The 115343-nt window shown below is 35.3% G+C and carries 108 protein-coding genes, 13 pseudogenes, 3 riboswitches and 1 other annotated feature (2 of these 125 cut by a window edge); of the genes and pseudogenes, 82 read left to right on the top strand and 39 right to left on the bottom strand.

Translation table 11 applies throughout. From position 1 onward, the window contains the following. From JFU54_RS15095 to JFU54_RS15125, 7 genes are all read left to right on the top strand, one after another. A protein-coding gene (locus tag JFU54_RS15095) for an SGNH/GDSL hydrolase family protein (RefSeq protein WP_098636513.1) crosses the window boundary here: on the top strand, positions 1–256 show its 3' end. 311 nt of this gene lie to the left of the window's left edge; the window shows 256 of its 567 coding nt (coding positions 312–567); its start codon lies beyond the left edge, outside the window; the stop codon is at positions 254–256. Positions 257–604: 348 nt separating this feature from the next. Continuing rightward, positions 605–1081, top strand: coding sequence for a heme-degrading domain-containing protein (locus JFU54_RS15100; protein ID WP_002199830.1), 477 nt, complete (start codon positions 605–607; stop codon positions 1079–1081). A 490-nt stretch (positions 1082–1571) separates the two neighbouring features. Then, positions 1572–3056 carry a glucose-6-phosphate dehydrogenase gene (gene zwf / locus JFU54_RS15105; protein ID WP_002142544.1) on the top strand — a complete coding sequence of 495 codons (1485 nt, stop codon included), beginning with the start codon at positions 1572–1574 and terminating at the stop codon, positions 3054–3056. 95 nt (positions 3057–3151) lie between these two features. Beyond that, positions 3152–4045 carry a phosphogluconate dehydrogenase (NAD(+)-dependent, decarboxylating) gene (gene gnd / locus JFU54_RS15110; protein WP_002033317.1) on the top strand — a complete coding sequence of 298 codons (894 nt, stop codon included), beginning with the start codon at positions 3152–3154 and terminating at the stop codon, positions 4043–4045. A 51-nt stretch (positions 4046–4096) separates the two neighbouring features. Then, positions 4097–4765, top strand: a complete 669-nt coding sequence (gene fsa, locus JFU54_RS15115; RefSeq protein ID WP_201065028.1) for a fructose-6-phosphate aldolase — start codon at positions 4097–4099, stop codon at positions 4763–4765. Positions 4766–4922: 157 nt separating this feature from the next. Continuing rightward, the gene (gene gntK, locus JFU54_RS15120; RefSeq protein WP_201065610.1) at positions 4923–6464 is read left to right on the top strand and encodes a gluconokinase; all 1542 of its coding nucleotides are present in this window, start codon (positions 4923–4925) and stop codon (positions 6462–6464) included. Positions 6465–6583: 119 nt separating this feature from the next. Further along, on the top strand, positions 6584–7645 hold the full coding sequence (locus JFU54_RS15125) for a lactonase family protein (protein WP_201065613.1): 1062 nt from the start codon (positions 6584–6586) through the stop codon (positions 7643–7645). A gap of 70 nt (positions 7646–7715) precedes the next feature. Here JFU54_RS15125 and JFU54_RS15130 read toward each other — a convergent pair whose 3' ends face one another. Beyond that, a complete protein-coding gene (locus JFU54_RS15130; RefSeq protein WP_201065030.1) occupies positions 7716–7889 on the bottom strand; it encodes a DUF1272 domain-containing protein in 174 nt (57 codons plus the stop codon). Between the two features lie 195 nt (positions 7890–8084). Here JFU54_RS15130 and JFU54_RS15135 point away from each other — a divergent pair, with 195 nt between their 5' ends. After that, complete coding sequence (locus JFU54_RS15135; RefSeq protein WP_201065033.1) at positions 8085–8939, top strand: pentapeptide repeat-containing protein; 855 nt, start codon at positions 8085–8087, stop codon at positions 8937–8939. 21 nt (positions 8940–8960) lie between these two features. Next, complete coding sequence (locus JFU54_RS15140) at positions 8961–9497, top strand: hypothetical protein (RefSeq protein ID WP_201065036.1); 537 nt, start codon at positions 8961–8963, stop codon at positions 9495–9497. Between the two features lie 22 nt (positions 9498–9519). Here the strand turns inward: JFU54_RS15140 and JFU54_RS15145 are convergent, their stop codons facing one another. Then, complete coding sequence (locus JFU54_RS15145; RefSeq protein ID WP_201065039.1) at positions 9520–10407, bottom strand: DMT family transporter; 888 nt, start codon at positions 10405–10407, stop codon at positions 9520–9522. A 492-nt stretch (positions 10408–10899) separates the two neighbouring features. Here JFU54_RS15145 and JFU54_RS15150 point away from each other — a divergent pair, with 492 nt between their 5' ends. Further along, positions 10900–11685, top strand: coding sequence for a glycosyltransferase family 2 protein (locus tag JFU54_RS15150; RefSeq protein ID WP_088039848.1), 786 nt, complete (start codon positions 10900–10902; stop codon positions 11683–11685). On the opposite strand, the gene JFU54_RS15155 is transcribed toward JFU54_RS15150, so the two are convergent. From JFU54_RS15155 to JFU54_RS15175, 5 genes are all read right to left on the bottom strand, one after another. Then, on the bottom strand, positions 11654–12577 hold the full coding sequence (locus JFU54_RS15155) for an NAD-dependent epimerase/dehydratase family protein (protein WP_201065042.1): 924 nt from the start codon (positions 12575–12577) through the stop codon (positions 11654–11656). The two genes, JFU54_RS15150 and JFU54_RS15155, sit on opposite strands and share 32 nt — an antisense overlap. After that, entirely contained in the window at positions 12574–13797 is a 1224-nt protein-coding gene (locus tag JFU54_RS15160; protein WP_088039847.1) for a class I SAM-dependent methyltransferase, read from the bottom strand. Before JFU54_RS15160 ends, JFU54_RS15155 begins: the two co-directional genes overlap by 4 nt. 12 nt (positions 13798–13809) lie before the next feature. Then, entirely contained in the window at positions 13810–14865 is a 1056-nt protein-coding gene (gene rfbG, locus JFU54_RS15165) for a CDP-glucose 4,6-dehydratase (RefSeq protein ID WP_088039846.1), read from the bottom strand. A 1-nt stretch (position 14866) separates the two neighbouring features. Next, positions 14867–15634: a glucose-1-phosphate cytidylyltransferase gene (rfbF, locus tag JFU54_RS15170; protein WP_201065045.1), complete on the bottom strand. Its 768-nt coding sequence runs from the start codon at positions 15632–15634 to the stop codon at positions 14867–14869. 115 nt (positions 15635–15749) lie between these two features. Then, a complete protein-coding gene (locus JFU54_RS15175; RefSeq protein WP_078176817.1) occupies positions 15750–16523 on the bottom strand; it encodes a glycosyltransferase family 2 protein in 774 nt (257 codons plus the stop codon). Between the two features lie 234 nt (positions 16524–16757). On the opposite strand from JFU54_RS15175, the gene JFU54_RS15180 reads away from it, so the two are divergent. The 4 genes from JFU54_RS15180 (at position 16758) to JFU54_RS15195 (ending at position 19843) form a co-directional block, all read left to right on the top strand. Further along, entirely contained in the window at positions 16758–17162 is a 405-nt protein-coding gene (locus JFU54_RS15180; protein WP_012261301.1) for a MerR family transcriptional regulator, read from the top strand. Positions 17163–17281: 119 nt separating this feature from the next. Next, positions 17282–18604, top strand: coding sequence for a hemolysin family protein (locus JFU54_RS15185; protein ID WP_002137356.1), 1323 nt, complete (start codon positions 17282–17284; stop codon positions 18602–18604). 53 nt (positions 18605–18657) lie between these two features. Continuing rightward, positions 18658–19071, top strand: a complete 414-nt coding sequence (locus JFU54_RS15190; RefSeq protein ID WP_002084378.1) for an ATP synthase subunit I — start codon at positions 18658–18660, stop codon at positions 19069–19071. 220 nt (positions 19072–19291) lie between these two features. Further along, a complete protein-coding gene (locus JFU54_RS15195) occupies positions 19292–19843 on the top strand; it encodes a DUF2179 domain-containing protein (RefSeq protein WP_002014015.1) in 552 nt (183 codons plus the stop codon). 21 nt (positions 19844–19864) lie between these two features. Here the strand turns inward: JFU54_RS15195 and JFU54_RS15200 are convergent, their stop codons facing one another. Beyond that, positions 19865–20152 (bottom strand): DUF3923 family protein, encoded by a 288-nt coding sequence (locus JFU54_RS15200; protein ID WP_201065048.1) that lies wholly within the window; start codon positions 20150–20152, stop codon positions 19865–19867. A 17-nt stretch (positions 20153–20169) separates the two neighbouring features. Next, positions 20170–20607, bottom strand: a complete 438-nt coding sequence (locus JFU54_RS15205; RefSeq protein ID WP_201065053.1) for a hypothetical protein — start codon at positions 20605–20607, stop codon at positions 20170–20172. A gap of 420 nt (positions 20608–21027) precedes the next feature. Here JFU54_RS15205 and JFU54_RS15210 point away from each other — a divergent pair. Continuing rightward, positions 21028–21487: pseudogene (locus JFU54_RS15210) on the top strand (methyltransferase domain-containing protein); the annotation flags it as partial. A 546-nt stretch (positions 21488–22033) separates the two neighbouring features. Continuing rightward, positions 22034–22756: pseudogene (locus tag JFU54_RS15215) on the top strand (BclA C-terminal domain-containing protein); the annotation flags it as partial. A gap of 81 nt (positions 22757–22837) precedes the next feature. Here the strand turns inward: JFU54_RS15215 and JFU54_RS15220 are convergent. Then, positions 22838–22981, bottom strand: coding sequence for a hypothetical protein (locus JFU54_RS15220; RefSeq protein ID WP_000945246.1), 144 nt, complete (start codon positions 22979–22981; stop codon positions 22838–22840). A gap of 97 nt (positions 22982–23078) precedes the next feature. Further along, positions 23079–23221: riboswitch (cyclic di-AMP (ydaO/yuaA leader) on the bottom strand. A 28-nt stretch (positions 23222–23249) separates the two neighbouring features. Continuing rightward, positions 23250–23720 (bottom strand): GNAT family N-acetyltransferase, encoded by a 471-nt coding sequence (locus JFU54_RS15225; RefSeq protein WP_201065056.1) that lies wholly within the window; start codon positions 23718–23720, stop codon positions 23250–23252. Between the two features lie 231 nt (positions 23721–23951). On the opposite strand from JFU54_RS15225, the gene JFU54_RS15230 reads away from it, so the two are divergent. Continuing rightward, on the top strand, positions 23952–24200 hold the full coding sequence (locus tag JFU54_RS15230; protein WP_002033357.1) for a GlsB/YeaQ/YmgE family stress response membrane protein: 249 nt from the start codon (positions 23952–23954) through the stop codon (positions 24198–24200). 64 nt (positions 24201–24264) lie between these two features. Next, positions 24265–25386 (top strand): AI-2E family transporter, encoded by a 1122-nt coding sequence (locus JFU54_RS15235; RefSeq protein ID WP_201065059.1) that lies wholly within the window; start codon positions 24265–24267, stop codon positions 25384–25386. Positions 25387–25413: 27 nt separating this feature from the next. On the opposite strand, the gene JFU54_RS15240 is transcribed toward JFU54_RS15235, so the two are convergent. Beyond that, positions 25414–26571 (bottom strand): 1-deoxy-D-xylulose-5-phosphate reductoisomerase, encoded by a 1158-nt coding sequence (locus tag JFU54_RS15240; RefSeq protein WP_201065062.1) that lies wholly within the window; start codon positions 26569–26571, stop codon positions 25414–25416. Between the two features lie 135 nt (positions 26572–26706). Then, positions 26707–26914: a binding site (T-box leader), on the top strand. Between the two features lie 45 nt (positions 26915–26959). Here JFU54_RS15240 and JFU54_RS15245 point away from each other — a divergent pair. Continuing rightward, the gene (locus tag JFU54_RS15245; RefSeq protein WP_201065065.1) at positions 26960–27958 is read left to right on the top strand and encodes a tryptophan--tRNA ligase; all 999 of its coding nucleotides are present in this window, start codon (positions 26960–26962) and stop codon (positions 27956–27958) included. Here JFU54_RS15245 and JFU54_RS15250 read toward each other — a convergent pair. Together JFU54_RS15250 and JFU54_RS15255 are read right to left on the bottom strand one after the other, a co-directional pair. Then, positions 27955–28413 carry an NUDIX hydrolase gene (locus JFU54_RS15250; protein WP_201065068.1) on the bottom strand — a complete coding sequence of 153 codons (459 nt, stop codon included), beginning with the start codon at positions 28411–28413 and terminating at the stop codon, positions 27955–27957. The genes JFU54_RS15245 and JFU54_RS15250 overlap by 4 nt on opposite strands. Before the next feature lie 17 nt (positions 28414–28430). Next, a complete protein-coding gene (locus JFU54_RS15255; RefSeq protein ID WP_002013997.1) occupies positions 28431–29270 on the bottom strand; it encodes a DUF2785 domain-containing protein in 840 nt (279 codons plus the stop codon). A 123-nt stretch (positions 29271–29393) separates the two neighbouring features. Between JFU54_RS15255 and JFU54_RS15260 the strand changes: the two genes are divergently transcribed. The 3 genes from JFU54_RS15260 (at position 29394) to JFU54_RS15270 (ending at position 32197) form a co-directional block, all read left to right on the top strand. Next, complete coding sequence (locus JFU54_RS15260; protein WP_201065070.1) at positions 29394–30116, top strand: GNAT family N-acetyltransferase; 723 nt, start codon at positions 29394–29396, stop codon at positions 30114–30116. Positions 30117–30296: 180 nt separating this feature from the next. Continuing rightward, positions 30297–31328 (top strand): tyrosine-protein phosphatase, encoded by a 1032-nt coding sequence (locus JFU54_RS15265; protein ID WP_201065072.1) that lies wholly within the window; start codon positions 30297–30299, stop codon positions 31326–31328. Between the two features lie 158 nt (positions 31329–31486). After that, entirely contained in the window at positions 31487–32197 is a 711-nt protein-coding gene (locus JFU54_RS15270; RefSeq protein ID WP_061689145.1) for a YjjG family noncanonical pyrimidine nucleotidase, read from the top strand. A gap of 426 nt (positions 32198–32623) precedes the next feature. Here the strand turns inward: JFU54_RS15270 and JFU54_RS15275 are convergent, their stop codons facing one another. Then, complete coding sequence (locus JFU54_RS15275) at positions 32624–33121, bottom strand: DinB family protein (protein ID WP_002013992.1); 498 nt, start codon at positions 33119–33121, stop codon at positions 32624–32626. A 536-nt stretch (positions 33122–33657) separates the two neighbouring features. Between JFU54_RS15275 and JFU54_RS15280 the strand changes: the two genes are divergently transcribed. Further along, on the top strand, positions 33658–34620 hold the full coding sequence (locus JFU54_RS15280) for a tubby C-terminal domain-like protein (protein ID WP_201065074.1): 963 nt from the start codon (positions 33658–33660) through the stop codon (positions 34618–34620). A gap of 301 nt (positions 34621–34921) precedes the next feature. Here JFU54_RS15280 and JFU54_RS15285 read toward each other — a convergent pair whose 3' ends face one another. Both JFU54_RS15285 and JFU54_RS15290 read right to left on the bottom strand, forming a co-directional pair. After that, positions 34922–35122, bottom strand: a complete 201-nt coding sequence (locus JFU54_RS15285; protein ID WP_002084410.1) for a helix-turn-helix transcriptional regulator — start codon at positions 35120–35122, stop codon at positions 34922–34924. Next, the gene (locus JFU54_RS15290; RefSeq protein WP_002013983.1) at positions 35110–35469 is read right to left on the bottom strand and encodes a DUF3796 domain-containing protein; all 360 of its coding nucleotides are present in this window, start codon (positions 35467–35469) and stop codon (positions 35110–35112) included. The genes JFU54_RS15285 and JFU54_RS15290 overlap by 13 nt, the downstream gene beginning before the upstream one ends. A gap of 331 nt (positions 35470–35800) precedes the next feature. On the opposite strand from JFU54_RS15290, the gene JFU54_RS15295 reads away from it, so the two are divergent. The 6 genes from JFU54_RS15295 to JFU54_RS15320 all read left to right on the top strand — a co-directional run bounded on the left by JFU54_RS15295 (position 35801) and on the right by JFU54_RS15320 (position 40987). Beyond that, positions 35801–35995, top strand: coding sequence for a hypothetical protein (locus JFU54_RS15295; RefSeq protein ID WP_002142517.1), 195 nt, complete (start codon positions 35801–35803; stop codon positions 35993–35995). An 88-nt stretch (positions 35996–36083) separates the two neighbouring features. Further along, the gene (locus tag JFU54_RS15300; RefSeq protein ID WP_002033261.1) at positions 36084–36809 is read left to right on the top strand and encodes an ABC transporter ATP-binding protein; all 726 of its coding nucleotides are present in this window, start codon (positions 36084–36086) and stop codon (positions 36807–36809) included. Further along, positions 36802–38466, top strand: coding sequence for a putative ABC transporter permease subunit (locus JFU54_RS15305; protein WP_016100989.1), 1665 nt, complete (start codon positions 36802–36804; stop codon positions 38464–38466). Before JFU54_RS15300 ends, JFU54_RS15305 begins: the two co-directional genes overlap by 8 nt. A gap of 56 nt (positions 38467–38522) precedes the next feature. Continuing rightward, positions 38523–39281 (top strand): SDR family oxidoreductase, encoded by a 759-nt coding sequence (locus tag JFU54_RS15310; RefSeq protein WP_002013978.1) that lies wholly within the window; start codon positions 38523–38525, stop codon positions 39279–39281. 468 nt (positions 39282–39749) lie between these two features. Next, a complete protein-coding gene (locus JFU54_RS15315; RefSeq protein ID WP_002167958.1) occupies positions 39750–40451 on the top strand; it encodes a hypothetical protein in 702 nt (233 codons plus the stop codon). A gap of 248 nt (positions 40452–40699) precedes the next feature. Next, positions 40700–40987, top strand: coding sequence for a hypothetical protein (locus JFU54_RS15320; protein WP_201065076.1), 288 nt, complete (start codon positions 40700–40702; stop codon positions 40985–40987). A gap of 327 nt (positions 40988–41314) precedes the next feature. Here the strand turns inward: JFU54_RS15320 and JFU54_RS29775 are convergent, their stop codons facing one another. Both JFU54_RS29775 and JFU54_RS15330 read right to left on the bottom strand, forming a co-directional pair. Next, the gene (locus JFU54_RS29775) at positions 41315–41500 is read right to left on the bottom strand and encodes a hypothetical protein (RefSeq protein ID WP_242489429.1); all 186 of its coding nucleotides are present in this window, start codon (positions 41498–41500) and stop codon (positions 41315–41317) included. Positions 41501–41740: 240 nt separating this feature from the next. Next, on the bottom strand, positions 41741–42115 hold the full coding sequence (locus tag JFU54_RS15330; RefSeq protein WP_002013973.1) for a winged helix-turn-helix transcriptional regulator: 375 nt from the start codon (positions 42113–42115) through the stop codon (positions 41741–41743). 127 nt (positions 42116–42242) lie between these two features. Here JFU54_RS15330 and JFU54_RS15335 point away from each other — a divergent pair, with 127 nt between their 5' ends. Next, positions 42243–42923, top strand: a complete 681-nt coding sequence (locus tag JFU54_RS15335; protein WP_061674355.1) for an NAD(P)H-dependent oxidoreductase — start codon at positions 42243–42245, stop codon at positions 42921–42923. A gap of 84 nt (positions 42924–43007) precedes the next feature. Here the strand turns inward: JFU54_RS15335 and JFU54_RS15340 are convergent, their stop codons facing one another. Continuing rightward, the gene (locus JFU54_RS15340) at positions 43008–44681 is read right to left on the bottom strand and encodes an alkaline phosphatase (protein ID WP_201065078.1); all 1674 of its coding nucleotides are present in this window, start codon (positions 44679–44681) and stop codon (positions 43008–43010) included. A gap of 267 nt (positions 44682–44948) precedes the next feature. Between JFU54_RS15340 and JFU54_RS15345 the strand changes: the two genes are divergently transcribed. Together JFU54_RS15345 and JFU54_RS15350 are read left to right on the top strand one after the other, a co-directional pair. Beyond that, on the top strand, positions 44949–46001 hold the full coding sequence (locus JFU54_RS15345; protein ID WP_201065081.1) for a pyruvate kinase: 1053 nt from the start codon (positions 44949–44951) through the stop codon (positions 45999–46001). A 363-nt stretch (positions 46002–46364) separates the two neighbouring features. Continuing rightward, on the top strand, positions 46365–46646 hold the full coding sequence (locus JFU54_RS15350; protein WP_002013967.1) for a DUF1292 domain-containing protein: 282 nt from the start codon (positions 46365–46367) through the stop codon (positions 46644–46646). Positions 46647–46803: 157 nt separating this feature from the next. Here the strand turns inward: JFU54_RS15350 and JFU54_RS15355 are convergent, their stop codons facing one another. Then, positions 46804–48099 carry a histidine--tRNA ligase gene (locus JFU54_RS15355; protein ID WP_207192625.1) on the bottom strand — a complete coding sequence of 432 codons (1296 nt, stop codon included), beginning with the start codon at positions 48097–48099 and terminating at the stop codon, positions 46804–46806. A 342-nt stretch (positions 48100–48441) separates the two neighbouring features. On the opposite strand from JFU54_RS15355, the gene ybaK reads away from it, so the two are divergent. The 5 genes and pseudogenes from ybaK (at position 48442) to JFU54_RS15380 (ending at position 53831) form a co-directional block, all read left to right on the top strand. After that, a complete protein-coding gene (gene ybaK, locus JFU54_RS15360) occupies positions 48442–48918 on the top strand; it encodes a Cys-tRNA(Pro) deacylase (RefSeq protein WP_002013965.1) in 477 nt (158 codons plus the stop codon). Positions 48919–49565: 647 nt separating this feature from the next. Further along, a complete protein-coding gene (locus JFU54_RS15365; RefSeq protein ID WP_002013963.1) occupies positions 49566–50066 on the top strand; it encodes a GNAT family N-acetyltransferase in 501 nt (166 codons plus the stop codon). 376 nt (positions 50067–50442) lie between these two features. Next, positions 50443–51167: pseudogene (locus tag JFU54_RS15370) on the top strand (helix-turn-helix domain-containing protein); the annotation flags it as partial. 199 nt (positions 51168–51366) lie between these two features. Further along, a riboswitch (purine riboswitch) is annotated at positions 51367–51470 on the top strand. A gap of 177 nt (positions 51471–51647) precedes the next feature. After that, the gene (locus JFU54_RS15375; RefSeq protein ID WP_201065084.1) at positions 51648–52529 is read left to right on the top strand and encodes a 5'-methylthioadenosine/S-adenosylhomocysteine nucleosidase; all 882 of its coding nucleotides are present in this window, start codon (positions 51648–51650) and stop codon (positions 52527–52529) included. Positions 52530–53003: 474 nt separating this feature from the next. Then, complete coding sequence (locus tag JFU54_RS15380) at positions 53004–53831, top strand: endonuclease I family protein (protein WP_201065097.1); 828 nt, start codon at positions 53004–53006, stop codon at positions 53829–53831. 142 nt (positions 53832–53973) lie between these two features. Here the strand turns inward: JFU54_RS15380 and JFU54_RS15385 are convergent, their stop codons facing one another. Beyond that, positions 53974–55404, bottom strand: coding sequence for a YfcC family protein (locus JFU54_RS15385; protein ID WP_002142506.1), 1431 nt, complete (start codon positions 55402–55404; stop codon positions 53974–53976). A gap of 198 nt (positions 55405–55602) precedes the next feature. Here JFU54_RS15385 and rraA point away from each other — a divergent pair, with 198 nt between their 5' ends. The 9 genes and pseudogenes from rraA to JFU54_RS15430 all read left to right on the top strand — a co-directional run bounded on the left by rraA (position 55603) and on the right by JFU54_RS15430 (position 65262). Further along, a complete protein-coding gene (gene rraA, locus JFU54_RS15390; RefSeq protein WP_201065111.1) occupies positions 55603–56082 on the top strand; it encodes a ribonuclease E activity regulator RraA in 480 nt (159 codons plus the stop codon). A 340-nt stretch (positions 56083–56422) separates the two neighbouring features. After that, positions 56423–58279 carry a DUF4430 domain-containing protein gene (locus tag JFU54_RS15395; RefSeq protein ID WP_201065115.1) on the top strand — a complete coding sequence of 619 codons (1857 nt, stop codon included), beginning with the start codon at positions 56423–56425 and terminating at the stop codon, positions 58277–58279. Positions 58280–58402: 123 nt separating this feature from the next. Next, positions 58403–59230: a DUF4430 domain-containing protein gene (locus JFU54_RS15400; protein WP_201065118.1), complete on the top strand. Its 828-nt coding sequence runs from the start codon at positions 58403–58405 to the stop codon at positions 59228–59230. A gap of 23 nt (positions 59231–59253) precedes the next feature. After that, a complete protein-coding gene (locus JFU54_RS15405; RefSeq protein WP_201065121.1) occupies positions 59254–60132 on the top strand; it encodes an energy-coupling factor transporter transmembrane component T in 879 nt (292 codons plus the stop codon). Beyond that, positions 60105–61475 (top strand): annotated as a pseudogene (locus JFU54_RS15410) (ABC transporter ATP-binding protein); the annotation flags it as partial. The gene JFU54_RS15405 and the pseudogene JFU54_RS15410, both read left to right, overlap by 28 nt. A gap of 640 nt (positions 61476–62115) precedes the next feature. Next, positions 62116–63246 carry an RNA-guided endonuclease InsQ/TnpB family protein gene (locus JFU54_RS15415; protein WP_201065123.1) on the top strand — a complete coding sequence of 377 codons (1131 nt, stop codon included), beginning with the start codon at positions 62116–62118 and terminating at the stop codon, positions 63244–63246. A 141-nt stretch (positions 63247–63387) separates the two neighbouring features. Then, positions 63388–63681, top strand: a pseudogene (locus JFU54_RS15420) (ABC transporter ATP-binding protein); the annotation flags it as partial. Next, entirely contained in the window at positions 63654–64355 is a 702-nt protein-coding gene (locus JFU54_RS15425) for an ECF transporter S component (RefSeq protein ID WP_002142494.1), read from the top strand. The pseudogene JFU54_RS15420 and the gene JFU54_RS15425, both read left to right, overlap by 28 nt. Before the next feature lie 184 nt (positions 64356–64539). Beyond that, positions 64540–65262 (top strand): YwiC-like family protein, encoded by a 723-nt coding sequence (locus tag JFU54_RS15430; protein ID WP_002137286.1) that lies wholly within the window; start codon positions 64540–64542, stop codon positions 65260–65262. A 31-nt stretch (positions 65263–65293) separates the two neighbouring features. Here JFU54_RS15430 and JFU54_RS15435 read toward each other — a convergent pair whose 3' ends face one another. Beyond that, positions 65294–65485 carry a hypothetical protein gene (locus JFU54_RS15435; protein WP_002084448.1) on the bottom strand — a complete coding sequence of 64 codons (192 nt, stop codon included), beginning with the start codon at positions 65483–65485 and terminating at the stop codon, positions 65294–65296. 121 nt (positions 65486–65606) lie between these two features. Continuing rightward, positions 65607–65705, top strand: a riboswitch (SAM riboswitch). Between the two features lie 38 nt (positions 65706–65743). On the opposite strand from JFU54_RS15435, the gene JFU54_RS15440 reads away from it, so the two are divergent. The 4 genes from JFU54_RS15440 to JFU54_RS15455 all read left to right on the top strand — a co-directional run bounded on the left by JFU54_RS15440 (position 65744) and on the right by JFU54_RS15455 (position 67655). Beyond that, positions 65744–66064: a hypothetical protein gene (locus JFU54_RS15440; protein WP_002110869.1), complete on the top strand. Its 321-nt coding sequence runs from the start codon at positions 65744–65746 to the stop codon at positions 66062–66064. Between the two features lie 205 nt (positions 66065–66269). Then, positions 66270–66707: an SWIM zinc finger family protein gene (locus JFU54_RS15445; protein WP_080118265.1), complete on the top strand. Its 438-nt coding sequence runs from the start codon at positions 66270–66272 to the stop codon at positions 66705–66707. Between the two features lie 22 nt (positions 66708–66729). Further along, positions 66730–67305: an NAD(P)H-dependent oxidoreductase gene (locus tag JFU54_RS15450; RefSeq protein ID WP_016101006.1), complete on the top strand. Its 576-nt coding sequence runs from the start codon at positions 66730–66732 to the stop codon at positions 67303–67305. Then, on the top strand, positions 67302–67655 hold the full coding sequence (locus JFU54_RS15455; RefSeq protein ID WP_201065127.1) for a group-specific protein: 354 nt from the start codon (positions 67302–67304) through the stop codon (positions 67653–67655). The genes JFU54_RS15450 and JFU54_RS15455 overlap by 4 nt, the downstream gene beginning before the upstream one ends. 40 nt (positions 67656–67695) lie before the next feature. Here the strand turns inward: JFU54_RS15455 and JFU54_RS15460 are convergent, their stop codons facing one another. Further along, positions 67696–69042, bottom strand: a complete 1347-nt coding sequence (locus tag JFU54_RS15460) for a short-chain fatty acid transporter (RefSeq protein ID WP_137076088.1) — start codon at positions 69040–69042, stop codon at positions 67696–67698. A 507-nt stretch (positions 69043–69549) separates the two neighbouring features. On the opposite strand from JFU54_RS15460, the gene JFU54_RS15465 reads away from it, so the two are divergent. Together JFU54_RS15465 and JFU54_RS15470 are read left to right on the top strand one after the other, a co-directional pair. Continuing rightward, positions 69550–70320: a putative protein N(5)-glutamine methyltransferase gene (locus JFU54_RS15465; RefSeq protein WP_201065129.1), complete on the top strand. Its 771-nt coding sequence runs from the start codon at positions 69550–69552 to the stop codon at positions 70318–70320. An 83-nt stretch (positions 70321–70403) separates the two neighbouring features. Beyond that, positions 70404–70864, top strand: a pseudogene (locus JFU54_RS15470) (hypothetical protein). A gap of 118 nt (positions 70865–70982) precedes the next feature. On the opposite strand, the gene JFU54_RS15475 reads toward JFU54_RS15470, so the two are convergent. Both JFU54_RS15475 and JFU54_RS29780 read right to left on the bottom strand, forming a co-directional pair. Next, positions 70983–71330 (bottom strand): VOC family protein, encoded by a 348-nt coding sequence (locus JFU54_RS15475; protein ID WP_002013943.1) that lies wholly within the window; start codon positions 71328–71330, stop codon positions 70983–70985. Positions 71331–71374: 44 nt separating this feature from the next. Further along, positions 71375–71803, bottom strand: a pseudogene (locus tag JFU54_RS29780) (aminoglycoside phosphotransferase family protein); the annotation flags it as partial. Between the two features lie 640 nt (positions 71804–72443). On the opposite strand from JFU54_RS29780, the gene JFU54_RS15480 reads away from it, so the two are divergent. Both JFU54_RS15480 and JFU54_RS15485 read left to right on the top strand, forming a co-directional pair. Further along, complete coding sequence (locus JFU54_RS15480) at positions 72444–74084, top strand: M20/M25/M40 family metallo-hydrolase (RefSeq protein WP_201065131.1); 1641 nt, start codon at positions 72444–72446, stop codon at positions 74082–74084. Between the two features lie 410 nt (positions 74085–74494). Next, complete coding sequence (locus tag JFU54_RS15485) at positions 74495–75154, top strand: protein kinase family protein (RefSeq protein ID WP_033708051.1); 660 nt, start codon at positions 74495–74497, stop codon at positions 75152–75154. A 271-nt stretch (positions 75155–75425) separates the two neighbouring features. On the opposite strand, the gene JFU54_RS15490 is transcribed toward JFU54_RS15485, so the two are convergent. Continuing rightward, a complete protein-coding gene (locus JFU54_RS15490; protein WP_201065133.1) occupies positions 75426–75989 on the bottom strand; it encodes a GNAT family N-acetyltransferase in 564 nt (187 codons plus the stop codon). Between the two features lie 396 nt (positions 75990–76385). Between JFU54_RS15490 and JFU54_RS15495 the strand changes: the two are divergent. The 3 genes and pseudogenes from JFU54_RS15495 to JFU54_RS15505 all read left to right on the top strand — a co-directional run. Beyond that, positions 76386–76673, top strand: a pseudogene (locus tag JFU54_RS15495) (hypothetical protein); the annotation flags it as partial. Between the two features lie 249 nt (positions 76674–76922). Then, positions 76923–78419, top strand: a complete 1497-nt coding sequence (locus tag JFU54_RS15500) for a WD40/YVTN/BNR-like repeat-containing protein (RefSeq protein WP_087947129.1) — start codon at positions 76923–76925, stop codon at positions 78417–78419. A gap of 263 nt (positions 78420–78682) precedes the next feature. Next, positions 78683–78958 carry a hypothetical protein gene (locus JFU54_RS15505; protein ID WP_201052543.1) on the top strand — a complete coding sequence of 92 codons (276 nt, stop codon included), beginning with the start codon at positions 78683–78685 and terminating at the stop codon, positions 78956–78958. 384 nt (positions 78959–79342) lie between these two features. Here JFU54_RS15505 and JFU54_RS15510 read toward each other — a convergent pair whose 3' ends face one another. After that, positions 79343–79825, bottom strand: a complete 483-nt coding sequence (locus tag JFU54_RS15510) for a PRK06770 family protein (RefSeq protein ID WP_002128240.1) — start codon at positions 79823–79825, stop codon at positions 79343–79345. A 246-nt stretch (positions 79826–80071) separates the two neighbouring features. Between JFU54_RS15510 and JFU54_RS15515 the strand changes: the two genes are divergently transcribed. Continuing rightward, the gene (locus JFU54_RS15515) at positions 80072–80497 is read left to right on the top strand and encodes a hypothetical protein (RefSeq protein ID WP_088039811.1); all 426 of its coding nucleotides are present in this window, start codon (positions 80072–80074) and stop codon (positions 80495–80497) included. A gap of 169 nt (positions 80498–80666) precedes the next feature. Then, positions 80667–81125 (top strand): hypothetical protein, encoded by a 459-nt coding sequence (locus JFU54_RS15520; protein ID WP_002084479.1) that lies wholly within the window; start codon positions 80667–80669, stop codon positions 81123–81125. Between the two features lie 481 nt (positions 81126–81606). On the opposite strand, the pseudogene JFU54_RS15525 reads toward JFU54_RS15520, so the two are convergent. After that, a pseudogene (locus tag JFU54_RS15525) lies at positions 81607–81864 on the bottom strand (IS4 family transposase); the annotation flags it as partial. Positions 81865–82230: 366 nt separating this feature from the next. Here JFU54_RS15525 and JFU54_RS15530 point away from each other — a divergent pair. The 4 genes from JFU54_RS15530 (at position 82231) to JFU54_RS15540 (ending at position 86720) form a co-directional block, all read left to right on the top strand. Then, entirely contained in the window at positions 82231–83400 is a 1170-nt protein-coding gene (locus JFU54_RS15530) for a serine hydrolase domain-containing protein (protein WP_201065622.1), read from the top strand. A 94-nt stretch (positions 83401–83494) separates the two neighbouring features. Continuing rightward, on the top strand, positions 83495–85579 hold the full coding sequence (locus tag JFU54_RS15535) for a serine hydrolase domain-containing protein (RefSeq protein ID WP_201065135.1): 2085 nt from the start codon (positions 83495–83497) through the stop codon (positions 85577–85579). A gap of 308 nt (positions 85580–85887) precedes the next feature. Then, complete coding sequence (locus JFU54_RS29790) at positions 85888–86211, top strand: MerR family transcriptional regulator (protein WP_002142474.1); 324 nt, start codon at positions 85888–85890, stop codon at positions 86209–86211. Next, the gene (locus JFU54_RS15540) at positions 86178–86720 is read left to right on the top strand and encodes a GyrI-like domain-containing protein (protein WP_242489431.1); all 543 of its coding nucleotides are present in this window, start codon (positions 86178–86180) and stop codon (positions 86718–86720) included. Before JFU54_RS29790 ends, JFU54_RS15540 begins: the two co-directional genes overlap by 34 nt. A 528-nt stretch (positions 86721–87248) precedes the next feature. Here JFU54_RS15540 and JFU54_RS15545 read toward each other — a convergent pair. The 4 genes from JFU54_RS15545 to JFU54_RS15560 all read right to left on the bottom strand — a co-directional run bounded on the left by JFU54_RS15545 (position 87249) and on the right by JFU54_RS15560 (position 90773). After that, positions 87249–87620: a cupredoxin domain-containing protein gene (locus tag JFU54_RS15545; protein ID WP_002013813.1), complete on the bottom strand. Its 372-nt coding sequence runs from the start codon at positions 87618–87620 to the stop codon at positions 87249–87251. 159 nt (positions 87621–87779) lie between these two features. After that, positions 87780–89039, bottom strand: coding sequence for a serine hydrolase domain-containing protein (locus JFU54_RS15550; RefSeq protein WP_201065137.1), 1260 nt, complete (start codon positions 89037–89039; stop codon positions 87780–87782). A gap of 99 nt (positions 89040–89138) precedes the next feature. Beyond that, complete coding sequence (locus tag JFU54_RS15555; protein WP_002128166.1) at positions 89139–90338, bottom strand: MFS transporter; 1200 nt, start codon at positions 90336–90338, stop codon at positions 89139–89141. Between the two features lie 15 nt (positions 90339–90353). Further along, on the bottom strand, positions 90354–90773 hold the full coding sequence (locus tag JFU54_RS15560; protein ID WP_002033056.1) for a MarR family winged helix-turn-helix transcriptional regulator: 420 nt from the start codon (positions 90771–90773) through the stop codon (positions 90354–90356). A gap of 174 nt (positions 90774–90947) precedes the next feature. Here JFU54_RS15560 and phaZ point away from each other — a divergent pair, with 174 nt between their 5' ends. The 9 genes and pseudogenes from phaZ to JFU54_RS15605 all read left to right on the top strand — a co-directional run bounded on the left by phaZ (position 90948) and on the right by JFU54_RS15605 (position 97547). Next, positions 90948–91865 carry an intracellular short-chain-length polyhydroxyalkanoate depolymerase gene (gene phaZ, locus JFU54_RS15565; protein ID WP_002013809.1) on the top strand — a complete coding sequence of 306 codons (918 nt, stop codon included), beginning with the start codon at positions 90948–90950 and terminating at the stop codon, positions 91863–91865. Between the two features lie 60 nt (positions 91866–91925). Beyond that, positions 91926–92150 carry a hypothetical protein gene (locus tag JFU54_RS15570; RefSeq protein WP_002013808.1) on the top strand — a complete coding sequence of 75 codons (225 nt, stop codon included), beginning with the start codon at positions 91926–91928 and terminating at the stop codon, positions 92148–92150. 113 nt (positions 92151–92263) lie between these two features. Then, positions 92264–93460 (top strand): MFS transporter, encoded by a 1197-nt coding sequence (locus tag JFU54_RS15575; RefSeq protein WP_016101024.1) that lies wholly within the window; start codon positions 92264–92266, stop codon positions 93458–93460. Then, positions 93444–93644, top strand: a complete 201-nt coding sequence (locus JFU54_RS15580) for an NETI motif-containing protein (RefSeq protein ID WP_000166305.1) — start codon at positions 93444–93446, stop codon at positions 93642–93644. The genes JFU54_RS15575 and JFU54_RS15580 overlap by 17 nt, the downstream gene beginning before the upstream one ends. 194 nt (positions 93645–93838) lie before the next feature. Beyond that, positions 93839–94121 (top strand): annotated as a pseudogene (locus tag JFU54_RS15585) (DUF817 family protein); the annotation flags it as partial. Between the two features lie 323 nt (positions 94122–94444). Then, on the top strand, positions 94445–95680 hold the full coding sequence (locus JFU54_RS15590; RefSeq protein ID WP_063218236.1) for a CapA family protein: 1236 nt from the start codon (positions 94445–94447) through the stop codon (positions 95678–95680). A gap of 48 nt (positions 95681–95728) precedes the next feature. Continuing rightward, complete coding sequence (locus JFU54_RS15595) at positions 95729–96451, top strand: M15 family metallopeptidase (RefSeq protein ID WP_201065139.1); 723 nt, start codon at positions 95729–95731, stop codon at positions 96449–96451. 361 nt (positions 96452–96812) lie between these two features. Continuing rightward, positions 96813–96974 (top strand): annotated as a pseudogene (locus JFU54_RS29795) (alpha/beta fold hydrolase); the annotation flags it as partial. Positions 96975–97220: 246 nt separating this feature from the next. Next, complete coding sequence (locus JFU54_RS15605) at positions 97221–97547, top strand: DUF3895 domain-containing protein (protein WP_201065142.1); 327 nt, start codon at positions 97221–97223, stop codon at positions 97545–97547. A 68-nt stretch (positions 97548–97615) separates the two neighbouring features. Here JFU54_RS15605 and JFU54_RS15610 read toward each other — a convergent pair. Beyond that, positions 97616–97892, bottom strand: a pseudogene (locus tag JFU54_RS15610) (hypothetical protein); the annotation flags it as partial. A gap of 99 nt (positions 97893–97991) precedes the next feature. Between JFU54_RS15610 and JFU54_RS15615 the strand changes: the two are divergent. Next, positions 97992–98111, top strand: a pseudogene (locus JFU54_RS15615) (IS1595 family transposase); the annotation flags it as partial. A gap of 214 nt (positions 98112–98325) precedes the next feature. Here JFU54_RS15615 and JFU54_RS15620 read toward each other — a convergent pair. Further along, complete coding sequence (locus JFU54_RS15620) at positions 98326–98499, bottom strand: hypothetical protein (protein ID WP_002013769.1); 174 nt, start codon at positions 98497–98499, stop codon at positions 98326–98328. 131 nt (positions 98500–98630) lie between these two features. Then, complete coding sequence (locus JFU54_RS15625) at positions 98631–99863, bottom strand: MFS transporter (protein WP_201065145.1); 1233 nt, start codon at positions 99861–99863, stop codon at positions 98631–98633. Between the two features lie 221 nt (positions 99864–100084). On the opposite strand from JFU54_RS15625, the gene JFU54_RS15630 reads away from it, so the two are divergent. The 3 genes from JFU54_RS15630 to JFU54_RS15640 all read left to right on the top strand — a co-directional run bounded on the left by JFU54_RS15630 (position 100085) and on the right by JFU54_RS15640 (position 104370). Beyond that, positions 100085–100666 (top strand): TetR/AcrR family transcriptional regulator, encoded by a 582-nt coding sequence (locus JFU54_RS15630; protein ID WP_201065148.1) that lies wholly within the window; start codon positions 100085–100087, stop codon positions 100664–100666. Positions 100667–101138: 472 nt separating this feature from the next. Beyond that, positions 101139–101900, top strand: a complete 762-nt coding sequence (locus JFU54_RS15635) for a DnaD domain-containing protein (RefSeq protein WP_201065151.1) — start codon at positions 101139–101141, stop codon at positions 101898–101900. 79 nt (positions 101901–101979) lie between these two features. Then, complete coding sequence (locus JFU54_RS15640) at positions 101980–104370, top strand: penicillin acylase family protein (protein ID WP_201065154.1); 2391 nt, start codon at positions 101980–101982, stop codon at positions 104368–104370. 259 nt (positions 104371–104629) lie between these two features. Here the strand turns inward: JFU54_RS15640 and JFU54_RS15645 are convergent, their stop codons facing one another. The 3 genes from JFU54_RS15645 to JFU54_RS15655 all read right to left on the bottom strand — a co-directional run bounded on the left by JFU54_RS15645 (position 104630) and on the right by JFU54_RS15655 (position 108650). After that, on the bottom strand, positions 104630–106417 hold the full coding sequence (locus JFU54_RS15645; protein ID WP_201065157.1) for a helix-turn-helix transcriptional regulator: 1788 nt from the start codon (positions 106415–106417) through the stop codon (positions 104630–104632). A 113-nt stretch (positions 106418–106530) separates the two neighbouring features. After that, positions 106531–107109, bottom strand: a complete 579-nt coding sequence (locus tag JFU54_RS15650; RefSeq protein ID WP_201065160.1) for a sensor domain-containing protein — start codon at positions 107107–107109, stop codon at positions 106531–106533. A 203-nt stretch (positions 107110–107312) separates the two neighbouring features. After that, on the bottom strand, positions 107313–108650 hold the full coding sequence (locus JFU54_RS15655) for an erythromycin esterase family protein (protein WP_201065163.1): 1338 nt from the start codon (positions 108648–108650) through the stop codon (positions 107313–107315). A 360-nt stretch (positions 108651–109010) separates the two neighbouring features. Here JFU54_RS15655 and JFU54_RS15660 point away from each other — a divergent pair, with 360 nt between their 5' ends. The 6 genes from JFU54_RS15660 to JFU54_RS15685 form a co-directional block, all read left to right on the top strand. Then, entirely contained in the window at positions 109011–109898 is an 888-nt protein-coding gene (locus JFU54_RS15660; RefSeq protein WP_070128741.1) for a CPBP family intramembrane glutamic endopeptidase, read from the top strand. A 392-nt stretch (positions 109899–110290) separates the two neighbouring features. After that, positions 110291–111358 carry a glycoside hydrolase family 113 gene (locus tag JFU54_RS15665; RefSeq protein WP_201065165.1) on the top strand — a complete coding sequence of 356 codons (1068 nt, stop codon included), beginning with the start codon at positions 110291–110293 and terminating at the stop codon, positions 111356–111358. A gap of 88 nt (positions 111359–111446) precedes the next feature. Next, positions 111447–111638: a DUF378 domain-containing protein gene (locus tag JFU54_RS15670; RefSeq protein ID WP_201065167.1), complete on the top strand. Its 192-nt coding sequence runs from the start codon at positions 111447–111449 to the stop codon at positions 111636–111638. Between the two features lie 209 nt (positions 111639–111847). After that, positions 111848–112930 (top strand): 3-phosphoserine/phosphohydroxythreonine transaminase, encoded by a 1083-nt coding sequence (gene serC, locus JFU54_RS15675; RefSeq protein ID WP_201065169.1) that lies wholly within the window; start codon positions 111848–111850, stop codon positions 112928–112930. Between the two features lie 12 nt (positions 112931–112942). Next, a complete protein-coding gene (locus JFU54_RS15680) occupies positions 112943–114115 on the top strand; it encodes a 3-phosphoglycerate dehydrogenase family protein (RefSeq protein WP_201065171.1) in 1173 nt (390 codons plus the stop codon). 13 nt (positions 114116–114128) lie between these two features. Beyond that, on the top strand, positions 114129–115343 hold the 5' portion of the coding sequence (locus tag JFU54_RS15685; protein ID WP_201065174.1) for a DUF1015 domain-containing protein. The gene runs 33 nt beyond the window's last position; the window shows 1215 of its 1248 coding nt (coding positions 1–1215); its start codon is at positions 114129–114131; its stop codon lies beyond the right edge, outside the window.

The raw sequence follows: 115343 nt of genomic DNA on the forward strand, positions 1-115343 counted from the left end.
TATTAGTCCTGCACCAGTTGATGAAGCAAGGCAACATAATAGAACGAATGAAGTACTCGGTCAATATGCAGACGTGGTTGAGGAAGTGGCGAAAGAAACAGGAAGTCATTTTCTCAATTTGTACGCTGAAATGATTCAAGAAAAGGATTATAAGAGATTTGTAGAAGATGATGAAAAAGACGGTTTACACTTCGGACCACAAGGTTATGAATATTTAGCGAAGTTAATTTGTGAAAAGTTAAAAGGGATTTTGTAGGAAGCAAAGCGTGGGCGCTTTGCTTTTTTGTATTTCTTGTAATGAATTCGCGTGTATTAATTTGGCTTTTTCGGTATTCACACGAGTAAAATATAGTATCTTTTCGCAAGGACATTGTAGCACTGTAAAAATGCAAACACCTTAATATATTTTAATTAATCAAGGAAGTAGACAATTCTTGTACTAAATGTTTAGTACCTATAGCACTTTAAAGTACATACATTTTTAAAGTGTTAAATATAATTCATAATAGCACCAATAAGAAGAAAACAAGCTTTACGGTACTATAGGGCCTGGTGGTTCCAAAGAATGCCTATGCTTTATAAAACGATTAGGGAGGTTAAAGATATGAGTACTTCAAATTTGAGTGAAATAAGTAAACAAATATTAATAGAGGAGGAAACACTTCAATTTTCCTCTTTTACAAATGAAGATGCCTTGCAATTAGGTTTATTTATCGTTGAAACAGCAAAGCGAGAGGGGAAATTGATTGCTGTTGATATAGCAAAAAATGGTGTGCAATTATTTCATTTCAAGATGACAGGGACAACTGAGGAAAATACGAAATGGATTGAGCGTAAAAAACGGGTCGTTTCCCTGCATAATCATAGCTCGTATTATATGCAGATAGAAAGTGAGATAAGCGGAGTTCCATATCATGAAAAATACCGTTTAGATGGCTCGGAATATGCTGCGTTTGGTGGATGCTTTCCTATCCAAATAAAAAACGTAGGGGTTATTGGGATGATAACAGTCTCAGGATTACCACCAGAAGTAGATCATGAATTGGTTATAAGAGCAGTTAAAAATCATTTAAATCAATAATAGAAGTAATTTTAAAGGTTAAATAAAAAGGCAAAAATGAACATATTCCTGTTCGTTTTTGCCTTTTTATTATTTATTTAAGGAAATGGACAGGGAGATGATATCCCTAAAAAGTACAAAGAGAATGTAGCGTGGATTCTAAGGGTCAACGTTTTCCTAGTAAACAACCATTTAAAGATATTATGAAATAAAAAATCTTCAATTCGAAACACTTTGCTTGACGATTATAATCTATGTAGTTAATATGATACACATAAAATAACTTAATTACTTTTAATAATTAAGTTATTTTATATAAGTAACGGTAGGTAAGTAGAATGTGGTAAAAATGCTTTGAATTGCCACTATTAATATTGGGGACAATTAGAAAGCGACAACTATAAAAAATTAGAAGTTAAGAAATAAGATTGGATCAACAATAATAGTAGCTTCTGTACAATGCATTTTTACTATAGTGACAATGACTATACATCACGAGGGGGGACTGAAATTGGAATCAATGACCTTTGTTTTATTTGGAGCAACAGGGGATTTAGCTAAAAGAAAAATTTACCCCGCGCTATATAACTTATATAGAGATCAAAAGCTTCCAAAGCGAATATCCGTTATTGGGCTTGGAAGGCGTGAAGTATCTCATTTAGATTTTCAAAAAAGAATAAAAGAATCCATAGAAACTTTTTCTCGTCGCAGAGAAGAAGGTACTCCGAAAATAGAAGATTTTTTAGAGTATTTTCGTTATTGTCCGTTAGATGTGAATAAGCCAGAAGATTATAAAAGGTTATTACAAGTAGTTCGTGAAAGGGAAGAAGAACAAAATATACAAGGGAATAGAATGTTCTACCTTTCAGTTACTCCGGACTTCTTTGAGACAATTGCTTTAAATATTAAAGAAAGTGGACTTGATAAAACGGATGGATGGAAGCGCCTGATGATTGAAAAACCGTTTGGTCATGACCTTAAATCTGCCCGAGAGCTGAATGATAAGCTTAGCCGAACGTTTGAAGAAGACGAAATATACCGTATTGATCATTATTTAGGTAAACCGATGATTCAAAATATTGAAGCACTTGAATTTGCAAATCCTGTTCTCCAATCAATTTGGAATAAAGAACATATTGCGAATGTACAAATAACAGCTAGTGAAACGGTTGGGGTAGAAGAAAGGGCAGGATATTATGATCATGCAGGAGCCATTCGCGATATGGTTCAAAATCATATGTTGCAAATATTAATGATGACTGCTATGAATTTGCCGGAAAAAATTAATGCATGTGAAATTCGTGAGGAAAAACGAAAAGTGATGGAGACTCTTCGTAAAGTGAAAAAAGAAGACGTTCAGAACCATATCGTTCGCGGGCAATATGCTTCAGGGGAGATAAAAGGACAACAAGTTGTAGCGTATAGGGAGGAGCCAGGAGTAAATCCTTCTTCTCAAACAGATACATTTGTTGCGGCTCGCCTATGGATCGATAACCCATTTTGGACTGACGTTCCCTTTTATATACGAACAGGAAAAAGAATGAAAGAAAAGTCTACTCGTATTGTAATTGAGTTTAAAAATACATTAAAACAGCAATATCAAGATAGTAATCCAAATGCAGAGCCTAATTTGTTAATCATTGAAATTAGCCCAAATGAAAATGTTTCACTCCAATTAAATAGTAAAAATCCATTGAACAATGGAGAGCTTGAACCGATCCGTATTCATTTTACTTGTGAGCAAACAGGGGTGGGAATACCTGAAGCCTACGAAAGGCTTATCTATGATGCTGTATGCGGAGATTCTACATTCTTTGCACATTGGAGAGAAGTTGAGTTGTCGTGGGAGTGGGTGCAGCCAATACTTGAAGCATTCGAAGAAAATTTGTTACCTCTTCATGAATATGAGTCTGGCTCGTATGGTCCGGATACTGCTCATGCTCTATTACAAGAAAGTGAATTTAAATGGTGGTTAGATGAAGGATTGAAAAAATAAGTACATTCTTATAAGTAAAGCAATATGAAAAAAGATATTCATCATTTTATTAACATGTATTTATGATGAAAGGTAATTCAAGGAGGAATTATATTATGAGAGTAGGATTAATTGGTTTAGGTAAAATGGGATTAAATTTAGGGAAGAATTTAATGGATCATAAACATGAAGTAGCTGCATTCGATTTAAATACGAGTGCGGTGGAAGAAATGAAAGAGTATGGTGCTACAGGTGTATCTAGTTTAAGCGAACTCGTTCAATCATTGGAATCACCAAGAATTCTTTGGGTAATGGTTCCGCACGCTGTTGTTGATTCTGTTATTAATGAGGTTACACCGTTGTTATCAAAAGGAGATATTTTAATTGAAGCTGGGAATTCACATTATAAAGAGTCTATTCGCCGATATGAGCAACTAAAGACAGATGGCATTCACTTTATGGATGCAGGAACTTCTGGCGGAATGGAAGGTGCTCGAAATGGTGCTTGTTACATGATCGGAGGAGACCAAGAAGCTTGGGACATCGTTGAACCTATCTTCCGAGATACAGCTGTAGAAAATGGATACTTATATGCTGGCAAAGCTGGTAGTGGTCACTTTTTAAAAATGATTCACAACGGAATTGAATACGGAATGATGGCTGCTATTGGTGAAGGATTTGAGGTTTTAGAGAAGAGTGAATTTGACTACGATTATGAAAAAGTATCAAAAGTATGGAACAACGGTTCAGTCATTCGCTCTTGGTTAATGGAATTAACTGAAAATGCATTTTCTAAAGATGCAAAACTGGATGAAATTAAGGGCGTTATGCATTCTTCTGGTGAAGGGAAATGGACAGTAGAAACAGCATTAGACCTTCAAACAGCAACTCCTGTTATCGCGATGTCTTTATTAATGCGCTACCGCTCATTAGACAATGATACGTTTACAGGAAAAGTTGTAGCAGCTCTGCGCAATGAATTTGGCGGACATGCAGTAGAAAAGAAATAAACATTTTAAAATTATAACTCGTTAGCGTTTAAAAAATGGAGGGAATGAATCATGAAGTTTTTTATCGATACTGCAAATCTTGAGGACATAAAAAAGGCATATAAACTAGGGGTTTTAGCTGGCGTTACAACGAATCCTTCTTTAGTAGCGAAAGAGGGCATTAAGTTTGAAGACCGTATTGCAGAAATTTGTCAGGCAGTACCTAACGTTGAATCTGTTTCGGCAGAAGTAACTCCAGATGTTGTTGCAGCTGAAGAAATGATCTCCCAAGCAGAAGAACTAATTAAAATTAACGGTGGTGATAAAAACATCACGATAAAACTTCCGATGACATTAGCAGGATTAGAAGCTTGTCGCTATCTTACAGAAAAAGGTGTGAAAACGAACGTTACACTTATTTTCACTGTGAACCAAGCTCTTTTAGCTGCCCGAGCAGGTGCAACGTACGTTTCTCCATTTTTAGGTCGCTTAGATGATATTTCTGAAGATGGCGTATTATTAGTTGCTAAAATTGCTGAATTATTCGATGTTCATCAATTAGATACACAAATTATTGCGGCTTCTGTCAGACACCCAGACCATGTCACTCGTGTAGCGATGGCAGGTGCTCACATTGCAACAATTCCTTATAAAGTCATTGAACAACTTGCTATGCATCCACTAACAGATCAAGGTATTAAAAAGTTTGCTGCGGATTGGGCGAAAGCGCCTAAGTTATAATGAAATGAAGATTTCACTTTTCAAAATAGCACTATAGTTATGAAAAGGACCTCCTTATGAGAGAGAAGCTTATTAAAACGTAGCTCTCATAAGGGAGCGTCTTTTTTGTATACATCATGGTGCTCTTTTGTTATAGGAATAATTTGAAAGGGGTTACATAGTGAGCTCGAAATATATGATTGGTGTAGATATTGGGACAACTAGTACAAAATCAGTTTTGTTTTCGATTGATGGATCAGTTATTGCAAGTCATGGGATTGAATATCCTTTATATTCTCCCGCACCAGAAACAGCAGAACAAGATCCAGAAGAGATTTTTCAAGCGGTCATACATACGATTAAAGAAACTATACAATCAAGTAATGTGCAGCCAGTTGATATTCTTTGTGTTTCTTTTAGTTCGGCAATGCATAGTGTCATTGCTGTAGACGAAGCAGGGAAGCCGTTAACGAGATGTATCACTTGGGTAGATAATAGAAGCGCCAGCTGGGCAGAAAAAATAAAGAATGATATGAATGGTCATGAAATTTACCTTCGTACTGGAACACCAATCCATCCTATGTCACCACTTTCGAAATTAGTTTGGCTTAAGAATGAACATGATGAGTTGTTTGCAAAAAGCTATAAATTCATCTCTATTAAAGAGTATGTTTTCTATAAGTTATTTAAGGAATATGTAATTGATTATTCTATTGCATCAGCAACAGGAATGTTCAATTTGAAATCTTTAAAATGGGATGAGGAAGCTCTTCGTGTTGCAGGAATTACCGATGAAAAGTTATCTACAGTTGTTCCAACGACGCACAGTTTAATAGGGATAAATGAAGAACTTGCAAGAGAGATGAATGTACTTGTTGCTACTCCTTTTATAATCGGTGCGAGTGATGGGGTACTATCGAATTTAGGTGTAAATGCAATAGAACCTGGAGTAGTTGCTATTACAATTGGTACGAGCGGTGCAGTGCGAGTTGTCACAAATCATCCTGTAACGGATCCGAAAGGTAGGACTTTTTGTTATGCGTTAACTGAGGACCTTTGGGTAATTGGTGGACCGGTTAATAATGGTGGTATGATTTTTAGGTGGGTTCGCGACCAATTATGTACGTTAGAAGTTGAGCATGGGAAGCGTTTAGGAAAAGATCCATATGAAGTGCTTACGGAAATAGCGGCAAAAGTGAATCCTGGATCTGACGGTTTATTATTGCATCCATATTTAGCAGGCGAAAGAGCTCCTTTATGGAATGCGAATGCGCGGGGATCTTTCTTTGGGCTTGGACTACATCATAAGAAAGAGCATCTTATACGTGCTGTTTTAGAGGGGATCATTTATAACTTGTATACAGTTCTTCTTGCGTTAAAAGAACTAATTGGCGAACCGAAAAAAATTCAAGCGACAGGTGGTTTTGCAAGGTCAGAACTTTGGAGACAGATGATGGCGGATATTTTTCATCAAGACGTATACGTTCCTGAAAGTTTCGAAAGTTCTTGCCTAGGAGCGGCAATCCTCGGTTTATATAGCTTAGGTGAAGTAGATACATTACATGTAGTTTCTAATATGGTAGGTGCCAATTTTTATCATGAGCCAAACATGGAAAGTGTGGAGAAATATAAAGATTTAACACCGATCTATATTCGTTTGGCCCGTCACTTGGAAGAAGAATATGAAAGTATAGCAGCTTTTCAGAAAAAGTGGGTTTAGAGGCTATTTGGCAGAAAAATATGGTAGCGTATAAAGAGGTACTCTTTCAATGAATAATAGTTTTAGGTTGCTTAGTAAGAAGTGTGATGAACAAAAACTATAGGGAGAGGGTTATGAAAATGACGGATAACAAAGGGTTTATTGGATATGTTGGAACTTACACGAAAGAAAATAGTGAAGGAATATATACTTTTACTTTAAATACGGAAGCGCAAAAAGTTAGTAATGTAACACTTGCGGCTAAGCTGGATAACCCTACATATGTAACGATTAGCAAAAGTAATCAATATCTCTATTCTGTTGTAAAGGAAGGAGAAGCTGGTGGTGTAGCTGCTTATTCGATTAATAGTCATACTGGAGAGCTAGAGGAACAAAATAGACAAGTAGTAGTAGGGGCTTCTCCTTGTCATATTAGTGTGGATAGTGGAAACCATACGGTAGTTACAGCAAATTACCATAAAGGAACGATTGAGTCTTTTGAAGTAGATGAAGAAAATGGAATTGTAAATCCTACTTCATCTATTATGGCACATGAAGGTTCAGGTCCAAATAAAGAAAGACAAGAAAAACCACATGCACATTACGCGGGGTATACTCCTGATGAAAAATATGTGGTAGGTGTTGATTTAGGGATTGATAAAATAATTACGTATGGAATAAAAGATAGTACATTAAAAGAAGTGAATAGCTTGTCTGTGAACCCAGGAAGCGGTCCAAGGCATATTACTTTTCACCCGGACGGAAAGTACGCTTATGTGATGACTGAACTTAGTTCGGAAGTCATTGTGTTAACATATCATCCGGAAGAAGGGTCTTTTACAGAGTTGCAGTATATTTCTACTGTTCCAGAAGAGATTGATGGAAATAGTCAAGGAAGTGCTATTCATATTTCTTCTGATGGCCGTTTTGTATATGTAGCGAATCGTGGTCATAATAGTATTGCTGTTTTCAGTGTGGATCAAAATTCAGGTCAGCTTACATTTGTGGAACATACATCTACAGAAGGAAATTGGCCGAGGGACTTTGTGTTAGATCCTACTGGAAAATTTCTTATTGCTACAAATGAAAAGTCACATAATCTTGTGCTATTTTCAAGAAATGAAACGACAGGGAAGTTAACACTGTTACAATCTGATGTTGTTGTACCAGAGCCTGTTTGTGTTAAGTTTTTAAACGTTTAATTTATGATTGGTAGAATTTCTATATACCCCAAAAACAGAAAAAAGCAAAGCGATATCGCTTTGCTTTTTTCTATTTCTTCTTCGGCCTACGTACTAGTTCGCCGCCACAATTCGGGCAAACGTTTTGTCTTTCCTCTGTACATGGTGCACAAAATGTACATTCATACACGCATATGTATGCTTCAGAATCGGACTGAAGGGAATGATCGCAAATTTGACAGTTTGTTTTCATTTCTAATGCCATCGTAATCCTCCTTATTATTTGAAAGTTCGTAATTTAATTATAATTACTATTGTAATGGGTGTCCTTTTTAAATGAAAAGAAATAGATGGATTATGTTGTTGTTTGCAATGAAATAGGTCCATTTGTTTTTAAATTGATTATTTAGTGCAGTTGGAATATTATGAAATAGTCAAAAGACGACAGGGGGTATATATTTTGACTAATAATAACGACTATTTTCGTGTAGAAGAGGATGTAAATTACAATAGTTTAAAAGCGGATTGTGAAAAATGTTTTGGATTATGTTGTGTGGCATTACCGTTTGCAGCATCAGTAGATTTCGCGGTGAATAAAGATGGTGGTAAACCTTGTACAAATTTACAATCAGATTATAAATGTAGTATACATAGAGATCTTAGAGGAAAAGGCTATAAAGGTTGTACAGTATTTGAATGTTTCGGTGCTGGACAAAAGATTTCTCAAGTTACGTTTAAAGGAATTGATTGGCGGAAAGATGCTCAGCATGCGAGAAAAATGTATGATGCTTTTCCGGTAATGCATCAACTTCATGAAATACTTTGGTATTTGAATGAGGCTATTCTATTAAAGGCGACGCAGACAATTCATAAAGAGCTGAAGGAAGCAATTGAAGAGACTGAGCGTCTTTCTAATTTAAGTCCAGATGAGTTAATGGAAGTAAATGTGCCATTACACCGTGCAGAAGTGAACATTCTCCTTTTAGAGACGAGTGAATTAGTTTGGAAAGAAATGAATGATGCACGTAAAAAACGAATCAGTCACCGAGGTGCAGACCTTATGGGAGCGAATTTAAAAAAGAGAGATTTACAAGGAGCCAATTTAAGAGGGGCGTATTTAATTGCGGCTAACCTTAATGGTACAGACTTACGCGGAGCTGATCTCATTGGAGCAGATTTGCGTGATGCAGATATTAGAGGGGCAGATTTTACGAATAGTATTTTTCTTACGCAAGTTCAAATTAATGCGGCGAAAGGGGACAAACATACGAAATTACCGAAAGTGTTGTCTCGTCCAGCACATTGGAGTGCGTAAAGTGTAGGGAGTTGTAATAGTGTGGATATTTTTCAGCATTTAGAGGAAATGCAGGAAGATGTATTTTTGTTATCAGTATCTCAAATAGAATTGAAGTATTATGATATTTGTCGCACACTAGCGTCAAGTGAGGATGCGGAGCGCATTAAATTGATTCCATTAGATTCATACAAGGAAAGTATGAGGATAGGTTTGAAAGAAGCGTTAGAAATTGCTGAAAGTGAAGAAGCGAAGGCAATTTATTTTGAGTATGATCTTGATAATGAGTGGGATAGTCAGTTCTATGTTTGTGACGATTACATGTTTCTTGAAGTAGAGGATGATGATTGGGCCAGTGATTGGACGGATGAAATAAAAGGACCATCTTTAGGAGAGTTAGCTGATATTTATGGTGAAAATGGCTTTGATTCAGATGAAAAGGCTGTAGGTATTACTCTATATTTAATCGCAAGAACAGTGTGTAGTTTTATAAGTGCATGTAGTGGAGTACAAAGCAGTATACCAATTTGTATAGGATTCCATGATCAAGACCCAATTATGCGAACAGGCAGAGACTAAGTCTCTGCCTGTTTTTTTTATACTATTTTTGCTTTTCAAAAGTAGTAATTATAACACTGCATATAATAAGGATACCACCAATGAAAAAGTTACTGTTTAACGTCTCATTTAACAGGAGCCAGCCAAGTAGCGAACCAACGATAGGCTGAAAGAAGAAAAATAATGAACCGATGCTAGCATCCATTAATTCTAACCCTTTATTCCAAAGAAAAAATGCACCTGCGGTTGAGACGATTCCTAAATAGAGTACGCCTAATAATACGTACATGTTTATATGTTCAATAGGACTTGATTGGAGTTCCCATACCATGCACGGTGTAATGAAAAAGAGTGAAAAGAATATTGCGTGCGTTGTAATAATTAAAGATGAAAATCGAGCGGAAGCGATTTTTACATAAATGGATAGTAAAGCCCACGTAATAGCGGCTCCAACTAAAATGATTGTACCGATAAAATAGGAGCCGATTTCAATATCCCATCCGATAACGATAATGACACCGATTGTCGCTATTATAGTTGATAAAAGTCTACGAGCAGTTAGTTTCTCTTTTAAAATGAACGCTGCAAATATAACCATAAATGCAGGTGTAGCTGATGTCACTAAGGAGCCTGTATGAGCATCGGATAATTTTGTTCCGATAAATTGACATGTGATCGAAATGAAATACCCGATGAATCCAATCCAAGCGAATAATAGCCAATCTTTTTTGTGTATGGGTACTTTTTTCTTTTGCTTTTTTTCAGTTGTTTTCAAAATCGCATATAAAACAACAAAAGCGATAATAAAGCGTAGCCAAACGAGTGTAAGTGGAGGAATAAAGTCGAGTACGTATTTACTAACGACGTACATACCGCCCCAAATACTTGCTGCTAGTGATAAACATATAGCTCCTAAAATTGTTTGTTTCATGTAAACTACCTCCGTCTATTTTTAGGGTATTATGAGTTCCCTAAGACGAGGCAAAGTGTATGTGTCCCGCATTAACGGGCAGTAAGACCCCTACCTCAAAGTTCAGCGAAAGCAAAGAAGTTAGGCGGGGGATCAACTGCCCGTATATGCCCGATTGGTTCAACCAATAATCAGTGGGGAATAAAGCCCCCCACTGATTAAAGTTTCACTTTATTATATGAATGCCCGTCTTAGTTTATAGACGGCCTACAGGTTGGTCGTTTTCGAATGAAGTGTTGTAGTACATGAGCGCATTCCTCCTTCATAATTTTATAATGATATTATAACTCAATTTTCAGTTTATTGGGATGGTTATTGTACGGAGTTGATTCTTTAGAAAATGGTGGTTGTCTAAGAAAGCATAGTATATGGTAGAAAAACATATTTTTAAAATAAAAGAAACCAATTACATAACTGATAAGTATATTAAGAGTAGGATGAAAAAGTAGATTAATAGAGAAAGAGGAGGAGATTTACATTACTACAACCGTTATTTCCCATTTTTATAACGAAGAGTATTTATTGCCGTGGTGGCTTGTGCATCATACGAAACTGTTTGATCATGGTATTTTAATTAATAAAGGTTCTACAGATCGTTCGGTTGAAATTTGTAAAAAATTCGCACCGCATTGGGAAGTGCGAGATTCTACAAATCCAGAGTTTGATGCAATAGCGACAGATCATGAAGTGATGAGGGCGGAACAAGAAGTAGAAGGTTGGAAAATGATTTTAAATACGACTGAGTTTCTTTGTGTGCAGGATAAGAATCAGTTTTGGAAATCACTAAATGAATTGGGAGGGAGGATGTATTGGCTGGAAGGGCTTATTATGGTCGATAATCTTAACTATAATTATCCGGACCTTAACTTTGGAATACCTTTAATGAAACAGCGATTTCACGGTTATTTACCAGAAGATTGGGCGTTATGGAGAAGAGGTAGATTTATTCATAATCATGAACACGGAAGTTATACGGTTGGAAGACATTTATCCGCGCATGAATCTATGATTTATCCGCCTCTTGCTTGCATATTATGGTTTGGATTTAGTCCGTGGAACGATGCGATGAGAAAGAGAAAATTACAAATTGGTCCGACTCTTTCTGAAGCTAGTAAGCATGGGGGAATGGGAACGCATCATATTATTACACCTGAAAAATTAGAAGCATGGTATAGAGAACTAGCGGGAGGAGCAAAGGATCTGCGTTTTAGTGGTGCGTATCGTTATGCTTTTTTATAAATGATTCCCACCATAAAATTGTTTCTTCGATCCCAGTATTTAGATCGTATGTTGGTTTCCAGTTTACTTCAGTTTTTAAACGCTCTACATTAATGCCGACGAATAAAGGTTCATCTTTAGAGAAAGGAATCGCACCTAGTTTAATTAAATGTTCTTTTCCTAACTTTTTAGCAATGATAGAAGCTAATTTTTTAATTTGTACAGATTGACCAGAAGCGATATTGATTGTGCCTGTAACGCCATGTTCTAATACTGTTAAGAGAGCATCAGCGACGTCGCTCACATGGAGGAAATCTCTTGATTGTTTTCCATGTGTACATAGTGCTTCCTCATTTTTTAATAAGGAAGTGATAATGTTAGAAACGAGCCGATTCCCTTGTTCGTGAGGGCCATACATATGAAAGATGCGGCCCCAACACATGCTGAGGCCGGTTTGCTCAGCGTATGATTGTAGCCAAGAGTGTAGTGCATTTTTACATAATGAATACGGTGTTTTATAGGAAAGAAGCGGTGAATCTTCAAATAGTACGCCGTTAAACCATTCATACTCTGCGCCAGTACCTGCAACAATGACTCGCTTTCCACCGCATGATGTGAAGTGTTGAATCAATGAGATACTGCACGTAAGCCAATAGTAATTATTAATAGATACATAACACGCTGGCGGCACTGCTTCCCAAGCTAAATGAATGAGATGACTAGGTTTAATGTCGTAAATGAGTTTTTTTACTTCTTCATCGCAAAGTAAGTTTACTTTATGCCAATGGCAAGAAAGGTGAGAAGGCTTATTTGTATTGTAAGTGGCGTGCACCTCATAGCCCTTTTGTATAAGAGAATTTACAACATATTTACCAATCCATCCACTACCGCCTGTTACAAGGATTTTTTTCATGGCTCAAGTACCTCAACTTCTGGAATTGTTACTAAAAATTTGCCCCCCCATTCACGAATGAAAGGGCATTCTTTCATAATTTCATCTTTCAAATTCCAAGGGAGTATGAGAATGTAATCAGGTTTTGTACGTTTAATTTCTTCTGGAGATTTTATTGGTATGCGGGTTCCTGGTAGAAGGAGGTTTTGTTTGTGAGGGTTTTTATCTACTGTATAAGCTAGAAATTCTTTGCCTATCCCGCAATAATTTAAAAGGGTGTTTCCTTTAGCTGGAGCACCGTAACCGATAATTTGTTTGTTTAAAGCTTTTGCTTCGATACAAAACTTTAAAATATTTATTTTCAATTGTTCGATGCGTTTAGAAAAAAGGAGATAGCAATCTAATGTATCTAGCCCGTAATCTACTTCTTTTTGGATTAAGTTTGTAACACTAGAATGAATAGTGGATGAGTCACTATGATGGTTTACAAAAACACGCAAGGAACCACCGTGTGTTGAAAGTTCTTCTACATCGACAATTTGTAAATGATGATAAGCTAAAACTTTTTGAAGACTTATAAGTGAGAAATAGGAGAAGTGCTCATGGTAAATAGTATCAAACTGTTTAAAGGATATGAGGTTTAATAAGTGCGGGAATTCAATTGTTATCGTGCCATCTTGTTTTAATAACGTTTTTAAACCGGCAACAAAATCATGCAAGTTCGGTACGTGTGCTAATACGTTATTTGCGACGATTAAATCTGCTTGCGGTAATTTTTTTGCTAAGTCATTGCTGAAAAAATTCACTTCAGTAGGGATTCCTTTTTTGATAGCGATTTCCGCCACATTTTTTGCTGGCTCAATTCCTAAAGTTTCGATTTGTTCTTTTTGAAAGTATTGTAATAAGTATCCGTCGTTACTTGCGATTTCAATTACTTTCGAATGGTTTGTTAAGTTGAAACGCTTAATTGCCATTTCAACATATTGTTTGGCGTGAAGTAGCCAACTGGAGGAGTAAGAGCTGAAGTATAAATAGTCATGAAAAATGTTGTGCGGAGATTCAAATTCATCTAATTGTACAAGTAAACAAGAGTTACAAACAAATGTATGCAGTGGATAAAAAGGTTCCATTTTATATGAGTTTTCTGGAGCTACAAATGAGTTAGCGAGAGGGGAAACACCTAAATCTATAAAAGTATCTTTTAACAATGAGTGGCAAAAACGGCATTTTTTTTGTTCCATTTTATAGCCTCCTTATAAATTTTTGAATGCATCGATTTGTTGTCGTGTGAATGATTCTATATTTTCACCGGATGCATATTTTTCGTACCATTCAACGGTCCAAGCGATAGCATTTTCTGTGGATAGCTTAGGAGTCCAGTCCAGTTTATTTACTGCTTTTGTACTATCGAGTGTTAAAATAGGTGATTCATAAGGAGTATTTATAGTGGGAGAAAGTATTGTTAATGGTTTATTCCATAATTTTATTACAGATTGAATGACATCATGGACGGTTCTGTTAGCCTCGTTAATTGGTCCGAAATTCCATGCTTCTGCATACTCTTTATACTTCCAAAGTTTCTCAGCTAAAAGGATATATCCATGTAAAGGATCCAAAACATGTTGCCACGGTCGGATAGCATTTTTGTTTCGAATACTTAAAGGACGGTCTTGTGAATATGCACGAATGATATCTGGGAATAAGCGATTTTCTGCCCAATCACCACCACCGATGACATTGCCTGCTCTTACTGAGGCGAGTGAAAGGGTGTTCGTGTGAAAAAAAGATTTTTGATATGATGCTGCAACTAGTTCAGCACAAGCTTTACTAGCACTATAAGGGTCGAAACCTCCTAGTCGATCAGTTTCCGCGAATGCCCGGTTACCGCTCCCTTCATTTTCATAGCATTTATCACTTGTAACATTAATGATGCCACGTATACTTTCTATATGTTTTGCTGCTTCTAATACGTGAACAGTACCTAAAACATTCGTTTTAAATGTTTCGATAGGATTTTTGTATGAAGTGGTGACGATTGGCTGAGCTGCTAAATGAAATAGTATGTCAGGGTTATGCTGTTTCAGGGCATGGAATAAAGAATCGTAATCTGTAATATCGCCTTTAATTGTTATGCACTCTTTTGATACGTTACATTGTTCAAAAAGGTTAGGGATGGATGGGGGGTGAGAAGAATAGCCAACTACTTCTGCACCTAATGAAGTTAAAAAAAGGGTAAGCCATGAGCCTTTAAAGCCAGTATGTCCAGTAATAAATACTTTTTTCTTATTCCAAAAAGATGATGAAGCCATATTACCAAACCTTCCACGGAGCGTTATTACTTTCCCATAGCTCGACTAATTTATTTTTATCGCGCAATGTATCCATTGGATGCCAAAAACCAGTATGTTGATATGAGGCCAATTCGTTTTTGTTTACTAACTGAACTAAAGTGTCTGTTTCAAAAACAGACTTATCTCCACTAATGTAATTGAAAATATCAGGATTTAAAACGAAAAATCCACCGTTAACCCATCCGCCATCCCCGAGTGGCTTCTCTTGAAAGGATGTTACAGACTGTTTATCTAATACGAGAGAACCAAATCTGCCTGGTGGTTGTACGGCAGTAACAGTAGCCATTTTGTTGTGTTTTTTATGAAATGCAATGAGTTCTTTTATATTTACATTACTTAATCCATCACCATAAGTGAGACAGAAAGGTTCGTCTCCAACATAATTTTTTATCTTTTTAACTCGTCCACCTGTTTCGGTATTTAGACCAGTATCAATTAATGTAACTTTCCATGGTTCTATAGGATGAGAATGGCTAGTAATTGTGTTATCGCTTAAATGTATTGTGAAATCTGACATGTGTAAGTTGTAATTTAGAAAAAACTCTTTAATTGCATATCCTTTATAGCCTAAGCAAATAATAAACTCAGTGATCCCATAATGGCTAAACAAACTCATAATGTGCCATAGAATAGGTTTTGTTCCAATCTCAATCATAGGTTTTGGTTTTAAATGTGTTTCTTCCCCAATTCTTGTACCGTATCCACCTGCAAGAATAACAGCTTTCATTTTTTCCTCCTAAAATAAAAATTTATAATATATACAGTATTCATATTTTATGCAAATGAGATTGTTTTTGATTAAGCGGATGAAATGGTGTGAGGTGATGACCATGCAAAAAACATTATGGTTTAAACTTTGGAAATAATTCTTGATATTCAGGATTATTACGGAGGTCTTGAGTTACGTTACTAAGCTCTAAAAAACGTGTTTCCAGTTCTTCAGGAGATTGACCGTAATGTGTTTGGAGTCCCATTTGAACACCTATTTTTGAAAGGGTAGGTGTAATTTGTAATTTTCTTGCCTTTGACTGTTCATTCCAAGGGCTAAAATAAAATTTTAAAATAAATGAAGGATAGTCATAAACTATATTCCCGTGCCGCGAATAATGTCTACCAGGTAAATATGCACCATCTAGATGATTGTGAATAAATCTCCAGGCACATCCGAGTTTTGGGTTATAAGGGAAGACGCCGTGGTATCGTTGTTCTACTAATGGGATAGAGTATCTTGGCTTTGAATAATTGTACTTATGGCTATCTATCATTAAAATCATTCTAATCGCATACATATTTTGTCCTAGTGCATGAAGAGATGAGAAAAACTCTTCTGTATTATTACAACAAAAGAATTCAGTAGTATTTAAAACGATTTTCCAACCTGAAATTTCTCTTTCAATTCCCATCACTTCAATATCAGTATTTGTTGGATCAAACTCAAGAAATCTGGAATCTCGCACTTCCCAGTGGGGTGCGAATAATTTACAAATCTCTACGGAACGATCAGTAGAACCTCTATTAATTAATATGCCGTGATCAAATATTTTTGTATGATGCATAAGCCACCATGGAAGTAGGTATTCTTCATTATAAAAATGAGAAATGATAGTTTTTTTAATATTAATCTCCTCCTATACAAGCAATCGTTATTAGTAAGGTATGCTGTTAAATAAGAAAGGTTGAAAGGAAAAAGCTGTATAGTTATAGATTAATTGTTTTTATTAATAAAGGATGAAATTTAGAAATTTGTGAAATTTGTGAAATTTGTGAATGATAACCATCACGTTTGACTGTACAGTTTATGTATTGTATGATAATAGTAATATAAACAAGGGGGGAAGATCGTTGGGAAGGTGTATCGAATCGGACAGTTGGCTCTCATGGCTCACGTGTCGAAACGAACGATTGATTATTATACGAATCTAGGTATCTTAAAAGCGGAGCGATCTCAATCTAATTATCGCTATTACGACGAAACAGCATTTGAGACATTACAATTTATTGAGAAGTGCAAAGAAATGCATATGCCGCTTTGTGAGATTAAAGAGAAAATCGAGGAGAAGAAGCTGCTCGGTATCAATGAACACGTTTCGAAACAAGTGAATGAAGTGACAGACCATATTCATCGATTAGAAGCAGAGTTAACGGAGTTAAAGCCGCTTTTAGATGAATTGACTGATTCACAACGTGAAAAAATATCGAAATCTTTATCTGGTCAAACGACAGCTTTAATACAGACACTTGCTCTATTATTATAGAATAAGTGAAATCCGACCTCTTTAATTTTTGTATCGGGCTATGTTTTCTAACGAACAAATAAGAAAACATTATAGTATACAGGAGGTGGACACCTTAGTTTTTTAACTAAGGGGATTCATTGGAAATATTTAATTTAGTCATGGTTGCGATTTTAATCGCATTTACTGGATTTTTCGTAGCAGCAGAGTTTGCGATTGTAAAAGTACGTTCAAGTCGTATTGATCAGCTTGTTGCGGAAGGGAAACGCGGTGCTTTAGCAGCGAAAAAGGTAACAACAAATTTAGATGAATATTTATCTGCTTGTCAATTAGGTATTACAGTTACAGCTATGGGATTAGGTTGGTTAGGTGAACCGACAATCGAAAAGTTATTACACCCGTTATTTGAGAAATGGAACATAAATCCTTCTATTTCATCAGTATTAACTTTTGGTCTTGCTTTTATGCTAATGACATATTTACACGTTGTAGTAGGGGAATTAGCTCCGAAAACGCTGGCAATTCAAAAGGCTGAAAAAGTAACGTTGTTATTGGCAACTCCGTTAATGATGTTCTATAAAATCATGTATCCATTTATTTGGGTATTGAACGGTTCAGCTCGTGTTATAACTGGTTTATTCGGTTTGAAACCAGCTTCTGAACATGAAGTAGCTCATACAGAAGAAGAATTACGTCTTATTCTTTCGGATAGCTATGAAAGTGGCGAAATTAATCAAGCTGAATACAAGTATGTAAATAATATCTTTGAATTTGATAATCGCATTGCGAAAGAAATCATGGTACCGCGTACAGAAATCGTTGGTTTCTATCTTGAAGATTCAGTAGAAGAACACATGAAAGTAATCCAAAATGAACGATACACACGTTATCCGATTTTTGGAGAAGATAAAGATGATATTATCGGTATGGTCAACGTAAAAGATTTCTTTATTCGATATATGAACAACGATCAAGAAGATTTATCATCGATTCGCACGTATATGCGTCCGATTATTGAAGTTATGGAAACGACTCCAATTCATGATTTATTACTGCAAATGCAGAAGAAGCGAATTCCAATGGCTGTTTTATATGATGAGTACGGAGGAACAGCTGGAATTGTAACGCTTGAAGATATATTGGAGGAAATCGTCGGCGAAATTCGTGATGAATATGATGAAGATGAAGCACCACCAATTCAACATGTGAACGAGTATCATAAAATTGTTGATGGAAAAGTGCTTATCTCAGAAGTAAAAGATTTGTTTGGATTACACATTGAAGAAGACGATGTGGATACAATCGGTGGATGGATTATGATGCAAAATCATGAAATCGAAGAAGGACAATACGTTGAAGCAGAAGGCTATGAATTTAAAGTATTAGAAAAAGATGCTTATCAAATTAAACGTGTTGAAATTCAAAAAATGGAACAAGAACAAGAGAAAGCAGCAACTGTGTAAGTTGCTGCTTTTCTTCTGACACATAATAAAATGTGAAATTAGGAGCGGATATTTTGATTCAAGTAGCCTTACGTGTATATCGATTACAATTGTATACGATCTTTAGTGGTTTACTACTAATGTGGGCGGTTACTCCGTTTGGGAAACAAGTGACAGGGTTCGGTATCGGTTTAGCAGTTAGCGCATATTGTCTTTGGCTATTAGCTCGCAGAGTGGAGAAATTAGGAAGAAGTATCGTGATGAAAGAAAAGGCTCCTGGATTAGGAGTCCTAAACCGATTTGCAGCCGCAATATTAGGGGCTATCATTATGTTTGAAATTGAGCATGAAATGGAAATGTGGGCATTCGGTACTGGAATATTGGGTGGACACTTTTTAATGATTGCGAATTTAGCCTATGCAAATATGCAGCTAGTAAAAGAAGAAGAGAAGCAAAAGGAAAATGCTTCGAAAAACATAGAACTCTGATGAAAGGGACCTAATCAGGTTCCTTTTTTGCGTTTAAAAATAAATGATATAATACGAATGATTTACTGGTACTTATCGAATTTATGCCAAACATAATACGCTTATTTTTGGGGCATTTCAATAGTATGAAAAAAAATTAAAAAAAATTAAAAAACCCATCGATTTCTAAAGCTTATGTATGTTATCATGACAAAAGAATTTGCGAAAGAGGTGGATACCAATGTTACAAGCTTTACTTATTTTTGTGCTTCAAATTATTTACGTTCCAACTTTAACAATCCGTACGATTTTGCTTGTAAAGAATCAAACAAGATCCGCTGCAGGTGTAGGATTGTTAGAAGGAGCAATTTATATTGTCAGTTTAGGTATTGTGTTTCAAGATTTATCAAATTGGATGAACATTGTTGCCTATGTCATCGGCTTTAGTGCGGGACTATTATTAGGCGGTTATATAGAAAATAAATTAGCAATTGGATATATTACGTATCAAGTTAGTTTGCTAGACCGTTGTAATGAATTAGTAAATGAATTACGCCATTTTGGATTTGGCGTTACAGTATTTGAAGGTGAAGGAATAAATTCTATACGTTATCGCTTAGATATCGTTGCAAAGCGTTCTAGAGAAAAAGAACTGTTAGAAATTATTAATGAAATTGCACCGAAAGCGTTTATGTCTTCTTATGAAATCCGTTCGTTTAAAGGTGGATATTTAACGAAGGCGATGAAAAAGAGAGCATTGTTGAAGAAGAAGAAAGATGAACATGCATCGTAAAGAAAAGGGAGTAGTGCAGCTTTAAAAGCACGGCATAATCCCCATAGAAAAAAGAGAGGAATCTATATTGAAAAAGATTCCTCTCTTTTTTCTGCTTTTTCTCAGATTAACAATTAACCATACAACTTGAATAATTAGTGGTAATATAAATGCAATTAATAAAACGATAAATGTTATTAATTTCAGCTCAGGTGTTTGAGTAACGCCGGTCCCATCAACCACTCTTAGCCAAATGATAGCTGCCAATATCCCGAAAGTTATAATCCAAAATATGTTACCAATCCACCAATAAATCCATCTGCCTTTCATGCTAGCACCTCTTATATTTACCCTCTGTTAAAAGTATATTTCCGGTTGTTATATTTAAATGAAATAACTATAAAACTACTTTTTTTAACTGTATATCTAACTTGTTTAAAGGTTGCCATGTCTCCATCTTCGTTATCATCTTTCGTTTGCAAAAGTTGAACTTTTGGCTTGTAGTCTGTCCTATGAGCGTGCTCGATATCTTTAATGTTAAGTTTGTAGGATTCACCATTATTTATTTTTTGTTCCAATACTTTTTTATTGGCAACATAAATAAAAGTTACTTTATTTTCATCAATACCTTCAGTCTTAATTTCTAATTCATTATCTTTTGTTGTAATCGTTGGTGTTAATAATTCAATACTACCGCTTCCGGTTTCTAAAGAATTTTCTACTATAGTTGAACATCCGGATAAAATGATTCCGATGAATAGAAGAACAATTAATTTCTTTTTCATAACATCCCCCAATTTCAAGTGATTTTTGATCTTGGTATTGCTAGACTGCTAGTGTGGAACGTAAATGTTTAGCTAGCACTTTTTTTATTGTACCATAATATGTAAATTAAAATAGGTTATATATCCAATTTAAGGGAGGTTGAAAAGTTTACTTATTGTTGAGAATCAGTATTTTACAGTAGGTATTTATGTTCTTTACAAAGCGGTGTTGATAAAATCATTACGAATTGGATATCCAAATATATGATGAAATGTAGACAGGAGAAAGAGCTTAATACGAAGCAATCTTATTTTTATAGAAATTACAATTTTTACATATTAAAATGATGATAGGGAATAGATGAATTCATTCACTTCGGAGGTAGTTACTTGAACATTAACGAGAAGGCAATTGAAATGTTTGAACAAAATGAATATGAGGAAGCAATGGAAGAGGAAGTGGATATTCCGAAAGGGTATTTTGATATTGTATATTCCATTTATGCATTAGGTTGGACTTCAGATTTAGGAAAAACGTTGGAACTGATTCATTCATATGTAAAGCCAGGAGGAAGCTTTGTTTTTAGTTGGGAGCATCCGGTATATTCAAATTTACAGTATGGTACAGAAGAAATTGCTTTTAAGTCTTCTTATCATGAGGAAACTCCTATTACGTTTGAAACATTTAAAGGAGAAAATGTACAAGCGACATTATATAAGAGAAAAATAAGTACATACATAAATGAGTTTAAATAGAGTGGGATTTACAATTGAGAGAATAGAAGAGCCTGAACCGTCTCGTGTATTTGATGAAGAAGTAGCTACACCTTCTACGAAATATTATTCTTTATATAAAGCTAGAATGGTGCCAACTACTTTTATTATTAAGGCGAGGAAGTAAAATGCTTTATAAAAAGAAGCCTATCATTTCAAATAAATGAAATGATAGGCTTCTTTATTTTTAACGAATTCCCCGAAAGAATTCTCCTTCCTCAAGCGTGTGAAGGGCGTAGCCCAACGGTAGGTGGGAGATGAATTTCGGTTTGGCATAGCCAAAAACTTTTGATAAACTAGCTATATGAAGTTCTTTGATAACTTGATATATGAGGTTGCAGGAAGAAAATAGAGTGCGAAAACCAAGCCATTCGGTTCCTGCGTAAAATATCAACCGTACCAAAAGAGCGTCCAAGCGTTGGACATCTAGGGGTGGAACACCCCGAAGTAACGCTCAGGGAGACGAAAGGGTACTTTCGTCGTGGAACTGAGAAGCTCCCACTTCAAGCTTTGCTAAGTGGCGAGTAGTTCACAAAAATGAGGTCAAAGATGTACTTTTCATATAAAAATGCATTTCATATAAAAAGTGTAATTATTTTGGGGAAGGGGGATTGTTGTGCGTCATCATAGAAAGTGCAAAAAATTCGGAGTGGCACTGCCTCTTCCGCTTGTGGGAGCAATTGGACCAGCTGGTAACAGTGGACCGACTGGACCAACTGGAGGCCATGAAGGTCCAGTCGGTCCTCCAGGCATCACCGGTCCTAGAGGGGCAATGGGTCCACAAGGTCCTCAAGGTATTCAAGGTCCACAAGGTGCCACGGGAGCAACCTGAGCAACCGGGGCAACTGGAGTAACAGGTTCTCAAGGAATTCAAGGAGTGCAAGGTCCACAAGGAGTGAGCGGATCGACTGGCTCAACAGGTGCGACTGGCCTAACCGTCTCAACCGAAGCAACTGGATTATCTGCTATATCAACAGGTGGTGGGTATTTCTTTTCTACATCAACAAGTACAATTGCAGCAAATGCCAAAATTCCAATTAATTCAGGATCTACTGTATATGGAACTGGTGTATCTTTAACTAGTGCTACAACTGTCACAGTATCCACACCAGGAATATATTTAGTAAGCTACTATTTCCAAGGGGATGCAAGTGGTGGGAATGAGACAGTATCTGTCAGATTGCTATTAAATGGAACTCAAGTAACAGGGAGTTTTATACAAAATGTAACGACATCAACTGTAGTAATCGAACCAGCTATTTCAAATACACTTCTTGTGAATGTAGCGAGCGCAAATTCAACGTTAATATTACAAAATGGTCCATTAGGTGTTGGGCATGTGACCACTATAGCAGGCACGATTACAGCAAGTTTAAATGTGTTGAGGATATTATAAAAAGTATAGGGAATATAAAAAACACAAGGAATGTCTTTACAGACACACCTTGTGTTTTTTAATATTAAATAAACATTTTCTTTATCTCTTCGGTTGAAAAATATGCTGAAAAAAGTATTTGTGATGTAAGTTATCTACAACTTTATTTGCTTGATATGTGCGGTGTTGTTCGAGTCGAAGTCTTTGCTCCATCATTTTTATTGCGTGATCTGATAAACGTAACATTGTACCAGTCTCCTTTTCTATAAATATAGTTTTCTGATTGATATCGATTCCATATTTATAACTAAGGAGGCAAAGTGTGTAACATAGGCAAAAAGCACCTTCCTCTCCCATTACGCTTACGAGGTTAGCTGTCGGACTCGGGAAGTGAGAGTTTCCCTACTTGAAAAAGATTCGCCCCAAGTAGCATAGCTACAAAAATGGTTCCCCCGCTCCAAAATTTGGACTCAGCAAAAGGTTGTATAAAGTAAAAAATAACATAAATAAATAATTAAGTCAAACTTTTTTGTGTTTTCTGTCTTTTAAGTTGCGTAAGAATCATGCCATCAGGTAGTGTTGTATCTGTTACTTCAATGAAGCTGTGTTTTTTATATAATGCGAGAGCTGGAGTATTGGCTTTACCTGTTTGTACAATGTATGTCATTGAAGACGAGAACATGTTAAATATATAAAGTAGCAGTTTCGTTGCGATTCCTTTTTGAAAAAAATCGGGCGATACAACTAATCTGTGGATATCGATTAGTTCTTCTTCTTGTATAAAAGAAATAAAGCCGACGAGTTTATTTTCAGAGAAATATCCATAGAATGTTTCATCACAATTTTGAATATCGTTTACAGTATCATATAAACGAGGTATTGCAGTACTGTTTAAAAAGTCTGCTTCAATTTTATAAGCTGGAATTTGAACCTTTAAAATGGATGTTGCTACTTCATAAGAAGTGGGAAGTAATTTATGAATCATAGATAATAACGCCTCCTTTAAATATGATATATTAATATAATTGATTTGTGGGTAAGTTTGACAATTTTTTTCTTTTTTGCATATAATATATGTATCTCCATACATAAAATGTTCGTAGGTATATTTCTATAGTAGGATATGGTTAGCGTAGATAAATACGTAATCTTATATAAGAGTTTAGCTACTCTTGTATTTGATAATACAAACTATAATAGAAATGAGGGACTAAAAATGGGATGGATTATTACATTAATAGTTGGTGCTATTATAGGTATAATTGCTAGTTCTATAACGGGTAAAAATTTTCCAGCTGGTATGTTTGGAAATATAATTGCTGGTTTACTAGGAGCTTGGTTAGGTAGTAGATTATTTGGATCTTTTGGGCCATCATTTGGTGGGATTCATGTCGTGCCAGCATTATTAGGTGCAATTGTGTTAATTCTTATTGTATCATTTGTAGTAAAAGCTGCAAGAAAATAAAGGCTATTACTGATTGTTTTATAAAGCCCTTTTAGGGCTTTTCCTAATTAGAGAGGTGGTACACTTGGAGAAAGTAAATATAAGAAAAAGAGATAAGTTGAAAAAGTTTTTTAAAGAACAAAATTATTTAGCTGTACTACTTGGATTCGCGTTGCTGTTTGTAAATATATTATTACTTACAAAAATATCATTCGTCTTTACACCGTTCGTCGTATTTTTAAAAACAATCTTTTTCCCAGTATTATTAGCGGGAGTACTATTTTATATATTGCATCCATTCGTTTCTCTTTTAGAAAGAAAAGGTGTGTCGAGAATTGTGTCAATTGCCTCGATATATATAATTGTTCTTGGATTATTTGTTTTTCTTGCGGTCACGGTTATTCCAATTATTAAAGATCAAGTAAATGCTTTAATAGATAACTTGCCATATTTCGGGCATGAAATCGAAAGGGCAGCACGTAAATTTGGAGAAAGTAATGTAATTGGTAGAATGCAGGAAAGTTTAAATATTGATTTTGCTAATATCGTAAAAGATTCTACAATGAACTTTACAAAATCACTATCATCAGTAACAGGAAATGTAACTGGATTTTTAAGTACAATTACTGAAGTTGTTTTAACATTTGTAATGGTTCCATTTATTTTGTTCTATCTTTTAAAAGATGGTGAGCAATTACCGAATCATTTTTTAAAGTTTATATCTGAGCAAAGACAACCAGCTGCGAAGAGAATACTAGATGATATGCATTATGCGATTAGTTCGTATATTAGAGGACAAATTATTGTTAGTTTATTTATCGGTATTATGCTATTCATTGGTTATCTAATAATCGGCATTAAATACGCTGTATTACTTGCTATTTTGGCGATGATTGTAAACATTGTTCCGTATGTAGGGCCAATTATCGCTATAACGCCAGCGTTAATTATCGCTTTTATTGACTCGCCAGCAATGATTTTAAAAGTAATTATTGTCATGATGGTTGTACAATTAGCAGAGGGGAAATTTATTTCACCACAAGTAATGGGCAAAAAGTTAGACATTCATCCAATTACTATCATTTTTATTATTTTAACTGCTGGAAATTTATTTGGAATTATGGGGATTATTTTGGCAATTCCAGGATATGCGATATTAAAAGTGTTAGTTACGCATAGTTATAGATTTGTTAAGTTGAATACGTAAAAAAGAGCTAAAACAGATAAATCTGTTTTAGCTCTTTTTCATTAACAATTCATTTGCATATTGGCGTGCCCATTGATCAGCTTCTAATATAGCATCTAAAGAAGGATCTTTTACGTTATGATGAGCCTCAACGGTTTTGTAAATTGTTTTCTCAATATCGAAAAATGCAATTTCATTTTTAAGAAATAGTGCATTTGCAATTTCATTTGCTGCATTTAATACGGCTGGAGTTGTACCGCCAATTTTTCCACATTCAAATGCATATTGTAGACAGGGGAACTTCTCTAAATTTGGTTTTTCAAAATGCAAACTACCAATTTCTAATAAATTTAATTTTTCATAGGATGAAGGTAGTCGAGTAGGGTAGTGAAACGCATATTGAATCGGCATTCTCATATCAGGAGCACCGAGCTGTGCCATGACTGATCCATCAATAAATTCCACTAAAGAGTGAATGATACTTTCTTTATGAATCATAACATCAATTTTTTCATAAGGAATATCGAATAGCCACTTAGCTTCTATCACTTCAAACCCTTTATTCATTAACGTGGCAGAATCTATCGTTAGTTTTGCGCCCATTAACCAGTTTGGGTGTTTTAAAGCATCCTTCGCTTGTAATGTTTTCATTTCTTCACGTGTTTTATCACGAAAAGCGCCGCCAGAAGCTGTAACAATTAATTTTTCGATTTCCTTATTATTTTCCCCATTTAAACATTGGAAAATGGCTGAATGTTCACTATCAACTGGAATTAGGCGGCATCCGTTTTGTTTCGCTAGTTCGGTGACGATATGTCCAGCTGCAACTAAAGTTTCTTTGTTAGCGATAGCGATATCTTTCTTCGCCTTTAATGCTTCAATTGTTGGGAGTAAACCTGAAACACCGACAACTGAACTTAATACAAGATTTGTATCAGGATGGGTAGATACTTCAATTAAGCCATCAGTTCCATATGTAATTTTTGTATTTGTTGAAATACGAGAACGTAATGTGTCCGCTAATTCTTTTGTCGCTACGCTTACAATACGAGGCTGAAAAGATTCGATTTGTTTTTCGAGAAGATTGATATTATAATTTGCGGTTAAACCGACGATTTTAAAATGTTCAGGATGAGCGGAAACGACATCTAATGCAGATGTTCCAATGGATCCTGTTGAACCTAAAATGGATATATATTTTACCATAAAAAAACCTCCAAAGTTGTTTCGAGTATTTCTGCAAACCTATATATTATTAGACAATTAAGGTGGAAATTCCTGCTATATAAAACAGAAAATTAGGGTTTAATTGGAAAGGGAATGTGATAAACTGTAAAAAACGAAAAAGCAATGAAAGAGAAGAGTACATATTCAAAACTTTTCAGAGAGCTGATATGTGGTGGGAATCAGTAAGAGATGAATATGGAATGGGCTCTGGAGCTTCTTACTGAAATGAGTAGGTAAAGACGGTTACTTCACGTTAAGAAGTTGAAGTGAGCTATAATGATAGCTAATAAAGGTGGTACCGCGGGAGTTTCTCGTCCTTTTTTTAAGGATGAGGGGCTCTTTTTATTTTGAGAAAGGAGGAGTTAGGATGAGCGAGAAAATTATGTTAACAGGAATTAAGCCGACAGGTTATCCGCATTTAGGAAATTATATTGGTGCAATTAAACCTGCATTGCAAATGTCAAAAAATAATGAAGGAAAAGCATTGTACTTTATAGCTGATTATCATGCGTTAAATGCAGTGCATGATCCAGAGAAGTTCAGTAGTTATACGAAAGAGGTAGCAGCTACTTGGTTATCACTTGGACTTAGCGAAGATGTTATTTTTTATCGACAAACGGAAGTGCCGGAAATTTTAGAATTAGCTTGGATATTAGCTTGTCTAACTCCGAAAGGTCTTATGAACCGTGCCCATGCGTATAAGGCGAAGGTAGAGCAAAATAAAGAAGCGGGATTAGAAATTGATGCAGGTGTGAATATGGGATTATATACGTATCCGATTTTAATGGCGGCTGATATATTATTATTTCAAGCTACTCATGTACCAGTTGGAAAAGACCAAATTCAGCATATTGAAATTGCGCGTGATATTGCGACGTATTTTAATCATACATTTGGCATGACATTTACACTTCCTGAGTATGTGATACAAGAAGAAGGAGCGATTTTACCTGGTCTTGATGGAAGAAAGATGAGTAAAAGTTACGGGAATGTTATCCCATTATTTGTAGAGAAAGAAAAACTCCGAAAGCTCATTTTTAAAATCAAAACCGATTCGTCACTTCCAAATGAACCGAAAGAACTTGAAACGTTATTTATGATTTATAAAGAGTTTGCGGAAGAGGATGAAATTCAGTCGATGCGTGAAAAGTATGAGACCGGAATTGGTTGGGGAGATGTGAAAAAAGAGTTATTCCGCGTTGTAGACAGTGAGTTAGCGGATTCTCGCGAAAAATACGTTAAGTATATGAATGAGCCTTATTTATTATATGAGGCGTTAGAAAAAGGTGCGGAAAAGGCACGAGCTATTGCGAAGGTGAATTTAGCGGAAATAAAAAAACGGATTGGATTTGAGAGGGAACGTTAAGCGTTCCCTTGTTTTTGCTGGTAATCTGTAATAATCCTATCAATAACAGGAGGGAGATTACTAGGTAATTCATCAAGTGAAAAGAAGCGCAGTTCTTTCGATTCCGTTTGATTGCATACAAGCTCACCGTGGAATTCTCGGCAAATATAAACAGCGAGTACACCATGTACTTGATCGCCGTTTGGATAGATTTGAAAGAAATCAGGTCCTGAGTATGTACGGAATAGTTCTGGATTTTTAATGATAAGTCCAGTTTCTTCATATACTTCTCGTTGTAAAGCGTCTTCTAACGTTTCGTTATATTCTAAGGCGCCACCAATAATGCCCCAGCGATTAAAATCTGTACGGAGCTGCAATAATATTTCATTTTTCTCATTTAATATAATGGCGTGTGATCCGATTAAAATGAGTGGATGATTTCCTACTAGATTTCTCATGTCTTCAATATAGCCCATAATTCTTCTCCTTATATTTAATAATAATTAGGCAGTTCTTTTAACATTTTTTCTGTTTTACGTGCTGTAAATGCTAAGTTATGATCATCTTTTGTTCTAAAAAATAATGTGCGTAAAAAGATTTTAATGTTTGCGCATAAAATACAATACTCATTAAGGGAAAGGCGTTTTCTAATTTGAGGAAGCCTTTTTATTTTTTTATAAATAATTGAAATTAACTCATCTTGCGGGAAGTCATGATATAGCATAGATAGTAACGGTGTAACAATTCGTTCATCTTCATTATTATGAAAAAGATCCGATGGAATGAAAATTTTATTTAATAAACAATGAATTAATTCCTCGTACCATTCAAAGGTCGTATAGGAATTGTGAACAATTTCAGAAAAGGCATCAGATACGTGGGCAAGACAATGAGCCCATCCTTTATTTTCAATATAGCCTCGAAAATCCATTTCTAAGTTTGTGTATGTAATGAGTTTGTTTTTTATTTCTTCGATATCCTCCTCTGTAAAAAAGTAGTGCGAGTTAGCGAATTGGAGTATTAATGCAAGTAACGAAACAGTATAAGAACGTGTGAAAACCCCATCTGTAAGTGGGGAGTGAATGTCACAATATAAATACTCATCACTTAAACAAGTTTGTAGAAGTAATTTCAACTGATCATCCATAAGGAATTCATGATGAATGAAATGTGCAAAACATTTATATATAAGTTGGTAACGAACGTAACTATCAGTTGTTCCGATATACTGAAGCATATTGAGCGTTAACTCATTAATATCTATATGTTGCAGTTGCGTATAGTCATTTTGTTGTATAAGCTCTAACTGTTGTTGCAGCGCTGTAATATCCAATGGAGAACCTCCTCCGCACTTTAAAGATGCGATGTTTTCTAGTATTCTATATATTCAAGGACAATCCTGCTCATGCAAGGAGAACAAGTAGAAATTCGAGTATGACATAGATGAGGGAAGTATATGATGACTATAGAACAGTTAGAAAAACATTTTAAAATAAGAAGAAATGCTTCTTCTATCATGATAAAAGAAAATGATGCAGAGGTTTTTACAGAAGAGCAATTAGAAGAGATAATGCAATATTGCGTTGCTGAAGCTGAAAAAGATGGAATAGAAGAATTGCAATTTGAAATTTCTTCAAAAAGCCCAAATTATGATGTGTATAAGAAGTGTTTCGAAACGTATTCATTTGAATATATTACTGAAAACATGATTGTATTTAAGGATATATATGAAGTAGAAGATATAGAAAGTGAAATTGATTTTAAGCTTATTGAAGAGATAGGCGAAGCCGCTTTTTATTCACTGTGGAATGAAGTGACGGGAGAACAAATCGATTATGATCAATTTGTAAATACGATGCTACAAGAAATAGGTGGGCAATGGAAAGAACATTGTTTAACAGCAAGTATCGATGAAGAGCCAATAGGAATTGTAATCCCGCATATTGAAAGAGGTACGTTAGAAGAAGGAAAACTTATGTATTTCGCAGTCGCTCCAAATATGCGAAATAAAGGGTATGAAGCAGCATTCTTTACAGGGGCAATGTTTGTCTTAAAAGAAATAGGCGCATCTTATTATATTGGCGAGACAAATGTACAAAACGAGTGGATGAAGGATGTCTTTGAAAAGAACGGATGTCAGCAGCTGAGCTCTACTGAGCGATATGTGAGAAGGTTTTAGAAGGATGGATGGCTTACTCTCTCGAACTCATTTAGCGGGAATCCGTGTACAACTTATGAACAAGTAAAAGAACTTTTTGCATGTTTGTAAGATAAAAAGAAAAATCGAAACGACAAAGTAAGCGTTCCTATAATACAATAGAGAAGGATTAGACTATACGAAGAAAGCGTTGGTGAAAGTATGAAGCAACAAAGAAATTGGCTACAAGCAACTGTAGAACGAAATGAAGATAATACGTTACATATAAAGTGGGAAAATAATATAGAAGAAGTTCGTATTTATTGGAGTACTTCACCAGATCATATTGAAGAAAATGGAGAATTACTTGTAACAGTAAGTGGGGATTCAGCATGTACAATTGAAAACCCGAGTGAAAATGAGCGTCCATATTTTAGGTTAGTAGGAAGTAATGGACAAGCAGTCACAGTAGCTGAGCGTAGATTACCATTACAAGGTGCGTTTAACTTCCGTGATATGGGAGGATATGAAACGACTGAAGGCCGTAAAGTAAAATGGGGTAAATTGTATCGTTCTGAAGAATTAGCAGGATTAACAGAATGGGATATCGAGTATTTACAGAAGTCGGGTTTAAAGTTAATTTGTGATTACCGTACAGATTTTGAAGTGAAGCATAAGCCGAACCCAAGTGTTACAGGTGCTCGTCAAGTGTGCTTACCAGTTATGCAAGACTTGGCGAAAGACTTGAATATAAATGAATTTTTCCAAGTTGGTGACCTTTCTATGTTAGGGAAACCAGGCGAGTATCTTGTGAAAATGAATCAAGATTTCGTAAGTGGTAATGAAGCATTCGTGAGCTTCTTAAACTTAGCACAAAACCCGGAAAACTTACCGTTAGTAAACCACTGTACAGCTGGAAAAGACCGTACAGGATTTGGCTCAGCATTATTATTACTTTTACTAGGTGTACCGGAAAAAACAGTAATGGAAGACTACTTACTAAGTAACGGTTTCCGTGAAAAGTTAAATGAAAAAATGATGGCCTTGTTAGGTGCGAAATTACAGAACGACGAAAGTAGAGCAATATTAGGTGCGATGTTTGAAGCTCGTGCTGAATATTTACAAGCTGCGATTGATGAAGTTAAAAAGCAATACGGATCAGTCGAAGCATACGCTGAAAAAGCTCTTGGCTTTACGAAAGAATCGTTAGAGGAAATGAAAGTGTTATTGCTAGAGGATAAAGTGAAACTTTAATCAGTGGGGGGGGCATCCCCACTGATTATTAGCCTTCACCAATCGGACTGCCCGTTAATGCGGGATAAATAATGAGGAGGGAGGCTGATTGGATTAGCCTCCTTTTATTATTGTTGCTATAATTAAGCTATGAGAAAATAGGAATTGAGGCGAACATCATGAAATACAAAGTAATACTATTCGACGTAGACGATACATTATTAGATTTCCCTGAAACAGAAAGAAACGCATTACATAACGCGTTTGTACAATTTGGCATGCCTACAGGGTATAATGATTATCTTGCAAGTTATAAAGAGATTAGTAATGGATTATGGAGAGATTTAGAGAATAAAATGATTACGCTAAGTGAATTAGCGGTAGATCGATTTAGACAATTATTTGCTCTTCATACTCTAGAAGTAGACGCGCAGCATTTTAGTGACGTATACCTTGAAAACTTAGGAAAAGAAGTACATCTTATAGATGGTGCAGTGCAATTATGTGAGAACCTTCAAGATTGCAAGTTAGGTATCATTACGAATGGATATACAAAAGTGCAACAATCTAGAATTGGAAATTCCCCTTTATGTAACTTCTTTGATCATATTATTATTTCTGAAGAAGTCGGCCATCAAAAACCAGCGCGTGAGATTTTTGATTATGCTTTTGAGAAGTTTGGGATTACGGATAAATCAAGTGTACTAATGGTTGGAGATTCGCTAACTTCTGATATGAAAGGCGGAGAAGATTACGGTATTGATACGTGTTGGTATAATCCGAGTCTGAAAGAAAATACGGCAGGCGTTAAGCCGACCTATGAAGTGGAGAACCTGCTACAAATTTTAGAAATTGCGGAAGTGGCGGAAGAAAAGGTAGCTTCATTTTAATAGAGTTAAGATTTTTCGATTAGTTGATATATATTAAGTTACGGTAGATATATTTGAAAAATCGTTCATATAAGTTCATATACTATGATATGGAACAAAAAAAGATGGTACCAAGTCAAAATAATTTTACTGAAAGAAAACAGAAATAACACTAAATAATATATTTAGCTGTTTGTAATTGGTCATTACAAACAGCTAAAAAAAACGATTGCCTCTTAGGATCCAAGCAATCGTTTTTTTATTTTTTTCGGAGATGAAATTTGTATTTTTATACCCTATCTCCATCAAGTTTAAAAAATGTTTGTTCCCCAGTAATGAAAAAAATGAATTTAATTCTCATAAATAACTGTAAAGTGGTAAAAATTTCGTTTTGGGTGTAATTTAAAATCTTAAGTTAATGGGCATGGGGTGGACCCCTTTCCTTGTTTAGACCGGATATCCGCCTGTTGGCGGTGGCCAAGCACTAAATAATCTGCGAATCAGCACAATTTCTCCTAAATGGTAGGAGTTATGAGATGCAATATTCCGTAGAACACCGCCAGGGGTTTCACCAGGCCATTCCTCCAATGTTTTGTCCAATTGAACAGTTTGGGCGATCGTGCATGCCTGTTCAATCCCTTGAAGAAAATACTGAATAATCTGTTGCCACTCTTCCTCACTGCCAGGGCATTCTTCTTCAGGCCAGCTCTCTTTTACATGGGCAGGCAATGCAGGCTTCTTCCCCTGAGCGGATAATAAGAGAAAATCTTGCCAATAGGTCATGTGTTTCACTAATTGATAAATAGAATAAGGCAGTTCCTCTCTGCGTTTTCCCGCAAGCGCCACGTCTATATCCGACAAAGCATTCTTGATGGGAAGATGTCCTCGTTCCCCTCTTAACGATTTTACTAATGCCTGGCTAAACGCTTTATTTGATTGCTCCATAATAACTGACTCCCATCCTGTTTTATTTTCTAATTTGCTGATTTTATGATTCCGTCTTTTTTATATGTACTAAATAAATTATAGAAGCTTTACGACTATTAAGAGAAAGTAAAATAAGGCAAGAATCACTGACTTCTTAACGTACAGGAAATCGTAGGTTTTTATTTAATTAGTACCTTAATGTACAAATGTATTAACAGATAAATCAAAGGTTCGAATGACAACATTCAGGTCTGCGTTAATATCAGCCACTTTTGATTTTAGCTTTTCCGATCCCTCCTGAATTTTATCCAATTGATTTTATTGTGAATGAACTATGAGTTGATTATAATAATTAGAGTGAACTCTAAGTCAAGAAAAAAATAATAAAAGGATAGTTATTCTATTATGAGGGAGTTCGCGAAGCAAAAATAGCGCTACTATACTAAGGTCATTCACGTTTTATAATGCGATAATTAAATATTTATATATATATAGTTTCTCAGAGTGATGCGATGTCATGTATGAGCTGTGTAACAACTAGAGGTGAGTGAAGGATGTTAATGTTTTTATTTGAGTTAGACAAGGCTATCCCGCAGAAGGATGAGCCACGGTATGCCGCTTATGCAAATGGCTTTATTGAAGGGGATTTAACGATTCGCGTGAGTGACAGCGTATTTTTTCAGAAGTCATGCATGAAGGTTGCAGAGCTTGGCATTTATTTAGGACAGTGGATGGAACAAGTGCAACATGGGCAGAAAGAACAATTGAATTATGAAACGAGTGACCGTGAGGAAGTAATTCTCGGATTCGTATATGAAGAGGAAGATCAGTGGAGAGTTTTTTCCAGTTGGCAGCAATTTGAACTTCAAGAGCGTATATCAACTACAACATTAGTAGAGAGCGTTCAACGCTATTTATATGAGCTAAATAAGGAACTGCGCGCGATAGGATATCTTGTGACGTTTGATCAGTACTTAAGAGGAGAGCGAATGATGCAGCTTTCTTATAAACGACTGTGTGATAGTAAAGCGGATACGACTTCGATAGAGGTTTACAATGGAAGCGAAGGAGTAGGCGCAGTACGGGGCTATTATAAAAATACGTTGATGAAAGTGCTAGACTTCATTCCGAAAGTCGGTAGTAATATCATTTATGAAATAAAGGATAGTAAGAACAATATTCGCGTCATTGCAAAGGATGTAAGTAGGCAGCGTCAAAGAAGGATTTTAGTAACGTACATCGATAATAATGATGCAGAGCATGAAATACTTGTATGTGACGGAAAGTTATTAGATGCAAATTTCTTATTTACTTTTACATATAAGACAGAAGAATATGTTGTTCACAAAACTTCAATTGGGCTTGGAAAATTATTACGAAACGGCTATGTAATCGCAGATTGGAATATTCGTCTTGAGGAAGATATGTATTATATCGAGATGGATGTATATGATGAGGATTATATAGAGGATCAATACTTACTGTTAGGTGTATTTCATGCTGTTTTGTATGGGTGATAAAGTGAAACTTTAATCAGTGGGGGTCGTATTGCCCGTAAATAGTGGGATAAATGAGAAGTACCGGTATTCTTCATGGAAAGAATACTGGTATTTTTTATGTGGTTCTGGAAAAAGTACGGTATTTTCGTTGCAACATACTGGTCGCTTTGATGAATGTAGTGATAAAAACCATAAAAAATAGGCGTATCAAGCAAAGTGTTGATACACCTTAAAACTACATTGTTAAACAACATGCGTCGTCTAGTATATCTTTAATTACTTTAGATTCAGTATTATATATTAAACTTGGTGCCCTTTATTAATCCTCAAAAATAAAAACCTCATCAATCGTACTATGAAGTGCTCTCGCTATATCATGAGCAAGCTGTAAGGAAGGATTATATTTTCCTTTCTCGAGATGGCTAATCGTTTCACGACGTACACCAACTTTTTTCGCTAAATCTTCCTGCGTCATATGTACTTTGGCACGATATTCTTTTATCTTCGTTACGAACGCCATGGTGCATCTTCCATTTCATCAACTGGTTTATCGTAAAAGAACATAGAGAAACCGAACGTAAGAATGAGTGTGCTGAAAATAAGAGCGATATCAATCTCTTGTAGTGTAGGGCTTGGAAATAGCATTTCAATAAAGATAATGATAGCGGTAGTTAATAACGTAACGATAAAGGCGTTGCGGCAAGATTTATTGACGATTTGTTCAAACAGTTCATCGTGTTGAACCGTTCTATACGTCGTGAAAAAGGAGAAGAAACAGAACAGAGTAAACAATCCTTTTTCATAAAAAAATCCGAGAAACCCAAAGAAACCGAGAAATCCTAAATATTTAATCCAAGTCGTTTTCATGATAGATTCTCCTTTCGATGTTAGAAATAAAGTGAAACTTTAATCAGTGGGGGGTGTTCATCCCCCACTGATTATTAGCCTTCACCAATCGGGCGTTTACGGGCAGCAGGGCTCCTACCTAACTTCTTTGCTCCAGCCGAAATTTGAGGTGGGAGTCTTACTGCCAGTTAATGCGGGATAAATCACTATATGTTATAAATATATCACATATGGAAATTCATAGTAATAATAGTTTTGCGATTTATTTCATAATAATAGTAAAAAAGGTTAAATATTCTGTAAAATAAAAAGGGAAATATCGTAAAATGGATGTAAGGAGGGGGAGGACGAAATGTTAACTGGGATAATGATCGTTATATTACTTGTAGTTATTACTGTAATTGGAACGGTGTTAATTGGGCGAAATGGTGATGCGAATTATAGTAAAGCGACAAAAGGAAATATTAAACGACTTACGATGATTTATATAATACTAGCTGTTGTTTTAATTGTTGGATTAGGAGTTTATATTTATTTTAAAGGTTAAAAAAACTGAAAAATGTAAAAATCTATAAATATAAGTATGCTATAATGTTAATATAGTTAATTGGTAATTAAGGAAAGGATTGGATGTAATGATCGAAATTTTGAATGTGTCAAAAAGTTATAATGGATCTACCTATGCAGTAAAAGATTTAAGTTTATCTGTACCGAGCGGAGAAATCTTTGGGTTTTTAGGACCGAATGGTGCGGGTAAATCAACGACAATTAAGATGATTACTGGTATTCATGGGGTGGACAAAGGAACCATTACAATCAACGGTAAAGATATTATGAAAAATCCGATGGAAGCGAAGAAAACATTTGGCTATGTTCCAGATAGCCCGGATATGTTTTTACGATTAAAAGGGATTGAATATTTAAACTTTATGGCTGATATGTATGAAGTACCGAAGGAAGTAAGACAAGAACGAATAGAGTCATTAGCGAAGAAGTTTGATCTGTACAATGCTTTATCTGATCAAATTCAAAGTTATTCACACGGTATGAGACAAAAGATTGTTATTATCGGTGTGCTCGTACATGAACCAGATGTGTGGATTTTAGATGAACCGTTAACAGGTCTTGATCCGAAATCTGCATATATTTTAAAAGAAATGATGAGAGAACATGCTGATAAAGGGAAGATTGTATTTTTCTCGACACACGTATTAGAAGTAGCTGAAAAAATATGTGACCGCGTCGCGATTATTAATAAGGGAAATCTTCAGTTTAAAGGGAATTTAAATGAAATGAGAGATCATTTTGAATCCAATGAATCACTTGAAAAAATGTTCTTGGAGATGACGGGCAATGAGTAAAATTTGGACGTTAACGAAAGTATTATTGAAATTAAATTATGCAGATTTCATAACAGATAAAAAGAAAAGATGGGCGTATTTATTTTCATTTGCAGCCATTTTATTTGTAGGTTTTTTAATATTCGGTTCGATGACCCATGGAATATATGAAGGAATGATACACCTCGGACAGGATCCAGGGATTGTTATTGCGATGGGATTAGCAGTTGCTAGTATATGGGTATTTTTGATGAGTATTATGAACATTTTAACAGTGTTTTACTATAGTAATGATGTTGAAATGTTGCTACCGTTACCGTTAAAACCAGCGCAAATTATTTCGGCAAAGTTCTTTACAGTGTTAATTACACAATACGTAATGAGCTCGTTTATTTTATTGCCTATCTTTATTACTTACGGTTTAAAGAGTGGTGCTTTCATTACATATTACATTTATATGATTGTCATTTACTTATTCTTCCCGATCATTCCGCTAGTTTTAGCTTCGTTAATTATGACAATTATTATGAGGTATACGAATATAGCGAAAAATAAAGATCGAGGAAGTATATTTATTGGAATCGTAAGTATACTATTTATCGTCGGAATCAATGTATTTATGCAATGGAGAAATAAAAGTGCAGTATCTGGAGCTGGAGATTCAGTTGCGAATTATCTTACAAATAATCAATCCTCCCTTTTCATACAAATGACAAATTATTTTCCAACTACATATTTTGGTGCAATGGGATTAGTAGAAAATGCATCGTGGAAGGGAATATTATACGTACTAATATACATTCTTATTTCTATCGCATTTTTCGGTTTGTTTTATTACATTGCAGAGCGTACATATTTAAAAGGGGTTATTGGACTTTCAACGAGTACAGCAAAGAAAGAGGTAATTTCAGCAGAAGGTTTACAGAAATCAACAGTACAAAGTTCTCATTTAAAAGCATATGTGAAAAAAGAATTTAAAACGTTATTCCGTACACCACAATTTTTCTTAAACTGTATTGTGCAAACTTTCGTTATGCCAATTATGCTGTTTTTTGTTTTGTTTGTACAAGATGGAAATTTAAAATGGATTACGGAATATATTGATAATCCAGAATCAGCAGGTTTCGCAATTGGTGTTGGCCTTTGTGCATCCTTATTTTTAATGGGGAGTAACGTTATTGCAACAACGTCATTCTCACGAGATGGAAGCTCTTGGTTTGTGAATCGTTACTTACCAGTAAAGGCTTCGGATATCTTTTTTGCGAAAGCGATAACGGCCTGGTTAATTAATGTAGTCATTTTAGGAGTATTCGGTATTACAATGGCATTTGTAGCAGGTATTTCGCCAGTCTTCATGATACTTTGGTTCTTACTAAGTGCGAACGGTTTATTGTTAATTAATTTAATCGGTACACGCTGGGATGCACAAACTGCAGATATTCATTGGGATACAGAACAGAAATTATTTAAAAGTCGATATACAACTTTGTGGAATTTTTTAGCTAATATTTTAATAGCTTTAGTTATTGTAGCGGGTGTAAGTGTATTATACTTCTTCCTTCAAGTAGGACTTTGGATTATGTTTATCGTTTTATTTGTAATGTTTACGATTGTAAATTATATCTTTATTAAAATTTTAAAATTAGGCGCTGAGCGTATATTGTCAAATATTAATTAAAAAGGTAGATCCTCTGTATTCGTGCAGGGGATTTATCCATAGATGGAGGAGAAAAGGTGAAGAAAATAGCAATTGTAACAGGGGCAACTCGTCTGAATGGAATTGGTGCAGCTGTATGCAAGGTGCTTGCTCAAAATGGGATAGACATTTTTTTCACGTACTGGCCTCGGTACGATAAAGCGATGCCATGGGGAATGAATGATCAAGAGCCCTTTTTGTTGAAAAAGGAAATTGAAAGTTACGGCGTTCGATGTGAAATGGCAGAAATCAACTTATCGCAGTCTTATTCGCCTAATCGTGTATTGTATATGGTATCAGAACGTTTAGGGGATCCATCTATTCTTATTAATAATGCGGCGTATTCTACTCCTACGAAAATTGAAGAGTTAGATGTAGAACAGTTAGATAAACATTATACGGTCAATGTTCGTGCTCCTATGCTATTAAGTTCATTATTTATTAAACATTTTTCACTTAAAACGAGTGGAAGTATTATAAATCTTACTTCTGGGCAGTCATTAGGCCCGATGCCAGATGAACTAGCATACGTAGCAACGAAAGGAGCAATAGAAGCATTTACAAAGTCAGTTGCACCAGTTGCTATGGAGAAGGGGATTACAGTCAATGCTGTTGATCCAGGACCAACGAATACAGGATGGATTACAGAGGAATTACAGCATCATTTAGTATGGAAATTCCCGCAAGGAAGAGTTGGAGAACCGGTGGATGCGGCACGCTTAATTGCTTTTTTAGTAAGTGAAGAAGCGAAGTGGGTTACTGGGCAAGTCATTCATTCGAACGGTGGTTATTCATAAAAATATTATGTTAACAAGTGTTGAGAAATAAAAAAATTAGTAATTATTTTGTTTTTTGTATAAATAAAATGTCAAGAAAGATAAAAAATTGATAGGGGAGTATGTTGTCATTTGTAGATTGTAAATCTTCATGTGACAACATACTCTTTTCTTTTGCTACAGAGGAGGAAAATGTAGTAGAAAAAACTCGAATATTAAAATGAATTTATCGTTTTTTGTACGTATTATTATGAAGATTACTGTCGGAAAGATGGTGATTCGTATGAAAAGGGATTTTTTAAGGGGAAATAGAATCGTAAAGAGGAGGATAAAGTGAAACTTTAATCAGTGAGGGGGTGTTTATCCCCCACTGATTATTAGCCTTCACCATGATCTCGCACCTAACTTCCTTGCACCATCCGACTTCTGAGGTGGGGGTCTTACTGCCCGTTAATGCGGGATAAATTATATAAACATAGGGGGATTTATATGAAAATGAAAAAGGTCGCTATCGCATCAGTAGCAATTGGTACAATGCTTACAATGGCAGCTTGTAGTACCTCCACAGATAAAGATGCAGCAAAGAAGGATCAGGCAACTGCACAAAATGAAGAGCAATCGAAAACGACAAGTGCAGATGAAGCGTCAAAAACAACGAAAGACACTGAAAAAGACACAAATACTTCTTCGAATGAAAAAACAGATAAGGATGCAAAAAATACAAAGGAATCATCAGGAACAGAAAGTAACGGCAAAACAACAAAAGAAAAAGAAACGACAGGAAAAACGAATGATCAAACTACTAGCGGGAAAACAACAGATCAATCAACTAGCGGGAAAACGACAGACCAAACGTCAAGTGGAAAGACAACGAAAGATCCGAAGAAAAGCGTAGCTGTGAAAACAAATGTAAAAGAAGTCGTTACATTAATTGAAAGCTTAGACAAGCAATTAGCTGCAAATCCTAAATTAGAAACAGTTAATAAACTTGGAAAACAAATTAATGAGAAGTGGGATGTAATTGAAAAAGAGTTAGAAGCATCGCATCCGACTGAATATAAAACAATTGGCCAAAGTATGTATCCGTTAATTGTAGGAGCGGAGAAAGAAAAGATCGATATTAATAAAATGAAGTCATTAACGACGAAAACGAAAAAAGATTTAAATCAATTATTAACGAAGCTTTCATAGTTTCAAAAGCCTACTCGTGTGAGTAGGCCTTTTTAGTTTGTTGTACATTCTCGTTGGGTGTTAAGAAATAAAGCTTTCATTTAAAAGGAACATCACAATGATAAAAAAGAGTGATAACTATTAAAGATATTTTTTGATAGGAAGTCATATAAAACGCTCCCTTGTATTTATATTTGCAATTTAGTAGTTTTTAAAGTTCATTATTTTCTACAAAAATTTCATTTTGTAGAAAAGGGGAATGGATTGATATGTACGATAAAGAGGAAGTTTATGATGAAGAAATTGCACCGTTAATGCAGCAGATTCTTGAAATCTGTAAAAGAGAAGAACTTCCAATGGTAGCTCAGTTTTATCTCACTGAAGAGTCGCCATATGATGAGGAGTCAGTTACACCATTATATTGCACATCAATTATTATTCCTGGTGATCGTAACGATGAGGAAGGTATCCAACAATTGCAGGATATTGACGAGGTAATGAAATATGGAAAGAATGGTCCTCCATACTTTATGGCAGCAACAATACGAAAAGAATAAAAGAGCAGCTAGCAAAAGCTAACTGCTCCAATCGGTAATATTATTGCAAAAGTACTATTTTTCAAACTCGTCTAGTGCTCTTGCAGCAATTTTGACTTTAGAAAATGCACCACTGTTATTTTTAAATACAATCTGGTATTTACCATTAGGAAGCCAATCAGACCACTCAGTACTAAATTCATTAATAGTTTGTTGTCCAGGTGTTAACTTTCCGTTTGATAACCATCCACCTTTAGAATTATATAAATCATAACTGAAAGTTTCATTACCAATATTTTTAAGGAAAACTCTTAGATCCTTCCTGCCTTCATGGTTAAATTTGTAAATTCATGAACCGTAAAAAGCGAACTCTTCATTAGCCTCTAAAGCATATTGAACTGGTGGAAGTTGCACTTGATTAGACTCAGTACTTGCAGGACTTACCTTTGTTTCTTCGGTTGCCGCGAATGTTGAAGTTTGACCTAAGCCGATAAGAGATGCAGCAATTACAGGGATAGCTAAGAATTTTTTCAAGATAAACACTCCTTATGGTTTTTAATTGAGATTTGCTCTCAAACACATAATAACCAATTAAGATGAATAGTTTAATAGAAAAATATTATGTTTTACAAAAGTAAGCAATAATTTATAAATAACGCAACATATTGACAAAAAGTTAAATAAAATAATCCTTTTACTCAAAAAAAATCGCCTGTATACTAAGAGGCAATCTTTTTTGAGTTGTTTGTAATGGCTAATTACAGGTTTTAAATACTATTTAGTGTTATTTCTACTTTCCAAAACCTGCTCCATATTATTAGTCGCCCATTCCATCATTAAAAGGATAATTGGACGTAGCGACTCGCCTAGTTCGGTTAGCGAATATTCTACTTTAGGAGGTACTTCACGATATACCTCCCGATGTACGATGCCATCTGCTTCAAGTTCTCTAAGTTGAAGTGTTAACATTCTTTGGGTGATATTAGGTTTTAATCTTTTTAATTCATTAAATCGTTTCTTACCATCTAATAAATGATAAAGAATAACACCTTTCCATTTTCCGCCAATAACCTCGACCATAGCTTCTACTGGACAAGAATATTTATTTAAAAATGGATAATTTACATCATCTTCTTTTGAACTAATCATAAAAAGACTCTCCCTTAACAATAGTATCTTTTTTGATACTATAGCACATAAATGTGCGTACTTGTATCATTGTTACTTTAAAAATATAATTTGGTTAAATAATAATTTAATGAAAAGGGGATCTTTTATGACTAACACAAAACAAAATACAAAACAAAAAATTATTGAGGCTTTTAACTTTAGACATGCATGTAAAGAATTTGATCCTATGAAGAAAATTTCAGAAGATGATTTTAAATTTATTTTAGAAACAGGAAGATTATCTCCTTCTTCTTTTGGATATGAGCCTTGGAAATTTATTGTGGTACAAAATAAAGAATTAAGAGAAAAACTATTACCATATTCATGGGGAGCAGGTGGGCAGCTTTCAACAGCAAGTCATTTTGTCATTGTTCTTTCAAGAACCATCAAAGATATGCACTATGATGCAGAGTATATTCAGCACATGATGAAAGATATTATTGGATTGCCTGAAGAAGCTCAACAGATGAGATATGAATTCTTCAAAAAATTCCAAGAATCGGATTTTAAATTGTTAGACTCCGAACGTGCTGTATTTGATTGGTCATCGAAGCAATCTTATATTGCTTTAGCTAATATGATGACTAGTGCAGCTCAAATCGGTATTGATTCTTGTCCAATGGAAGGATTCGATAAAGAAAAAGTAGATTCTTTACTTCGTCAAGAAGGAATTTTAAAAGATGATAATCTTGAGGTATCAGTTATGGTTGCATTTGGATACCGTAAAGGAGAACCAAAATTTAATAAAACAAGACAAACTATGGATACTATTGTTGAATGGATTTAATAAGATAAATTTGTATCCATATAACGAAAAAAACGCTACCCTTTCTATAGAAAGGATAGCGTTTTTTTATGTCTGTTTTTAAATTTAGCGAGAATGCTTTGTGAATAGTTGAAGTGCTTTTTCAGGTACATAGAACTTCTCGTTGCTTTCTACAACGATGCCTCCTAATTCATAATCTTTCCCACCAATATAGATAATGTTTTTATTAACAAACAATTTGGCTTCCGTATTATTGCGTTTTACTACAAGCACCGGGTTTCGTACATCTTTTTTGTCAATCGTTACAGTTGCACCAATTTGTTTAAAGGATGTTTCAGCATCTAAGAATAATTTCTTAGATAATTCTTCTAATTGAAAGCCCATTGCTTTAGCCATTATTTTCGCAATGTCTGTATTTTGGACTAAACCGTATGGCTTTTGAGGACCGTAAGAGTATAAGAATACATCTTCACCCGTATGACCACCAGTTGTAAAACCGATGTTCGCACGGTTGGCCAATAATTTAGTAAGGATTGGACCTACATCAGTTTTCTTTTGTGCAGCTTTTAACAGCTCTTTTTCATTATCAGTTAGGTCGTCTAAACCGTAAAGTGCAGCGATCTCTTTTATATTAGATAAATCATCTTTTAGTTTATTTGTAGCACCTTCAAGTGTCATTTTCGCCTTTTTCAGTGGGGCAATGTAAGCTGATACTGGTGTAGTATCATAGCCTTTTGTGGTATTGCTGTTACCAATGGAAATACCGCTATTACCATGATCCGCTAAAGCAATGACCATAGTGTTACCGTCTTTCTTCGCAAATTCTAATGCTTCTGTAACTGCATCATCAAATGCCAATACATCGCTAATCATCCCGATTGGGTCATTTGCATGTGCTGCCCAATCTGCCTTACTGCCTTCTACGAATAAGAAGAAACCATCTTTATCTTTTGATAATGTTTGAATTGCTTTTCTCGTCATCTGGGAAAGAGTTGGCTGCTTAGGATTGGTTATTCTACGATCCATATCGAACGCAAGGGCAGTATTAGAGAAAGAACCCCAGATTTTCTTTGATTTGGAGTTTAATAACGCATCTTTTGTTTCGACAAAGTCATACCCTTTGTCTTGAATCACTTTTACTAAATCTTCGTTGTCTTTACGAATTCCGTTGCTTGTCGTAGGCTGAAGTGCTGCTTTTCCACCACCTAATACAACTTCTATATTTTGATAAACTTGCTGTTCACCAAGTACTTCGAAATCTTTACGGTTAACGTGGTGGGCAGAGAAACTAGCAGGAGTAGCATGTTGAATTTCTGATGTAGCAATGATTCCTGTCGCGCGGCCGGAACGTTTTGCGCCTTCTAAGACGTTGGCAACTGGACGAAACTTGCATTCTTCTTTCACTGGTTCTAAGCCAGGTGAATTCACAACAGAAGGTAATACGCCCACGTAGCCTGAATTTGATTTATTTCCTGTCGCTAAAGCTGTGGCTGCTGGTGCAGAGTCCGTAATAGCTGATTCTGCGGAATACGTACGAACACCTCCGGATACAATTTGATCTAGTGCAAGAGGTGAACCTTTATACCAGCGGGCTAATGTTGTAGCAGAAGAACTTGTCCCATCTATAACCATGAAAATCACATTTTTAGGTTGCTTTCCTGCTTTTTTTACCTCAGCTTTTACCTCATTATCGTTCATTATGATTCCTGTTGCTAATGTAAATAGTGCTACCGTTCCCGCTAATGTTAGTCCCATTATTTTTTTTCGAAGAGTAGTCATTGTGGTTCCTCCATAGGTCGTTTTCGATATCCAAATCTAACGTTCGTATGTAAACAAGATTTATTATTAGTAGTACCCCATTGCAACGAAACTAACAATAACGATTGAGTCAAAATGTTGGGCACAAAAAGTTAAATTAAAGCTATTTCTTCAGCAAAATATTCTCTTCATATAAAACCTCTTTGCACCCTTAGTTACACGGTCTTTCCTATAAAAAGAATCTTCTCTTTATTTTATGGGAAACATTTAAAAAAGGATGGTGGGGACATGACAATTGATCGAGTTTGTACAATTGGGCCAGCGAGTAATAATGAAGAAACGTTAGCGCAGTTAATAAACAATGGTATGAAAATTGTTCGGTTAAATTTATCACATGGTACGCATGAAAGTCATAAAGACATCATTCGTTTAGTAAAATCGTTAGACGATTCTATTAAAATTCTAGGGGATGTACAAGGTCCTAAAATAAGATTGGGTGAAATGAAAGAGGAACAAATTACACTTGAAGCAGGGGAGTTATTTACTTTACATACCAATCCAGTTCAAGGGAATAAAGAAGGAGCAAGTGTTGATTATGTGGGGATTGCGAATGACGTGAAAGTTGGAAGTAGAATTCTTATTAATGATGGAGAAGTTGAGTTAATCGTTGAAAAGATAAGTTCGGAAAAAATAGAAACGAGAATAAAAACAGGTGGCAATATTTCCTCTCATAAAGGGGTGAACTTACCAGGTACAATTGTTAGTTTGCCAGCTATTACGGAGAAAGATAAAAAAGATATTCAATTTCTTTTAGAAGAGGAAGTTGATTTTATTGCGTGTTCTTTCGTTCGAAAACCTAGTCATATAAAGGAAATACGAAGTTTTATACATGAACATAAAGAAACATCTCCTAATTTAATTGCAAAAATAGAAACGATGGAAGCAATCGAGAATTTTCAAGACATATGCAAAGAAGCGGATGGCATTATGATCGCAAGGGGAGATTTAGGTGTGGAATTGCCGTATCAATTTATTCCGCTTTTGCAAAAAATGATGATTCGTGAGTGCAATCGAACGAATACATATGTCATTACAGCGACACAAATGCTTCAATCTATGGTAGATCATTCTATTCCTACAAGAGCTGAGGTGACAGATGTATTTCAAGCTGTACTGGACGGGACGAATGCTGTTATGCTTTCTGCTGAAAGTGCGTCAGGAGAGCATCCAATCGAAAGTGTGAAAACATTATGTCTCGTTTCTGAATTCGCTGAGCATGTAAAAAAAGACGGTCCTTTTGCGATGAAAGATGTATTGGAATTGCTGCATAAGTCTCTTTAGTTTATATAGAAGGATTTATCTCTCATCCTAAAAACGTACGGAAAGGAATCAGGATAGGAGGTGCTATTTTAGTATTTACTTACAGATTGAAAGGTGGCATTCCAGCTGCCTATATGAAAGAATCATTATGGAACATGGAGGTCTTTCGGAAATCTAAAGAAGGATTTTAAATTAATTAATCCAATTATCTCATTTAAAATATGTTCATTCCTATTCATAAATGATATCCTTATAGTTGAATACTTTTGCTGAATCAGCAAGAATTTGTTGTTCTTTCTGTATGAATTCAACTTTTTTATGGAAAGATATGTTAGTAAGTGTGCAATTTGAACGTTTTATTTTTTAGAGTATGATAGGAGGAGAATGAATATGGAAGCAATTGAAGTAGGCGAAATTTTTAGTCTTACCGATGAGAATAATGAAGAACAGGAAGTTGAAGTGCTTGGAGCGATGGATGTCGAAGGTGCAGAATATATTGCGGTTGCCTTTGTAGAAGACATTCAAACAGAAACTGAGGAAGACATTGATATCTTCTTTTTAAAAGTAGAAGAAGATAATGAATTCTCATACATAGAGAATGACGAGGAATTTGAAAAAGTATCTGCGGCGTTCGAGAAGATTATGGACGAGCAAGAACAAGAATAATAATAAAAAGAGTTAGACAAAAGAGGGAGATGCATATCTGCCCTCTTTTGTTATATGGTTGAAAATTACATTTGTAGAAATCGATAATTATATTATGTAAACTGAATGACTCTTTATTTATGCACTAGAAAAACCACCCAAATGAGGGTGGCGCTTATTATATATAGTTATTAAATGTGTTATTTTCCAAGGAAGAGAGGGGAATCTTCACTTCAGTACCTTCCTTCATATTACGCAATACAACTGTTTCTGTAGATAGTTCCTCTTCACCAATTATTAGCACATACGGGATATTTTCTTTATTTGCATAATTAAGGGCACGTTTCAATTTACGTCCGGCTAGTTCAAGTTCGATTTTTAAGGAAGTAGTAGAACGCAATTGCTGGGCAATTTGTAAACATTGTAATTCTGTCCCGAGTGGAATGATAAAAAGATCTGCTGTAGATGATGTTGTTGCTTTCTGTGATAGAGCTGTATAAATGACATCTAATCCGAATGAAATACCGACTGTTGGATAGTTCATATTATCACCACGGAATGCTCCGATAATATTATCGTATCGACCACCGCTACCGATGCTAGATGTAATCGTGCCATTTTTTAGAAAGATTTCATACACAGTGCCTGTATACATTGTGAGTCCTCTTGCTAAAAACGGATTGAATATCGTATTTTCATTTATTCCGAGAGCGAGTAAGTATTGCTGTAGTTGTTGTAGTTCCTTTACTCCATCGGCGACAAGTGTATTATTGAAAGTGTCTTTAAAGTCGGCTATAGGGAGCTTTAGGCAAGATAAAACAGTATTACATATTGTATCGGCCATTTCTACAGTAATCCCGCGCTCCAATACATCTTTTCGTACACCATCAATCCCAATCTTTTCGATTTTATCCAATGATAAAATTACGTCACTCGTTAGTTCAGTAGGGATGTTAATAGACTGGAGAATACCGTTTAACAATTTTCGGTTATTATATTGGATCGTTACTTCTAAGTTTAACGTTCGGAACAGCTCAAACGCCATGCTCATGAGTTCAGCTTCCGCCATGACTGATTCTACACCGACTATATCAACGTCACATTGAATGAACTCACGGAATCTTCCTTGTTTAATTGGCCCATCTCGAAATACTTTCCCAATTTCATAGCGTTTAAAGGGTAGGCGGATGTTCGGATTCATCGCCACGACTTTTGCGAATGGAATTGTTAAATCATAACGTAAGGCAAGATCGCGTTTTCCTTGATCCTTAAGTGTATATATTTCTTTTAAAATTTCATCGCCACCACCGTACTTGTAAGACATAAGCTCATACATATTTAACGTTGGTGTCTCTAACGGTTTACAGCCATAACGTTCAAACGTATCTTCACAAGCTCTTTTAATTTTATTTCGTAGTACTTGTTCCTCTGGTAAATAGTCTTTTGTCCCTTTTACATTTTTCATTTCCACCATAATCACTCCTCTTTTAAATTAAAAAAAGCTATGCGGGTATAAAAATACCCACATAGCTTTATGAACGCTTCGTGGGTCAACAGGAAAAGCCCTGTACCCACGAAGAAAAATTTTTCTTCGGATACACGGCGTTACGTATGATGATGAAGTTGGAAAGAAGTATTAAAAGTTCGCATTAAAAATCTCTCCTTAACATAAGTTTTTCCAAATTATATCAGATGAATTTGGAAATATCAATATTTTCAGTTTTGAAGAATGCGTGAAGTTATGTAGGAGAAATTGAAAAGAGTGTATAATAAAAGAAAACTTAATAATATGAAATAACTTTTTAAGGAGACCGCTATGAAAAAAGATAAAACTAATGCGATGCGAATATTAGATAAAGAAAAAATTGAATATTCGATGATGTCATATGATCCGGACGATGGGAAAATTGATGGAGTATCCGTAGCAGAGAAAATTGGACGAGAAGTGAGAGAAGTATATAAAACACTTGTCGCTCAAGGGAATAGTAAGGATTATCATGTGTTCATTATCCCAGTAGATGAGGAACTAAATTTAAAAGCAGCCGCAAAGGCGGTCGGTGAAAAGAAGATAGAAATGATTCCTGTTAAAGATATTACGAAAGTTTCAGGGTATATTCGCGGCGGTTGTTCACCAGTAGGAATGAAGAAGTTATTTTCTACATGTATTGATGCGAGTGCTCAATCGCTTGAAACGATCATTGTAAGTGGCGGGAAAATTGGAGTACAAATTGAGCTTAAAGTTGATGACTTGGCGAAAGTGACGAGAGCGCAGTTTGGTGAAATAACGAAATAAGTATACATAGGAAAAGAAGTTCTAATTTTATTAAATTTAGATAAAGATTTATAGGATAATTAGTCCATTATGAGGGCGGATTATCCTTTTTTATTTACATAATGAATGAAATAAAAAGAGATTGAATTTTTAGTTTAATCAGTATAATATGGATGTGTAATTTTAATCATTTGTTTGGCTTTAGGAGGAGTACAATGCCTCGTTTCAAGGACTTTAAATAAACAAGCAGAGTTACTTTTAAAGATAGACAAAGGACGGGAAAGTGTTTTAATGAGGGTTCAAGAAATACCCATAAGAAAGCACATATTGGGGGATGCCAGTATTTTGGAAAAACCCCACGCTAAGAGCATGCAAGATTTTATACAGTTTTTTGGCTAATCTAGTAACAAACAAGAGCCCTAAAACCGTGCCAGGATAGGAATGTATAAAAAAATGTATAGATTCATAGAACTAAAAAAGAAGGTTCCCTTGTGAGAGCAGGGTTCTCCTTTTTCCTTGCTACCGATAATGAGACGTTATGTTAACTGATCATGTATACAATATGCATTGTTCCTTCTTCAACTAAAGGGCAGATTAGTTGAAGAAGGAATTTCTCTAAATTTGGAAGAATTAATATTAAAAAATATGTTAAGGAGCTTGTGAATTATATGGAATCCATTAGCAAAAGCGAAGTGAAGCTACGAGATATCACAGAGAAAGATCTACCTATCTTTTTCGAACAACAACTAGATTCAACGGCGAACTATATGGCTGCTTTTACAGCTAAAGACCCCACTGATAAGGACGCATTTTTTGACCATTGGAAAAAAAATATTGCTGACGAGACTATTACAATTAAGACTATATTATTCAATGGCATTGTCACTGGACACGTCTCGAACTTTGAACAGTTCGGCGAACCCGAAGTAAGCTACTGGATTGGGAAGGAATATTGGGGTCATGGTATTGCAACTAAAGCGTTGTCAGAGTTTCTGGAGTATATTAAGGTACGCCCGCTCTATGCTCGTGCCGCTAAAGATAACCTCGCCTCCATTAGGGTATTGGAAAAATGCAGGTTTAAAATCATCTCTGAAGATAAAGGTTTTTCCAACGCAAGAGGCAAGGATGTTGAAGAATTTATTTTGAAGCTCGAACCTTATGATATGTAATTTAATACCGTAATACGATTGGAGCGGTTCTTGACTAAGAAACCTTCTGTTGTTTAACTAACGGGTGGCTTTAATTGAGCAAGAAACTAAGAATTTTTAACTTCCGCTTTCGAAAATTATGTAAATAAGCTGTTCACTGGATTCTCATAGAAAACTGTGGTGAGATGAAATTTTTGATTTTGAAGCACTTCAAAATCTTAGCTAGATGGCTATGTATCGGTACCCCACAATAAAAAGGCAGGAACATATCAAATATGTTCCTGCCTTTTATTTTAGAGAGATGTTTCCTAACAGTTGATTTTATTAACGAAAGTCGACTTTAAATCTATATTTTGTGTGAAATAAAGTACATATAATAAAAGTATGAGGTGATACAGTGAGAGAAATTCATATTCATAAAATCATTGCGGATAAGAGAAAAGAAAAAGGAATTACATAGGAAGAGTTAGCGGCGTATATCGGTATTACGAAAGCATCTGTTTCCAAATGGGAGACTGGGCAGAGTTATCCGGATATTACATTTTTGCCACTGTTAGCATCGTACTTTAACATAAGTATAGATGAATTAATCTGTTATACACTGCAAATGGAACAGGAAGATATTAAAAATTTATATCATAGACTAGCGGAAGCTTTTAGTGAAGAACCGTTTGATGAAGTAATGATGGAGTGCAGGGAAGTGACAAAAAAATATTATTCTTGTTTTCCATTATTAATTCAAATGGGGCTACTTTTTATTAATCACCACATGTTAACAGAGGATATGGATAGAAGAATTGAAATTTTAGAAGAGCAATGTATCTCTTTAGCCGAGTGCAGGGAGAAAGTGAAGATGTTTCTCTTGTGAAAGAGGCGGTATCGTTTAAAGCAACTTGCTATCTTATACTCAATAGACCAAATGAGGAGCTTCAATTACTTGGCGAAACGATACGTCCTAACTTTCCAAAGGAAGATCTAATTGCGCAGGCGTATCAAATGCTTGGAAATGCTGAAAAGGCGAATGAAATGATGCAAATTAGTATGTATCAACATTTAATACAACTCGTTGCGACAATACCGAATTATGTAGTAGTAAATGCCTCAAACGCTGAAAAGGTAGAGTAATTGTCTGTAAAAGATCGGTTGTTGTAGGTTAATCTAGTTTAGTATATGGGTTGTGAGTTTTTTAGCGTCGTTATCCATTTAGGAATGATGAATCCTAACTATTTAAGTTGTAAAAACGAACATTTTTATTATTTTTATTAAAAATGTTCACTTTTAGATTGCGTATACACTAAAAGTTTGTTATATTACCAATATAATAATTTTAAATAACATCACTCGTATATACTCGGTAATATGGTCCGAGCGTTTCTACCTAGTTCCCAATGAAAGAACTGGACTACGGGTTAAAGTATTCGGTCGCTTTCTGTATTGAGCCGCTACCGTTCTATAATTTAGCATTGGCCTCATCTTTTGCTTAATTAACTTTGACTACCGTAGTTCTAGAAAGTAGAGATTTTTCTACAATTTCTAGAGCTTTTTTCTTTGGACCAAAACATCGAGTATAGAAAACAACAAGAGAAAGAGGAGAGATTATTTATGAAGAAAAATCTGTTAAAAAAATATGGTGCCCTAGCAACTACTATCGCATTATCATTCTCAATACTTGCAGGATGTAATGCTAGTCCAAAACAAGCAGCAGAGGCAAAAAGCACTCAAAACCCTATCTTAATTCAAGGCCCAATGCCAATAGAAGCTGAAAAATTTGCAAAAAGGTTAAAAAATGTGGAAGAAGAAAAATCTGGGAGTTTCGTATTTTATAAAGGAACTGTAGACAATTATCCTGTAATCGTTGCGAAAACAGGTAAAGGAATGGAAAATACAGCAGCCGCTACAGCAGTGGCTATTGAAAAATATAAGCCTATAGCGATTATTAACCAAGGAACATCAGGTGGACATGATCCTAATTTAAACGTATTTGATATTGTGTTAGGAAAACAAGTCGCGAATATAGGTTCACTAAAAACAACAAATATGAATGAGAACCAAGGAATTGAACCGGAAAAATGGATATCTATGGACCTGATGGCTTCTGAAGGGAGTGCAGGGGAAGATCCAAATGCTGAGAAAATCCGATACTACGAGGGAGATAAGGATTTACTTGCAGCAGCTAATGCAGTAAAAGATAAATATACAAAAGGTAAAGTGGTCGAAGGTACTATAGGTTCAGCAGACGTTTGGAATAATGAAGTTGATAGAATTAAATGGTTCCATACAAAATACGGTACATCTGTAGAAGAAATGGAAGGTGCAGCAGCAGCGCAAATCGCAAAAGCTTATGACGTACCATTTTTAGGGATTCGAGTATTATCTAACAATAAAACAAACGGCGGAAAATACAATCCAAATACAGCGGCGGCAAATCAAGAATATGTATATGAAGTAGTTAAAAAGTATATAGATTCGATACCAAATAAATAGTAGTAGTTCTGTCTCAATATAAAAATGTTATCATTACTTCACAATGTGTTGTGAACTCAGAATTACCAAAGTTTCTTTAATTAAAATAGATTGGTGCCTTACATGGTATCCAATCTATTTTTGTACTTATTCTACAGAGGAAGAAGGGTTTTACACAAAAAATAAAGACAGTTATAGAAAAAAGAAAAGTCGAACGATTTATCAAATATGCATAATTGCATAAAAAAATTGAAATTTATAAGTTAACATTAAACTACTTTTTAATTGTAAAGAATATTTTAATAATCTTTACTAGAGAAGGATATTCCTTGTGAAAAGTAGATAAACAAAAAGTGTGGAAATAATACAGACTCAATAGAGTTTTGTATTAAATAAAAAGAAAAGGATGGGTATGGCTTTCTAAAAGTTTTTGGGGGCTAGAAAGCATTTTTTAGTTAATAGCTTCAAATTATATTTTAAAGGGGAAATGGGTATATGAAGTTTAGAAATACAAGGCTTGCTATGGTTACACTATCTTCATTTTTTATTTTAGGTACTGCATCTCTATCATTCACAGATATCATACACGGTGAAGTAGCTTCTGCATCACCACAAGAGATTATTGTAAAAAGCTATGACGATACATATTATAATAATACAATAGGAAAAATGGGTTTAGAATTAAAGAAGGAACTTCATAATATTATTGATGATCATACAAAGTTATCATACAGTGCGGTTTGGGAAGCACTAAGAGATACTGATGAAGATCCAAATAATAAAAACAATGTGCTACTCTTATATACTGGGCGTTCGCAAGGGAAACTTACGAATGGTTCAGGAGTTGATAATTGGAACCGAGAGCATGTTTGGGCAAAATCACACGGTGATTTTGGAACGACTGCAGGAGCTGGAACAGATTTGCATCATTTAAGAGCGACGGATGTATCTGTAAATAGCTCACGTGGAAATCTGGATTTTGATAATGGTGGTGTGAATCATTCAGAAGCGACAGAATGTAAGTATGATAGTGATTCTTGGGAACCTCGTGATAGTGTAAAAGGAGATATCGCTAGAATGCTATTTTACATGGCTGTTCGTTATGAAGGAGACAACGGCGAAATAGACTTAGAATTAAATGAGAAGGTGAATAACAATAAAGATCCATACATGGGTAAACTATCCGTTTTACTAAAATGGAATGAACAAGACCCGGTAGATGATTTAGAGCGAAAGCGTAATGAAGTGATTTTTACAAAATATCAACATAATCGCAATCCTTTTATTGATCATCCTGAATGGGTAAATAAAATTTGGAATTAAAATATTTAAAGGTATTTTGCTTTGAGAGAAGGGATTGATCACTATGATCAATCCCTGTTTATATCTATACTAGAATAAGTGATTTTTATAGGATTGGAGAATAGGATAGATATTTTATTAAGTTAAGTATAATATGAGTCTTTTAATACGGTCCCCACTCAATATTCACGCCAACAATAAGAAAAATAAGTCCAATGATAAACCAAATGAATGCAAGTGGAGCCATGAAGCGAATCCATTTTCCATAAGAAATGCCGCTCGCTGCGAGAACGCCCATTAAAACACCAGAAGTTGGATTGAGGCAGTTCACTACACCTTCTCCAAGCATAACAGCCTGTACTGTAACTTGGCGTGTAATATGCATGAAATCGGCTAATGGAGCTAATATCGGAATGAAAATAACAGATTCTCCTGTCCCGGATGAAATGAGGAAATGTAATGCGGCACTACTTACATACATGCCGAGAACGCCAAATACAGGGCTATGTCCTTCGAGAGACTGTGCGAGTTGATTAACGATTGTATCAAGTAATTTGCCTTGTTCTAAAATGACTGAAATACAACGAGCCATTCCGACGATCAAAGCACCGTATATGAGATTTTGGCAGCCTGCTAGAAAAGTAGAAGCGATATCGTTTGCTTTCATACCACCTATTATTCCCGCTGTAATTGCTATGAATATAAAAGTAGCGGTCATTTCTGCGTCCGTCCAATGTAGACGAAAAGCGCCTATTAAAAATGCAATTAATGATAAAGCCGAAACGAGTAAAATTAATTTATGACGTATTGTCCAAGGAACTTCTGTTTTCTCTGTTTCTTTCTCACTTGAAAGAGCATTACTTGGAAACCAGTTATCTCCGAGTATGCTTCCTTTATTCGATTTTTTTAAGCGTTTTACATACCAATTAATATACAAAACGGTAGCAATTAAAAAAGAGATATAAATTGCCGTACGTAAACCAATTCCTGAAAACATCGGGAGTTCTGCGATTTTTTGTGAAATGCCTAAAGGTGAGGGAGATAAAATAGTAGCATTAAAACCAGCATAAGTGCCTAAATAAATAATTGCTACGCCGACGATAGCGTCCCATTTTAATGTGCGTGCAACGATGATGCCAATGGGGATAAAGCCGATAACTGAGTTCACGATAATACCAGTCGTTCCGAGAATAGAAAAGAGTGCGGCGACAATGCAAATGAAAAGTAATTGCTGATTCCGAAATTTGTTAATTACATGATAGATTAAACCGTCAAGAGCACCTGTTTTTTCAAGAATTGCAATGGCTCCACCTGTAAATAAAATTAAAAAGATGATCGGAGCAGCAAGTGTCATTCCTTTTTCAATAGCGGTAAAAAAAGAAACAAACCCTACCGGCGATTGTGGAACAGAATGATAACTTCCTGGTATTGTAGTTGTAACAGTACCGTTTGTAACTCTTTTAAATTCTCCAGCAGGAACGAAATATGTAGCAATGGCACAAAGTAAGGCGATAAAAAATAGTAGTACGTACGCGTCAGGCATTTTAAACTTTCGTTTACTCGGCTGTTTTTTTACCTCGGTCTGTAATTGCATAAAACCCCTCCTTTTTCACCTGGTTAATTTTTAATATTCTGAAATTTATCCGTGAAATAGATTATAATAAAGGTGGCTTCTTAAGGCAATAGTTTTTCTATCCTTTTTCTGCACATACAAATTCTTGCAACATTAGACAGGGAAACGAAAAAAATCCAAGAATATGTAATATAAAAGGAAAAGAAAAGAGGGAAAGAGATGTGGAAAACTACGGATCTATGTGATGAATTTGAAAAGGAATTACAAATATGTCGCCAGTCTTTTCGGTCTTTCGGGAAGAAAAAACAATTCTATGGGAAAATCGCAACGGTAAAAGTGAAGGATGATAATGTACTAGTGAAAGAGGGATTGCAAACATTACCAGAAGGAACGGTATTAGTTGTTGATGGCGGAGCGTCTACGAATTGTGCGTTACTTGGTGATAATTTGGCAGCTATTGCGGAGGAAAGAAAGCTAGCGGGGATTATTGTGAATGGATATGTTCGTGATTCTAGTGAACTAAAGAATATAGATATTGGTATTTTAGCGTTAGGGACGATGCCAAATAGAAGTATAAAAGAAGGAAGAGGAGAGCGTGGTATTTCATTGCAATTTGGACAAGTAGAATGGAAGCCAAATGAATATGTGTATGCGGATGAAGATGGCGTCATTATTAGTGAAAAGAGTTTGCATCGTTAAAGGTTAGTAAGTTACTATTCTTAGAAAATAAATCCGATAAAGCATGGACAAAATCCTTTGTCAATAGTAAAATAATACAGAAATTTAAAATTAACAGAATGTATAGGTTTATCGTTTTACGATAACTTAAATGGAAGTAAGTTGTGCCTAGAAAAGTGAATGTTATCACAATGGTACGTTCATAAACAAAATTATTTTTCCTATACAAATATAGCCGCGAATAATGCGGGTAGGAGGTGTTGTACATTTTTGTTCGACACTTACAAAAAGAGAGTGTCAACCGCATACCCTTAAAGGGTCTTTTTTTGTGTGAATGTTAGTAAAGGGAGGGGATTTTGGGATGGCAATGTTAAAGAAATGGCTGCTTACATCATTAATGGCAGTGGCACTTGTATTTGTTTCTTTTGCGAATACAGTACATATTACGTTTGCTGAAGGAAAGACAGCGAAACTTGCAATTATCGGTGAATCACAAAAAGGAATTATGTTATGTCCGAAAGAAGTTTCCATTGAAGATGGAGAAACAGCTTTTAGTTTGCTACAAAAAGTTATGGGTGACAAAGTAACATCTGAAAGTATGTCATTTGGAACGTATATAAAGGGTATCGATGGATTAATGGCCGGAGCAACAAGCGGTTGGTTGTATGATGTAAACGATAAATCTGCAGAAGTTGGGGCGGATAGTTATAAATTAGAGTCTGGGGATGTTGTTGCATTTCGTTACGTTGCAGACTGGAGCAATATGAGTCAACAAACGTTGCAACAAACGTTAGATAAATTTGGCACTTGTAAAACTGTAGAAGAGCCAAAACCAGAGGAACCGAAAACAGAAAAGCCAGATGGTAAACCAGAAGAACCGAAAACAGAAAAGCCAGATGGTAAACCAGAAGAACCGAAAACAGAAAAGCCAGATGGTAAACCAGAAGAACCGAAAACAGAAAAGCCAGATGGTAAACCAGAAGAACCGAAAACAGAAAAGCCAGATGGTAAGCTAGAAGAACCGAAAACAGAAAAGCCAGATGGTAAACCAGAAGATAAAGTAACAGAACAACCAAAGCAAGAGAAAGTCGAAATTCCAGCAGCACAATTAAACGAAGCGATTTCTAAAACGTCAGAAAAGATGTTACAAGATGGAATTGGTAGTGATTGGGTTGCGATTGGACTTGCTCGTTCAGGTGTAAATGTTCCGCTTGAAACGAAAATAAACTATGTTAAGCCAGTAGCTGAAAAGGTTAAGAAGCGTTTAAACCGTTTTTCAGCAACAGATTTAGCTAGAACGATTATTATGATGAATGCAATGAATGTTGATCCTACAAAGGTAGAGGGACAAAATTTAGTACAAAATTTATTTGAATCAGATAAAGTGAATTCCGTTACAGGATACGCATTTACATTACTTGCATTAGATACAAAGAAATATGAGATTCCGGCCGAAGCAAAATGGAATCGAGCTGCTTTAGTACAAGCACTTTTACAAGCGCAGCATACAGACGGTGGCTGGACATATGATAGTTCAAGTAGTAAAGAAAGTGCTAGTAACGTTGATGTAACAAGTATGGTATTAGCAGCATTAGCTCCTTATCAAGATCAAGCAGATGTAAAGCCAGCTATTCAAAAAGCTGTTGATTATTTATACAAGCAGCAGCTAGGTAATGGTGGTTTTACCGCTGATGGACAAGAGAATTCTAATAGTACTGCACAAGCAATTATTGGACTATCGCTAGTTAAAGATGTAGATCACGATCGTCTTAATAAAGCAGTACAAAATTTAATGTCATACCAGCTTCCAAATGGTGAGTTTAAATGGTTACCAAGTGATCAAAAAGGTAGCGGAATGGCTACAGAGCAAGCATTTTTAGCTTTACTTCAGTTTAAAGATCTTGGAAAATCGATTTATGATTGGTCAAATGTAGTAGAGAATGAAATTGATACGAAACCAATTGTAGAGCCAGAGACAACTGTAGAAGAAAAAGAAGTTGTAGAACAGCCGAAACAACAAGAAGAGTTACAAAAACAACCAAAAGATGAAAATCTAAAAGTTGTTGTAGATAACGAACGAGTTAATAAAGAAACAAACAAGAATAAGAATCAATTACCACAAACAGGAGCATCTTCTCATAGTGCAGCTACACAAGTAGGTATGGGTGTATTATGTATCGCTTCTGCATATGTATTATGGAGACGTAAAGCAGCTTAACAAAAATTAGGAGCAATCATTTGCTCCTAATTTTATTATAAAAGTGAGGGCTAATAATGAGTGGGGATGAACAAAATCTCCACTCATTAAAGTTTCACTTTAATATGAAAGGTGAGGGACAGCATGAGTAAGATGAAATGGTTCATTTCTTTAGTTCTTTCATTGGGATTATTAGCCGGATGTGAAGAAACGGCTGTAAAACCTGAGAAGAAGGCAGAACCGAAGCAAGAAGAGCAAAAAGAAGTGGCGAAACAGGAAGAACAAAAAGATGTACCGAAACCGGAAGAGAAGCAAGCTGAACCGGAACAGAAACAACAAGAAGAGCAGAAAGATAAACAAGAACAAAAAGTAGAAGAGAAACCGAAAGAAGAAAAAGCGCAGGAACAACCTGAAGTAAAGAAAGAAGAGAAACCAAAGGAACAGCCTGCTGTAAATAAACAACCAGAGCAACAAAAAGTACAAGAAGAGAAACCCCAGCAACAGAAAGCGCCAGAAGTAAAAGAAGAGGCGAAGGTTGTTAATCAGCCGAAAGAAACACCGAAACAGGAGCAAAAGGAAGATCCGAATAAAGAGGAGAAAACGATACCGACTCCGGTAGTACCAACTCCTGAACCACCAAAACCAGATCCAGTACTAGTACCGAAACCACAATCGAAACAAGTTACTATCTCCGTAAAAGGTCATGAAGGATACTTATTAGGTGCGAAAAAGGTTGATGTACAAGAAGGCGACACAGTTTACAGTGTGCTAACGGGCACAGGACTAGAGGTTGATGCAATGGGCTCTAAAGGTGATATTTATGTAAAAGGTATTAATGATTTATACGAGAAAGATATTACTACTACTAGTGGCTGGAAATATCGTGTGAACGGTGCTTTTCCAAACTATAGTGCTGGTGTAGTTAAAGTAAAACCAGGCGATACAATTGAGTGGGTGTTTGTATTAAAATAGGAAAGGATCTTCGGTAAAGGACTATGAAAATAAGCTTTTCTTCTTTACATCCTTTTGTTAATTTTTTCTATTATATTGGGGTGATGATACTATGTATGATGTGTCTTCATCCTCTTTTTTTAATTGGAGCGATTATACTAATAGTAATCTTAAATATAGTACAAGGAAATGGCGAGAAAATAAGAAATATGCTGCCAAGTACTATCGTATTCTTTCTAATGGTAATTTTATTTAATTCTTTATTAACGCATAGAGGGGCGACTACGTTATTTTGGTTAGGAGATAGCCGGATTAAGCTTGAGGCAGTTATGTTTGGGCTTGTTATGGGGTTATTATTAGTTGCGATTATGTTTACGTTTGCTTCTTATAACGATATTATTTCGAGTCATAAATTTTTATATTTATTTTCGAGAATTTCACCGAAAGTAGCATTGTTAACGATGATTACAGTGAGGTTTGTTCCTTTGTTTATTAGGCGGTTAAAGAAAATTACACTCGTCCAAAAAACGAAAGGTGTGCAATTAGATTCAGGTTCACTCATTGAGCGTATAAAAAATGGAATGAAATTACTGCAAGTGTTATTAGTTTGTTCGTTAGAAGATGCACTTCAAACGGCAGATTCTATGCAAGCTCGTGGGTTTGGTGTAACGAAGCGTACGACATATATTCGATATAGAATGGAAAGACGTGATTTGTATACGCTAAGTTATTTAGTTTTTCTATTAATAACTTCATTTATATTTAGTTATTATGGCGGTGGGAAATTGATTATCTATCCGAAAGTGGAATCAATACTGTTCCAGCAATACGATGGAATGATGTTTTTCCTATTTATGATGTTTATTAGTTTACCGATTATGATGGAAGGAAGGGAATCGATATGGTGGCGCATGCACAAATAAAGAATTTATCATTTATATATGCTGATGAAAATGAAGAAGCGTTACAGCATATTTCTCTTTCTGTTCAAAAAGGAGAATTTATAGTACTTGCTGGCGGTTCAGGTTCTGGGAAGACAACTTTATTAAAACATTTTAAAAAGGAATTACTGCCAATTGGCACGCGTTCAGGAGAGATATTTTATGATGACGTTTTATTAGAGGAAGTACCTGATTTATTATCTGCACAAGACATTGGTATGGTATTTCAAAACCCAGAAAATCAGCTCGTAATGGATACAGTGATTCAAGAATTAGCATTTTCTTTAGAAAATATCGGGTTACCATCACATATTATTCAAAAAAGAATAGCGGAACTTATTAGCTTTTTAGGATTTCAAGATTTGTTACATCAATCTGTTCATACTTTATCTGGTGGTCAAAAACAACTAGTAAATTTAGCAGCAGTATTAGTCATGCAGCCGAAGTTATTATTACTGGATGAACCGACAGCGCAGCTAGATCCGATTGCTGCAAAAGAGTTTTTAGGATTATTAAAACGTATTAATGAAGAACTTGGAATTACGATCGTTTTAAGTGAACATCGTCTGGATGAAGTGATACCACTTGCAACACGCGTTATTTGTATGAATAACGGCCGAATCGTTTATGATGGTAGTCCTAAAACGGTTATAGCTAACATGTGGGAAGTTGAAAAGTTCCGTCCATTTATCCCGCAAATTCCAAGATTGTTTTTAGAGTGGAATGTGAAAGAGATTCCATTTACAGTGCGAGAAGCGCAAATGAAAATGAATGATTTTTCAGCGATATCATATAGGGATGGGCAAGTAGAACAGTGTGAAAAGCAAGAAGTGATCTTAAGTGCAGAACATATATCTTTTCAATATGAGAAAAATAGTCCCCTTATTTTACGAGATTTAACAGTGAACATCGAAAAAGGAAAATGGACAGCTCTAGTTGGGAAAAACGGAACCGGGAAGTCTACACTGTTAACGATTTTAGCAGGATTACAAAAAGCTAGAAGAGGGAAAGTAAAGTGGAGTGGAAAAGTGATACATAAAATTGATTCGAAAGAACGATTTAAAAGTATAGGATATGTATCGCAGCACCCATACTATCATTTTACATTTGATACAGTGTGGGAAGAAGTGTATGAACGTGCAAGTGAATTATACGGAGAACAAGGAAAAGAAATAGCAGAAAATATGCTAAAACAGTTTTGGTTATATTCGCTTAAAGAACGTCATCCGCATGATTGTAGCGGCGGGGAACAACAATTACTCGCATTATGTACAACGTTATTATCAAAGCCGACTTTATTATTGCTTGATGAACCGACAAAGGGTAACTAACTGTTACGATTTATTTAACCAATTATAACCAAAGTTAATTAAATATATCAGTAAGCCCTGCTAGTCAAGTGATTGGCTAGTAGTGAGGGTTAACTGCGGGCAATCCCTAAAGCTGATTGAACTACAACGTGGCTAGAAATAGCGAGCGTGAATGTTGCGAAAGCAGAAAAAATCAATCAGATCGTGCAAGGTTAAATCCTAAACACTAGAACAATGGGTCTTCCGCCTCGAATCATCTAAGTCAAAATGGATAAGATGAACGTTCAACGACTATCTCGTATAACTGACGAGAGTACACCACAAGCCTATGGTGGTGGAAAAATCCTCTATCCCTAAAGAGATAAACATATAGTCTGCGCTCATGTGAAAACATGAGAAGTTCATAAGAGAACTGGCTAAGGAATTGCGCCCTTAGTTGAACAAGATAAATTTTATTGAATCTATCAAACTTCATTGAAAATATCGAACGTATGTTCTATGTTTGGTTCAATGAGGTGAGAATAATAATGAAATTTTCACGAGTTAGTCAAGTATCAGAATTAACAGGTTTGCATCCGAGTAATCTAAGGAGAATGCTGGTGGAACACGCTACTATTCAGAAGAACAAATCTTTCATTAAAGGAGTTAAATTCTGATGATATTGGCGAAGAAAGTCAGACTAATTCCAACGCCTGAACAAGAAAAAGTGCTTAGAAACCATGCTGGTGCTGCAAGATTTGCTTATAACTATTGTAAAAGAATGAGTGATAGATACTATAAGCTATTTGGAAAATCTGTTTCACAGTTAGCTTTACAGAAACGATTTACAAAGATCAAGAAGCGAAAGAGATATGAGTGGTTAAAAGACATTAATGCACAAGTGCCCAAACAGGCTTCAAAAGATTTTGATACGGCGAGAAAACATTCGTTCAAAAAGTACAAAAATGGTTATCACACTTCTTATAAATCCAAAAAAGATTTAATCCAAGGATTTTATGCCAATTATGAAAGACTGATTATAGGAAAGAAAGTAGTTGATATTCAGTCCATTGGAGAAGTGAAAACAAGCCAACAACTACCAAGAAACAAAAAACCATCAAATCCAAGAGTTACCTTTGATGGTCGTCACTGGTGGATTAGTGTAGGATTCCAAGAAGACTTTGAATTACAAGCACTAACCAATGAGTCGATTGGTGTGGATGTTGGTTTAAAAGAGCTGTTTGTAGCTTCTAATGGTATGAAAGAACGAAATATAAACAAAGATGCCAAGGTTAAAAAACTTTTGAAAAGGAAAAAGTCAGCACAAAGAGATATGTCTAGGAGATTTAAAAAAGGTGTAAAAATTCAATCTGCCGGATATGAAAAAGCGAAAACTGAGCACCTGCGGTTATCTAGGAAAATTACGAATATCCGAAATAACCATATCCATCAAGCAACAGCTAAATTGGTGAAAACCAAACCAATGAGAATTGTTGTGGAAGACTTACCTATCTCAAACCTGTTAAAAAACAAAAAACTATCGAAAGCATTTTCCTTTCAAAAATTAAACTTCTTCTTTCAATGTTTGTCATACAAGTGCGAGAAGTATGGCATTGCATATGTAAAAGCTGATAAATGGTTCGCCTCAAGCAAGATTTGTTCATGTTGCGGAGTAAAATACGACCATTCAGTTCAACCAGAAGGACAGTGGAGTTTAAAAATACGTGAGTGGTGTTGTGTTAGGTGCAATAGCCATCACGATAGGGATGTAAATGCTGCGATAAATTTATCAAGATGGGTAAAATAAATGCTTGATAATAGGAGGTAACGATACTGCCTCGTGTGGAGTGTTATACCCCTCGTCCCTTCGGGGTTGCGAGAACACGATGAAGCACTAACTCGTGTAAATTTGATTGAATTGTATAGATTTAGTTAAGTTTATCGTATCGGACTAGATCCATGGAAAAAGGAAAGAGTTGGAGAGCTATTTAAACAGTTGCAAAAAGAAGGTACAACTATTGTAATGGCAACGCACGATATTGAGTTTGCAGCGAAATACGTTGATCAATGTATGATGTTATTTGACGGGAAAGTCATTATGAATGATGCACCGAAAGAGTTCTTTAGTGGTAACTTCTTTTATACAACATCTATTAATCGATTCATCCGTAGAGAGTTGCCGTTTGCATTAACGTGGGAGGATGTGTACGAAGCGTGTCCAAACGATATGTTGCATTTATAATATTTATTTTTGCCGTTGTAATATGTACACTACTCTTTACGACTTTTATTATGGACGGGTATTACATGGTAAGTAGTTTGTTTTTATTAGCTGTCATTATGTTACCTTTCTATATTCGTTTTGAAAGGAAGGCGTTTGTTTCACGTGAAATTGTTATCGTTGCTGTGTTAGCGGCGATTGCAGCGGTTAGCCGGGTACCATTTTCTATTTTACCAAGTGTACAACCGACTTCTTTTGTCATTATCGTTTCTGCAATTGTTTTTGGGAGTGAAACTGGCTTTATGATTGGGGCAACGGCGGCTATTGTATCTAATATTTTTTTAGGACAAGGTCCGTGGACGCCGTGGCAAATGTTCTCTTGGGGCATGATCGGGTTTATAGCTGGACTATTACGTAATACATTTTTAATGAAAAAACTGTGGGGAAGACTGTTGTACGGATTTGCCGTTGGATTTCTATTTGGCTGGATTATGAATTTTTGGGGTCTTCTTGGTTTTATACAGGAAGCAACGTGGGAAACAGTTATTGCTTACTATGTCGCAAGTTTTTACTTTGATCTGAGTCACGCGATATCGAATGTTATTTTCCTTCTGCTATTTAGTACGTCATGGATTACGATCCTCACAAGATTTAAAAAGAAATACGGTATATTAGATGAGCATAACGTGACATAGAAAAGCATACTCATATAAGGTAGGGTCGCGACTTACATATTCGTTTGCCTCTTTCATGCTTCTTACATATTGTAAGGAGCATTTTTTATTGTCAAAAAATAGATTCAATATATGTCCGTTATTATATGAATTTATTTGTATAATAGTAGGTGAGAACTATTTTCAAGAGGGAGGTGTATAGTTAATGAAGTTAGTTATTCCGAAGCAACATGGAGCATGGGCGATGCTTGTCATACCATTTCTATTAAGTGTATTACTTGGTAAACCTACTTTTTATCATATCCCATTGTTTTTAGCCTGGTTCTTTATCTATCTAGCTACGTATCCATTTCTCATGTACATAAGGCAAAGACGAAAAAAAGAATTTCTACACGCTGCAATTGTTTATTTTATCATTGCATTTGTATTTGGGATGATTTCTTTATTATATGAATGGCGAATTCTTTTATTCGCAGTATTAATGATTCCATTGTTTATTGTAAATATGTATTACGCTCGTCAAAAAAATGAACGAGCATTACTAAATGATGTTTGTGCGATTATAGTGTTTTGTATAGGTGGTTTAATCAGTTATTATTTCTCCGTGAAATTCATAGATAAAACAGCATTATTCATTGCGCTTATTTCATTTCTATATTTTTTAGGAAGTACGTTTTATGTAAAAACGATGATTCGTGAAAAAAATAATCCGAAGTATCGTTTTATATCTTGGGGATACCATATTGTATTAACGGTAATTGTATTTGCTATAAATCCATGGTGTTCACTCATATTTGTACCAAGTGTAATTCGGGCCATTATGTTGTATGGCAAAAAGATTTCTATATTAAAAGTAGGGATTTTAGAAATTGTTAATTCTGTATATTTTTTAATAATAACGGTAATAATGATGAAGTATGCCATTTGAAACAAACTTCCCATCTTTTGATGGGAAGTTTTCATTCTTGTTCTAAAATGTGAACGGTGTAATCGCAACGTTGAAGAGCTTGCTCTACAGCGTAAAGGGATTGTTCAATACGTGCGCGATTAAAATCTTCTTCAACAGTCTGTAATGCATCTTCTAAACAATGTTTCGCTTCTTGTAAGGAATGAAAAGAATCTTGTACGTATCCACGAGCATTCTTTTTCAAAGTAGTAGCCTCCTTTTGTACATCTTTTTGTAGTATGAACAATAAAGAAGAAAATATAATTTTTTATATTTATTTGACAATTATAATAAAATTACGTATAGTTAAATTTAAAGTGAATATTTTCTTATCCAGAGAGGTGGAGGGACTGGCCCGATGAAACCCAGCAACCGCGATGCAGGTGCTAATTCCAGCAGAACATATTTGTTCTGGGAGATAAGACGAAGATATACGTAACTTCTTCTTATCGGAGAGGTTTTTTTGTTGCAAAAAAACCGATTACGAAAACATATAATAAGAAGAAAGGGGTTGCGAAGTACTGTGACACTCGAAAAATACGTAAAACTGCGTAGTACAGTTTATGAATATATGATAGAGCAAGATAAGCCAATATCATTGTTAGATATTCAAGAACATATCGTTTCGCATCATGAAGGAAAATTCACTAAAAAAATGTTACATCAATTTTATTTATCAAGACTATTAGATGAACTCAAACTGGATGGGAAAATTACTTTAGCTGATGATGAATATCGCTATGCTGAAAAAGGGGTATTTTATAAAGCGGGAAAAGGGAGCTGAGCTCTCTTTTTTTTGAAGTATGTAGAGTAAAAGACTGCTAAAGCAGCCTGATACAAGGGAATGGTGTTGAGTGTGTAGTGTCAAAGATTGAATGTGCCTGAAAGAGGCACTTCATATCGGCTGCAAATGAAAAGAGACACCTCCGCCGAATAGGTGTCAGTCGTTTTGTCACGTAGACTCGCTACTTGACAGTTATTAGAATAACATGCAGGATTTTGGAAGTCAAAAGGGAATTAGAGGAAGAGGTGTTGTGATGTATGCATACTTATTAAAAGATATAATGAAATGGATTCCAAAGTACATTATAGATAGAGGATATGAATATTATGAAGAGGGACATGTAGAAGATGTTGAAATACACGACAAGAAAGTATTTGCTTTCGTTACTGGAAATGCAGGGAATTATGAAGTGATTATTGATCTTGAAGATTTTGCAGAAAGTAGCTGCGAGTGTCCTTATGAAAATTATTGTAAACATATGGCGGCAGTTGTGTATGAAATTCAAGGTGCTGGTGAGAGTACAGTTAAAGAGCAATTGAAAGGTTTAGAAAGAGAAGAGTTACTAACAGTATTAAATCGTTTGTTACAAAGTTCGAAAAATGTGCAAATTGTAGAGACGATGTTAAAGAAGGGGAAACTTTAACTAAAGAGGGAGTTGTTTTGTAGTGAACGTACTAATTATATATGCTCACCCTAATACTTCAAGCTTTAATGGGGCAATTTTAGAGCATGTGCAAAAAGGACTTGAGGAAACAAATCATTCTGTTACGCTACTTGATTTATATAAAGAACAATTTGATCCAGTGCTTGTATTTAATGAAGAGAAGAAAAGACGTGATTTACTAAATGAAGAAGAGACGAAGCGATATAGAGAATTAGTGCAGAAAGCGGATATTCTTCTTTTCATATATCCGATATGGTGGTGGGGCATGCCTGCTATTTTAAAAGGATTTATCGATCGTATTTTTGTAGCTGGATTTGCTTATAAATATGAGGGGTCATTACCGAAAGGCTTATTTAAAGGAAAGAAAGCATGGGTTATTAATACGTTAGACTCACCGTTATGGTACGTGGCCCTATTATATCGATCAGCGGATTGGATTATGATGAAAAGAGGGGTTTTACGTTTTTGTGGTATTCGCGATATAAAACGTTCTGCTTTTCAATCTGTGAAAACGAGTAAAGTAACGAAGCGTGAAAAATGGCTGTTACAAATAGAAGAAGCGGCTCGTACATTATGAATGAAATCGATCGTATTATAAAGTGTTGCAATTGTGATGACGAACTTTTGCGTACGTATATTAATTGTTTAGTCCAATTGAAGAAATACAGCGAAACGTTTCAACAAATTCAAATACAATTAAGAAATGATTATTTAATAAGAGGGATTTGTGAAAGAGAAGTTGATGAGGTAATAAAGGGAAGTGAAGAATACGGAACGTATGTTCTCCCTGAAGTATTGCAGTGGAATTTCCTTAAGAACAATCCTCATATGATTGAAAAAGTATGTGAAGATTTGTTTACATATGAAGCATTAAATCATGCAGAGGTAGAGTGGAGGAAGGTAATAAGCTGTATAGATAACGAATGATTTATTATATAAAAAAGCTAGTATAAAACTAGCTTTTCGTTTAAATAAATAAGAAACATAGACTAATGATAAATCCTGCATATAGTAAGTTAACAACACAAAATCCCATAATATCACGCGCGCTTAAACCAGCTATCGCTAATGCCGGTAATGCCCAGAAAGGTTGAATTAAATTTGTCCAAGCATCGCCCCATGCAATTGCCATCGCTGTTTTCGCGGCAGGTACACCAAGTTCAGCGCCAGCTGGAATCATAATTGGTGCTTGCACTGCCCATTGACCGCCTCCAGATGGAACGAAAATATTTACAATGCCAGCACTTAAAAATGTAAAGAGCGGGAATGTGGTTTCATTTGAAATACTAATAAAGAAAGTAGAAATAGCTCCTCCAAGCGAAAGACCTTCACTATTTACTCCAATCATCATCCCCATAATTCCAGCATAGAACGGAAATTGAAGTAAAATACCTGAAGCACTCTTAGTTGAGTCAGAGAAAGCGCGAATATATTGAATCGGAGTACGGTGGAAAATAAGACCGGCAATTAATAACATAAAAATAACGATATCAAGTGTAAGGTTAAAGCCTTTCGTACTAAAATAGTTAAAAATATAAATAAGACCTAATAATCCGATGCAAAGTGTAATAATCATACTATTTTCCATTTTTTCAGCGAACGTATTGTTCCCTACTTCTTGAGCGGCAGCTTCTTCATGGAATACGCTAGGATCTACAGTTATCGTATGTTTTTCATCTGGATGCATGGCCCGGTTAATGAGAGGCATCGTAACGAGAAAAATAATAACTGGCACGAGTGCGTATGGTGAGAATAACGTTTCTGTTATTGGAATCGCTTCTTTAATACTTCCAGCTGTCGTTTTAATTAACGTTTCGCCGCCAGTTGCTAACGTAAGAGGGATAGAAGCAGAAAGGCCTGCATGCCAAATGAGAAATCCAGAGTAGGAAGAAGCAATTGCTAACCTATAATCTAATCCTTCTAACTGTCTGGCCACTTCTTTTGCATATAAAACCGATACAACAATACCAAATCCCCAGTTTACGTATGCTCCTAGTAAACTTACGATTGAAATAGCAATAATACCTTGTCCATTTGTTTTCGGTAGTTTCGCTGCTCTCGTTAATCCTTTTTTAATAAGAGGAGCGTTTGCTAATGCAGATCCTGTCACGAGTACAAGAGCCATTTGCATAGAAAAGGCGAGAAGTCCCCAAATTCCATTACCCCAGTGATTAATCATTTCTACAGGTGTTTGGCTCGTTGCAAACATACCGAAGAAGATAACGAAAACAGTTAATAAACATGATAAAATAAACGGTTCTGGCAAGAAACGCTGCACAAGGGCAACACAGCCATTTGTAAATGAACGAAACAAAATAGATCAACCTCCTTATGTATGTTTATTACAATGTTCGAGGTTGTTTGGGTGATAACCTTTAATATATAGAAAATTCAGATATCTAAGGTGGTTGTCATAATGTCTAGGTAGATTGATAGTCTATGTTGAAATGTTATTTCATTTTGAACTGAAATATTTCAAAGAGGGGTAGTATCTATGCAAATCAACTTAAGCAAAGCAAATAGCCCAAAACGTTAAATTTATAGTTTGTATATATAAATCGAAATAGTGTAAAAATATGTGTTTTCGTTTATATCTCTGTTAATTAGATTTGACGAAAACAGAAATTGAAAAGAATGCTCTATATACAAGGGAAAGAGATGGTCATAGACGAATATGTCCATCAAATGACAGTTTATGTAAGAATCAGGTTATTGAAAAAGGATATTAGCTATTTTTAACGAATTCTGAATTACAAACAAAATTTATCAAAAGTGGTGAGATAATATAGAGAATAAAACAAATTTATTTTTGGATATGAAAATGGAAAAATATATAGTTAGCAAGCTTCGAAGTGCCGGTTGTGTTTTTGCAGAAGATGAGACCCGGTTACTTATGTCAGAGGCACTAACTCCAGAGGACCTTATGAAAATGGTAGAAATGCGAGTCAACGGTTTACCTCTGGAATACGTTGTTGGATACACGGAGTTTTGTGGTCTACGAATAGAAGTGGATCGAGGCGTTTTTGTACCGCGTAAACGTACCGAGTTCCTTGTTCATCAAACAGAGGCTCTGTCACGTTCTAGCGATATCATTGTTGACCTATGTTGTGGATCAGGTGCGGTGGGCGCAGCACTGGCAGCAGCTTTGGGACGAGTTGAATTGTATTCTGTTGACATTGACCCTATCGCAGTACAATGCGCTAGCCGCAATGTAACGAATTTTGGCGGTCATGCTTTTGAAGGTGACTTGTATAAAGCTCTACCAGCCTCACTTAAGGGCCATGTAAATATCCTAGTTGCGAACGTACCTTACGTTCCTACTGAAATAATAAAGTTTCTCCCCCGGGAGGCACGCCTATATGAACCACATGTAACGCTTGACGGAGGAGAAGATGGTCTTAACATTCTGCGAAGAGTAGCTGAAGAAGCTTTACTCTGGTTAGCTTTGGATGGACATCTTTTGATAGAGACGAGCGAAGTTCAGGCACCCCAGGCCTTTGAAATCTTTGCTGGTGCTGGGCTTAGCACAAAAGTTGCTAGAAACAAGGAACTGGACGCTACTGTCATAATCGGTTCTAATTCTAGCTTTTAGAGTATTACTAGTGTTACGTACGTTTCAAATGTTATGACAATCCAAAGAGAATATAGTGTTTACTGATAGGTGGTAATAGATTAATGAAAAAAGAATGTGGAATAATCATATTGGTTTTGTTTTTTGTTTTGAGTGCTTGTTCTAGTAAAAAAATATTACTTTTAAACAAGCAGATGTTGAAAATGGAATAGTGTATGAATTAATTTCTAAAAATCTTAATATGAACACTGAAATATCTTATAAAATAAAAATGACTAATAATACCGATTATATTATTGTGCAAAATAATGTTATGTTTTCATTTCCTAAATCACCTACTGTTTCTGGCCAAACAACAAATCCATTTAGAGTGTTAGCTAAAGGTAATAAGTTAAATATTAAACCTGGGGATAGTATTGTTTTAGAAGTATCATTTTCTCCTGATTTTTATTCTGAGTTTAAGAATACAGAAGTATCTAAAGCAAATCTGTATATAACAGGTTATATCGATAAATTAGCTGATGAAAATCATTTTGATTTTATTAAAAGTATTAATTTAGATTAAAAAAGTGCACCTCCGATTGTTAGACTGTGTCTAATAAACGAAGGTGCACTTCAAAGGAATCAACTTTTTTTATTGAACTAAAGCACTCGTTAGCTTAATAGTAAATGATTGTAACCGGCTATTTCTCCCACAGTTCGATCAATCGACCTTCAGGATCTTTAATCCAAATAAACTTTCCAAATTCACTAATCTCTTCTTTCTTTTCAAGAGGTACACCAATATGTTCAAGATGCTGAATAGTCTCGTTTAGATTATGTACTTGGAAATTCAACATCACTTGTTGTTCTGTTGGAAAATAATTGTCATTTTCAGTGAAGAAAGAAAAGATAGTCTCAGTTCCTAATTCGGGTTTAATCACAGTCCCGTTCCAATTTTCTATTTCAATCTTCAACACTTCACTGTACCATTTTTTTATAACATCAAGATTTTTAGTTCTCCAAAATATTCCTCCGAAACCTTTTATCATTGTATTTAACTCCTATCTATCTTTAGATTTTTAATGACATAAGTTCAACCTTCAATAAAACGCAGTGCACAACGAGAATGGTGATTGGTTAGATCTTTTGCAAATTGTTGATTCGGAAATCCTCTGTGAAGCAATCTCAACCCGCCTGAAGTTAAGGATATATGATGATGGGATCGATAGAATAACATCCTGTTGGGGTCGGGAGTATCATTCTTTAAATATCGATAATAATCCCCAAATCGAAACTGCAAAAAACTGTGCTCATGCTCAATATCAAAGAACTCGGTTCCTTCGATATCAATCAAATAAGGTTCTAGTTTGTCATTAATTAATACATGATCAGGGCCGAGTTCCCCATGTATAAATCCATAACGACTTCTTGGTTCAATTTTTGATTCAAGCTCGTACAATGTATCGAGTAGATTGCTATGACTAGCCCTGATGCTGTCAATCAAACTATATAAAAAATCTAACCAAAAGTATAGATTGTTTATTTATAATTGTTATGATGTTAAATTGGGTCTGGAAAAATAGTCATATAAAACCCCGTTGGAGCTTCAATGTTTTTTTGATGAAATCATTCTTACTTCTCAAATACCTCGCCACACAAAAACTTAAAATGTATTACAATGAATCTATACGATTTTTAATCCTTCTTCTTTTCACTAACTTTACCATTATTTTTAATTGAGTATTACTGCCCCGTTAGTTTAAGTAAAAAACCTTCACAATCTCAATGATCTATTCAAACTTGAATAATCTAATTGCCTGGAAACGTTCCTCAACAATCTTGCCCTTTAGTGGAGTAACTTTATTGCTACTCAGCAGTTTCTTAATCCGTCTTTCAGTTCAGATTTTCTTTTCACTATAAAAACCTCTCTTTAGATAAACAGATCTAAAGGGACAAAACATCGCGTCTTTTAAATAAACACCGTGACTTTATTTAAAAGTGATATTAAACATATTCTTCAAATCCTGGAAGCATATGTTTGCCGCAAATGAAAAGAACCATAAGCTTGCCAAACGGCAAAATTATAATTTTGATAGCTGTCGTCATTTTTTATTCATATATTGGAAATGAATTTCATAATGCGGAAAAATAGGGGGATTTATATGTCAAAGTGGCAATCTAAAGAACAATTGGTTCAATTATTAAGCAATCTTGTTGAAATTCCTAGTATTACAGGTTCAGAAGCTGAAGTTATATTGCCAGACTTTGTTGTAGAACAATTATCTGACTTACAGTATTTCAAACAAAATCCGCATCATTTACAAAAAAATCCGACGGGGGATGGACGATATTTTGTTACAGCCCTAGTAAAGAAAAGTGATAGTACGAAAAATACTGTAATTCTTGTTAGTCACTTTGATGTTGTAGATGTACAGGATTATGGAGTGTGGAAAGAAGATGCATTTAACCCTAAAAAATTAACATCTATGTTTTATTCTCATAAAGATGAGCTACCAGATCATGTACGTGAAGATATAGAACAAGGAGATTGGCTCTTTGGTAGAGGAACAATGGATATGAAATGTGGTCTAACTTTACAAATGGCGATGGTTGAGCAAGCTTGTGAAGGAAGATTTGATGGGAATGTTCTTTTATTGGCTGTTCCAGATGAAGAAGTGAACTCTGTAGGGATGAGAGCTGCTGTTCCAAGATTATTAGACTTAGCAAAAGAACATGACTTAGAGTATAGAACGGTCCTAAATTCAGAGCCTATGTTTTCAAGACATCCTGGTGACCAAAATAAGTACATTTATACTGGTTCTATTGGTAAGGTGTTACCTGGTTTCCTTTGCTATGGAAAAGAGACACATGTAGGCGAACCTTTTGCAGGATTAAATGGGAGCTATATGGCTGCATTATTAACAGCGGAATTAGAGTTGAATACGGACCTTTGTGATATTGTAGAAGGGGAAGCGAGTCCACCACCAACTAACTTGCTTCAAAGAGATTTAAAGGAGGATTATTCTGTACAAATTCCTCATCGTGCTGTCACATTATTTAATTTGTTTTTACTAGAAAAAACGATGACAGATGTAGTTTCATTGTTACGCCAAAAAGTAACGAAAGTAGCAGAGAAAATCGAAGAATCGTATGAGGAGCGAGCGTATCATTTTTCTAAGTATAATCCGTTCATACCGCCGAATCTTAAAGTAAATGTATTAACGTATGAAGAGCTTATCGCTTATGCAATTGAACAACATGGAAGAGAAAAAATAGATGAAATTCAATCCGATATTATAAAAAATAGAGAAGATAAAGATGATCGTGCAGTAACTATTGATTTAGTAGACAAATTATCTATCTTATGTAAAGAAAAGGCTCCAATGATTGTACTTTTCTTTGCGCCGCCATACTATCCAGCTGTGAGTTCACGCGACAATCCTTTAATTAAAGAGGTAGTTGTAGAAATGGAAAAGTATGCCCACTATAATCATAGCATTACATTTGAAAACCAAAATTATTTTGGAGGAATTTCAGATTTAAGCTATGTGGGCTTACAAAACCCATTGGATTCAATGAGTTCTCTTGTAGACAATATGCCATTATGGGATAAAGGTTATTCGATTCCACTAGAGGAATTAGAAGAGTTTGACGTTCCAGTATTAAATATGGGACCAGTAGGAAAAGATGCACATCAATGGACGGAGCGTCTGGACGTAAATTACGCATTTGAAACGTTATTAGATATGTTACCTATATGTATTGAAAAACTACTTGTTTCTAATAAAGTTACACAGTCATAGTGTTTGCATAAGAGCGAGAAAAGGACCGTAGTGATACGGTCTTTTTTTCGTAATGAATAGTTTGAAACCTTAGATTTATGAAATTGTGATGTAAGAATTCTCCTTAAAATAGATTCGCAATAAACTATTTAGAGAGAGTAGATATGACTTGTAAACTTTTCGTAACGGTATTTGCTGAGTTTTTGTATAATATAATTATGTGAAGTTAACATAACTTATTGTATCAATAATATATATTTGCGTAGAATATCCATTTTAAGATTTTGAAGTACCCCCTAAATGAAAAATTTATTTCGCTACAGTTAGTTACTTAGTGAAGTCTGCTCATTTTTTCGTATTAGGGAAGAATGTACTTTTTAACTTGATGGGTATGGGGTAGTACCCCTTGTAGCAAAACCGGAGTGGGAATGATGAGTATAAATAGTTTTGTGAGATTGATAAAGGACGAATTATTAAAAGAGGTAAGCATAAGAAGTGAGGATGAATTCGAGCCTATAGTAGTTAAAGATATTCCTAGACTTTGGAAGTGTTTAGGGACAGGTAATTATGCCGCAGTATTTATGCACAAAGAATACAAAGATTGGGTAGTGAAAGTTTACGCGCGAGAAGGAGAAGGAATTGAAAAAGAGTCAGAAGTATACCGAAGAATCGGAAATCATCCTTCTTATTCGAATCTTATATATAAAGGAGAAAATTTCATAGTATTGAAACGTTTAAAAGAAATTACCTTATACGATGCTATCCATAAGGGGATTAAAATTCCTAAGCAGGTAATCCTTGATATCAATGAAGCTATAGAGTATGCAAGGGAGCAAGGATTAACTCCTTGTGATGTTCACGGAAAAAATGTGATGATGGAAAATGGAAGGGGATATGTAGTCGATGTATCTGATTTCTTAAAAACAAAAGAAGATAGTAAGTGGAGAGACTTAGAAAAGGCATATTTTACATTTTACTTGCCATTTATTTATAAATTGCCTTTCCCTGTTAAAATACCGTATTTCATGTTAAACATTGTTCGACGTTCATATAGAAAATATAAGAAGCTTAAAAAGAAATTCAAATTGTAAAAGGATCACATACTTATCTTTAGGTTAGATAAGTGAACCACTAGTAAACAAAAGGACCGTACATTTTAGATATGTCTAATATGTACGGTCCTAATTTTATAACTTCATGAAGTAATTTATTTATAAAATGATTGTAACAATAGAATATACCCATTTCAGTACATTTCATTTTAAACATATTGATGTACTATAGTTCTAAACAAATCACAATAATGGATTAGAAGGGGAATAAACTATGTACACAGACGCAATTGAGTATTAAAATTTCAATCTAATTTACCTTTGCATAGATGCAGGTATCAGTTAGTTTTTTACCGTCAGCTGAAAGATCTTCATTACGTAATATCCCTTCAAGCTCAAAACCTAGTTTTTCAGGGATCGTACGACTTTTAGTGTTAGTAGATTCACAGCGTATTTCAATCCTTCTAAATTTGAGTAACTGAAATCCAAGGTTTGTTAATTCACTTACTACCTCTGTCATATATCCATTGCCACTAAATTGCGTATTAATCCAGTATCCAATTTCACATTTAGAAATTTTCCAATTAATTCTGTGAAGGCTAGCAGTTCCAATAAAATCATTAGTACCCTTAAGATAGATAAGATAGCGAAAGCTTTCTCTTTTTAAAAAATCTATATGGGCATTTCTCAGGATAATTTCAGTTTCTTCAACAGTAGGAATTGACTGGAATAAAAGCAACCATTGTTTTAACTCATTAATTGACTCCTTAATAGCTTGGTGTACGACATTCCCGTCACCAGCTTGAAGTGGTGCTCGAAGAATTAGTCTGTCTGTTTCTATTTGTAACGGAACATCTAATAAAATAGAATTCATATCATTTCTCCTCTCGAAAACTTTAAATTATGACAGAATGAAACTTATATAATAAAAAAACTTTCACCCAAAAGAAATAATTCTTGAGGACGAGAGTTGCAATTTCGTGGTACGTTATTATGATAAATAAATTAAAAAATACCCTATCTCACTAATAGGAGATCCTGTCACAGCATTACTATAAGTTATTACAGAACCGTGCGAAGCTCTTAGTCTTTCTTCATTAAGAACTTGATAGCAATACAGTAAAGTTTATCTCCCATAATGGAGCCTCTCAAAAATTAGTAAACAATAAATATATATTCAATTAATCACTTAGAAATCCCTTTTCACATATTGAAAACTAAACTGCCAGTTGGTACAAAAAAATGGCTACCGAAGCAGCCTTAGGTTATTCAACTAATGATTGTAGAAGGAATGAGTGTCGCATTTATTAATCCCAATTTATTTGATTTAAAAATTTACTTCTATGCAGATGGTGAAACAGAATTAATGAGAAGGTCTAGCCGCGATATTGCTGAAAGGAGAGCCGATATCAATTATTTAAGGCGGTCTCATGCAGAACGTCGGATTCAGTACGAAGTGTTTATGCATCCATACAGTCAATGTTTTGATATTATTATCAAAAATTCCGATGAAGCAATATGTCTAGAAAAAAATACATTTGAGTTTTATAGAGTTTAAATGCAAATACTCTATTTGTTATGTTTATTATGAGGGTTCATTTTCATTATTTGGCTCCCAAATGAAGCAACTTTAGTATTCACTCAAAAATCCATTGTCTATGAAACAACTAGATTTTTAAACGGCTTTAATAGACAACTGCCATTTACATAGACAGATGTCTATTGTATTTTTGGCGGCAAGATTAAATAGCTTTTTTGTTACTTTACAATAAAGTATACTTAATATCAGTAATTCATGTAATTAGGAGTGATTTCTATATTTAGGGAAAATGCAAAAAAGTTACTTCTGTCATTAGTAACAAATCCAATACTAATAATTGTATACGGCATTTTTTGTTATGAGTTAGCCTTATACTGTAAGTACGGAAGGATGAATTATAATATTTATATTTTGTTATTATGTATAGTACTTTTTATATCCATGATTACATTTACTACAATGCGGGTGATAAAAAATAGAGAATATGAATCTAAAAAATTAACTAATTCAATAGCATGGAGATCCATTTCTATTATCATTATTGTTGCAATTACATCATTTTATGGGATGCAGATTTATCAAAGTGCAATAAATTACAATGGCAAATTGGCATGGTTTATAGAAAGGTTAAAACATGAAAGGTCAGTTAAACTTAAACATAATAATATATATGAATCTGGAGTAGAAGGTATTTTTGAAGATATAAATAAAAAACATCCTTTGCCAAAGAAATTGTATATGGCAACTGATTTTGATCTTACATTTCATTCAGATGGAACAATCACAGAGTTTGATACATTTGTTTATGGGAAAAATGTTGATGGGAAAGAAGAAACTTATTTAATCTCTTATAATAAGAAGAAATCAGAAGATATTACTATAATACGAGACGGGTATGCAAAGCCTGATTATGATGATGATAAATTAGTAGAACCTTTAATTAAAACGGTTAAGGCGATTCCAGTTAAGCAAACGGTTAGAAAGTGGAATGAAAGTAAGTATGGGTTGATTTATTATGGAAAAAGAAATTGGGGATCCAATACAGAGGGGATTATTAATATTACTGAGGATGGTAAGGGGCAGAGTCTTAAAGAAGCAGCTTCTGAAATCATTGGATATACTGTATCTATATTTGTCCCTGGAAAAGAGAAAGAGCTAGTACCTGCTAGATATAACTTAATATGTGACGCAAGTTGGAGTAAATCAAAGACGCCTCCAAATGAAGATAGGCTTAAAGAGAAGAAACAACAAGATTTAAAGAATGAAAAAGAACAGTTTTTCCTATCAAAAGAAGTTGGTTATAAACTAAATATGACAGATAAAGCATTAGGGAGCGCCTTTTATTCATTAAGCAAGACTAGTGATGAAGGGGAAACATGGGAGGTTATCAATCCAGACCCATTTAATAGGGGGATTGGTAGTGTATCAGGAATCACTTTTATAAATGATAAACTTGGGTTTTTAGGAGCAGTTAGACCTTCTGGTAATGAGGGAGAGTTATATCGCACAGATGATGGGGGGGTATCTTTCAAAAAGGTAGAATATCCGCCGCATGAAGTCAAATTAGATCATACACAGTCCACAATAAGTCCTTTTGATTCTCCTAGTATGCCATATGAGAAAGATGGGGTTTTTAATATGTTAGTGGGACAAGGGGCAGATGGAGACTACAATGGCGATAGTAGTGCACTTTATCAATCAAAAGATAACGGAGAGACATGGGAATTTGTAGAAGAAGTGAAAAAGAAGCCCGTAAATCTTTAGATGATCTTAAGGCTTGGATACAATAATCTGACCTATTAAAATCTCAAAAGGATTTTGTTGATACGTTACCTGAAAAAGAAGCAAGTATCTCTAAACTAGAGGAAAGTAAAAAATAAAGAAAAGAGGTTGCCCAAAAGTAACTATTCAGCGACTTTTGGGACAACCTCTTCTTTTCGTTGTGGATTTTCAAGAAAATTTAGAATAAAATAAAAATATAGTCATCTACCTATTATTCACTAATGAAAAGAAAAGGGGGTAGCGAAATGCAACTGAAGTATGGGAAGCACATTAATATATTATCTATTGTTCTAACTTTGTTCTCTTTTTCCGTAATTGTAAGTTTCTCTACCTGGTTGAGTGGATATTCAATTTCCAACCTTTCTACAATGCTTAAGGTAACAATGTGGAGTGCATTTATTCTTGGAATTATAGGGTTTAGACAAGAGAAAAGCGCACTAGCGATTATAATTATGGGAATATGTGCCTTTGCTCTAGTCGTTCTATATACTTATGCGGTTATAAGTTTTCTTGAGCATTAAACACAAAAAAAAGAAACGAACATTTTTGTTCGTTTCTTTTTTTGGGGGATGATTATTATAAAATAGCCTCTTCTAATGATTGAGTGCTGAATCCAAGAATTGATTTTTGAGTGTTATTCTCATGATCTTTTACAATGATATATGGAACCCCCTGTACGTTAAAGAATTCAAACTCTTCTTTTCCTTCTGGGGTATTAGAGGGGTACCACCCACATTTTTTACTGAAAAAGAAATTGTATTTATAAAGCGAAAAAACGCTATTCTTTTTGTAACAATATACAGAAACGCCATCCTTTCCTATGATTCTACAGAAAGAATAGCGTATTTTTTCATTTTAGGGGGCATTTCTTTTTATTAGTTTGATAGCGAGGTGACGATACCCCTTTATTGTTTTTCAGATTTCGCTTGTTCTAAAATGTATGCTTCTTCTTGTTCCGGTGTCGCTAATTCGTATGCTTTACCAGTGCTGCTATTGTCCCATTCCCATAATAAATTATGCTCCTCAACCGATTGAGAGAAATCGCCTTCATACCAACGAACCAAAATCTTAAGGTACTGTTCTTTATGTTGTAAGGTTCCACTATTACTTTCATCAATCGCTTGACGTACTTTTTCGATGTTTTCTGGAGTCATTTTGATAAATCCTTGCTTTTCGTGGGATAATACTTTTTGATGAGTCATTTTGTGCATTGCATTGATTATATGACGATCAGAGTTGAGGTCAAGTATTACCTCTTCCCCTTTAATTCTCTCAGTCTGCTTTTCCTTAACGTCTGAACCTGCATACGTACCGACTTTGTAGCCAGTAAAAATACCAACTGCTATAGCAATAACTAAGGTTGATGTGATTTTAATCCACTTTTTCAAACCTCTTACCCCCCTTTTATTGAAGTGTACCATAAAAGAAGAACTGTATGCCCATATCTATCTGTGAGGTCTACATAACGTATCATTATCAATAGTCAACGATGTATAAAATTTTCGTTATGGGGGTAGTTAAAAATATTAGCTTGATAGCGATGTGGCGGTACCCCTTAATGGGCATCTTTTTCATATTCAGCAATAAATTTCATAGTATACTAATATTTAGGTGTTTATATTGGGAGGATTAAAATGATGAAGAAATCAGTATTAGCAGTTGGTTTATCGGTTGCAATGTTAGCGGCTTGCGGCGAAAAAGAAGTGGTTCAAAAAGAGAAGCCAAAAGCACAACAAACAACTGCGAAAACAGAACAACCAAAAGATGAGCAAACACGAATGATGAAAAGTTTTGAACGTAGAACCAAAGAAATTAAAGAATATTTCGGCGGTACTGTTACAGCGGTTGAATTAAAAAAAGAAAATAACTTGTATGTCTTATATGTTTTCGTTGACAAAACAGCATTGTCAAATGCAGACGAAGGCCTACGGGAAAATTTCGGCTACAGAACGAGAACAAAGTTAAAAGACGCCGTTGCGCAGAGTGGCTTGCAAGAATACGGCAAAACAACCATAAGATACTTCACATCAGACAATAAAACAGAAATTGAATTTGAATAAGTATTCCTGCGGGAGTGCTTTTTTATTTTATTTGCAGGAAATTATCACCATTTGTCGAATTATATAAGCTGAAGGGTGATAAAAATGAGACATAGAAATCTTTTTATGCTGGCAATGAATACGTAAAAACAAAAACATTCACTTATAACGGTTAATAGGAGGAATTATCATGAAAAAATTAGCTACAATTGCATTAACAGTAGCTTTAGCTTTAGGCGGTTTGACGGTTATGAACATTAACACACCTGAAGCACAAGCAAGTGAAGATTGTCATTACATCTGTGGTCCTAGCGAAACGGTGAATGGTGTTACAGTTCAAGTTCACGCTACGGAATACACTTTTGGTGGAAACGTAATTGCAAGAATTACAAATAACCGAGCTGAGGACATTCATTATAATGTCAGCATCGAAAAGAAATATGGAGACAACTGGGGAGAATATGATACTTTCTTCCATTGGCAAAATCAATGGGTTCCAGCTGGAGCAAATGATGAAATTTCAACTTTCACAGGATATGGAGAAAACATTTACGACAATGGAACATACCGTTATAAAGTTGAAATTGTAAGTGCTGACGGTTCTGTAGATACAATTTACACAGCAGCAATGACGGTAACAGGGCGATAGCTCATGACTGAGCTTCATTATTTATGATTGTATTTTCAATAATATCATTGATAATTGCGTTGATATTATTATTATTATTATTAAAATAAGCTCTTCGGAGCTTATTTTTTTATATAAAAATTGAATATTAATATTCTATTATTGAGTTTTATCCTCTGTTCATAAACATAAGATTTTCTGGACAGATATCTCTTAACGTACAGAAAACGCTTAAAATATGTCCGGATTGTGTCTAAACGTACAATTTTCCCGAAATGGTATGGTGAGACCACATCCATCAACTTAAGAAAAGTAAACACCCCAAAAACAAAAAAATGAGCTGACTTCTCAAAAAAACTAACTGTAGAGAAAGAAAATTTTCATTTAGGGGGTACTTCAAAACCTTAGCTTGATGGGCTTTTTTCTTTTTTCTAAAGATCCAGTGTAAGTTCTTTAAATATTTTTATACCAGATAAACCCTATTGGGTTTTAATTTTTTGGATTACGCTACATGCTTGTGAGGCATAGAAAGGTTATATACGACGCCTAAGATATCAAAGACGGTTTTCTTCTCATACCTATGGGATTTTCGTCTGTTTTTCTGTAAGAGATCAAACAGACGAAACAATATCTTTGTTAATTCTTTGGTGTCTTTTTGTAGAGATTCATAAATAAGTAGAAAATAATCTTTTATGATATAAATCGCTTTATATTCGCTTAATTCTCGTTTCTTCTTGATGAGAATTAATTGGCACATTTGAGACACAGAAGCTATTTTGAACGTAAGGGATTTGTAAGGAATAGGTAAGGAAAAAGAGAATTTCATTGTGTATGATGAAAATATAAAGAAGCATGAAAGGAGGAACAGATATAACTTATATATGAAAAACAAACCAGTTAATAAGAGTGTTTTATGGAAAAGAAATAATTTCTGAGGTTAACATACATGCAAAAAGAGGGATTTACCGTTTATTAGGACAGAATGGAGCTTGTAAAAATAATCATTATGAAGATGATTACGAATTCAATGTTGACTTTTTGTCATCGGTAGAGATGATAGCTGTGTGGTGAGTATGAAATATCAAGCAACCACCTATACAATATGAATAGAGGAGAGGAATGCCTTATGAAAACACGTAGTCAAATTACATTTGCAAGTCTGGCTCTTTTAATAGCTGGAAGTTCCCTGTTATACACAACGCCAACCTCAATTGTAAAAGCAGAGCCCACTCAAAATGTATCTAGTTCGTTACAAACAAATACTCAACGAGATCGTAATTCCGTCAAGCAAGCAATGCGGGATACATTGCAACTTGGATACCCGGGGATACTTGCTAAAACTTCTGAGGGTGGAAAAACGTGGAGTTATGCCGCTGGGATAGCGGATCTGAGAACCAAGAAACCAATGAAAACAGATTTTCGCTTTCGCATTGGCAGTGTAACGAAGACGTTCACAGCAACGGTTGTACTTCAATTAGTCGGAGAGAACCGCTTGAATCTAGACGACTACATCGAAAAATGGTTGCCTGGTGTCATTCAAGGAAACGGATATGATGGTAACCAGATTACTATCCGGCAGATATTGAACCATACAAGTGGTATCGCTGAATACTCAAGGTCAAAAGACGCTGACTTTACGGATACAAAAAAATCGTATACGGCTGAAGAGTTAGTGAAGATGGGGATTTCTCTGCCCCCAGACTTTGCCCCAGGAAAGGGCTGGTCTTATTCAAACACAGGATATGTATTACTAGGTATTCTTATTGAAAAAGTAACCGGAAACAGCTATGCGGAAGAGATTGAAAGTCGGATTATTGAACCGCTTGAATTGCCGAATACATTCCTACCTGGCAATTCAAGCGTTATTCCAGGCACCAAGCATGCCCGTGGATATGTCCAACCAGACGGAGTAAGTGAGCTAAAAGACGTTACTTATTATAACCCAAGTGCAGGTAGCTCAGCTGGAGATATGATTTCTACTGCTGACGACTTAAATAAATTCTTCTCTTACTTGCTCGGGGGTAAATTACTGAAAGAACAGCAACTAAAACAAATGCTTACTACAGTTCCTACAGGAAAAGAAGGAATCGATGGATATGGTCTTGGAATCTATGAAACTAAGCTTCCAAACGATGTCTCGATATGGGGACACACAGGTGGCATACTAGGGTTTACTACTCTTGTTGGAGGTAAACTTGGAGGCAAGCATACGTTGGTCGTCAATTGGAATAGTTTGGGTAGAGCTGACAGTCCTAATCCTTTTAAAAATATTTTACTTGCTGAATTTAGCAAGTAGGCAAAAAAGAAAAACGGATAAATTTTGTCATATTTTTTATAGTTAAACAAATAAGTGATGAATTCGATTACTTATCTAAGGAGGCAATTCTCTCATGAAAAATAAACTATCTGGGGTGTTAGCCGCTACATTAGCGCTAACGATGATCCTACCAACAGGGGCGATAGCATCTTCAAGCAGTAAGACTCCGGTTGTAGCTAACCAAGAAGTTGCTAACCAAGAACTGGAGAAGATTGCGGCAGAGAAGGCTGCGCTACTCACGAAGTCCTATGGGACGACTAGCGTGCAGTATGCGCTAATTGATAATGGTAAACTTATTTTGTCGGGTCAGACAGGCAAGAACGATATGGAAGGAAAACAGCGGCTGAACAAAGATACTCTATATGGGATTGGTTCAGTCAGTAAAATGTATGCAACAGCGGCTGTAATGAAATTGGTCGACGAAGGAAAAGTCGATTTGGATGCTCCTGTCGTCCACTTTGTTCCTGATTTCAAGATGAAAGACGAGCGGTACAAACGCATTACGCCACGTATGCTGTTAAACCACTCCTCCGGCTTGCAAGGTTCCACGTTAAGTAATGCATTTTTATTTAACGATAATGATACCTATGCCCATGATGTCTTGATGCGGCAATTGTCCAACCAAAGCTTGAAGGCGGATCCTGGCGCGTTCTCGGTATACTGCAACGACGGCTTTACGCTGGCCGAGATTTTGGTGGAAAGAGTCAGCGGTATGAGCTTTACCGAATTTATACATCAACGGTTTACAGAACCCTTACAGCTGAATCATACGAAAACGCCGCAGGACAAATGGGAAGACGATAAGCGGGCTGGACTCTATTTTCCGGCGTACCAAGGGAAGCTTCCCATTGAATCGGTGAATGTGATTGGTTCGGGAGGGATCTCTTCCACGGCAGAAGATATGGTACGATTCTCACAATTATTTATGGGACAGGGAAAAGGGATCCTCTCTGATAAGGCAGTCAAGGCGATGGAGCAAGAGGAATATAAAAAAGGAATGTGGCCGGGGGATGGAGGTAATATTTTCAACTATGGTCTTGGCTGGGATAGTGTGAAACTATACCCATTCAGTGAATATGGGATAAAAAGCATGGCTAAGGGCGGCGATACAACACTGCAACATGCTATACTGGTCGTGCTTCCGGAACAGAAGATGGCAGTGGCTGTGTTGTCATCCGGCGGCCAAAGCTCTACAAATCAACTACTGGCAACTGAATTACTGCTCGCCGCGCTTAAAGAGAAGGGCACAATTAAGGACATCAAGCCAAACAAATCCTTTGGCAAGCCGGTCAAGGCCAAGATGCCTCAAGACGTGACGAAGAAAGCGGGCTTTTACGGCAATAGCGAAAGTCATTTCAAAATAGAAATTACGAAGAATGGAGAACTGTTCTTACCATCTAATCGAGAAGAAAAATATGTATATACTGCGAATGGAAGCTTTATTAATGAGAAGGGTACTTCCAAGCTCAACTTCGTCACTGAGAAGAATGGAAGCACTTATTTGAAGGAGAGCACATATAAATCGACGCCAGGCTTAGGGCAAAATGTGATGACTCACTATTTAGCCGAGAAACTAGAAGACAACGTGCTATCGAAGAAAACCGCTGCCGCATGGGCGAAGCGGGAAGGCGTCAAGTTCTATCTCGTGAACGAGAAATTTAGTTCTATTGAATATCTCGTTCAACCGAAACTTATTACCACACAAATTACTCGCAAGGAAGACCTGGAGGGCTATTGGGACGGCAGAAAAATTACAGGTCCGAACACCGCGGCGCATCAGCTCCAGATCCCCGTGATGAATGGCCGTGATACGACGGAAACTCATTTCTATACAGAAGGCGGCAGTGAATATATGGAGATGGCCGGATTGTTATATGTAAGTGGATCCAACGTAAAACCGCTTGATGCAGGCCAATCATCCAAAGTTACGCTACAAGCAAATGGGCATGCGAAATGGTTTACGATCCCACAAGCGACAGCAGGGAAAACGATGAGCGTGACGTTGTCATTGAAGAGTTCATTCGCGGTGTATGATGAGAAGGGAGTATGCGTCAATTTTACCGTTGTGAGCGGCAATAACAAAGTAAAATTGCCGAAAAACGGATCGGTTGTATTTGCTGGCGCGCCGAACTCGGAATTTGCAATCACGTTGAACTAGCTACAATTCAAGATGGACTTCAACAAAACCAGTACGACACAGAAAAGGTGTTTTGCTGGTTTTGTTTGTATTTACGCATTATCTTTACGAAGAGGCTTTCCACGAATAATATCACGCTCAAACTCTGCAAGAACAGCTATCATACCAACTTTTTAGCTGTTAAGAAACTTTGCAACAGAACCAGACATGTACTCCTTCATCACTAAAAACAGCCAGTTTTGATTTTGAATTTTTTTATTTATTGACTATGAGGTAACCACATAGTTTATAGTATGAATATTATTCCTTATAGGAGGCAATATAATTAGATGGATAGCTATAAGTTAACTAAAAGTGATGTAATTAAGATTTTTAATACTACGAAAGAAACACTTCGATTCTATGAAGAAAAAGGATTAGTTCAGCCAAAGGTAGGTAAAAATAACTATAGATTGTATGGAAATGAAGACCTACAAAGAATTAGCCAAATCTTCTTTTGTAAAGATATGGGTTTTTCAATTGGAGAAATTGATTTAGTAATAAATAAGAGAAATATAATAAACAATATGAATATCTTACAGAACAAAAAAATGAAATTGAAACTGAAATTCATCGATTTATGGAAGTGCAAAAGAAAATTACTAGGCTCCTAGATCTCCTTCAAAATAGAAGCAGAAATTTCAATAAAATTCAGAGTGTCTATTTTGAAGAAAGAAAATATTATCACATCAAAGGAGAAAATTTTAATAGTGTAAAATCCTTTTTTGATAAATTCCGTTCTATTTTTAAGCAAGGTGAACTTTTTCAAGAACAATTTATAACAATGTGTCCAATTAAGAATTTCTTCAATGATGATTTGGGACTTTCAGTTTATTATCCTGTTTTGAATGATAAAGAGATCGAGCACGTTGATATTCTTAGTATACCTGCAGGTAATTATCTTTGTGTTGATTACGTATGTACAGAAGGGCATATGGATGAAGCACGACGTCAAATATATACAAACATTAAAGACTATATAAAGAGAAATGGTTTACAGTTTAGATCATGTGATGTAATTGAATCAGATTTACACGGATTGAATCTGTTTTACCCAGAAGGACAGATAATTATGAATATGCAAATTCCTGTTGAAGAAAAATCGAAACACCAAGAGAAATGAGCATTTATTTATGCAACACAATTTACAAGAAAATTGGAAAAATCGGCTCTTTTATCAAAATGTGTTTAGTATGATTTTTTTAAAAAGTGCTGGTAGTCCACTTACTATAAAATCATAGAATCTCTTTAAATTAATACAAACTAAAGCCAATTTGCTTAGCGTGGGTTTTATGTCAATTGGTTGGCGGGCCCCTACTATAATTGGGGTCTGTGTACATGCCCATCAAATTAATCTATTTTAATACTCCATTGCCATCAAGCTAAGACTTTAAAGTACTCTTTAAATGGAAATTTTGTGTTTTTTATAGCACCGAAGTTCATTTTTATCATTTTGGGGAAGAATGTGTTTCTTAACTTTGATAGCGATGGGGTAGCACCAACAAAACACAAATTTCGTACGCTACGACAGCGTAACGATTTTATGCTACCAGTAAAAAACTGATTAGTGAGAGCTCATAATCTGCGGGGGAGGGACACCCCCGCGAATTTAAGTTTCACTTTATAAAAAAGTAAGGGCCGGTACCGCTTGTTATTTGACTATTACTTTTCCATCCATTCCTTTCAAGTAGTGGAACCGACATATTAGTTCATATGTACCGGGAGTTTCAGGTTTTACGGTAATTGTTATTTCTTTTCCTGACGGGACTTCGGCGTCAATTCCGAGTTTTTTCACCGTAAAGGTATGTTCTCTATTTCCTTTGTTTTTCAATAGCAACGTCGTCGTTTTCCCAACCGGAACAGTGATGATACTCGGATTAAAGTAATCATCATTCAATTCAACCTCAATAGGCTGTCTCACAACGTCGGATTCGGCAAATACACGGAGTGAACCTAAAGTAGTCATAACTACAATCATCGCAAGTGAAATGATTAATCCAGTTAATAGCTTTTTCACAGACATTCGTAATCCCTCCTTTCCTAAGCACTAGTGTTTTCAAATTACTAAAATATTATCAATATAAATGGGGTTTAGGCGTGGCTTAAATAGTAATTCTTTCGGCAACTCCTACTAACCAAGTACTAACTGGAATAGGATTTGGGTAAATAAAAAAAGCCTCCACTACTGTGGAAGCTTCTCCAAATGATGTGCAATATCAATATACATATCGGAATAAACCGAATGAATTTCATTACTAGGCGCAGCGTTAGAAGAGAAGTGGACGATTACCATACTTGCTTTCGGATCAATGTAAAGAGTTTGTCCGTAACTGCCTAACACTTCGAAAGCACCTTGTTCATTGTGCGGAATCCACCATTGATTATGATAAGAAATGGAAGCACCATGACCAATTGCGAGCGCACCTTCTTGTACATTTTTCACACTTTCTGTAATAGAAGAAGGGACGATTTGTTTTCCGCTATATTGACCATTATTTAATAGTAATTGTCCGAACCTCGCCATATCTCTAGCAGTTGCATTTAAGCCAGCGCTTGCTTGTTCTACTTTTGTTTCATCTGTAACGTAATAAGCGTCTTCTTCCATACCAATGTGAGACCAAATTCGTTCGCTTACATTTTCAGCTAACGATTTCCCTGTAATCGTTCGGATAATCCAAGCGAGTGTTTCAGTTGATCCGTTATTGTAAGAAAAAGCTGAACCAGGTGGTGCAGTTTCTTCTGCTTCTAGTAACATATCATAAATTTTCATAGGCCCCTCGTAATTTTTACCTCGGGGTAAAATATTACTAGCTAAATATAGTTGTGCATCTTGATTTTCTAGTCCTAGCTGCATATATCCGTGAGTAGGGTATTCAGCGGAAACTTGCATGTCCAGTAATTGCTGAAGTGTTGCTTTTCCAAACGGTGTATTTTTTAATTCTTGTATGTAAGTGTCAGCTGTTTTCTCTACATCAATAAGATTTTCTTCAGCGAGAGATTGTATGATTGCACCAGTAAACACCTTTGCTAATGATGCCATTCCATGAGGTTCACTCTCGTTATATCCATTGAAATATCGTTCATAAACAAGTTGACCATTATGTACAACGACAAAAGCATCTGTTTTGTTTTCGTCTAAAAGTTTTTTTAGAGGAGTCGTATTTCCAAATCTACGCTCCACAGCAAAATCGTCTAAGTTTTGTAACGCGGTAGGGAAGGGAGCAACTTGATCAGGATTGTTTTTTACTTCATTTATTAAAGTGAATTCTTTCATATGTGTATACGACCAGCGTAAGTAAGGATCGTCCAACCAGTTTTCTTTTGTGACATTTGCTTTAGTGGGGGTCGTTTTATTATTTTTAAAAAAAGTAAACCCAAGCCCTGTAACTACGAATAGTAATACTAGTAACAGTAATAGCAGGGGAGATTTCTTTACATTCATATAGGTACCTCCTTTAGTTTCTATTATAAGTATACGCTCGTCTTAAAATAAATACAAAATAAGGAAAGTAAACGGGTAAGTTTACTTTCCTTATGAACGTTAAGCAGATATTTGTCCGTCTGTACTTTGTTTCTTGAATTTTTGTTTTCGTCCGTGTAATCCATAATATAGAAGTAAAGTGAACGCAACGATAATAGCTGCGATAAAATACATATTATGATAACTTGATTTGGCAGCGACTATACCTAAAATGAAAGAACCGAAGCCAATGCCACTATCAAAGAACGAGTAGTAAGTAGCTGTCGCAGAACCACGTCGATGGTTTGGAGCGGCAGAAATTGCAATCGTTTGGAAACTTGGAATTAATGTTCCGTATCCTAAACCGATTAACATACCTGCGCCAAGGAACCAAAATGAAGTTTGCGCTTGGCTTAAAATGAACATCCCAATTGTGAAAATAATAATAGCGGGATAGATAAGTACATTTTCACCGAAACGATCAAATATTTTCCCTGTAAATGGACGAGAAATGACCACAACAAGTGCGTATAAAATAAAGAAGTAACTTGCAATTTCGCTTAAACCGAGTTCTTTCGCATAAATAGGAATAAAGGATAAAATGCCACTATAAGAAAAGGCTAAAACAAATCCTGTTAGAGCGATTGGAATAGAAGATGGTTCAATTAAGTCTTTCCATTTCATTTTTTCTCGTTTTTGTTTGTTTACTGGTGCTTCATGCGGAATATTGACTAGTAATCCTAATAAAAATGCGAGTAATGAAAATACTGAACAAACGATAAATAGTACAGTAAATGAAAAATGAGAAATAATTGTTAAACCTAAAAAAGGACCAATTACCATCGGTAGACTCATAAATACGCCGTAATAAGCAAGTGCTTCGCCACGTCTATGAGCTGGTGCTACATCAGTTACAATTGTTCCAGTTGCTGTTGTTGCCATTCCGAATCCAATACCATGTAAGAAGCGAAGGGCAAGTAATAAAAATAAACTTTGCGTACCGAAATACATAACAGTAGCGGCTAAAAATAGTGAAAGTGAAATAAATAATATTTTCTTTCTTCCTAAATCATCGAGCCATTTTCCTGTGAATGGTCTACATAAAACAGATGAAATAAGAAAAACAGTTGCAACTAAACCAATTTCCTCAGGTTTTCCTTTTAGGCTGTCTATAACATAGACAGGCAGAGTAGTCATAAGCATGTAAAATGTTAAAAAGAGAAACAGACTACTAAAACAAGTTCCGAGGAAATCCTTCGTCCAAAGTTTTTCACTTTGCATCGTCATCCCTCCATATTAATGATCTAAATTTTTGATAATTTGTTGTAACAATTGAAAAGCTTCATGTAAGTCTTCTTCTTTAATACCTTCTAGCGTCTTTTCTTCAAAGGAATCAACTTCTTCTTGCCATACTGGAATCATTTTTAGTGCAGTATCAGATAATGAAATCAACTTTTCACGGCGATCTTTTCCTTCAGTACGAATAATCCAGCCCATCGTTTCCATACGTGTTAACGTACGAGTCATCGTTGGTGATTCAACATTTAAATATTGACATAATTCTGTTTGGGTACAAGATCCAGTTTGATTAATGCGGAAAATAACAGCCCATTGCGCACTAAATAATCCTGTTGGAGATACACGTTCATTAAATTTCTTCGTAAACTTACGAGAAGTTTGACTGACAATGTGGAAAAAATGTTGTTTTTCGTCCATGTATTTTGATCCTTTCAAATTAGTTACCTAGCTAACTATATACCTTTTTATTTTACTTGTCTAGTAATAGACATGTTGTTTTATGTGGAAATTTCGTATAGATTTTGTATTGAGAACGTACATTCTACATGGTATTCTTTAATTAAGTAAAGAATTTTCTTTCTATTAAATAGAATGGGGGAACTTGTGATGATTAAGCCTGCAACAATGGAGTTTGTTTCACTATCGAACGGAGAAACGATTGCGTATCAGGAAGTTGGAAGGCAAAATACAGAAATTCTTGTACTCATTCACGGGAACATGACATCGTCACAACACTGGGATTTAGTTATTGAAAAGTTGCAAGATCAATACCATATTTACGCTCTTGATTTAAGAGGATTTGGCCAATCAACATATAATCAATCGATAGATTCATTACAAGACTTTGCAAGAGATGTAAAACTATTTATCGATCAATTAAAACTAGAAAAATTTTCATTAATGGGCTGGTCAATGGGCGGTGGTGTTGCGATGCAATTTACAGCGAATCATCCAACATTTGTCGAAAAGTTGATTTTAGTAGAATCAGTGGGAATGAAGGGATATCCAATTTTTAAAAAAGATATTAACGGGCAACCGATCGTATCAAGTTTAGTAAAGACGAAAGAAGAAATCGCGCAAGATCCAGTACAAATTGCTCCAGTGCTAGATGCGATAAAAAATATGAATAAATTATATTACCGTACAGTATGGAATCTATTAATATATACACATAATCAACCTGAACCGGATCGTTATGAAAAGTATTTAGATGATATGTTAACGCAACGTAATTTCGTAGATGTGAATTATGCGCTCATTACATTTAATATTTCGGATGAACATAACGGGGTTGTAGAGGGAAATAAGCAAATCCATCATATTAAAGCTCCAACACTCGTCATACAAGGTGACAGAGATTACGTCGTACCGCAAGTAGTCGGTGAGGAATTAGCAAAACATTTGCCAAATGCAGAGTTGAAGATATTAGAAGATTGCGGACACTCACCGTTTATAGATTGTTTAGATGTATTTATAAAACATGTTGAGGATTGGTTAGACAATAAATAATTCCCGAAATATAAAACTTGCATATACTATAGCATTTGTATGTATAAGGGGAGAGAGTCAATGCATAATCCGTTTTTAATATATCATTCTCCATATAATGATCATCAATATATAAAAATGATTATAAATCCGATGTATATGCAAGTTTCACCAGCTGTAGTTCCTTTGCAAGTGCAGCAATCAATGGTCCATACACATCCGATTTTATTTGGGCCTTCATTTTATGAAAATCCATATTTTAAGCATTTTCATTACAATGTGAAAGCGCAAGTATGGGAAGGATAAGAAGCTAAAAGGTTCATTCTTTTAGCTTCTTTTTTATTATGAATATTCGTACACGCATTTGAAGAAACAGTTTATAATGAAAAGTGGAAAGCGTGAGAAGGAGAGGGAAAGGGATGTCGATGCGTTTTACTTTTTGGATTATGGTTGGAATTGTAGCAATCTCAGGTTTGTCACAAGGGATGCTTTTACCTGCCATTGCAATGATTTTTGAACAAGAAGGGGTTAGTTCAAGTATTAACGGTATTCATGCGACGGCATTATATATTGGGATATTAGTTATTTCACCGTTTCTTGAAAAACCGATGCAAAAGTTTGGAATGAAGCCAATTATCGTTATTGGTGGGTTTCTCGTTATTATTTCATTATTCTTTTTTACACAAACTTTTTCATTTTGGGTATGGTTCGTTCTTAGATTTCTAGTTGGAGTCGGAGATCATATGCTTCATGTCGGAACACAAACATGGATTACGACAACATCAGACCCGAGTAAAATAGGTAGACAAGTATCGATATACGGTGTATTCTTCGGAATTGGTTTCGCAGTTGGCCCGTATTTAGCAAGCACTGTTCAGTACGGTCTTGCAACACCATTTATCGTATCTACTATACTTTGCTTAATAGGATGGCTTTTACTACTACCAACGAAAAATGCATTTCCAGCACAAGATGAGGCAAAAACTGAAAGTAAATCATCCTTTTCCCGTTATAAACAAGTCGTTGGATTAGCTTGGATTGCGCTAATTGGTCCGCTCGCATACGGCGTACTTGAAGCGATGTTAAATAGTAACTTACCAGTATACGCACTTCGCAAAGGATGGTCTGTATCGGAAGTTTCCTTCTTATTACCAGCATTCGCAGTTGGGGGCATTATTACACAAATCCCGCTCGGTATATTAAGTGATAAATACGGGAGAGACCGTATTTTAACGTGGACGTTCAGTGTAAGTACGGGCATTTTCCTACTTGCAGCAGTATTTGATCAATATTACTGGATCGTCTTTGCATGTATGCTTATAGCAGGTATGGTCATTGGCTCGTGCTTCTCACTAGGGCTTGGATTTATGACAGATTTATTACCGAGACACTTACTACCAGCGGGTAATATATTATCCGGAATCGCCTTTAGTATAGGCAGTATTATGGGACCTGTATTAGGAGGCGTATTTATAGAAAAAATACAGTATACAAGCTTTTTTATTGCGGTTATGATTATAATGGGAATTCTCGCAATGGTATATATGGTCTACATGAAGAATCAATTCGCATCAAGAAAAATAGAAAGTAGGTTAGGGCATGACAAAACAACCTAATAAAAAGAAATTTGAAGTACTCGAAAACGAAACAATTACAGACTGCTTAGCACGTATGGAACAAGAAGGCTATGCACCGTCTCGTCGCATGGAAGAACCAATCTTTCATGAAGTGAAGAAAAACGGCAAAACAGAAGTTGAACCATGCGGTAGAAAAATTGTTTTTGAGGGGAAATTGAAGTAATCAAATAACAGATTTTCTTTTTGATACAGAACAAGCCATCCAATTCATCCTCTATGAATTGGATGGCTTGTTTTTTTACACTTGATCAGTGAAGGAAAATATATTTTCTGGGAAGAACGAAAAGACATGCCCAATTCTTCTAAATCCTGTTTTCTAGACTGTAGCTTCATGTAGAAAACTTTGCAACAGAGCCTTTATTTATTGTTTTTGCTAAAACTTATGTACAATTCACAGTGCGAAACAACACATATAAAATGCCACTTCCTTTTTCATTTCTCCTAATGGGCTTCTTTATATGGATCGCAGAAAATATTGCTACTTTTTTCGTATATTGATAAAATAAGTTCTTGGGTCTTACTCGTTGTTATCAGTATAATGATTGTCGCTCAACTTAAAGAAATTAGTTACACAGATTTCGCACTATCTAAAGAGGGGACGGCAGCGATTTCCTCTTTTTGGAGCCACTCACAAACGTAAAGCAAGAGAGGAGGCTATATGAACTATTCTCCTCTCTTGTTTAGATTAACCAGCTACTACAATTGGAACAGGTATATCAAGTTCAATATCTGGAGGATGTTGATTGGAACCTAGTCGACATCCTGGTGGATAATGTTTTTCTAGCAATCTATCAATTCTGATGGAATCGATAGATTGTTAGAAAGTGGAAAAAAATATCCGTATATTCCGAAGCAGATGTAACAGAGTGTCCTTCCATAATTAAGTGTAAAACCAAAATACGTTGTTTTAAAAAGTTATTTGTTAGAACTGGTTATAAGTAGTAAAACAGAAAAGAGGATTACATGTTACATAATTTACAGAGAAGTAAAAGAATTTTTTTATTATGTCTTATTTTTTTAGTGCTTTTAACCGCGTGTGGTAATACGGATGTTAAGACATCTAAAGCTTCATTACCACCGGCTCAATCAAATATAGATAAATCCTTAAAAGCACCAAATTGGGTAGATAAAAGTCCTATTCAACAATCTCCTAATTTTACGGAAGATAAAAAAGTAAAATCGGTTGTGAATTTAATAGCAACGGGTGATAATTTATACCATGACGCAGTAATTAAAGATGGCAAACAAAAAGACGGTTCATATGATTATAACTATATTTATGAAAATATCAAAAAAGCTGTTAAATCAAGTGATCTTGCTATAGTGAACCAGGAGACCCCGATTGCAGGAAATAATTTAAAAGTACAGGGATATCCTACTTTCAATACACCTGAAGAAGTAGGTCAATCTTTAGTGGATACTGGATTCAATATAGTGACTCAAGCGACAAATCACGCTATGGATATGGGTATTAAAGGTGTTGCGAATACAAGAGAATACTGGAAGAAATATCCGGATGTTATCCCGGTAGGCATTAATGAGAGTCAAAACGAGCGCAATGAAATAAAAACGATTACAAAAAATGGGATTCGTTTTGCATTACTTAATTATACATATGGTACGAATGGAATTAAAATTCCAGCTGATAAGTCTTGGGCATTAAATTTAATTGATAAAAAAGCGATACAAAATGATGTGGAAAAGGCAAAGAGTAGTTCTGATATGGTGATTGTTATGGTGCATTGGGGAGTTGAATATACCTCTACACCTTCAAAACAACAAAAAGAAGTTGCTCAATATTTAACAGATTTAGGTGTAGATGTAGTAATTGGAAATCATCCGCATGTAATTCAACCAATTGAGTGGAAACAAAATAAAGATGGACATCAAACGCTAATCTATTATTCTCTTGGAAATCTTATTTCTGCTCAAGAAAAATTAGAAACATTGGTTGGAGGATTATCTTATATACAATTTGTTAAGTATGAAGATAAAACTTTTGGTATACGACAAGCGGCACTCGTACCGACAGTAACCGACTATGCTGATGGTAAGAAACAATTTAAAATTCAATTTTTAAAAGATTATTCGGATGAAAATTCTAAAAATCATGGGATTAAAAAATTTGTAGGTCCCGTTTCTTTGAAGGATTTCAAGGATATTCCTAGAGATGTGTTGGGAAATTGGTATAAAGACTAATAAACAAAAAGGGAATGAGATACAATTAAAAAATTTATAATTTTAGCATTGGTATTGACATTGGGATGGAGCCTTGCTGCTTGTAGTGGAAAACAAACATCTCAGGAAACTACTAATAATAACGATAAAAATAAAAATGAGATAAATGCGAATAAAAAAGATGTTTTACCTATCTCTGATCTTAATGATTGGAGAATTATTCTTGTAAATAGAGAACATATGTTATCAAAGGAACTAGGGATTGAATTAACAAGTATCACTCAAAATGCTAAGCCAAATATGAAAATCGATAGCAGAATTGCAACTTCCTATCAGGATATGGTAACAGCTGCAAAAAAAGAGGGAATCAATCTTTATTTAAGATCAGGTTATCGAGCTATAAAATTACAACAAACTTATTATGATGCTTCAGTTAAAAGCTATAAATCTCAAGGTTTGTCGGATAAAGAGGCTAGTGCTAAGGCATTGGAATATCTTCAGTATCCTGGTGCAAGTGAACATCACACTGGATTAGCATTAGATATTATTTCAGTTGAATGGCAGAATACTGTAGAAGATTTAAATGCAAAATTTGAAACGACTGATGCATTCAAATGGTTAGATAAGAATGCTGCAGAGTATGGGTTTATTCTCCGCTATCCAAAAGATAAAGAGAATATTACTGGCATTAAGTATGAGCCATGGCACTATCGTTATGTAGGAAAAGAAGTTGCTGTTTATCTAAAAGAAAAAGGATTAACTTTAGAAGAGTATTGCGAAAACGGTGTATGATAATTTGAGCACGTATGAACCAGTTATCGTGTGAAAAGATATATGTATCAAGAAATTAAATTTATAAAAGAAGCAGTGAAAAAGGATCTGATATTCATATCAGATTCTTTTTCATTCGTAACATAGAATACTTGCTTACTGTATCTGCTTAACTAGGCTTTAGAGACTGCCTACTTTCCAGATGCTACAATATTAACCTCGCCATCTTTTTTGTTTTGGATGTTAGCTTTTCTTAGCTTGATAGACATGTGGAGGTAGCCCAAACACTGCGATTGGTAGTGTTTTTTATTTGTTAGCATCTTACAAATTTTGTTAAGATGAAATAGTTGGTGTAGGGAAAATATTTTAGGAGCTGAATAGGGTGAAGAGATATTTTGTTAATAATCGACATAAGAAAGTACACATCACAGAATGGGGTAATAAGAAAAATCCGGTTATCTTTTGTTTACATGGGTTAGGTGGCTCTAGTCTTACTTTTATAGAAGTGGCTGACAAACTAAAAGATGAGTATAGATTTGTTACATGTTTTGTGCAACTAACAAATCAGATGATGTTCACTATTGCTTTCATTTCTGCAATAACGAATTCAATAGATGATAGAACGTATATTTGGTATAATTGAAACATACTACTTAAAATGATGCACATGAGTTATAAAATTTATGTAAAGAGGTAAGGACTACATAACAATAACTAAATTTAAAAGTTCTAGTACATATAAGATTCAGTTCATGTTAAGCAAATTCATTATCAGAAAGGAAAAGATGTAATGAATCAAATTTCATTTGAAGATTTATTTGAAGAAGAAAAAGAAAAAGTGGAGGTAGCTGAGATCCCAGCACCTTTATCGCCCTTGCAAAAAGATATTTTGGGATTATTTAATTCTGAAGAAATAAGTGCAATTGAGCTATGCGAACAATTAATACGATCTGGTAAAATATCAGATGAGAGATTTACAACGAATAAGCCTAAAGCCTTTGGACAAGTATGCTTAATATTAGAAGGGTTTGTTACAGAAGGAAAGCTTACTTTTATCAAAAATGATGAGAAAAGAGATAGGGTTTATAAATTGAATGAAGAAATTTTTAACATATAAGTTGTCCAGAATTAAATGAATGTTTTCTACGGAGCTAGTTCAGTAACCAAAGTAAAAAGGGGTATCAATCAAGAAAGATTGATACCCCTTTTTGTTTTTTTACATCTTACATATTTACGTTTGAAACCGAGTCTTTCTCTATCAAGTTCTAAATGCATATTTTCGTAAGCATTTAGAAAACTGCTTTTTCTTGTTACGTTTTACTTCAACTATACCAACTTCTTTTGCAGTCTCGACTGCCTTTTCATGTAGTGGCGCATATGAAATCCTCACAGTGTTTAGAAGATTATTCATAGCGGATTTTGTTCGTTCTGGAGAATCCTGAATCGTATTTTTCGCAATTTTATAGTTTTGTAAAAAAAGTATATTAAAAAATGCACTAATAAATTATTCTCCTTTTATTTAGGCTGTTTTCGTATAGATTGTTGCTCTCTATCAACGAGTAAAAAAGGGATATTCCACATACAACACGTTAATAACTTTCATCGCCGCTTGAAAAGATGGATGGAACGATTTCAAGGCGTTTGTACGTATTATTTGGATAGAGCAAATACTTATTTCAGCTTGCCAAAAATCTAAATGTTTCCCAGTTGAAGCATTAAGAAAAGATAAAAAGCATCATTAATCAGATGCTTTTTAGGTAGATTCAATGGTTTATTGTTATTTAACTAATGGAGTAGTTTAGTTGAATAAGAAAAAAAGAGTAATGCGTATTTGACTTAAAATACGATACAAAAATGAACTGTACAAGGATGACAATTCATTTAATAGGTAGGTATTATTTCACATTCTTTAGAGGGAAAATTACCTTGTTATAAAAAAATCTTTCCCATTTAGCTAACAAACCGTTCCCATTTTCACCACGTTGAATTTCAATTTCGTGTTTTTTATGAAATTCTGCTATTCGTTTATTATGCTCTTTGTGCAATTGATGGAGAGCTACTTGTTTCATTATTATCCCTCCTTTCGATTAACCATAATTATATATCCTGGGTTGATTATAGCAAAGTATTCTACACGTTTTGTAGATTAAATCTGCCTTTTAGTTTTAACAGTAACAATCTTTGAGAAAACAGCCTTTATTTATGACGATCGTCGTAAGGTCATTGCCCAGAATAAAAGAGCGCAAGCACTAACGGATGCACCTAATGTACAAACTCCGTTCCATCCGTAGCTTGCATAAATGTTTGTGGAAAGAATTGCACCTGTTGCACTGCCGATAGAATAAAAAATCATGTAACTGGCAGTGAGGCGACTTCTCGCTTCTGGACGCACTGTGAAAAGCATACTTTGATTGGTGACATGTACAGCTTGCACAGCTAAATCTAAAAGGATAACACCGATAACTAGTAGGAATAGAGAATGGTTCATTAATTTAATTAGGAGCCATGAAAGTAATAATAAGGATAAGGCTATGCCAGTAGTTCTCTCTCCGAATCCGCGATCAGCAAGTTGTCCGGCTTTAGTGGCAGCTAATGCACCAGCAACTCCAGCAAGACCAAATGCTCCGATAGCTGTATGTGATAGATTATATGGTGCAACACTTAGAGGTAAAACTAATGAGGTCCATAAAATACTGAATGAAGTAAAAATAAGCAATGCTAATATTCCGCGAATACGTAAGATCCTTTCTTCTACAAATAATAAGAGAACAGAACGTAATAATTTACGATAGGTCATAGCTGTTTTTTTATGTTCAAGACTAGGTAAATTACGATATAACAAACCAATTACGAAGAGCATAAGTACAGCAGAGGTGAGATAAACGGAACGCCATCCCGCTAGATCTGTTAATGTTCCGGCAAATGTACGTGCAAGCAGAATTCCTATTACGACACCACTCGTGACGAAACCTACTATTCGCCCACGGTCTTTTGGGATAGCTAAAATGGATGCGTATGCGACGAGTGTCTGCGTAACAGTCGCAAGAATTCCGACTAAGGCCATACCTATAAAAAGTACGGTACTGGAAGGAGCGACTCCGACCACAATTAAAGCGAAAACGGATAAAAGCATTTGAACAATGATAAGTCTTTTTTTGTTTAACAAATCACCAAGTGGAACTAATAAAAGTAATCCGAGTGCATAACAAACTTGAGTAATCGTAATAACGACACCAATAGTTGAATGGTTGATCTTAAACGCATTTGATAAAGAATCAAGTAGAGGATGAGCGAAGTATATATTCGCCACAGCCATCCCGCAAGCTATTGAAAATAATAGAGTTATATAGCGGGGCATGATTGTATTGATAGGTGATTGGAACTGATCATTATTCTGTGTAAGAGCAGTTGTCATTTTTTCTTTAGCATCCATAATATCATCTCCTTTTGTTTTTAAAATAATGTACCGAACGATATGTTATTTTGTAAGTCAAATATAATCAGGGATAAGTTGCTATGTCAAGTGAATTGTAAATTAAATTCAGTTTCTTTTGACATATCATTTATAATTTAATACGATATATAATATACTGATTAGTACATAAAAACGTGATTTATAATTTAGAAAACAGGTGAAAAAAGAGGATGGGTTAAATGGCTCGACTACGTGAATTTGATAAAGAAAAAGCTTTGGATGCTGCTATGCAACTTTTTTGGGAGAAAGGATACGCTGCTACTTCATTAAGTGATCTAATTGCTAAAATGGAAATACAAAGACCGAGTTTATATGCAGCATTTGGTGATAAAGAAGGGCTATTTGAAGCTGCATTACGGAGATACACGAATTTACACGCAGCTAGCATTCGAACAAAACTTCAAAAAGAACAATCTGTAAAAGAGGCCATTCGTATATTTTTTGAAAATATGGTGGAAGAGGAATATAAAAAAGAATCAAATAAAGGCTGTTTTTGTATTAACACAATGGTTGAGATTGCCCCTCATAATGAAAAATTTGAAGTGCTGACTAGAGAACATCAAATGTATCTTTCAGTTATATTTCAAGAATTAATTACTAAAGGAATTCAGTCTGGAGAACTGCAAAGTGATGTGAATGCTAAAGCATTGGCACAAACGCTAGTTACTTCATTAATTGGATTAACGGTGTTAATGAAATCTCGCCCAGAACGTTCAGTTGTAGATAATTCGGTATGTATCATATTATCGTTACTAAAATAAATGTAACAGAATTGTATTTCAATCAACTATGTCGATTATAGACACTTTTATTTATAAGCTTTTAACTTTAAGCACTGAATTGTCTACGAAGGCAACAAGTGCTTTTTATTTTCGTGTAAATATGAGCAGGTGAATCATAATGGTTGTCTGCAATATATGAAGATTGTTGGAGACATTTGTAATTAGGAATCGGATAAGAGAGGAATGAAAATACTATATAAGCCCCTTCAAAGCCCCTTATAAGCACCTACCAAGTAATAAATCACTAAGAAAAAACAAAAACAAAAACAAAAACAAAAACAAAAACAAAAACAAAAACAACTACAAGAACAAAAAAGCGCGAAAAAATAAAATCGGTGTAGTAGTAGTAAAAAAAATTGAAATTCGAATGCCAAAACCGTTACCTCATTCTTATATTTATATTGAAGGATTGGAATTTTCCTATTTGCTAGCAAAGAGTGGAGGGAAACTGATGGCGGTGTACCGTAATGTGCAGGTGAACTTTTGGCAAGATGAATTCATATTAGATTTAACGCCAGAAGAGCGTTATTTTTACATATATTTGTTAACTGGTACGAAAACGAAGCAATGTGGTATTTACATATTGCCAAAGCGTTTGGCAGAGCTTGAAACTGGTTACAGTATGGAGACTGTTGAGAAGTTATTGAACCGGTTTGTGGAATACGGGAAGATTTTATATGATGCGGAAACGAAAGAGTTATTCATTATAAATTGGTTACACTATAATCCTATTTTTAATACGAACATAGAGAAATGTGTATTACGTGAGCTGAAAATGGTGAAAAGTAAAGAGTTCCTACATAAGTTTTTGCGTAAATGTCTTGAAGAAGAATGCAAGATTCCATTATTACTTCAGTATTTTGGTATGCCAGAGGAAGAGATTGATAGTAATTCACAACAAGTAATTATTCAAGAGAAGGAAGAGGTAGAAAGAGTAGAGGAGGTCACTCCGCATAGTGAAGTTTACAAGTTTTACGAACAAAATATTAGTAGTTTATCTCCATATATAGTGAAGGAATTAAAGGGATGGATGCAAAGAGTTTCAGGAGATAAAGTACTAGAGGCACTTAAAATTGCGTTTGAAAATACTAAGGGGACGTTCGCTTATGTGAAGGGGATTTTGAGGGATTGGTGTAAGAAAGGACGAGTAAGCTTCAATAAAGGAAAGGAAATAGTGCGTAAGAGAGAAGTATTCAGTTTGTATGATCCATAGCATGAGCAAGTAATGATTTCTTCTTTTCTAAAAGGTTCTTTCACAATAGAAGCGAATAGATTGAGAGAGGAGGGATTGTATGGAAGTCGTCATAAAAAAGAAACGAAATAGGGGAAAAAGAATTTTTATTTGGTCTAGTAGTATCGTTCTTTTATTAGTTATTTGTACAGCGATTTTTTTGAACATATATACGTTGAGTTCTATGCCAAAGATAGATGGAACGATAAAACTTGAGGATTTACAACATGCTGTTGCGGTGAAACGAGATAGTAAAGGTGTACCACATATTAAAGCGGAAAATGCGCATGATTTATATTTTTCGCAAGGATACGTACAAGCGCAAGATCGTTTGTTTCAAATGGATTTAAGTAGAAGACAAGCTTCTGGTATGTTAAGTGAAGTTGTAGGGGAAGCAGCTGTTGATCGAGATAAATTGTTTCGAACGCTCGGTTTACGGCGGGCGGCAGAAGCATCTGTTAGTCAATATGATGGGGAAGCGAAATATGCCCTGCAGTCATTTGCTGATGGAGTGAACGCTTTTATACGTGAGGCAAAAGAGGAAAAGAAATTGCCGGTTGAGTTTACTTTACTAGGCTATGAACCTGCCGAATGGTCAATCGTGGATTCTTTAACGATTGGAAAGTATATGGCGTTTGATTTAGGCGGACATTGGCACGGACAGGCATTTCGATATTGGGCGCTGAAAAATTTACCGAAAGAGCAAGCAAATGAGCTATTTCCTACATATCCGAAAGATGCGCCTAGATTGCTAGCTGAACTGAAAAATACAAATGTGGACGTAGCACAAAGTTTTGCAAAAACGATCATTCCGCCTGAGTTTAACGGTAGTAATAACTGGGTCATAAGCGGTGAGAAGAGTGCGTCTGGTAAGCCAATTTTAGCAGATGATCCTCATTTATCTCTTGCGACGCCTTCTATTTGGTATCAATCGCAACTTGAAATGAAAGATTTAAATGTGAGTGGCGTTATTTTCGCAGGAGTACCAGGTGTTATATTAGGTCACAATGCCAAAATAGCATGGGGCGTTACGAATACTGGTCCTGATGTGCAAGATTTATATATTGAGAAGCGAAATCCTAATAATGAAAATGAATTTTTGTATAACGATAAGTGGGAAAAAGCTACGGTTGTTGATGAATCTATTAAAGTAAAAGGCGGGAAAACAATTCCGTATAACGTGACGGTTACGAGGCATGGTCCAGTAATTTCAGAGTTTGCAGATAAAGGGAAAGAGAAAACGAAAACAGTATTCGCTTTGAAATGGACTGCTTTAGAGCCATCAGCTGAATTAAAGGCTGTATTAAATATGAATAAAGCGAAAGACTGGAATGAGTTTGAAACTGCTCTTCAAGATTTTCATACACCAACTCAAAACTTTGTGTTTGCATCAAATGACGGAACCATTGCTTACAAAGCGAATGGAAATATACCAGTGCGTAAAAAAGGTGATGGTAGTTTGCCAGTGCCAGGATGGACAGATGAATATGAATGGGAAGGGTATATTCCGTTTGATCAGCTACCGAAAGTAATAAATCCAAAACAAGGGTTTATTTCAACTGCAAATAATAAAATTGTTGATGATAATTATCCGTACCATATCAGTAATACGTGGGCGCAACCCTACAGGCAAATGCGTATTCAAGAGTTTTTGCAAGAGAAGGATAAGTATACGGTAAAAGATTTAGAAGAGTTACAGATGGATCAAAAAAATTTATACGGGAAAGAATTTGCTCCTATATTTTTAAAAGAGTTAAATAAAGCATCTTTAAATGAAGTAGAGAAAGAAGGCGTAAAACAATTAACAAAGTGGAATTTTTACGATAGTAAAGATGAAGCTGCACCATTAATATTCCATTTGTTAATGAAAGAGATTCCGAATACGCTATTTTCAAAAGAAATACCGAAAGATGTGATGGAGTTATTTGAAGGGAAGTCACAAGTAGTTGATGAATTGATTCGAAAAGAAGTAGCAGGAGAAAATAGCGCTTGGTTTACGAAGTACGGAGGCTTCACAAAAGTTGTGCATACATCGTACGAAAATGTAATGAAGAAATTACAGAAGGAATATGGACCGAATGTTGCGGAGTGGAAGTGGGGCGATTACCATCAACTTGCTTTTACACATCCAATTTCGAGATCATCTAGTATATTAGCATTACTCGCATTTAATCGTGAGAAACCAGTTCCAATAGGTGGAAGTCAAGTTACCGTTCAAGCAGCGAGTTACGGAGATAACGGTATTGTCAATCACGGGGCATCTTGGAGATTTGTTATTGATACGAAAGATATGTCAAACGGTTATCATATCGTAGGGCCGGGACAGTCAGGACATTTTAGAAGCGATTGGTATCATGATCAAATAGATGATTGGGTGAACGGTGAGTATCATACGACTACTTTAAATACAGATGGAATTGAAGGGGAAGTATTAACTTTACAGCCGAAGTGATAATATTTCCACTGATGAAAACTGTTAAATTAGAACATAACCAAGTTCTTAAATAATTTTAAAAGCCTACTATCAGTTAAATTGATAGTAGGCTATTGTATTTTAGAGAATAAGATTCAATGATTTTATTATGACAAAACAGTAAGTGTTTTAACATTTACTTATACGATAACGGACCTTATTTACTCTGTTACAAAAGAAACCACACAAAGCGTTCTGTTTTTTTGTTGCTCATTTTTATACACCGCATAACATTTTGTTATTCAATAATTCCAATTTCTAGAGCCTTTTGAACAGCTTCTTCTTTGTTACGAACTCCTAACTTTGTATAAGCTGTGGAAGCATAGTTTCTGACCGTACCATTTGATAAATATAACCTTGATGCTATGGTAGTGTATCGAAGTCCTTTTGCTACTAGCTGCAATATTTCTATCTCCCTAGCTGTTAGCTCATAGGCGGTTGCTTTTGATTGTGGTGTCTCTTTTTGCTCATCAAACTTCTCAAATATTTTGTGAGACATTCCCTGATCAATCAGTGTCCCACCTTTGTGAATAAGTCGGATCGTATTAGCTAGCTCCAACGTTTCAATAGATTTGAGTAAAAAACCATCCGCACCGTTGCGAAGCGATTCCAACGCCTGTTCGGTATCTTGAAAAGTTGTAAAAATCAATACGCGGATATGTGGCCATTGTTCCTTAATCTTTTTGGTTGCTTCGACTCCATCCATGTGCTGCATATCTAAATCCATAAGTATAACATGGGGTTGAAGGCGCCCACACAAATCGATGGCTTGATTGCCATCCTCAGCCAAACCGACTACATTTAAATCTTCATATCTATCGAGTAGTGTCCTCAAACTTTCCCGAACAAATGGCTGATCATCTACAATTAACAAACGAATAAGTCCATCTTTTATTTCAGTTTGTCGCGGTATGGTACATGTAACAAGCATTCCTTCCTCTGGCTTTGTATATACAGACAATTGACCTTGCAAATTCATTGCACGTTCTTTCATCGCATTCATACCGAAGCCTTCTTGCCATTCTATATTTCCTTTTCCATTATCTTGAACTTCTAACCTCGTATATTGTTGTTCAAACTGCAATGAAACTATAATTTCAGTCCCCTGGCCATGACGTACTGCATTCGTAAGGGACTCTTGTAAGCAACGAATGAATGCGATCTTCGCTTGCCGAGATAGTTGATATTCCTCTCCGAATGTCCTAAAACTTACATTTACCTGAGCGTGCACCTGAAATTCGGCTCCAAGATTTTGTAGAGATTGAATCAAGGAAGGGGATTGACACGGAGAATCCATTTGATGTAGGTAACCTCTCACGTCCTCAATACTTTTACGTCCCATTTCAAGCAGAGAATCTAGCCTCTGTATACCCATCTCAGTAGCAAGTTCGGTACGCAACGTTTCCATCCCCATAATAATAGAAGTATAAGCGTGACCAACTGTATCATGAAGCTCACCCGATAGTCTGTTTCGTTCCTCTGCCAGTGTTATGCGTTCAATCTGAGACATATATTGCTCAAGTACTGCGTTTTGTTTACGAATTGCTTCATTTTGCTTATGATTGACGATTAATAAATGAAAGGCGAATCCCATTACATAAGCGAATCCATAATAGGTGACCATAACCCAATAGCTATTACTTGGCGCAACCGCATAGAAAATTCCAGTTGTTATAAAAACTGTTGTTGGAGCTGTCCAATAATAGGACAAATGCTTACTATTTGCTGCGATAAGAAATACCGATATAAGAAAGATATTGTAAGCTTCTGGAAATAAAGAGGTTAAGAATATACATAGTCCACCATATAGCAATATTTCTGTGAATAAGTAATATTTATAATTGAATAGTAAGGCTACCCATGGAATAGAGAAGGCAATAATTTCCCAAATAATAATAATCCAAAGTGGTAATGTTAAACCATCCTGGAAATTTAATGTTGCTAGGAGGGTAGACACACTAACAAGTAGACGGATTCCTAACATAATCCAATCATACCAAAACCAATATTTAACCATATCAAACAATTTATTTACCCCCTAAGTAGCCTTCTTTCTCATTTCCTATATTATAGAATAATCCTTCTTACATTGTTATATTTTTAAGTTTAAGCTGCCTACTATTCGTAGACTACAAACTTCTATCGATTTAGTTGCTGAATCATACTGCGTGTATAACCTCCAAATTTTTTCGTTAAACCATCTACTATTTTAATACTTATGGCGGTAAACACTATACCGATAGACATTACAAGGAGTGACTTGGGAAAAGTATCTATCTGTATGAAAATAATATTCATATCGATGTATCGATACAATAGTGGTGCTAACAGGAACATAAGTGGCATTACATAAAAAAAGATTGCACTAATGAGACTGAAAATGCCAATCACAAATTTCTGCATTAACCAAAAGACAGCAGACCAGGTGTGGCGATCCGTAAGTCCTAATTTTACTTGCGCCCAGTCCGATGTATCCGTCGTTACACTTCTATCGTAAGATTCTGTCGAAATATCAGTATAAATTTTCGTTTGTATGCGCTCGAATTGGATAAAGGGTGTGGTAGTTTGTAGTACGCGTATAACTAATGGAATCCCAACTACCGTAAATGAAAGGGTGAAACTGAATAGCAGAGCTATTAGATAAAAACAAAAATAAAACAAACCTGTAATGAAAGTTAGTAATAAAAAATAACCATTCTGGATGAATTTTGATTTCATAAAGCTCATCGCTCCTATCTATGTAATAAACGAATTATATTGCTTTTTTTGTCATTCTCACTAGTGTAAAAGTGTCATATGACATCTCTAAATGATGCTAAAAAGGGGAGAGTAACCTACTTCTGGTTAAAAAAGATGCTTATATTAATCTCCATAAAACAATCCCGTTCTTGCAGATGCAAGAACGGGATTGTTTTGTACTTTTATTTAATATGAGATGGACTTGTTTTTCGAATGTGAAAAATAATATCAAATTGCTCAAGCAATGATTTATCAAAGTATGCCGATTCGTTTGGGAATATTTGTCCCCCTATACTTAGTAATGGTCTTTTTGTTTTAACCCATTTCTCTGCTTGTCCTTTAAGGTGACGGTTATCCAATAAAAACATGTTATATGGTACTTTTCCGAGGGTATAGTTAAAACTATTTACATTTTGTGGAATCGTACCCGTTGTAATCTTACCTCCAGTAGAAGGATCATATTCGCTGTATAAGGTGAAATTCCCCTCCGTAGTTGTACTACCAATTGTGACATAATTAGTGTCTAAACGTTCCTTCAAAAATTGCCCCGCAACATAAGGGTATAATTTCTCATCGATAATTCCTTTAGCAATATGAATATTGTGTCCCCATACCATCGTTTTCCCACCCAATGTCTCTTGTGCCCACATTGCATGATCGGCCAAGTATTGCTCATGTAGCTTTAACATACTTGGATAGTCGTTAGGAATTAGCATTGTGGTAAATTTCTCTATTGCACTTGCCGTTGCTTTCGCCCAGATGTACTCGGGTGAAACTATTTCTGTGTTGGTTTGTTTATTCTCATCTTTTAGTAATCGAGCTACTCTCTCAGCGTTTGCTTTGAACTTTTCTTTTATTTCAGGAGCAAGGTCCATATATTCCTGTGTACTTCCATTAAAAGCCGACAATTCTTTATAATTTTCTTCTACTTCTGCCAGCAAATCTGGTCGATGCAGCCTTACATAATCAATTACTTTATTAAAGCAACCTTGGTCCAATTCCTTTAAGTCGAGCCCAATAAATTGGATCTTTTTTCTATTGGATGGATCGGCATTATAATCTTTCATCCACTCAATCATGGCTATAATTTCATCAGTAGGATATAACAAGTTTAAAAATTCCCTAGGGTTTCCTTTTCCTGTTTGGATATATTCATTTAGCTTTAAGCTGTTTCCCCAATCTTCTTCCATTGTGAAATTTGTAAAACCCATCTCAGTAACTAAATATTTCACAAGTCGAAACTTCATAGTGAAAATTTCAGAGCTTCCATGAGTATTCTCTCCTAATCCTACATATTGTGCACTCCCAATCATTTTCTTAAGTGGTTTTAAATCCTCAAATGATTTTGACGGTTCTATCGTTTTTAATGGGTAAGCCTGTGATTGTATTGATTTAACTATATTTTTTTGGATTGATTGACCTGAATTTTCGACTGCTACTGTTTGAGCGTTTCCTACTTCTCCACATCCTGTGACTAATAAAGCTGTACTAACCATTGCAATTATTCTTTTCTTATTCATTTTTTTCCACCTCAATTGAATTGTTTTTAAAAGCGAGATTGATTCATGTACTTGCACGAATCAATTGCCTTAATTCAATTGTTATCTATCCCATATCATATTTTCTAGTTACATATTGTCATAAGGTTAATTGACACAGGTCATAGACTAATCATTACACTTTTGTACTATCGGCTATGACAACTTATAAATAATAATTACATTGATGAGTCGCAAGTAAGACTAGATTATAAATTTGGGAGGGATTTTAAAGATGAATTAATCTGTATGCCAAAATATTTTTATTCTAAGTTGTGTCTGTGGAAATGACAAGAAGTAAATTCGATAAACAAGTGAATTAAAGGGGAAGGGCGGATTACAATGATATTACACGCAAAATCGTTCCACAATAAAGATAAAATCCAACGTGCTAAAATAGGACTGCAACTCTTTCTGAGTATCTTAATCATTACTTCTATTATCCTAAATGTAGTAGTAATAATTACTAAAAGTATGCCGCTTATTGTGGTATATATGTTTACCCCAGCATTTTCTTCTATTTTGACTCGCATAATACTGAAAGAAGGGTTTAAAGATGTATCTTTTAGTCTCGGTAACTTAAAGATATGGAAGGGGATTGGTTTTGCTCTGCTAATACCTATGATTATTTGTGGAATTACTTATTCTATCGCCTGGTTGAGCGGGATTGCGGGGTTTCAGCATCCCGAAGGTGGTATGTTAGAACCAATCTACAATATACTTGGGCTTCAGTATCTAACGGCACCATTCAGTTTCATTTATCTAGTAGTATTGAGCGGCATTTTAGGAAGTTTGCTTAACTTAATCCCAGTTTTGGGAGAAGAAATGGGTTGGCGAGGTTATATGCTCACAAGGCTAGTCGATGCAGAGTTTTCACGGCCCATCCTTATTAGTGGATTGATTTGGGCAACGTGGCATGTTCCAATTGTTATTGCTGGTCTATATGTAGAGGGAACATCTGTCCTTCTTTCAGTACTTGGCATCTATTTTTGTATTGTGCCATTCAGTTATATTACAGCTTATTTACGACTTATCACAGGTAGCGTTTGGCCTTCGGTTATCATCCATACTACTTGGAATGCCATTATTCAAGGACCTTTCGCACGTGCAAGTACAGGATATCAAACTGAGATTTGGATTGGAGAATCTGGCTTGATAACTGCTCTTATTATCTTGATTACTGCAATAATTACGTCTCGAATAGTGAATTTTACCAAATATCATAATTAGGCGGATGTTATATACAAATATAATGGAGGTGTAATCATGAATATTCAAAGATATGAAAGTAATACGAATGAAGTAAATGTAAAAGTAATACAAACAAAAAGCGAATATAGATAAAAATTTTTTGATACATTTATGAGTATAAAAATTTATTTATACGAAAAGATAGATGTGGTTAGATTATCAGAAAAAATTCAATAACTTCAATCGTGAAAAGATAAAAAAGGAGCGGAAATACGCTCCTTTTTTATTTACCTTACTATTTTTAGGAGGTTAGTATGGATAAGCGATGAATAGCATTTTTATGGATGAAAATCAAACTCTTTTTTGTATGGAATATATGTGAAATGTTGTATAAAATAAGCAAGTATGCAAAAAATAATAGGGGGAAACTTGTGAAGAAAAGTAAGAGTTTAGTAAGTATTTTAGGAGTGTGTATCATGTTGTTTTCTTTTTGTTTCCAGGGAAATATACAGGCGGATGTAAATACTGTTCAATCTGGAAAAATAAAATCAGGAAACGTAACGGTATGGGAAGTAGGTAATGTAGCGAAAGTGTTAGCAGATGTAGAGCGCTTGAATTTAAATACGGTGAATGTACCTATTCAAGTAGATATTCCGGATGTGAATTCGGCTAATATGGTAATTAATCAGGCGCAAAAGAAACAAGCTATTATTTTAATTCAAGAATTATTAAAGCGTAATATACAAGTTATATTGGAGCCGTTTCCGTTTATTCAGCAAGGAAATATTGGAGAAACAGAGTGGAACCCTAGTAATATTAACGATTTCTTCTGGAATTGGAAAACGGTTGTTTTACAAGATATTTTTAATTCCATTACAAGTAAGTACAATATTTATGGGCTGAAAATCGCTTCTAATTTCGTGAATATGGAATATGCAGAAGGATATTGGAATGATACGATTAATTTTGTTCGCCAGCAGTATAAAGGAAATGTTTTGTATCAAATGAACTGGTGGTTAACTGCAAGTTGGGATCCTTCTTTTGAGGCGAAATTTAAAGAGAAAATAAATCGCCCGTATTTAAAAAAGGTGGACATTGTAAGTATTGATAGTTGGTTTGAAGTTTCAGGAAAAAGAAATCCATCATACGAAGAAGTAAAACAAAGCTTATTTGCGACGACAGTATACAATCGTGGCCAAAATGTCATTCAGCAACTTGAGACATTACATAAAACAACTGGAAAGCCAGTTTATTTTGGTGGATTTAATGTGCCAGCACGTGAACTTGGACTACAAAGCCCGTGGAACCCAGATGTTACGAATGTGTTTTCGAAAGATGTACAACTTAACGGGTGGCGTGCTTACCGAGATGTATTAGAAGCGAAGCCATATTTTAAAGGTTTTTCAATTTGGTTTATCGGATCTAATGATAGTAATCATTCATATCAAATACATAGTAAAGAAGCAGAGACAGTTATTAATGGCTGGTATCGAAAATAAATTTTATAAAATAGGTAAGTTTTAGAATCTATTACATATATTTTAGTGAAAGGCCTTTCACCATCTTATCACCTAGGGGGCAATCATAATGAAATTTTTGTCATACCTTACAGTAATTTTGGTGATTCTTGGCAGTTTGAATTGGTTGTTTGTGGCGTTAGATTATAATGTAGTTGAGAAATGGTTTGGTTCTATGCCGGCGCTTGTGGATACTATTTATTGGCTCTTTGGTCTTTCAGCTATTTATCAAATTTTCGATCGGTTCTTTACGAGTAAGTAGCTATTATACTTAATTACTAGAGTGTTAAGTACGATTATGTACTTAACACTTTTTTGTATGTTTATAAAAAGCAGGGGGCACATGCAAGCGATTCCATTGCGTCTTGCACCGTAATAACGGAAAACAAATTGACCGTGTATTGTATATAGGTTATAATTCAGAAAGTTTAAAAAATAATAAAAATGAGAAATAGGGAGGTTATCTGGGTGATGGAGAGAGTGTATAATTTTTCAGCAGGACCATCTATACTCCCTTTGCCAGTTTTAAAGAAAGTGCAAAAGGAGCTTGTAAATTATAATGGGACAGGCATGTCTGTTATGGAAATGAGCCATAGATCTTCTTATTTCCAAAGTATTATTGATGAAGCAAGTAGCTTACTTCGTGAATTAATGAACATTCCTGATGAGTATGAAGTTTTATTTTTACAGGGCGGTGCGTCATTACAATTTTCTATGATACCGTTAAATTTAATGAGTACGTATAAAAAAGCTGGGTACGTACTGACAGGTTCATGGTCTAAAAAGGCGCTGCAAGAAGCCGGAAAAGTAGGAGAAGTACAAGTGATTGCTTCTTCTGAAAAAGAGAAGTTTACTACGATTCCTAAAATGGATGATTTACCAAATGATGAAGAACTAGATTATGTACATATTACAACGAACAATACAATTGAGGGGACAAAATATGTGGATATTCCACATTTAGAAAGAGTGCCGCTCGTTGCGGATATGTCCTCAAATGTTTTATCAGAACAATATGATGTTACGAAGTTTGGTCTCATATATGCGGGTGCGCAAAAGAATTTAGGGCCAGCGGGTTTAACGATTGTAATTATAAAAAGAGATTTAATTGGCAGTGCAAATAGTGCTTGTCCTACGATGTTAAACTATGAAACTTACAGTAAAAATAACTCCCTATATAATACACCGCCAACCTTTAGTATTTATGTAGCAAAACTTGTACTAGAGTGGTTGAAAGAACAAGGCGGGGTATCTGCGATTGAAGAACAAAATAGAATGAAATCTTCACTTCTTTACAATTTTTTAGATGAATCTAAATTGTTTACTTCACCAGTTGACCCTACGTATCGATCACTTATGAATATTCCGTTTACAACACCGTCAGAAGAGCTTAACAATCAGTTTTTACAAAAATCGAAAGAGCGCGGTTTCGTTACGCTAAAGGGACATCGTTCAGTCGGCGGTATGCGCGCTAGTGTTTACAATGCGATGCCAACCCAAGGTGTACAAGAATTAGTAGACTATATGAAGGAATTTGAGCTTGAAAATAGATAGGGAGATGGGGATATGTTTCGTGTTCAGACGTTAAATCAAATTGCCGAAAAGGGTTTGCAAATTTTTGATGGGAATCGCTATGAAATTGGAGACAAAGTAGGTCATCCAGATGGTATTTTACTTCGCAGCTATTCTTTACATCAAGAAGAGTTTTCAGAAGATTTAAAGGCGATTGCAAGAGCTGGTGCCGGTGTAAATAATATTCCTGTTGAGCGTTGTACGGAAAAAGGGATTGTAGTATTTAATACGCCAGGGGCTAATGCGAATGCAGTGAAGGAACTTATTATCGCAAGCCTTATTATGTCTTCCCGTAATATTATAAATGGAGTGAGCTGGACGAAAGAGTTGGATGGAGAAGAAGTACCACAGCTTGTTGAAGCAGGGAAGAAGCAATTCGTTGGATCAGAAATTGCAGGGAAACGTTTAGGGGTTATCGGTCTTGGCGCAATCGGTGCTTTAGTTGCGAACGATGCGTTATCTTTAGGGATGGACGTTGTTGGCTACGACCCGTATATATCAGTTGAAACAGCATGGCGTCTTTCTACGCAAGTACAAAGAGCGTTTAGCCTAGATGAAATCTTTGCAACGTGTGATTATATTACACTTCATATTCCTCTTACGAACCAAACGAAGGGGATTATTGGTGAACACGCTATAGAGACGATGAAAAAAGGAATGCATCTATTCAATTTCTCTAGAGGAGAACTTGTAGATGAAACAGCTCTTCAAAAAGCGTTAGAAGAAGATATTATTACGCATTACGTAACAGATTTCCCGAATGAAAATGTGATAAAGATGAAAAATGTAACAGCAACGCCTCACCTCGGTGCATCTACGTCTGAATCTGAAGAAAATTGTGCAGTAATGGCTGCACGTCAATTACGTGAATATTTAGAGACAGGTAATATTCGTAATTCAGTAAACTATCCAAACGTAGAACTTCCGTACATTGGAAAAAAACGAATTACAATTATGCATCAAAACGTTCCGAACATGGTAGGACAAATTACAGGATGCTTAGCAGAACATCATATTAATATTGCGGATATGATTAATCGTAGTAAACATTCTTGGGCGTACACAATGATTGATATTGATAACGGAATTGATGATATAATGAAAGAGAATATTGTGGAAAATATAAGCAAAATCACAGGTGTTGTAGCTGTTCGAATGATTGTGTAAAGGAGAGAGAAACTTGGCAAAAATCCGACCGTTTCGTGCTATTCGTCCAGTAGAAGGTAAAGCAGCACAAGTAGCAGCTTTACCGTATGACGTATTAAATAGTGAAGAGGCAAGAGAAGTTGTAAAAGGGAATCCATATTCTTTCTTACACGTTGATAAAGCAGAAATTGATTTAGACCCGGCACTTTCACCGTACGATGATCGCGTATATGAAAAAGCGGGTGAAAATTTAAAGCAATTTATACAAGAAGAAGTGTTCGTTCAAGATGAGGAGCCAGCGCTTTACATTTATGAACTGACGATGCAAGGAAGAACGCAGTCAGGCCTTGTCGTTTGTACATCGATTGACGAGTATGAAGATGATACAATTAAAAAACATGAAAGAACGCGTCATGAAAAAGAACTTGATCGTATTCGCCACGTAGATGTGTGTGACGCAAATACGGGGCCAATTTTTTTAACGTATCGTACAAAAGAAGAAGTGAAACGTTTCATTGCAAACTGGAAAGAAGAACATGCGCCAATCTTTACATTTACAGCAGAAGATGGCGTTAGGCATGTTGCGTGGAAGATTGCAGATGAAGAAGTAATTAAGACTTTAGTAAATGCATTTGAAGACATTCCCAATCTTTACATTGCAGATGGACATCATCGCTCAGCATCAGCGGCAAAAGTTGGGCTAATGCGAAGAGAGCAATATCCGAATTACACAGGAGAAGAGGAATTCAATTTCTTCCTATCTGTTTTATTCCCTCATGATGAATTATCAATTTGGGACTATAACCGGGTTGTGAAAGATTTAAATGGTTTATCAGTCGAGCAGTTTTTAAAGCAAATTACGCAGTACTTTTATGTAGAAGAAGCAAATGGTTCTCCGTATAAACCAAATGAACCAAAATCATTTGGCATGTATGTAAACGAGAAGTGGTATAAGCTCACTGTGAAAGAGGAAACGTTTGATGCGAATGATCTCGTTAAAGGTTTAGATGTATCTATTCTGCAAGATCATTTATTAAGCCAAGTACTTGAAATACATGATCCACGATCTGATTCACGCATTGATTTTGTCGGAGGAATCCGCGGATTAGAAGAACTAGAACGCCTTGTAAATAGCGGTGAATATAAAGCAGCGTTTTCATTATATCCGACATCAATGGAAGCTTTATTATCAATCGCAGACGCTGGAGAAATTATGCCGCCAAAATCAACGTGGTTTGAACCAAAACTG

Source organism: Bacillus sp. TH19, assembly GCF_016651075.1.
GTDB classification, from domain to species: Bacteria; Bacillota; Bacilli; order Bacillales; family Bacillaceae_G; genus Bacillus_A; species Bacillus_A mycoides.

Coding starts and splice junctions, on each gene's coding strand:
- JFU54_RS15590 (WP_063218236.1), top strand. CDS start 94,445: ATGTTACATAATTTACAGAGAAGTAAAAGAATTTTTTTATTATGTCTT.
- JFU54_RS15640 (WP_201065154.1), top strand. CDS start 101,980: ATGGAAGTCGTCATAAAAAAGAAACGAAATAGGGGAAAAAGAATTTTT.
- JFU54_RS15305 (WP_016100989.1), top strand. CDS start 36,802: ATGAGTAAAATTTGGACGTTAACGAAAGTATTATTGAAATTAAATTAT.
- ybaK (WP_002013965.1), top strand. CDS start 48,442: ATGAAAAAAGATAAAACTAATGCGATGCGAATATTAGATAAAGAAAAA.
- JFU54_RS15535 (WP_201065135.1), top strand. CDS start 83,495: ATGAAAAATAAACTATCTGGGGTGTTAGCCGCTACATTAGCGCTAACG.
- JFU54_RS15225 (WP_201065056.1), bottom strand. CDS start 23,720: ATGATTCATAAATTACTTCCCACTTCTTATGAAGTAGCAACATCCATT.
- JFU54_RS15405 (WP_201065121.1), top strand. CDS start 59,254: ATGAAAATAAGCTTTTCTTCTTTACATCCTTTTGTTAATTTTTTCTAT.
- JFU54_RS15280 (WP_201065074.1), top strand. CDS start 33,658: ATGTTAATGTTTTTATTTGAGTTAGACAAGGCTATCCCGCAGAAGGAT.
- JFU54_RS15285 (WP_002084410.1), bottom strand. CDS start 35,122: ATGGCGTTCGTAACGAAGATAAAAGAATATCGTGCCAAAGTACATATG.
- gnd (WP_002033317.1), top strand. CDS start 3,152: ATGAGAGTAGGATTAATTGGTTTAGGTAAAATGGGATTAAATTTAGGG.
- JFU54_RS15260 (WP_201065070.1), top strand. CDS start 29,394: ATGATGACTATAGAACAGTTAGAAAAACATTTTAAAATAAGAAGAAAT.
- JFU54_RS15670 (WP_201065167.1), top strand. CDS start 111,447: ATGAAATTTTTGTCATACCTTACAGTAATTTTGGTGATTCTTGGCAGT.
- JFU54_RS15630 (WP_201065148.1), top strand. CDS start 100,085: ATGGCTCGACTACGTGAATTTGATAAAGAAAAAGCTTTGGATGCTGCT.
- rfbF (WP_201065045.1), bottom strand. CDS start 15,634: ATGAAAGCTGTTATTCTTGCAGGTGGATACGGTACAAGAATTGGGGAA.
- JFU54_RS15200 (WP_201065048.1), bottom strand. CDS start 20,152: ATGAAAGGCAGATGGATTTATTGGTGGATTGGTAACATATTTTGGATT.
- JFU54_RS15350 (WP_002013967.1), top strand. CDS start 46,365: ATGAATATGGAAGCAATTGAAGTAGGCGAAATTTTTAGTCTTACCGAT.
- JFU54_RS15540 (WP_242489431.1), top strand. CDS start 86,178: ATGGAAGTGCAAAAGAAAATTACTAGGCTCCTAGATCTCCTTCAAAAT.
- JFU54_RS15680 (WP_201065171.1), top strand. CDS start 112,943: ATGTTTCGTGTTCAGACGTTAAATCAAATTGCCGAAAAGGGTTTGCAA.
- JFU54_RS15555 (WP_002128166.1), bottom strand. CDS start 90,338: ATGCAAAGTGAAAAACTTTGGACGAAGGATTTCCTCGGAACTTGTTTT.
- JFU54_RS15330 (WP_002013973.1), bottom strand. CDS start 42,115: ATGATTAGTTCAAAAGAAGATGATGTAAATTATCCATTTTTAAATAAA.
- JFU54_RS15505 (WP_201052543.1), top strand. CDS start 78,683: ATGCAACTGAAGTATGGGAAGCACATTAATATATTATCTATTGTTCTA.
- JFU54_RS15275 (WP_002013992.1), bottom strand. CDS start 33,121: ATGGAGCAATCAAATAAAGCGTTTAGCCAGGCATTAGTAAAATCGTTA.
- JFU54_RS15455 (WP_201065127.1), top strand. CDS start 67,302: ATGAATGAAATCGATCGTATTATAAAGTGTTGCAATTGTGATGACGAA.
- JFU54_RS15270 (WP_061689145.1), top strand. CDS start 31,487: ATGAAATACAAAGTAATACTATTCGACGTAGACGATACATTATTAGAT.
- JFU54_RS15530 (WP_201065622.1), top strand. CDS start 82,231: ATGAAAACACGTAGTCAAATTACATTTGCAAGTCTGGCTCTTTTAATA.
- rfbG (WP_088039846.1), bottom strand. CDS start 14,865: ATGGCTTCATCATCTTTTTGGAATAAGAAAAAAGTATTTATTACTGGA.
- JFU54_RS15620 (WP_002013769.1), bottom strand. CDS start 98,499: ATGAAACAAGTAGCTCTCCATCAATTGCACAAAGAGCATAATAAACGA.
- JFU54_RS15385 (WP_002142506.1), bottom strand. CDS start 55,404: ATGCAATTACAGACCGAGGTAAAAAAACAGCCGAGTAAACGAAAGTTT.
- JFU54_RS15570 (WP_002013808.1), top strand. CDS start 91,926: ATGCATAATCCGTTTTTAATATATCATTCTCCATATAATGATCATCAA.
- JFU54_RS15125 (WP_201065613.1), top strand. CDS start 6,584: ATGACGGATAACAAAGGGTTTATTGGATATGTTGGAACTTACACGAAA.
- JFU54_RS15635 (WP_201065151.1), top strand. CDS start 101,139: ATGGCGGTGTACCGTAATGTGCAGGTGAACTTTTGGCAAGATGAATTC.
- JFU54_RS15290 (WP_002013983.1), bottom strand. CDS start 35,469: ATGAAAACGACTTGGATTAAATATTTAGGATTTCTCGGTTTCTTTGGG.
- JFU54_RS15580 (WP_000166305.1), top strand. CDS start 93,444: ATGACAAAACAACCTAATAAAAAGAAATTTGAAGTACTCGAAAACGAA.
- fsa (WP_201065028.1), top strand. CDS start 4,097: ATGAAGTTTTTTATCGATACTGCAAATCTTGAGGACATAAAAAAGGCA.
- JFU54_RS15575 (WP_016101024.1), top strand. CDS start 92,264: ATGTCGATGCGTTTTACTTTTTGGATTATGGTTGGAATTGTAGCAATC.
- JFU54_RS15365 (WP_002013963.1), top strand. CDS start 49,566: ATGGAATCCATTAGCAAAAGCGAAGTGAAGCTACGAGATATCACAGAG.
- JFU54_RS15475 (WP_002013943.1), bottom strand. CDS start 71,330: ATGATAAAAGGTTTCGGAGGAATATTTTGGAGAACTAAAAATCTTGAT.
- JFU54_RS15480 (WP_201065131.1), top strand. CDS start 72,444: ATGTCAAAGTGGCAATCTAAAGAACAATTGGTTCAATTATTAAGCAAT.
- JFU54_RS15195 (WP_002014015.1), top strand. CDS start 19,292: ATGTTACAAGCTTTACTTATTTTTGTGCTTCAAATTATTTACGTTCCA.
- JFU54_RS15245 (WP_201065065.1), top strand. CDS start 26,960: ATGAGCGAGAAAATTATGTTAACAGGAATTAAGCCGACAGGTTATCCG.
- JFU54_RS15300 (WP_002033261.1), top strand. CDS start 36,084: ATGATCGAAATTTTGAATGTGTCAAAAAGTTATAATGGATCTACCTAT.
- rraA (WP_201065111.1), top strand. CDS start 55,603: ATGTGGAAAACTACGGATCTATGTGATGAATTTGAAAAGGAATTACAA.
- JFU54_RS15220 (WP_000945246.1), bottom strand. CDS start 22,981: ATGTTACGTTTATCAGATCACGCAATAAAAATGATGGAGCAAAGACTT.
- JFU54_RS15380 (WP_201065097.1), top strand. CDS start 53,004: ATGAAGTTTAGAAATACAAGGCTTGCTATGGTTACACTATCTTCATTT.
- JFU54_RS15605 (WP_201065142.1), top strand. CDS start 97,221: ATGAATCAAATTTCATTTGAAGATTTATTTGAAGAAGAAAAAGAAAAA.
- JFU54_RS15550 (WP_201065137.1), bottom strand. CDS start 89,039: ATGAATGTAAAGAAATCTCCCCTGCTATTACTGTTACTAGTATTACTA.
- JFU54_RS15230 (WP_002033357.1), top strand. CDS start 23,952: ATGGGATGGATTATTACATTAATAGTTGGTGCTATTATAGGTATAATT.
- JFU54_RS15145 (WP_201065039.1), bottom strand. CDS start 10,407: ATGAAACAAACAATTTTAGGAGCTATATGTTTATCACTAGCAGCAAGT.
- JFU54_RS15340 (WP_201065078.1), bottom strand. CDS start 44,681: ATGACTACTCTTCGAAAAAAAATAATGGGACTAACATTAGCGGGAACG.
- JFU54_RS15545 (WP_002013813.1), bottom strand. CDS start 87,620: ATGTCTGTGAAAAAGCTATTAACTGGATTAATCATTTCACTTGCGATG.
- JFU54_RS15430 (WP_002137286.1), top strand. CDS start 64,540: ATGAAGTTAGTTATTCCGAAGCAACATGGAGCATGGGCGATGCTTGTC.
- JFU54_RS15335 (WP_061674355.1), top strand. CDS start 42,243: ATGACTAACACAAAACAAAATACAAAACAAAAAATTATTGAGGCTTTT.
- JFU54_RS15415 (WP_201065123.1), top strand. CDS start 62,116: ATGATATTGGCGAAGAAAGTCAGACTAATTCCAACGCCTGAACAAGAA.
- JFU54_RS15660 (WP_070128741.1), top strand. CDS start 109,011: ATGATATTACACGCAAAATCGTTCCACAATAAAGATAAAATCCAACGT.
- JFU54_RS15320 (WP_201065076.1), top strand. CDS start 40,700: ATGTACGATAAAGAGGAAGTTTATGATGAAGAAATTGCACCGTTAATG.
- JFU54_RS15155 (WP_201065042.1), bottom strand. CDS start 12,577: ATGAAAAAAATCCTTGTAACAGGCGGTAGTGGATGGATTGGTAAATAT.
- JFU54_RS15445 (WP_080118265.1), top strand. CDS start 66,270: ATGCAGGATTTTGGAAGTCAAAAGGGAATTAGAGGAAGAGGTGTTGTG.
- serC (WP_201065169.1), top strand. CDS start 111,848: ATGGAGAGAGTGTATAATTTTTCAGCAGGACCATCTATACTCCCTTTG.
- JFU54_RS15130 (WP_201065030.1), bottom strand. CDS start 7,889: ATGGCATTAGAAATGAAAACAAACTGTCAAATTTGCGATCATTCCCTT.
- JFU54_RS15515 (WP_088039811.1), top strand. CDS start 80,072: ATGATGAAGAAATCAGTATTAGCAGTTGGTTTATCGGTTGCAATGTTA.
- JFU54_RS29790 (WP_002142474.1), top strand. CDS start 85,888: ATGGATAGCTATAAGTTAACTAAAAGTGATGTAATTAAGATTTTTAAT.
- JFU54_RS15345 (WP_201065081.1), top strand. CDS start 44,949: ATGACAATTGATCGAGTTTGTACAATTGGGCCAGCGAGTAATAATGAA.
- JFU54_RS15490 (WP_201065133.1), bottom strand. CDS start 75,989: ATGAATTCTATTTTATTAGATGTTCCGTTACAAATAGAAACAGACAGA.
- JFU54_RS15205 (WP_201065053.1), bottom strand. CDS start 20,607: ATGAAAAAGAAATTAATTGTTCTTCTATTCATCGGAATCATTTTATCC.
- JFU54_RS15295 (WP_002142517.1), top strand. CDS start 35,801: ATGTTAACTGGGATAATGATCGTTATATTACTTGTAGTTATTACTGTA.
- JFU54_RS15485 (WP_033708051.1), top strand. CDS start 74,495: ATGAGTATAAATAGTTTTGTGAGATTGATAAAGGACGAATTATTAAAA.
- JFU54_RS15400 (WP_201065118.1), top strand. CDS start 58,403: ATGAGTAAGATGAAATGGTTCATTTCTTTAGTTCTTTCATTGGGATTA.
- JFU54_RS15160 (WP_088039847.1), bottom strand. CDS start 13,797: ATGGAACAAAAAAAATGCCGTTTTTGCCACTCATTGTTAAAAGATACT.
- JFU54_RS15240 (WP_201065062.1), bottom strand. CDS start 26,571: ATGGTAAAATATATATCCATTTTAGGTTCAACAGGATCCATTGGAACA.
- JFU54_RS15315 (WP_002167958.1), top strand. CDS start 39,750: ATGAAAATGAAAAAGGTCGCTATCGCATCAGTAGCAATTGGTACAATG.
- JFU54_RS15560 (WP_002033056.1), bottom strand. CDS start 90,773: ATGGACGAAAAACAACATTTTTTCCACATTGTCAGTCAAACTTCTCGT.
- JFU54_RS15100 (WP_002199830.1), top strand. CDS start 605: ATGAGTACTTCAAATTTGAGTGAAATAAGTAAACAAATATTAATAGAG.
- JFU54_RS15650 (WP_201065160.1), bottom strand. CDS start 107,109: ATGAAATCAAAATTCATCCAGAATGGTTATTTTTTATTACTAACTTTC.
- JFU54_RS15395 (WP_201065115.1), top strand. CDS start 56,423: ATGGCAATGTTAAAGAAATGGCTGCTTACATCATTAATGGCAGTGGCA.
- phaZ (WP_002013809.1), top strand. CDS start 90,948: ATGGGGGAACTTGTGATGATTAAGCCTGCAACAATGGAGTTTGTTTCA.
- JFU54_RS15355 (WP_207192625.1), bottom strand. CDS start 48,099: ATGGTGGAAATGAAAAATGTAAAAGGGACAAAAGACTATTTACCAGAG.
- JFU54_RS15520 (WP_002084479.1), top strand. CDS start 80,667: ATGAAAAAATTAGCTACAATTGCATTAACAGTAGCTTTAGCTTTAGGC.
- JFU54_RS15375 (WP_201065084.1), top strand. CDS start 51,648: ATGAAGAAAAATCTGTTAAAAAAATATGGTGCCCTAGCAACTACTATC.
- JFU54_RS15465 (WP_201065129.1), top strand. CDS start 69,550: ATGGAAAAATATATAGTTAGCAAGCTTCGAAGTGCCGGTTGTGTTTTT.
- JFU54_RS15625 (WP_201065145.1), bottom strand. CDS start 99,863: ATGGATGCTAAAGAAAAAATGACAACTGCTCTTACACAGAATAATGAT.
- JFU54_RS15250 (WP_201065068.1), bottom strand. CDS start 28,413: ATGGGCTATATTGAAGACATGAGAAATCTAGTAGGAAATCATCCACTC.
- JFU54_RS15265 (WP_201065072.1), top strand. CDS start 30,297: ATGAAGCAACAAAGAAATTGGCTACAAGCAACTGTAGAACGAAATGAA.
- JFU54_RS15655 (WP_201065163.1), bottom strand. CDS start 108,650: ATGAATAAGAAAAGAATAATTGCAATGGTTAGTACAGCTTTATTAGTC.